General features: G+C 68.7%; 94 protein-coding genes, 5 pseudogenes and 1 other annotated feature (2 of these 100 cut by a window edge). Of the genes and pseudogenes, 57 read left to right on the forward strand and 42 right to left on the reverse strand.

Features of this window, described 5'->3' with window-relative positions; translation table 11 throughout:
* The 4 genes in view from ACK8CO_RS10890 to ACK8CO_RS10905 are tightly spaced (at most 10 nt apart) and all read right to left on the reverse strand, a layout consistent with a single transcriptional unit that may run on beyond the window.
* Positions 1-638 carry the 5' portion of an acyl-CoA dehydrogenase family protein gene (locus tag ACK8CO_RS10890; protein WP_414899017.1) on the reverse strand. It extends 490 nt beyond the left edge of the window, so only the first 638 of its 1,128 coding nucleotides appear in the window; the start codon lies at positions 636-638; its stop codon lies beyond the left edge, outside the window.
* Entirely contained in the window at positions 635-1,816 is a 1,182-nt protein-coding gene (locus tag ACK8CO_RS10895) for an acetyl-CoA C-acyltransferase (protein WP_414896635.1), read from the reverse strand. Before ACK8CO_RS10895 ends, ACK8CO_RS10890 begins: the two co-directional genes overlap by 4 nt.
* Positions 1,817-1,826: 10 nt before the next feature.
* Complete coding sequence (locus ACK8CO_RS10900) at positions 1,827-2,585, reverse strand: SDR family NAD(P)-dependent oxidoreductase (RefSeq protein WP_080618149.1); 759 nt, start codon at positions 2,583-2,585, stop codon at positions 1,827-1,829.
* 9 nt (positions 2,586-2,594) lie between these two features.
* A complete protein-coding gene (locus ACK8CO_RS10905) occupies positions 2,595-4,256 on the reverse strand; it encodes an AMP-binding protein (RefSeq protein WP_414896636.1) in 1,662 nt (553 codons plus the stop codon).
* 144 nt (positions 4,257-4,400) lie between these two features.
* Between ACK8CO_RS10905 and ACK8CO_RS10910 the strand changes: the two genes are divergently transcribed.
* Positions 4,401-5,387, forward strand: a complete 987-nt coding sequence (locus tag ACK8CO_RS10910; protein ID WP_414896637.1) for an AraC family transcriptional regulator — start codon at positions 4,401-4,403, stop codon at positions 5,385-5,387.
* Positions 5,388-5,721: 334 nt separating this feature from the next.
* On the opposite strand, the gene ACK8CO_RS10915 is transcribed toward ACK8CO_RS10910, so the two are convergent.
* The 3 genes from ACK8CO_RS10915 to ACK8CO_RS10925 are packed head-to-tail and all read right to left on the reverse strand — an operon-like array spanning position 5,722 to position 10,071.
* Entirely contained in the window at positions 5,722-6,792 is a 1,071-nt protein-coding gene (locus tag ACK8CO_RS10915; protein WP_414896638.1) for a siderophore-interacting protein, read from the reverse strand.
* Between the two features lie 49 nt (positions 6,793-6,841).
* Entirely contained in the window at positions 6,842-7,933 is a 1,092-nt protein-coding gene (locus tag ACK8CO_RS10920; protein WP_414896639.1) for a hypothetical protein, read from the reverse strand.
* Positions 7,927-10,071, reverse strand: coding sequence for a TonB-dependent siderophore receptor (locus ACK8CO_RS10925; protein ID WP_414896640.1), 2,145 nt, complete (start codon positions 10,069-10,071; stop codon positions 7,927-7,929). The genes ACK8CO_RS10920 and ACK8CO_RS10925 overlap by 7 nt, the downstream gene beginning before the upstream one ends.
* Before the next feature lie 157 nt (positions 10,072-10,228).
* Between ACK8CO_RS10925 and ACK8CO_RS10930 the strand changes: the two genes are divergently transcribed.
* Entirely contained in the window at positions 10,229-10,870 is a 642-nt protein-coding gene (locus ACK8CO_RS10930) for a TetR/AcrR family transcriptional regulator (RefSeq protein ID WP_414896641.1), read from the forward strand.
* 600 nt (positions 10,871-11,470) lie between these two features.
* Here ACK8CO_RS10930 and ACK8CO_RS10935 read toward each other — a convergent pair.
* Positions 11,471-12,094, reverse strand: a complete 624-nt coding sequence (locus ACK8CO_RS10935; RefSeq protein ID WP_414896642.1) for an RNA ligase family protein — start codon at positions 12,092-12,094, stop codon at positions 11,471-11,473.
* A gap of 477 nt (positions 12,095-12,571) precedes the next feature.
* Complete coding sequence (locus ACK8CO_RS10940) at positions 12,572-13,156, reverse strand: exopolysaccharide biosynthesis protein (RefSeq protein ID WP_234153200.1); 585 nt, start codon at positions 13,154-13,156, stop codon at positions 12,572-12,574.
* Positions 13,157-13,988: 832 nt separating this feature from the next.
* Here ACK8CO_RS10940 and ACK8CO_RS10945 point away from each other — a divergent pair.
* Positions 13,989-14,864: a DMT family transporter gene (locus ACK8CO_RS10945; RefSeq protein ID WP_414896643.1), complete on the forward strand. Its 876-nt coding sequence runs from the start codon at positions 13,989-13,991 to the stop codon at positions 14,862-14,864.
* A gap of 10 nt (positions 14,865-14,874) precedes the next feature.
* Here the strand turns inward: ACK8CO_RS10945 and ACK8CO_RS10950 are convergent, their stop codons facing one another.
* The 3 genes and pseudogenes from ACK8CO_RS10950 to ACK8CO_RS10960 form a co-directional block, all read right to left on the reverse strand.
* Entirely contained in the window at positions 14,875-15,546 is a 672-nt protein-coding gene (locus tag ACK8CO_RS10950; protein ID WP_414896644.1) for an SDR family oxidoreductase, read from the reverse strand.
* Positions 15,547-15,653: 107 nt separating this feature from the next.
* Positions 15,654-16,046: pseudogene (locus tag ACK8CO_RS10955) on the reverse strand (PIN domain-containing protein); the annotation flags it as partial.
* Positions 16,036-16,265: pseudogene (locus tag ACK8CO_RS10960) on the reverse strand (AbrB/MazE/SpoVT family DNA-binding domain-containing protein). The pseudogenes ACK8CO_RS10955 and ACK8CO_RS10960, both read right to left, overlap by 11 nt.
* Before the next feature lie 805 nt (positions 16,266-17,070).
* Between ACK8CO_RS10960 and ACK8CO_RS10965 the strand changes: the two are divergent.
* The 4 genes from ACK8CO_RS10965 (at position 17,071) to ACK8CO_RS10980 (ending at position 21,236) form a co-directional block, all read left to right on the forward strand.
* Complete coding sequence (locus ACK8CO_RS10965) at positions 17,071-17,532, forward strand: zinc-binding dehydrogenase (RefSeq protein WP_414896645.1); 462 nt, start codon at positions 17,071-17,073, stop codon at positions 17,530-17,532.
* Positions 17,533-17,858: 326 nt separating this feature from the next.
* Complete coding sequence (locus ACK8CO_RS10970) at positions 17,859-19,295, forward strand: DUF6880 family protein (RefSeq protein WP_414896646.1); 1,437 nt, start codon at positions 17,859-17,861, stop codon at positions 19,293-19,295.
* A 206-nt stretch (positions 19,296-19,501) separates the two neighbouring features.
* Positions 19,502-20,533, forward strand: coding sequence for an NADP-dependent oxidoreductase (locus ACK8CO_RS10975; protein WP_414896647.1), 1,032 nt, complete (start codon positions 19,502-19,504; stop codon positions 20,531-20,533).
* A 28-nt stretch (positions 20,534-20,561) separates the two neighbouring features.
* Positions 20,562-21,236 carry a type 1 glutamine amidotransferase domain-containing protein gene (locus ACK8CO_RS10980; protein ID WP_080618162.1) on the forward strand — a complete coding sequence of 225 codons (675 nt, stop codon included), beginning with the start codon at positions 20,562-20,564 and terminating at the stop codon, positions 21,234-21,236.
* 276 nt (positions 21,237-21,512) lie between these two features.
* Here the strand turns inward: ACK8CO_RS10980 and ACK8CO_RS10985 are convergent, their stop codons facing one another.
* Genes ACK8CO_RS10985 through ACK8CO_RS10995 form a run of 3 tightly spaced genes read right to left on the reverse strand, consistent with a single transcriptional unit; the run spans position 21,513 to position 22,496 of the window.
* Positions 21,513-22,121 (reverse strand): hypothetical protein, encoded by a 609-nt coding sequence (locus ACK8CO_RS10985; protein ID WP_414896648.1) that lies wholly within the window; start codon positions 22,119-22,121, stop codon positions 21,513-21,515.
* Positions 22,121-22,360 (reverse strand): hypothetical protein, encoded by a 240-nt coding sequence (locus ACK8CO_RS10990; RefSeq protein WP_080618164.1) that lies wholly within the window; start codon positions 22,358-22,360, stop codon positions 22,121-22,123. Before ACK8CO_RS10990 ends, ACK8CO_RS10985 begins: the two co-directional genes overlap by 1 nt.
* A gap of 1 nt (position 22,361) precedes the next feature.
* Positions 22,362-22,496, reverse strand: a complete 135-nt coding sequence (locus tag ACK8CO_RS10995; RefSeq protein ID WP_414896649.1) for a hypothetical protein — start codon at positions 22,494-22,496, stop codon at positions 22,362-22,364.
* A 180-nt stretch (positions 22,497-22,676) separates the two neighbouring features.
* Between ACK8CO_RS10995 and ACK8CO_RS11000 the strand changes: the two genes are divergently transcribed.
* Positions 22,677-24,275 carry a hypothetical protein gene (locus ACK8CO_RS11000; protein WP_414896650.1) on the forward strand — a complete coding sequence of 533 codons (1,599 nt, stop codon included), beginning with the start codon at positions 22,677-22,679 and terminating at the stop codon, positions 24,273-24,275.
* A 559-nt stretch (positions 24,276-24,834) separates the two neighbouring features.
* Here ACK8CO_RS11000 and ACK8CO_RS11005 read toward each other — a convergent pair.
* Positions 24,835-25,863: a hypothetical protein gene (locus tag ACK8CO_RS11005; protein WP_414896651.1), complete on the reverse strand. Its 1,029-nt coding sequence runs from the start codon at positions 25,861-25,863 to the stop codon at positions 24,835-24,837.
* An 85-nt stretch (positions 25,864-25,948) separates the two neighbouring features.
* The gene (locus ACK8CO_RS11010; protein WP_414896652.1) at positions 25,949-26,971 is read right to left on the reverse strand and encodes a hypothetical protein; all 1,023 of its coding nucleotides are present in this window, start codon (positions 26,969-26,971) and stop codon (positions 25,949-25,951) included.
* A gap of 111 nt (positions 26,972-27,082) precedes the next feature.
* On the opposite strand from ACK8CO_RS11010, the gene ACK8CO_RS11015 reads away from it, so the two are divergent.
* Together ACK8CO_RS11015 and ACK8CO_RS11020 are read left to right on the forward strand one after the other, a co-directional pair.
* Positions 27,083-27,763, forward strand: coding sequence for an NUDIX hydrolase (locus ACK8CO_RS11015; RefSeq protein ID WP_414896653.1), 681 nt, complete (start codon positions 27,083-27,085; stop codon positions 27,761-27,763).
* Between the two features lie 564 nt (positions 27,764-28,327).
* Positions 28,328-28,494: pseudogene (locus tag ACK8CO_RS11020) on the forward strand (IS5/IS1182 family transposase); the annotation flags it as partial.
* A gap of 41 nt (positions 28,495-28,535) precedes the next feature.
* Here the strand turns inward: ACK8CO_RS11020 and ACK8CO_RS11025 are convergent.
* The 7 genes and pseudogenes from ACK8CO_RS11025 to ACK8CO_RS11055 all read right to left on the reverse strand — a co-directional run bounded on the left by ACK8CO_RS11025 (position 28,536) and on the right by ACK8CO_RS11055 (position 40,688).
* A pseudogene (locus ACK8CO_RS11025) lies at positions 28,536-29,762 on the reverse strand (IS3 family transposase).
* Positions 29,356-29,472, reverse strand: a sequence feature (AL1L pseudoknot). It overlaps the preceding pseudogene by 117 nt.
* A 312-nt stretch (positions 29,763-30,074) precedes the next feature.
* Complete coding sequence (locus ACK8CO_RS11030) at positions 30,075-30,470, reverse strand: hypothetical protein (RefSeq protein ID WP_155774204.1); 396 nt, start codon at positions 30,468-30,470, stop codon at positions 30,075-30,077.
* A 259-nt stretch (positions 30,471-30,729) separates the two neighbouring features.
* Positions 30,730-34,797 carry an autotransporter domain-containing protein gene (locus ACK8CO_RS11035; RefSeq protein WP_414896654.1) on the reverse strand — a complete coding sequence of 1,356 codons (4,068 nt, stop codon included), beginning with the start codon at positions 34,795-34,797 and terminating at the stop codon, positions 30,730-30,732.
* Positions 34,798-35,735: 938 nt separating this feature from the next.
* Entirely contained in the window at positions 35,736-37,265 is a 1,530-nt protein-coding gene (locus ACK8CO_RS11040; protein ID WP_080618171.1) for a tripartite tricarboxylate transporter permease, read from the reverse strand.
* Between the two features lies 1 nt (position 37,266).
* The gene (locus ACK8CO_RS11045) at positions 37,267-37,785 is read right to left on the reverse strand and encodes a tripartite tricarboxylate transporter TctB family protein (RefSeq protein WP_080618172.1); all 519 of its coding nucleotides are present in this window, start codon (positions 37,783-37,785) and stop codon (positions 37,267-37,269) included.
* A 98-nt stretch (positions 37,786-37,883) separates the two neighbouring features.
* On the reverse strand, positions 37,884-38,882 hold the full coding sequence (locus ACK8CO_RS11050; protein ID WP_414896655.1) for a tripartite tricarboxylate transporter substrate binding protein: 999 nt from the start codon (positions 38,880-38,882) through the stop codon (positions 37,884-37,886).
* A 63-nt stretch (positions 38,883-38,945) separates the two neighbouring features.
* Complete coding sequence (locus ACK8CO_RS11055; protein ID WP_414896656.1) at positions 38,946-40,688, reverse strand: thiamine pyrophosphate-binding protein; 1,743 nt, start codon at positions 40,686-40,688, stop codon at positions 38,946-38,948.
* 200 nt (positions 40,689-40,888) lie between these two features.
* Between ACK8CO_RS11055 and ACK8CO_RS11060 the strand changes: the two genes are divergently transcribed.
* Complete coding sequence (locus ACK8CO_RS11060) at positions 40,889-41,575, forward strand: GntR family transcriptional regulator (protein ID WP_414896657.1); 687 nt, start codon at positions 40,889-40,891, stop codon at positions 41,573-41,575.
* Here the strand turns inward: ACK8CO_RS11060 and ACK8CO_RS11065 are convergent.
* On the reverse strand, positions 41,563-42,474 hold the full coding sequence (locus ACK8CO_RS11065; protein WP_414896658.1) for a LysR family transcriptional regulator: 912 nt from the start codon (positions 42,472-42,474) through the stop codon (positions 41,563-41,565). The two genes, ACK8CO_RS11060 and ACK8CO_RS11065, sit on opposite strands and share 13 nt — an antisense overlap.
* Before the next feature lie 279 nt (positions 42,475-42,753).
* Between ACK8CO_RS11065 and ACK8CO_RS11070 the strand changes: the two genes are divergently transcribed.
* From ACK8CO_RS11070 to ACK8CO_RS11090, 5 genes are read left to right on the forward strand one after another with little or no spacing between them, the layout of a single operon-like run.
* A complete protein-coding gene (locus ACK8CO_RS11070) occupies positions 42,754-44,016 on the forward strand; it encodes a pyridoxal phosphate-dependent aminotransferase (RefSeq protein ID WP_080618177.1) in 1,263 nt (420 codons plus the stop codon).
* Positions 44,013-44,681, forward strand: coding sequence for an RraA family protein (locus ACK8CO_RS11075; protein ID WP_414896659.1), 669 nt, complete (start codon positions 44,013-44,015; stop codon positions 44,679-44,681). The genes ACK8CO_RS11070 and ACK8CO_RS11075 overlap by 4 nt, the downstream gene beginning before the upstream one ends.
* Positions 44,682-44,729: 48 nt before the next feature.
* Positions 44,730-45,677, forward strand: a complete 948-nt coding sequence (locus tag ACK8CO_RS11080; RefSeq protein ID WP_414896660.1) for a tripartite tricarboxylate transporter substrate binding protein — start codon at positions 44,730-44,732, stop codon at positions 45,675-45,677.
* 18 nt (positions 45,678-45,695) lie between these two features.
* Positions 45,696-46,148: a tripartite tricarboxylate transporter TctB family protein gene (locus ACK8CO_RS11085; protein WP_414896661.1), complete on the forward strand. Its 453-nt coding sequence runs from the start codon at positions 45,696-45,698 to the stop codon at positions 46,146-46,148.
* Between the two features lies 1 nt (position 46,149).
* The gene (locus tag ACK8CO_RS11090; protein WP_231119344.1) at positions 46,150-47,655 is read left to right on the forward strand and encodes a tripartite tricarboxylate transporter permease; all 1,506 of its coding nucleotides are present in this window, start codon (positions 46,150-46,152) and stop codon (positions 47,653-47,655) included.
* A 59-nt stretch (positions 47,656-47,714) separates the two neighbouring features.
* Here ACK8CO_RS11090 and ACK8CO_RS11095 read toward each other — a convergent pair whose 3' ends face one another.
* The gene (locus ACK8CO_RS11095; protein ID WP_414896662.1) at positions 47,715-48,629 is read right to left on the reverse strand and encodes a LysR family transcriptional regulator; all 915 of its coding nucleotides are present in this window, start codon (positions 48,627-48,629) and stop codon (positions 47,715-47,717) included.
* Between the two features lie 74 nt (positions 48,630-48,703).
* Here ACK8CO_RS11095 and ACK8CO_RS11100 point away from each other — a divergent pair, with 74 nt between their 5' ends.
* Complete coding sequence (locus tag ACK8CO_RS11100; protein WP_414896663.1) at positions 48,704-51,517, forward strand: FAD-binding and (Fe-S)-binding domain-containing protein; 2,814 nt, start codon at positions 48,704-48,706, stop codon at positions 51,515-51,517.
* A gap of 18 nt (positions 51,518-51,535) precedes the next feature.
* On the opposite strand, the gene ACK8CO_RS11105 is transcribed toward ACK8CO_RS11100, so the two are convergent.
* Positions 51,536-52,225: a GntR family transcriptional regulator gene (locus tag ACK8CO_RS11105; RefSeq protein ID WP_080618183.1), complete on the reverse strand. Its 690-nt coding sequence runs from the start codon at positions 52,223-52,225 to the stop codon at positions 51,536-51,538.
* A gap of 179 nt (positions 52,226-52,404) precedes the next feature.
* Between ACK8CO_RS11105 and ACK8CO_RS11110 the strand changes: the two genes are divergently transcribed.
* The 9 genes from ACK8CO_RS11110 (at position 52,405) to ACK8CO_RS11150 (ending at position 63,060) form a co-directional block, all read left to right on the forward strand.
* Positions 52,405-53,400: an NAD(P)H-quinone oxidoreductase gene (locus tag ACK8CO_RS11110; RefSeq protein WP_414896664.1), complete on the forward strand. Its 996-nt coding sequence runs from the start codon at positions 52,405-52,407 to the stop codon at positions 53,398-53,400.
* 131 nt (positions 53,401-53,531) lie between these two features.
* Positions 53,532-54,731 (forward strand): ABC transporter substrate-binding protein, encoded by a 1,200-nt coding sequence (locus ACK8CO_RS11115; protein ID WP_414896665.1) that lies wholly within the window; start codon positions 53,532-53,534, stop codon positions 54,729-54,731.
* A gap of 206 nt (positions 54,732-54,937) precedes the next feature.
* The gene (locus ACK8CO_RS11120; protein ID WP_112316122.1) at positions 54,938-55,822 is read left to right on the forward strand and encodes a branched-chain amino acid ABC transporter permease; all 885 of its coding nucleotides are present in this window, start codon (positions 54,938-54,940) and stop codon (positions 55,820-55,822) included.
* A gap of 10 nt (positions 55,823-55,832) precedes the next feature.
* Entirely contained in the window at positions 55,833-57,665 is a 1,833-nt protein-coding gene (locus tag ACK8CO_RS11125) for a branched-chain amino acid ABC transporter ATP-binding protein/permease (RefSeq protein ID WP_414896666.1), read from the forward strand.
* Entirely contained in the window at positions 57,652-58,356 is a 705-nt protein-coding gene (locus ACK8CO_RS11130; RefSeq protein WP_080618187.1) for an ABC transporter ATP-binding protein, read from the forward strand. Before ACK8CO_RS11125 ends, ACK8CO_RS11130 begins: the two co-directional genes overlap by 14 nt.
* A 2-nt stretch (positions 58,357-58,358) precedes the next feature.
* Positions 58,359-59,159, forward strand: a complete 801-nt coding sequence (fabG, locus tag ACK8CO_RS11135; RefSeq protein WP_414896667.1) for a 3-oxoacyl-ACP reductase FabG — start codon at positions 58,359-58,361, stop codon at positions 59,157-59,159.
* 8 nt (positions 59,160-59,167) lie between these two features.
* Positions 59,168-59,977 (forward strand): shikimate dehydrogenase family protein, encoded by an 810-nt coding sequence (locus ACK8CO_RS11140; RefSeq protein ID WP_414896668.1) that lies wholly within the window; start codon positions 59,168-59,170, stop codon positions 59,975-59,977.
* A gap of 11 nt (positions 59,978-59,988) precedes the next feature.
* The gene (locus ACK8CO_RS11145; protein WP_414896669.1) at positions 59,989-61,602 is read left to right on the forward strand and encodes a GMC family oxidoreductase; all 1,614 of its coding nucleotides are present in this window, start codon (positions 59,989-59,991) and stop codon (positions 61,600-61,602) included.
* A gap of 39 nt (positions 61,603-61,641) precedes the next feature.
* On the forward strand, positions 61,642-63,060 hold the full coding sequence (locus tag ACK8CO_RS11150) for an NAD-dependent succinate-semialdehyde dehydrogenase (RefSeq protein WP_414896670.1): 1,419 nt from the start codon (positions 61,642-61,644) through the stop codon (positions 63,058-63,060).
* A gap of 145 nt (positions 63,061-63,205) precedes the next feature.
* Here ACK8CO_RS11150 and ACK8CO_RS11155 read toward each other — a convergent pair whose 3' ends face one another.
* Positions 63,206-63,616 (reverse strand): GFA family protein, encoded by a 411-nt coding sequence (locus ACK8CO_RS11155; RefSeq protein WP_414896671.1) that lies wholly within the window; start codon positions 63,614-63,616, stop codon positions 63,206-63,208.
* Positions 63,613-64,317 (reverse strand): FadR/GntR family transcriptional regulator, encoded by a 705-nt coding sequence (locus ACK8CO_RS11160; protein ID WP_414896672.1) that lies wholly within the window; start codon positions 64,315-64,317, stop codon positions 63,613-63,615. Before ACK8CO_RS11160 ends, ACK8CO_RS11155 begins: the two co-directional genes overlap by 4 nt.
* A gap of 193 nt (positions 64,318-64,510) precedes the next feature.
* Between ACK8CO_RS11160 and ACK8CO_RS11165 the strand changes: the two genes are divergently transcribed.
* From ACK8CO_RS11165 to ACK8CO_RS11200, 8 genes are all read left to right on the forward strand, one after another.
* Positions 64,511-65,287, forward strand: coding sequence for an SDR family NAD(P)-dependent oxidoreductase (locus tag ACK8CO_RS11165; protein ID WP_414896673.1), 777 nt, complete (start codon positions 64,511-64,513; stop codon positions 65,285-65,287).
* 10 nt (positions 65,288-65,297) lie between these two features.
* Complete coding sequence (locus tag ACK8CO_RS11170; RefSeq protein ID WP_080618193.1) at positions 65,298-66,038, forward strand: SDR family NAD(P)-dependent oxidoreductase; 741 nt, start codon at positions 65,298-65,300, stop codon at positions 66,036-66,038.
* Positions 66,039-66,061: 23 nt separating this feature from the next.
* Positions 66,062-68,254 carry a thiamine pyrophosphate-dependent enzyme gene (locus ACK8CO_RS11175; protein WP_414896674.1) on the forward strand — a complete coding sequence of 731 codons (2,193 nt, stop codon included), beginning with the start codon at positions 66,062-66,064 and terminating at the stop codon, positions 68,252-68,254.
* Between the two features lie 63 nt (positions 68,255-68,317).
* Entirely contained in the window at positions 68,318-69,562 is a 1,245-nt protein-coding gene (locus tag ACK8CO_RS11180) for a dihydrolipoamide acetyltransferase family protein (protein ID WP_414896675.1), read from the forward strand.
* A 92-nt stretch (positions 69,563-69,654) separates the two neighbouring features.
* Positions 69,655-70,461, forward strand: coding sequence for an AraC family transcriptional regulator (locus ACK8CO_RS11185; RefSeq protein WP_414896676.1), 807 nt, complete (start codon positions 69,655-69,657; stop codon positions 70,459-70,461).
* Positions 70,462-70,528: 67 nt separating this feature from the next.
* Complete coding sequence (locus ACK8CO_RS11190; RefSeq protein WP_414896677.1) at positions 70,529-70,930, forward strand: DUF2000 domain-containing protein; 402 nt, start codon at positions 70,529-70,531, stop codon at positions 70,928-70,930.
* Positions 70,930-71,526: a LysE family translocator gene (locus tag ACK8CO_RS11195; RefSeq protein ID WP_080618198.1), complete on the forward strand. Its 597-nt coding sequence runs from the start codon at positions 70,930-70,932 to the stop codon at positions 71,524-71,526. Before ACK8CO_RS11190 ends, ACK8CO_RS11195 begins: the two co-directional genes overlap by 1 nt.
* A 222-nt stretch (positions 71,527-71,748) precedes the next feature.
* Positions 71,749-73,206, forward strand: coding sequence for a short-chain fatty acyl-CoA regulator family protein (locus ACK8CO_RS11200; protein ID WP_414896678.1), 1,458 nt, complete (start codon positions 71,749-71,751; stop codon positions 73,204-73,206).
* 62 nt (positions 73,207-73,268) lie between these two features.
* Here the strand turns inward: ACK8CO_RS11200 and ACK8CO_RS11205 are convergent, their stop codons facing one another.
* From ACK8CO_RS11205 to ACK8CO_RS11245, 9 genes and pseudogenes are all read right to left on the reverse strand, one after another.
* Complete coding sequence (locus ACK8CO_RS11205) at positions 73,269-73,769, reverse strand: hypothetical protein (protein WP_080618200.1); 501 nt, start codon at positions 73,767-73,769, stop codon at positions 73,269-73,271.
* A 29-nt stretch (positions 73,770-73,798) separates the two neighbouring features.
* Complete coding sequence (locus ACK8CO_RS11210) at positions 73,799-73,975, reverse strand: hypothetical protein (protein WP_414899055.1); 177 nt, start codon at positions 73,973-73,975, stop codon at positions 73,799-73,801.
* Positions 73,976-74,009: 34 nt separating this feature from the next.
* Positions 74,010-74,309: pseudogene (locus ACK8CO_RS11215) on the reverse strand (DUF805 domain-containing protein); the annotation flags it as partial.
* Positions 74,306-75,463, reverse strand: coding sequence for a hypothetical protein (locus tag ACK8CO_RS11220; RefSeq protein ID WP_414899056.1), 1,158 nt, complete (start codon positions 75,461-75,463; stop codon positions 74,306-74,308). The gene ACK8CO_RS11220 and the pseudogene ACK8CO_RS11215, both read right to left, overlap by 4 nt.
* Positions 75,460-77,616: a hypothetical protein gene (locus ACK8CO_RS11225; protein WP_414896679.1), complete on the reverse strand. Its 2,157-nt coding sequence runs from the start codon at positions 77,614-77,616 to the stop codon at positions 75,460-75,462. Before ACK8CO_RS11225 ends, ACK8CO_RS11220 begins: the two co-directional genes overlap by 4 nt.
* Positions 77,617-78,320: 704 nt before the next feature.
* Complete coding sequence (locus ACK8CO_RS11230) at positions 78,321-78,857, reverse strand: DUF2478 domain-containing protein (RefSeq protein ID WP_414896680.1); 537 nt, start codon at positions 78,855-78,857, stop codon at positions 78,321-78,323.
* A 93-nt stretch (positions 78,858-78,950) separates the two neighbouring features.
* Positions 78,951-81,410, reverse strand: coding sequence for a trimethylamine-N-oxide reductase TorA (gene torA / locus ACK8CO_RS11235; RefSeq protein ID WP_080618205.1), 2,460 nt, complete (start codon positions 81,408-81,410; stop codon positions 78,951-78,953).
* An 11-nt stretch (positions 81,411-81,421) separates the two neighbouring features.
* Positions 81,422-82,075, reverse strand: coding sequence for a molecular chaperone (locus ACK8CO_RS11240; RefSeq protein ID WP_414896681.1), 654 nt, complete (start codon positions 82,073-82,075; stop codon positions 81,422-81,424).
* A complete protein-coding gene (locus tag ACK8CO_RS11245) occupies positions 82,072-83,697 on the reverse strand; it encodes a c-type cytochrome (protein WP_414896682.1) in 1,626 nt (541 codons plus the stop codon). Before ACK8CO_RS11245 ends, ACK8CO_RS11240 begins: the two co-directional genes overlap by 4 nt.
* A 193-nt stretch (positions 83,698-83,890) precedes the next feature.
* Here ACK8CO_RS11245 and ACK8CO_RS11250 point away from each other — a divergent pair, with 193 nt between their 5' ends.
* From ACK8CO_RS11250 to ACK8CO_RS11270, 5 genes are all read left to right on the forward strand, one after another.
* The gene (locus ACK8CO_RS11250; protein ID WP_414896683.1) at positions 83,891-86,296 is read left to right on the forward strand and encodes an ATP-binding protein; all 2,406 of its coding nucleotides are present in this window, start codon (positions 83,891-83,893) and stop codon (positions 86,294-86,296) included.
* Positions 86,293-86,976: a response regulator transcription factor gene (locus tag ACK8CO_RS11255; RefSeq protein ID WP_080618209.1), complete on the forward strand. Its 684-nt coding sequence runs from the start codon at positions 86,293-86,295 to the stop codon at positions 86,974-86,976. The genes ACK8CO_RS11250 and ACK8CO_RS11255 overlap by 4 nt, the downstream gene beginning before the upstream one ends.
* A 119-nt stretch (positions 86,977-87,095) precedes the next feature.
* Positions 87,096-88,118: an LLM class flavin-dependent oxidoreductase gene (locus ACK8CO_RS11260; RefSeq protein WP_080618210.1), complete on the forward strand. Its 1,023-nt coding sequence runs from the start codon at positions 87,096-87,098 to the stop codon at positions 88,116-88,118.
* Positions 88,119-88,225: 107 nt separating this feature from the next.
* The gene (locus ACK8CO_RS11265; RefSeq protein ID WP_080618211.1) at positions 88,226-88,483 is read left to right on the forward strand and encodes a type II toxin-antitoxin system Phd/YefM family antitoxin; all 258 of its coding nucleotides are present in this window, start codon (positions 88,226-88,228) and stop codon (positions 88,481-88,483) included.
* Positions 88,483-88,884, forward strand: a complete 402-nt coding sequence (locus tag ACK8CO_RS11270; protein WP_080618212.1) for a type II toxin-antitoxin system VapC family toxin — start codon at positions 88,483-88,485, stop codon at positions 88,882-88,884. The genes ACK8CO_RS11265 and ACK8CO_RS11270 overlap by 1 nt, the downstream gene beginning before the upstream one ends.
* 22 nt (positions 88,885-88,906) lie before the next feature.
* Here ACK8CO_RS11270 and ACK8CO_RS11275 read toward each other — a convergent pair whose 3' ends face one another.
* On the reverse strand, positions 88,907-90,100 hold the full coding sequence (locus ACK8CO_RS11275) for a replication initiation protein (protein ID WP_080618213.1): 1,194 nt from the start codon (positions 90,098-90,100) through the stop codon (positions 88,907-88,909).
* A gap of 594 nt (positions 90,101-90,694) precedes the next feature.
* Here ACK8CO_RS11275 and ACK8CO_RS11280 point away from each other — a divergent pair.
* The 14 genes from ACK8CO_RS11280 (at position 90,695) to ACK8CO_RS11345 (ending at position 108,583) form a co-directional block, all read left to right on the forward strand.
* A complete protein-coding gene (locus ACK8CO_RS11280) occupies positions 90,695-92,098 on the forward strand; it encodes an AAA family ATPase (protein WP_080618214.1) in 1,404 nt (467 codons plus the stop codon).
* 1 nt (position 92,099) lies between these two features.
* Positions 92,100-93,194, forward strand: coding sequence for a ParB/RepB/Spo0J family partition protein (locus tag ACK8CO_RS11285; RefSeq protein WP_080618215.1), 1,095 nt, complete (start codon positions 92,100-92,102; stop codon positions 93,192-93,194).
* Positions 93,195-93,330: 136 nt separating this feature from the next.
* Positions 93,331-95,274, forward strand: a complete 1,944-nt coding sequence (locus ACK8CO_RS11290) for a type VI secretion system Vgr family protein (protein ID WP_414896684.1) — start codon at positions 93,331-93,333, stop codon at positions 95,272-95,274.
* Between the two features lie 46 nt (positions 95,275-95,320).
* The gene (locus ACK8CO_RS11295; RefSeq protein WP_080618217.1) at positions 95,321-95,575 is read left to right on the forward strand and encodes a PAAR domain-containing protein; all 255 of its coding nucleotides are present in this window, start codon (positions 95,321-95,323) and stop codon (positions 95,573-95,575) included.
* Positions 95,576-95,650: 75 nt separating this feature from the next.
* Positions 95,651-96,910, forward strand: coding sequence for a type VI secretion system-associated FHA domain protein TagH (gene tagH, locus ACK8CO_RS11300; RefSeq protein ID WP_414896685.1), 1,260 nt, complete (start codon positions 95,651-95,653; stop codon positions 96,908-96,910).
* Between the two features lie 104 nt (positions 96,911-97,014).
* A complete protein-coding gene (locus tag ACK8CO_RS11305) occupies positions 97,015-98,361 on the forward strand; it encodes an ImpA family type VI secretion system protein (RefSeq protein ID WP_080618219.1) in 1,347 nt (448 codons plus the stop codon).
* A 143-nt stretch (positions 98,362-98,504) separates the two neighbouring features.
* Complete coding sequence (gene tssB, locus ACK8CO_RS11310) at positions 98,505-99,029, forward strand: type VI secretion system contractile sheath small subunit (protein ID WP_414896686.1); 525 nt, start codon at positions 98,505-98,507, stop codon at positions 99,027-99,029.
* A gap of 22 nt (positions 99,030-99,051) precedes the next feature.
* A complete protein-coding gene (gene tssC, locus ACK8CO_RS11315; RefSeq protein ID WP_080618221.1) occupies positions 99,052-100,545 on the forward strand; it encodes a type VI secretion system contractile sheath large subunit in 1,494 nt (497 codons plus the stop codon).
* A gap of 57 nt (positions 100,546-100,602) precedes the next feature.
* On the forward strand, positions 100,603-101,100 hold the full coding sequence (locus ACK8CO_RS11320; RefSeq protein WP_080618222.1) for an Hcp family type VI secretion system effector: 498 nt from the start codon (positions 100,603-100,605) through the stop codon (positions 101,098-101,100).
* A 107-nt stretch (positions 101,101-101,207) separates the two neighbouring features.
* Positions 101,208-101,801: a type VI secretion system baseplate subunit TssE gene (gene tssE, locus ACK8CO_RS11325; protein WP_080618223.1), complete on the forward strand. Its 594-nt coding sequence runs from the start codon at positions 101,208-101,210 to the stop codon at positions 101,799-101,801.
* On the forward strand, positions 101,798-103,726 hold the full coding sequence (gene tssF / locus ACK8CO_RS11330) for a type VI secretion system baseplate subunit TssF (RefSeq protein ID WP_414896687.1): 1,929 nt from the start codon (positions 101,798-101,800) through the stop codon (positions 103,724-103,726). The genes tssE and tssF overlap by 4 nt, the downstream gene beginning before the upstream one ends.
* Positions 103,723-104,781, forward strand: a complete 1,059-nt coding sequence (tssG, locus tag ACK8CO_RS11335; protein ID WP_414896688.1) for a type VI secretion system baseplate subunit TssG — start codon at positions 103,723-103,725, stop codon at positions 104,779-104,781. The genes tssF and tssG overlap by 4 nt, the downstream gene beginning before the upstream one ends.
* A gap of 29 nt (positions 104,782-104,810) precedes the next feature.
* Entirely contained in the window at positions 104,811-107,534 is a 2,724-nt protein-coding gene (gene tssH / locus ACK8CO_RS11340) for a type VI secretion system ATPase TssH (protein WP_414896689.1), read from the forward strand.
* A complete protein-coding gene (locus ACK8CO_RS11345; RefSeq protein WP_414896690.1) occupies positions 107,531-108,583 on the forward strand; it encodes a hypothetical protein in 1,053 nt (350 codons plus the stop codon). The genes tssH and ACK8CO_RS11345 overlap by 4 nt, the downstream gene beginning before the upstream one ends.
* Positions 108,584-108,640: 57 nt before the next feature.
* On the opposite strand, the gene ACK8CO_RS11350 is transcribed toward ACK8CO_RS11345, so the two are convergent.
* The 3 genes from ACK8CO_RS11350 to ACK8CO_RS11360 all read right to left on the reverse strand — a co-directional run bounded on the left by ACK8CO_RS11350 (position 108,641) and on the right by ACK8CO_RS11360 (position 111,723).
* Positions 108,641-110,425: a hypothetical protein gene (locus tag ACK8CO_RS11350; protein WP_414896691.1), complete on the reverse strand. Its 1,785-nt coding sequence runs from the start codon at positions 110,423-110,425 to the stop codon at positions 108,641-108,643.
* On the reverse strand, positions 110,422-111,165 hold the full coding sequence (locus tag ACK8CO_RS11355; protein ID WP_414896692.1) for a peptidoglycan-binding domain-containing protein: 744 nt from the start codon (positions 111,163-111,165) through the stop codon (positions 110,422-110,424). Before ACK8CO_RS11355 ends, ACK8CO_RS11350 begins: the two co-directional genes overlap by 4 nt.
* A gap of 132 nt (positions 111,166-111,297) precedes the next feature.
* A complete protein-coding gene (locus ACK8CO_RS11360) occupies positions 111,298-111,723 on the reverse strand; it encodes a DUF1036 domain-containing protein (protein WP_196774417.1) in 426 nt (141 codons plus the stop codon).
* A gap of 167 nt (positions 111,724-111,890) precedes the next feature.
* Between ACK8CO_RS11360 and ACK8CO_RS11365 the strand changes: the two genes are divergently transcribed.
* The 4 genes from ACK8CO_RS11365 to ACK8CO_RS11380 all read left to right on the forward strand — a co-directional run.
* Positions 111,891-112,412: a hypothetical protein gene (locus tag ACK8CO_RS11365; protein WP_414896693.1), complete on the forward strand. Its 522-nt coding sequence runs from the start codon at positions 111,891-111,893 to the stop codon at positions 112,410-112,412.
* 90 nt (positions 112,413-112,502) lie between these two features.
* A complete protein-coding gene (locus ACK8CO_RS11370) occupies positions 112,503-112,976 on the forward strand; it encodes a hypothetical protein (RefSeq protein WP_414896694.1) in 474 nt (157 codons plus the stop codon).
* Between the two features lie 52 nt (positions 112,977-113,028).
* Entirely contained in the window at positions 113,029-113,673 is a 645-nt protein-coding gene (locus ACK8CO_RS11375; RefSeq protein ID WP_414896695.1) for a MotA/TolQ/ExbB proton channel family protein, read from the forward strand.
* A 6-nt stretch (positions 113,674-113,679) separates the two neighbouring features.
* Positions 113,680-114,002, forward strand: partial view of an ExbD/TolR family protein gene (locus ACK8CO_RS11380; RefSeq protein WP_080618233.1) — the 5' portion only. Its footprint extends 136 nt past the window's final position; 323 of the gene's 459 nt are visible here — the first part of the coding sequence; its start codon is at positions 113,680-113,682; its stop codon lies beyond the right edge, outside the window.

Here is a 114,002-nt window from a genome sequence, read left to right on the forward strand (position 1 = left end):
TCGAAGGCCAGCGCGCAGGTGTCCGAGGCGTTCTGGCCGAGCTTTCTCTCGACCGAGACGACCTCGTAGCCGGGGGTATCCGTCGGGACGATGAAGGCCGAGATGCCCTTCTTGCCCGCCGCCTTGTCGGTGACCGCGAAGACGATCACCACCGCGCCGTTCTGGCCCGAGGTGATGAACTGCTTGGCACCGTCGATGACATAGTGATCGCCCTCGCGCCGCGCCGTGGTCTTCAGCGCCGAGGCGTCCGATCCGGCCTGCGGCTCGGTCAGGGCAAAGCCGCCGATCCACTCGCCCGCGGCCATCTTCGGCAGAAACAGGGCCTTCTGTTCTTCGGTGCCGTAGCGCAGGATCGGCATGCAGCCCACCGAACTGTGCACCGAGACGATGGTGGAACAGGCGCCGTCGGCGGCGGCGATCTCTTCGAGCGCCAGCGCATAGGCCACCATGCCGGTATCCGAGCCGCCATGGGCCTCCGGTACCAGCATGCCCATGAAACCCAGTTCGCCCAGCTCGGTCAGCTCGGCCCGCGGAAAGGCATGGTCGCGGTCGCGGGCGGCGGCGCCGGGGGCAAGGCGCCCCTGCGCGAAGGCGCGGGCGGCCTCGCGGATCTGGTCCTGCTCTTCCGTCAGCATCAGGCGAACCTTTCCACGGCCATGGCGGTGGCCTCGCCGCCGCCGATGCAGAGCGAGGCGACGCCGCGTTTCAGCCCGTGGGTTTCGAGCGCCGCGAGCAGCGTCACCAGCACCCGCGCCCCCGAGGCGCCGATGGGATGACCAAGCGCGCAGGCCCCGCCATGGATGTTGACGATGTCATGCGAGAGCCCCAGATCGCGGATCGCGGCCATGGCGACGACGGCGAAGGCTTCGTTCACCTCGAACAGGTCGATTTCGGACAGCGTCAGCCCGGTGCGCTCGGTCAGCTTGCGGATCGCGCCGATGGGGGCGGTCGGAAACAGCGAGGGCTTGTCGGCATGGGTGGCATGGCCGAGGATGCGGGCCAGGGGTGTCAGGCCCCGGCGCTCGGCCTCGGAGGCGCGCATCAGGACCAGCGCGGCGGCGCCGTCCGAGATCGACGAGCTGTTGGCCGCGGTCACGGTGCCGCCCTCGCGGAAGGCGGGTTTCAGCGCGGGGATCTTCTCGGGGCGGGCCTTGCCGGGCTGTTCGTCAGTGTCGATCACCTGCTCGCCCTTGCGCGTGGCAAGGGTCACGGGCGCGATCTCGGCCCGGAAGCGGCCTTCGGCGATGGCGGCATTGGCGCGCTCGAGCGAGGCGATGGCATAGGCGTCCTGGGCCTCGCGGGTGAACTGGTAGGCCTCGGCGCAATCCTCGGCGAAGGTGCCCATCAGCCGGCCCCTGTCATAGGCGTCCTCGAGCCCGTCGAGGAACATGTGGTCCTTCACCTCGCCATGGCCCATCCGGTAACCGCCCCGCGCCTTCGGCAGCAGATAGGGGGCATTCGACATGCTCTCCATCCCGCCCGCGACAGCCACCTGCGCCGAGCCGGCGGCGATCAGGTCATGGGCCAGCATCGCGGCCTTCATGCCCGAGCCGCACATCTTGTTGACGGTGGTGGCGCCTGCGCCCAGGGGCAGGCCGGCCGCCAGCGCCGCCTGCCGGGCGGGGGCCTGGCCCTGGCCCGCGGGCAGCACGCAGCCCATCAGGATCTCCTCGACCGCCTCGGGCGCGAGCCCGTTCAGGGCGGCGCGGATCGCGGTGGCGCCGAGGCTCGGGGCATCCGCCGCGGCAAGGTCGCCCTGAAAGCCGCCCATGGGGCTGCGCCGGGCGCCGGTGATGACGATGGGATCGGAGGTCATGTCGGTTTCCTCATTTCGGGGCCATGCGAAGCGCGCCGTCCAGCCGGATCACCTCGCCGTTCAGCATCGGGTTCTCGACGATCGCGCGGACCATCTGCGCGTATTCCTGCGGACGGCCCAGCCGGGGCGGGTAGGGCACGGTGGCGCCGAGGCTGTCCTGTACCTCCTGCGGCAGGCCCGCCATCATCGGAGTCGCGAAGATGCCGGGCGCGATGGTCATGACGCGGATCGCGTGGCGCGCCAGTTCGCGGGCGGCCGGAAGGGTCATCGCGGCGATGCCGCCCTTCGAGGCCGCATAGGCGATCTGGCCGATCTGGCCGTCGAAGGCGGCCACCGAAGCGGTATTGACGATCACGCCCCGTTCCTCGCCCTCATTGCCCGCCATCGCCTCGGCGGCGAGACGCATCATGTTGAAACTGCCGGTGAGATTGATGCCGATGGCGCGCCGGAAGCTGTCCAGCCCGTGCGGCCCGTCCCGGCCCAGAAGCCTTTCGCCCGGGGCGATGCCCGCGCAGTTCACCAGCACATGGAGCCCGCCGAAGCTCTCGCATGCGGCGGCGACGGCCGCCTGGGCGTCCTCGCCCGAGGTGACGTCGGTCTGCACGAAGCGGGCGGCCTGGCCCAGCTTTTGCGCCTGTGCCGCGCCGGCCTCGGCATCGATGTCGGCCAGCAGCACGCGGCCACCCGCGGCCACGGCCATTTCGGCCACCGCCGCGCCAAGGCCCGAGGCCGCGCCGGTGACCAGGAAAACCCGGTTCTCGATCTGCATGGGATATCCTTACCTGACGTTCTGCTTCTCGACCTCGGCCTTGCGCAGCAGGAAGCGCTGGATCTTGCCCGAGGGGGTCTTGGGCAGGCTGTCGACGAAATCGATCAGCCGCGGATAGGCATGGGCCGAGAGCCGTTTCCTGACATGTTGCTGCAGCTCTTCGCAAAGCGCGTCGCTGGCCTCATGGCCCTTGCCGAGGATCACGAAGGCCTTGACCAGCTCGGTGCGCTCGGGGTCGGGGATGCCGACCACGGCGGCCTCGATCACGGCCGGGTGCTCGATCAGCGCGCTTTCGACGTCGAAGGGGCCGATCCGGTAGCCCGAGGAGGTGATGACGTCATCCGCCCGCCCGATGAAGCTGAGCGAGCCGTCGGGCTCGATCTCGACGGAATCCCCGGTGCGGTAATAGCCGTCCCGGATCGCCGGCGTCTCGGTGCCGTAATAGCCGGTGAACCACAGGAGCGGCGAATTCACGATGTCGACAGCCAGTTCGCCGGGGCAGTTCGGGGGCTGTTCGTTGCCCGCCTCGTCCAGCACCGCGATCCGGTAGCCGGGCATGGCATATCCGGCCGAGCCGGGGCGCACGTCATGGGAAAGCCCGTGATGGTTGTTCACGCACATGCCAAGCTCGGTCTGGCCGTAATGGTCGTGGATCGCGACCGAGAGATGCTTTTCGAACCAGTGGATGATCTCGGGGTTCAGGGGCTCGCCCGCAGATGAAACGGTGCGCAGCCTGCCCTTGATCGGGGCCACGGCCTCGGGGCCCGCCGCGATCAGCATCCGGAAAGCGGTGGGAGAGCCCGCGAGGCTGGTGATGCCCAGCTGCTCGATCAGCCGGATCGTGGTCTCGGCCGAGAAGCCGCCCTCGTGCAGCGTGGTCGCGGCACCCAGCAGCAGCGGGCCGCAGACGGCGTAGTAAAGCCCGTAGGCCCAGCCCGCATCGGCGAGGTTCCAGAAGCTGTCATCCTCGTGCAGGCCGATCCCGTCGCGCATGTAGACCGCGAAGGCCAGCATCGCGCGTTGCGGCACCATCAGCGCCTTGGGCAGCCCGGTGGTGCCCGAGGTCGACATCACCATGAAGGGCGCGTCCTTGTCGCGCAGGACCGGGGCGAATTCGGCCGGGGCGGCGGCGCGCTCGGCGCAAAGGTCGATATCGCCTGCGGGCAGCGGGTCATCCGCGTCGCGGATCACGGCCACGGGCGGGCAATCGGAGATCTCCTCCAGCTTGTCGCGTTGGGCGGCGGTGGTGACGATCATCCGGGTGCCGGCGCAGGTCAGGCGGTGCTCGATGGCCTTGGGGCCGAAGGCGGTGAAGAGCGGCTGATAGACCGCCCCCAGCCGCCAGACCCCGAGGATGGTGGCGATCAGATCGAGGGTGCGGGGCAGCAGCCCGGCCACCACGTCGCCCGGGCCGACGCCATGGGCCTTGAGCACATTGGCCGTGCGGGCGGAAAGCTCGCGCAGGTCCTCGAAGGTGTATTCGGCAACGTTGCCCTCGGCCGGGACGGCGCGCAGCGCCACCAGGTTCCGCCCGCAATGGCGATCGCAGCATTCGACGGCGGCATTCAGCCCGGCATCCAGATCGCCCGCGAGGCTGGCGATCTCGTCCTCGATCGAGAAACGGGCATGGGCATCGGCGTAATCGCGGCGCGCGATCCGGTCTATCTTCATATGTCGTCCTCCATGACCCCTCCGCCCGCGTCTTCGGGGCGGCCTCCCGGGGTCCGGTGACATACTGTCGCGGGGACACATTGCAAACAATGTCGCAATCGTCCAAAATCGGTGATCGGTTTTGCAATGGGTTCGGGGCGGGAAATGCAAAGACGGATCGTCTCGGCCGGGTTCGTGGCGGATGCGCTGGCGCCTCTGGCACAGCGCGGCATAGACCCGGGCCCGCTGCTGGCCGGGGCCGGGATCGGGACCGCGGACGGGCCGGTGACCAACCAGGAATACGGCCGGTTGTGGCTGGCGGTGGCCGAGGCCCTGGGCGACGAGTTCTTCGGGCTGGGGGCGCGGCCGATGCGGCCGGGCGGCTTCGTGTTCCTGGGCCATGCGGTGCTGCATGCGGCGACGCTGAATGTCGCGCTCAGGCGCGCCCTGCGCTTTCTGGGCGTCCTGCTCGAGGATCCGAGCGGCGCCTTGCGGGTGAGCGACGGGCAGGCCGAGATCGTGCTGAGCGACCGGCGCGGGCTGCGCTCGGCCTTTGCCTACCGGACCTACTGGCTGGTGCTGATGGGGCTCTCCTGCTGGCTGATCGGGCGGCGGATCCCCTTGACGCGGCTCGATTTCGCCTGTGCAGAGCCGCCGAACCGGGCCGATTACCAGCGCTTCTTCGGCGCGCCGGTGCAGTTCGGCCAGCCCGAAAGCCGGCTTTGCTTCGCGGCGCGCTATCTGGATCTGCCGACGATCCGCGACGAACGCGCGCTGAAGGTCTTCCTGGCCGGGGCGCCCGCGAACATTCTCGTGCGCTACCGTCACGATCAGGGGCTGTCGGCGCGGATCCGGGCGCGGCTGCGCGGGTGCGAGCCCGCGCTCTGGCCCGATCTGGAGGCGCTGGCGCAGGAGCTGGCGCTGTCGCCCGCGACGCTGAGGCGACGGCTGAGCGCCGAGGGTCAGGGCTGGCAGGCGATCCGCGACGATCTGCGCTTTGCCGAAAGCCGGCGGCTTCTGGCCGAAACCGGCGAGAGCGTGGCGGCGATTGCCCTGCGCGTCGGCTATGCCGAGCCAAGCGCCTTTCACCGGGCCTTCCTGAAATGGTCGGGCGAGACCCCCGCGGCCTTTCGCGCGGCGCGCGCGGGTTGAGCCCGGGGTAGCGCCTGCCGCGGCGGCAGGGCTTTGGGCGTCATCCGGCCCTGCCGCAGAGAAAGGCCCGGAAAGGATGTCTTCGTTCCCGGATCCGTGAAAGGGAAACCCTTCCGGCGCTGGACAGGGCGGGGCCCGACCGGGGAAAGCGGCTCACTGGTTCACCGGACCACGGGGGCACGGGGGCACGGGAGGCGAGGATGAGAGCGGCGCAGCCTATGGCCAGACCTGCCGACAGCGCGCGGGGGGCAAGGACCCGATCCCGCCTGTTCCTGCCCTGAAGGATGCGGGCGGGCATGGTCCGGCCCGCGCCGGGGCGGGGCCGGGGGGCCGCTCAGTCGTCATGGTCCTCATGGTCGTCGCGTGTGGCGTCGCCGGGCCGCCCGCGCCGCCAATAGGTGCCGATTTCCTTCTGCCCGGGGGGCAGGGCGGCGGCGATCCGGCGGGCCTCAAGCACCAGCCCGTGTTCGGCCCCGACCCAGACCCGCGCCCCGGGCCGGGCGTCCAGCGCCTCGGCGAAGCGCGCGGCGGCAGAGGCGGCGAAACCCTCGGGGCCCAACAGCAGCGTCTCGAGCGGCGAGGCGGGCAGATAGCCGGCATCGGCCGGACGCAGCGGCGCGATCACGCAGCCCTCGGCCCGGGCGGGCAGGGCCTCGAGGATCCGCACCAGGGCGGGCAGCGCGGTCTCGTCGCCCATCAGGATCAACGGCCGGTCGGTCCCGGGGGGCAGGCCGCCGCCCGGGCCCATGATGCCGATCCGGTCGCCGGGACGGGCGGCGCGGGCCCAGTCCGAGATCTGCCCGCCCGGATGATCGGCGAAATCGATTGCCACGCGGCCCGCCTCCGGTTCCAGCCCGAGCAGGGTAAAATAGCGCACATGCAGCCGGTCGGGGCCCTTGGGCCAGCGCGTGGCACCATTGGCCGCAACCCCGGGCCAGACCGGGCTCCGGCTCCGGTCGGCGGGCAGCATCAGCTTGACATGGATGCCGTCGCGGGTCAGCGGCCCGAGATCCTCGCCCGAGAGGGACAGCCGGGTCATGCCGTCGACGGGGCGCGAGCGGTCGAGCACCGTCAGCAGCCGGAAGTTCGGTGGCGTCCGGCGGCTGTCGGCATTGCCGTCCCCGGGCCAGCGCAGGTTGCGCGCGGCCTCGGGATCGGCGTCTTCGAGGTGATGCACGACCGCCTCCTTGAGGAAATAGAGCGTGTTCCGGCTGACCGCCGAGAGCCGGATCCGCATCCGTCCCGGAACGGTCAGGAATTCCAGCCGGTTGCCCTGGAAGGAAAAGGCCAGATGCCCGGCCCGGTCGATCTCGGGCGGGATGTCGTGGCTTTTGGCATGGGCCGACAGCGCGGCATGGGCCGCCTCGGCGCCGGCAAAGGCCAGTTCGGTTTCGACGTCGATCAAGGGAGCTCTCCTCTCAGTGCCGTGCGGGTGCCGGAAGGTGGGGGGGCGCTCAGGCCTCGTCCAGCGACAGCCAGAGCGGGCCGGGCAGGGGCCGTGCGAAGCGCGCGTTCAGCGCCGCCAGCGTCCGGCCGGGATCGAGGCCCGCGCCGGTCTCGGGATGCAGCCAGCGCCCGAGGCATTCGGCCAGAACAGGCGCCATCAGCGGCGCGGTCGCGAGCCCCGACCAGATGCCATGGACCCGACCCCTGCGCGTGGCGGTGCTGTCCTTCAGCGCCGGGCGGGCGGCGGCACGAACAAGACCTGCCCGGCCCTGATCCGGGTCGAGCCCCGGCGCGATGCCGGGTTGCAGCTCGGGGGCGAAGCTGCCGCCGGTGGCGATATAGACCTCGGGGTCGAAGGCGATCAGGCCCTCGGGGCCGAGCTTTGCGCCCCAGCCCTCGGAGCCCTCCAGAAGCTGCCCGCCCGCGAGCCCGAACAGCCCGCCCCAGAAGGCATGGCCCGCGGCCCAGCAGCAGGTGTCATAGGTCGACATGATCTCCATATAGGTGCGGGGCCGCGATCCGGAGGCGGCAGCGGCGGCGCGCACCGCCGCAAGCCGGGCACGGCCCGAGGCCGCCAGATCGCGCGCGGCACCCGGCTGCTCCAGCACCGCGCCCCAGAACCCCATCGTGCGCTCGAGCGTCTCGCCGGGCGGCAGCGCCAGGTCATGGCCGCCGGTCCAGGCCAGCGGGATCCCGGCCGCGCGCAGGACGCCTTCCAGCACCGAGCCGCCGGGCGGCAGCATATAGGCGCTGGCCACCACCAGATCCGGGGACAGCGCAAGGATGCCCTCGGCCGAGACGGTGTCGGGCGAGAGCTTGCCGACCACCGGCAGGCCCGCGGGCGCCAGCCAGTCGGCACGCCCGAGATCCAGCCGGGGCACGCTGGCCCAGCCCGCGAGCCGCGCGCCCGGCTCCGGGATCAGGGCGGCCATCGAGATCAGGTCGGTCGCATCCAGAAGCACGATCCGCTCGGGCGGCGCGGGCAGCGCGAGGCGGTTTCCCAGCACGTCGCGGGCCTCGATCCCCGCCCGGGCGCGGGCCAGGCGCGGGGCGGCCAGCGCCGCCGCCGCCCCGATCAGCACAGCGCGCCGGCCTACCATGTCTTGCGCAGCCCGACGGTGACGATCCGGCCCTCTCCGTATTGGCAGAAATAGTCGTAGCTGCAGCTGGAATAATAGGTCTCGTCGAACAGGTTGCGCACGTTCAGCGTGGCCTCGAGCCCCGAAAGCGCGGGGTTGCGCGCGCCCAAATCGTAGCGGATCGCCAGATCGGTCAGGGTATAGGAGCCGGATTTCAGGCTGTTCGCATCGTCGCCATAGCTTGACCCGACGAAGCGCACCCCGCCACCCAGTTCCAGCCCGTCAAGCGCGCCGCCGAAGCTGCGGTTCAGCCAGAGAGAGCCGAAATAATCCGGTACCGCCTGCGGCCGGTTGCCGATGATCGCGGCATTGGACGAGGAACGCAGCTCGGTATCGAGCAGGGTCAGCGCGCCGATCAGCTCGAGCCGGTCGGTCAGCTTGCCGCGGCCCTCGAATTCCACCCCGCGCGAGCGGATCTTGCCGGTCTGGATAAAATAGCCCGAGACGTCGCCCGGGGTCAGCACGTTGGTCTGGTCGATGCTGAAGGCGGCCATGGTGAACAGCGCGTCCATGCCGGGCGGCTGGTACTTGATCCCCAGCTCCCATTGCTCGGACTCGGTCGGCACGAAGGGATTGCCCGCGGCATCGACACCCGAGGTCGGCTCGAGCGAGGTCGAATAGCTGACATAGGGCGCGGCGCCATTGTCGAAGAGATAGAGCAGGGCCGCGCGGTAGGAGGTGTTCTCGGTTCTCTGGTCGGTACTGGTCGCGCTCAGCCGGTTCAGGCTGTCGGTCTCGATCCGGTCATGGCGCAGGCCCAGCACCGCGCGGAACCGCCCGAAGGCGAGCTGGTCGGTCAGGTAGAGCCCGGCCTGCCGCATGGTCTGGTGGCTGTCGGTCATGGCCGTGAACGGGCCCGAGACGCCGCCATAGGCCGGGGCGGTCACGTCGAGCGGCGGGGCCATCGCGAAGGAATATTGCCAGTCGCTGTCATTCCACAGCAGATCGGCCCCGGCCAGCAGCCGGTGCTCGACCGCGCCGGTCGCAAAGCGGTATTCGAGATTGGTGTCCCAGTTCAGCGCCCGCACGGTCTCGCCCGAGATCAGCGCGAGCCGCGCAAGCTCACCGCCGGCGTCGAGCGGCGCGCCCATCTGGAGGCCCTTCATGTCGGCGTCGATCCGGCCATAGCGCAGTTTCGAACGCAGCGTCAGATCGGCAGAAAAGGCATGTTCGAGCCCGGCCGTCAGCGCCCATTGGGTGCGCTCGAAGCTGTCGAAATCCGGGTCGCCCACATTGAAGTCGCGGTCGAGATAGCGGGCATAGGCGGCAGGCGCGCGGCCCCTGGGATAGATCGAGTTGAAATAGCCGCCCTCGGGGTCGTCCTGCCAGTAGCCGCCGAAGGTCAGCCTTGTCCCGGCCGAGGGCTGCCAGACCAGGACCGGGGCGATGGCGTAACGCCGCTCGTCGACATCGTCGTAGCGGGTGTTCGCGCTGCGGCCGATGGCGGTCAGGCTGTATTGCAGGGTGCCGGCCTGATCGAGGGTGCCGTGCTGCTCGACCCCGGCCTGGACCCGGTCATGGGTGCCGTATTCCAGCCGCGCCTCGCCGCCGGTCGTGCCATCCGGGGCGCGGGTGACCATGTTGACCAGACCGCCGGGGCTCGAGGGCCCGTACAGCAGCGCCGAAGGGCCCTTGAGCACATCGACCCGGTCCAGCAGGAACGGATCGACGGCGGGCTGGGCGAAGGCCTGGCCGCGCGGCAACCGCAGCCCGTCCAGCGAGGCCACGAATTGCGACGAGGTGCCGAAGCCGCCGAAGCCGCGCAGGAACACGCTGTCATAGCGGGTCGAGGCGTCGATCTCGGACAGCACGCCCGAGGTGTAGCGCAGCGCCTGGCCCACGGTCTGGGTGTTCTGGTCGTCGAACTGCTTGCGGGTCAGCACGCTCAGCGCCTGGGGCGTCTCGACCACCGGCGTGTCGGTCTTGGTCGCCGAGCGCATGTCCGGAAGCGCGTAGGAGCTCGAGGTATCGGCGATATCGGCCTGCAGCACGATGGTCTCGAGCGCGAAGGCATCCTGCTGTGCGGCAGCACCGGTCGCGGCCGCGCCGAGTGCGGCGGCCAATGCCGCGGTCGTCCTGCCCAAGGTCCCTCTGTCCATCCGACATCTCCGTTTCGTGACTGTCGAAGCGGCGTTAGCAAAACGGGACGATACCGTCCAGTTAAAAACAGAGTGTTTTGGTCGGAATATGGGCCGCTTGCCGTCCGGCCGGAAAATTGCCCATAAGACAGCTGCACTTCCGGAAGGCTGCACGGGAATGACGACAGCAGATACCCCCCGCCCGGCACGCGCCGGACGCCCGACCAAGCGCCAGTCCGAACGGATCGCGGCCGAGATCCTCGTCCGGGCCCGCGAGCTGTTCATCGCCCAGGGCTTCGCCGCGACCACGATGGAGCAGGTGATCGCCGCTTGCGGTATCGGCAAGGACACGCTCTATCGCCGCTTCGCCACCAAGGAGGAACTGTTCGCAGCGGTGGCGCAGAAGGCGCTGGAGCGGACCGAGGCCTGGTTCGAGGCGGTGGCGGCGGAGTGCCCCGAGCGGCCGCTCGACCGGGTGCGTCATCTGGCGCGCTGGTTTCTCGATGCCAATCTCGACCCCGAGCTGCTGGCGCTGAAGCGCGAGGCCTTCATCGAGGCGATGCGGGCCCGGCCTCTGGTCGGCGCGGACCCGTTCACGCCGAAGCTGGCAGAGGCGATCCGCGCCGCCGCCGCCGCGGGCGAGCTTGCCGCCCCGGATGCCGATTTCGTTGTCGACCAGCTGATCGCGGCTCTGGTGCTGGGCCCCAGCAACGCGGCGCTGATGGGCGATGACGCGCTGGCCGATCCGGCAGCACGGGACGTCTGGTTCGACCGCGCCTGGCGGCTTTTCGTCGAGGGCGCAGCGCCCGGCCGAGGCTGACCCTTGGGGGAGCGTCAGGGCGGCTCAAGGCGGTTGGAAAAGCTCCGCAAGCTTGATGCTCCGCGCGCCGCTGCCGGGGTCGGGCGAGATGGCGGGTCCGGTCAGGCGGTGGCCGTCGCGGATGCGTCAGAGATGTCCTGATCCGGATCCGGGGCGGCACGCTCGCCCATGGGAGCTGTGGTTTGGAAGATGGGCGTCGATTGGGGCCTGGCCTTGGCTGTGAAACGGTGCTTCGAACCGGGGCCGGGCTTGTCGCTGGCGGCCGGGGCGGGGAAACACCCCTGTCCTGGCTCGGGTTCGACGCGGTGCCGGGCGATCAAGGCGCTCTGCCGAGGCAAGCGGCGCCCGGTTGCCGGGCCTTCGCCGTCGTCATCAAGCAGCGGATCACACGTTCCGCCTGCCCGGTCGCGGCGGTGACTGCGGCGTTCAACGGGCCTGCGCATCTGCCCGGGTGCCGGTCGCATATCGAGCATGTCTGCAGCAGATCGTCCGGGTCCGGTCCGTTGGCCGAACCCGGTTTTGCCAGCCCGAAGGTCGGGCATTGCTGAGCCGAACCAGACCTTCGAGCTGTGAGGCCCGGTGGACGGGGTGAAGCTGCCGTCAGGAGTCAGCTCGGCCATTGGCGATAAGCTCAGCCTTCATCCAGTGGATTTCCGACTGAACATGCCCTTCCCTGACATATTTTCCCATCCGCCTCGGCATGTCGCTTTCTGGGAACGAGCCGGCGATCCTTGCCACAAACCCCTCTTGCCTCGACAGGTCGAGGGCCCGCGCCAGATCCTCGAACAGACCCGTGCGGTAGGGGCCCCGATAGAGCGTCGCAACAGGCTGGATGCCCAGCTCCTCGAAACGTGCCTGCGTCAGATCCCAGGACTGGATTTCATCGCCAACAATCCACGCGAAGCCGAGGAAATACGAGGGCAACGCATCATAGGCGACGGAATGACAGGCATAGAGGTTCTCGCCGACAATACGTTCGCCCTCTGCCAGATAGGGAGAAATCCCCGCCGCGAACGCTTTGAGCCAGTCGCGGGAAGGATGGTAACGGCTGTCAGGGCTGCGCGCATGTGAGCCGCCGGCGTGAATGGTCGTATTCTCACCGTCCATCTTTTCGGTGACGACGAGGTCTTCCTCCATCAGGCTTTCAAGCGAAGACATGACCTTGTCGTCGCTGGTGGCGCCGGGCGAAAACGGCAGGTGGAATGTGCGACCATACTTCTTCAAGCGACCAGCCTAGCACGATGGCCGACTTACGGCCATGGGCGCATTCCGGACCGTCGCTGCGTTTTCCGTGAACGACCGCTTTGCTCCGGGCAAGTCCCATGAGCGGGTCGTCCTGCTCAGGCGAAGGGGATCAGACCGGCTTTCGTCGGCAAGGTCCTGTCCGAATGACCCCCGGCCTGTTTCACCCTGCGCGAACCTTAGGCCATGGTCGGCGATGATCGGCCTCGGGGCCGCGCCGATGCGCCCTTCGGATAACGATCATCGGGGCGGGACGGCATCGATCCGAAATGCGGGTCGGCAAGGTGACATGAACGTCGATTTTTCAAGCGTCTGGTTCTGATGCTGGCGCTCGAGCAGGAAGGACACATGCCCTGCCGGTTCCAGTGCTGTTGACGGCGATGCGGAAACCCGCGCCCGAAGGACAGGGACCCCTGGCGGGCAAGCGACCGACCCTTTGCCGAGCCGGGCCGGGGACGGCTACGGGATCACCGCCTCGGCGCTGGCGGCCAGCGAGACCACGATGGCGACGGTCAGCAGCACCGAGGCCGCGCCCATGACAAGCCCCCAGATCGTGACCCGGCCATCATGCTCGACCATGCCGACGCCCGCGACGAACAGCGAGATCGCCGGGAACCAGCCGCTGCCCGGCACCGGCAGGAAAAGGGTGAAGGCGATCACGAACAGCGCCGCCCCCAGCGCGCGTTCGTTGCGGCGGCGGAACAGGGCGGGGTTTCGCGGCCTCAGCACCCGCTCCAGCCGCCGGGTGACGGGGCGCAGGCGCAGCACGGTGCGGCGCAGCTTGTCGTGATCCAGCCGCAACCGCGCCAGCGGTCCCGGCAGGCGGACATGGCGGTAGCCCAGCATCATCTGCGCGGTGGTGACCAGCACCGGCAGCGCGGTCACCAGCGAAGATCCGGGCGGCAGCGGCAGCATGGTCATGAGCGCGAAGACCACCACCGCCCAGCCGAACGAGGTCTCGCCCAGCCCCGACAGCAGGCTGCCGAGGGTCAGGTTGCCGGCATCGTGCTGATCCCGCGAGGTCCGCAGGATCGGAAGCGACAACGAAACACGTCGCCGGGAGCCGCGATTTCTGTTCATCAGGATATCCCCCGCGCGCCGCTGTTACGCGATATCGTCCCCGGATGCCATGACTTCGATTGCGGGCGCGGGCAAGTGTCTGCCGGGCTGGCGATTTTCCGCATGGGGCAGGCTGGCACCGTCCCTTTGCGAAGCTTCTTCGGAACGATACCGGCCAATCGCCGCGATTGTCCTGATTTTAAGCGGCCGGGGACAGGGGCGGGGCGTGACTTCGACGATGACAACGCCGCGCGGGCGGGCCGTGAGCTCTGCCGGCTTGTCACCCGCTGCGGGTCGGGCTGCATTCACCGAGAGGCGGGGCGCAAGCTGCAAGAATGCCACCGCCCGCCGCGCGGCCGTTCAAGGCGCAGGGACGGCCGCGGTGTATGGCAGGCAATGGGCCATGGCACAGCGCAGCGAAGGCAGCCCTGCGCGCCCATGGGCGTCATCATGACCGCCAGACCGCGCGAATGAAAGGACAGCATCAGCGCCTGCCGGTCGCACCGGGGCAGCAAGAGGCCGCAAGAGGCCTGGCGGGTCCGGGTCTTCCCGCAGGGGACGCCCGGCAAGGCCGGGCTTTTCCCTTTGCGCGACGGAGTTTGCGCAGCCCTCCTCATCCGCGCAGAGGGCGCGCCGAGCTTGACGGAACGAACCGCGCAAGGCCAAAGTCGGCCCTCACCCAGTCAGCCCGCGACGGCGTGGCCCCCAGGGATGCGACAAGCCCCCCGGTGAGGCCCCGGGGCCAGGGTCGCGGTTCCGGGGGAGGATGCCGGAAGCGGGCCCGGGGGTTGTCGAAAGGAACGGAAGGAGGAGCGGAATGGCGGCAGGCGGGGCGCGGCGCGACTGCATGGCGGGGATCGCGGCGATGTGCGCGGGCGTGGCCTGTCTCTGCGTCAACGATGCTTTCGCCAAGGCGCTGACAGCAGGTTACTCGCCGCTCCAGATCCTGTTTCTGCGCAGCCTGATCGCATTGCCCTTCGCCGCCGCCATCGCGCTTCGGGCGGGCGGTGCAAGGGCTCTGATCTCGCATCGGCCAGGGGCGCATCTGGCGCGCGGCGGGTTGCAGGTCGCGGCGGCGCTGCTGTTCTTCACCAGTTTCCGGCATCTGGGACTGGCCGAGGCGACCGGGCTGATCTTCGTCGCGCCGGTCTTCATCACCGCGCTGTCGGCTCTGGTCCTGCGCGAGCCGGTGGGCTGGCGGCGCTGGCTGGCGGTGGCGGCAGGCCTCGCGGGGGTGCTGATCGTGGTGCGCCCGGGGGCGGAGGCGTTTCAGCCCGCCTCGGTGCTGCCGCTGCTGGCCGCGCTGTGTTATGCGGTGCTGATGCTCAGCGCCCGCTGGCTCGACCCCCGCGAAAGCGTCTGGACGATGCAGCTGTGGCTGGTCGCCAGCTCGCTGCTGCTGAGCGGTCTGGCGGTCGGCGTCGTCTGGACCCCGGTCGCGACCGGCGATCTCTGGGCCTTCGCCGGCATCGCCCTGTTCGGTACGCTGGGGATCACGCTGATCACCCAGGCCTTCCGGATGGCGCCTGCGGTGGTGATCGCGCCGCTCGACTATACCGCGCTGCTCTGGGCCACCGGTTTCGGCTGGCTGTTCTGGCAGGAGGTTCCCGACCGTGCGACGGCGGTGGGGGCGGCGGTGATCGTCGCCAGCGGCCTCTTCATCATGATCCGCGAAAGGCGGGCGGCGGGCTGAGCGCCCCCCCTCAGCCGGTCGGCATGATATGGATCTCGCGCAGCTCGGCGCGGGGGTTCTGCTCCAGCGCATAAAGCACCGCATCGGCCACATCCTCGGGCCGGATCTTGTCGGGCTTGGGGCTGTCGAAGAACGGCGTGTCGACCATTCCGGGCGAGATCACCGTGCAGCGGCCGCCCCATTCGCGCATCTCCTCGGACATGTTGCCGCCATAGCCATGCACGAACCACTTGGTCGCGGAATAGACCGAGCCCTTGATATGGGTCCGCCCCGCGGCCGAGCCGGTCAACACCAGATGCCCCTTGGTGCGGCGCAGATGCGGCAGGGCGGCGCGGGCGGTGAACAGCACGCCCATCACGTTCAGATCGACCATCCCGCGCCAGTCCCCGGGGTCGCCCGCCTCGGTGCCGGGCCGTTCGAGCCCGCGCCCGGCATTGGCGAAGGCCGCGTGCAGCGCACCGAACTGTTCGACGGTACGGGCCACGGCCTCTTCCTGCGCGGCCAGGTCGGTGGCGTCGCCGGGCAGCGCCAGGGCGGCCTCGCCCAGTTCGGCTGCAAGCGCCTCCAGCCTGTCGGCCGAGCGCGCCATCAGCCCCACCGACCAGCCCTTCGCGACGGCGGCGCGGGCGGTGGCGGCACCGATGCCGCTGGAGGCGCCGGTGATGAACAGGGTTCGGGTCATGGTCGGTCTCCTTCGGGTCCGGATCGACCCTGGAAGCTGTGGCGCGGGCGGCGCGAGACAAGCCCGCCCCGTATCGCCCGGGCGAAGGCAGCGGTTCGGGCGGCTGCGGCGAAGGGGTTGACGATCTTCAGCCGCCCCTCGACGGTCAGCCCGTCCTGCATGTCCTCGGACCGGAGCCGCGTGCATCCGCTCAGAAGCGCCGCGGCGACGATCATCGCGTCGTAGACAGACAGCTTGTAGCGGGCGGCCAGCGCGCGCCCGACATCATGGGTATCGACGCTCAGCGCGACCGTCTCGCAGAGATCGCGGATCCCGAACAGGAACGCGCCCGCCTCGTCAGGGGTCATGCGGACCTTGCGCAGGCAGGTCACCAGCGCCTCGTTCAGCACCTGGACGCTGATCGTGCCGCCCCGGGCCAGCAGCGCCTCGGCCCGGTCGGCCCTGAGCCCGTCATCCAGCAGGCAAAGGATGACATTGGGGTCGAAGACATCAGCGGCCATTGGCCGTGTCGCGGCTCAGCCGATCCCCGGGCGCCAGCCGGCCACGGAACCGGCGCAGCTCCGACAGCACCTCCTCGGCACGGGATCGCGGCTGACCGCAAGCCGGCCCTCGCCCGAAGGCTCGAGCTCGATCCGGTCGCCCTCGCGCAGGCCGAGGGTCCGGACCAGGTCCGCGGGCAGGCGGACGGCAAGCGAATTTCCCCATCTGGCGATCTGCATGGCGGCCTCCGGTGCGGCAGGCTGGATATACAACTCAATATGTCTATCATTCGCGCCCGTGAAGCAGGGCCGGAAGACGGGGCGCGACGGGATGAGACGGGCCTCGGCAAGGCCCGGGCAGGCTCCTCGGGCTGTCTCGGCGCGGGCCGGGCGCTGCGGGCGACGCCCCCCGGACAACCCGAGACGGGACAGCGATCCCCGCGCCTTTTTGCCGGGGCGCTCCGATCCGCGCCGACAGATCCCGCCCGAAATGCAGGGGCAGCACAGACTTTCGGGAAGGCGCCAAGGATGCGGGCCCGTCCCTCTACCGGCCGCTCCCGGCACAAGGCCCAGGATCACCGCCACGCGCCCCGGCGTTAGGCCCGAGTTCGGCTGGCGGGACAGGCACCGCATTGCCACTGTCGCAAGGCGCGCACGGCATGCCAGAGGCAGCGAAACAGGCCACAGATGGCACGGGCGACGGACCCCACGGGGGCTATGCCTCTTCTGGCGCGGGTCCCCGCCGCAGTCCTGCGCGCACCGCCCTGCCTGACAGGATGAGACGACGCAAAGACGCCAAGACCGATCCCGGCGCCCTCGCCCGACAACATGGCGGCACCCTCCATGCGGGCAATCCGAAACAGAAAGCCCGTCACGCTTCGGCCAGCGCAGGGCAGCCCGCACCTGGAATATCCCGCGCCCTTCCGCTTCTTCTTGGCGAAAATACCCATGTCCCGCCGCTGCTCACGGGCCAAGGTTCGGAGCCGGGCGCGCCGGTCCGACCGGGCTCTCTCTCCATCAATGGGGTTCCGGTGGCGCGAGGGTCGTGAGCCACGGCATCCGGACCTTCGACCCGACCCTGCCCGGCTCCGGCCCCGAGGGCGTCGATCTGGTCATCGACGGCGTCGGCTTCGGAGCGACCCGGGCGGCGGCCAGCGCGGCGCTGCGCCCGGGCGGGGCGATGGTCCATATCGGGCTCGGCGATGCCGGTCCCGGCTTCGACATCCGGCGCGCCACCCTGCAGAAGCTGACCTTCATCGGCAGCTACACCTGTACCGCCGAGGAGTTCCGCGACACCGCCGCAGCCCTTTTCGAGGGTCGGCTGGGCGGGCTTGGCTGGGTCCGGACGATGCCTCTGGACGAGGGCGCCGCCGCCTTCGCCAGTATCGCCGGGGGCGGCAGGCCGCGCCCAAGATCGCGCTTTTGCCGGACGGGTAGGGCGCGGGCGTCTCCGGGCCAGGGGGGGCGAGGGGCCATGGGGGCGGGCTTGTCTTGCCCCCCGCCCTGACCCTGCCCTGACCCCGCCCGGTCTCTCGTCCGGGCTGCGGTGCCGGGCCAGCCCGACTGCACCCGATCCCCGACGTTGCGGCCCCCTGCGGAAGGGGCCTTAGCGGGGGAACCGCCGCCCCAATGCCGCGCGGGCCGGGTGGGTGCCCCCGCAGCTCCATAACCGGACATGGCGACATCGGCGCGCGGGCAAGCGGACCCGGTTCTTGCCCGCGCCTGAAGGCAGGGCGGTCCCGGGGCGTCCTGCCGATATCGGGTTCGGGCTTGCAAAGCGCCTGTTCGGCCGCATGATCCCGCGCGAGGTGGCGTGATCCGAGGAGGACCGGAATGGCAGGCAAGGCCCTCAACAAGAAGAACCTGCTCGAGCTTGGCGCCGACAGGCTGGCAGAGCTGCTGCTCGAAGCGGTGAAGGGCGACGCGGCGCGCCAGCGCCGGGTGCGCATGGCGCTTTCGGCGGATCGGGGGCCGGAGGCGATCACTGCCGATCTGCGCAAACGCTTCGCCTCGATCCGGCGGGGCCGCAGCTTCATCTCGCGCAAGGCGCAGAAGACGCTGACGCAGGAACTGGCGGGACTGACCCAGCTCATCGAGACCCGGATCGCGCCCGATGCCCCGGCTGCGGCCTTCGAGCTGCTCTGGGCCGAGCTGCAACTGGCCCCCGGCCTCTTCGAGCGCACCGATGACAGCCGGGGTACCCTCGGCGAGGTGATGGGCGGGGCCATGGCGGCGATCGGGCGCCTTGCGCCGCGGCTGGGCCTGGACCCCGCGACGCTGGCCGAAACCGTCTTCGACGCGATCTTGGACGATGTCTATGGTGTCTTCGATGACGCCGTACCCGCGCTGGCCGAGGCGCTCGGCACGACCGGTCTGGCCCGTCTCAAGGCACTTGCCGAAGCCGCCCGCGCCGCGCCCCCCGGCGAGGCCGAGCTTGCCCGCTACGCGTTCCTCTCCGACCGCGACGCCCGTACCGGGCGCGCCCGCGCCGAACGCAACCGCAGCCTCGACAGGATCCTGCGGGACGTGGCCGATGCCGAGGGCGACGTCGATGCCTGGCTTGCGCAATATACCCCCGAGCAGCTGACCTATGCCACCATTGCCCCCGATGCCGCCCTCCGGCTGCTGGCGACGGGCCGCGCCGGGGACGCGCTGCGCCTGATCGAGGCCGCGCTGCCCGGCGAGAGTGATGATCCCTGGTTCGACGACCCCGAGCTGGATGCGGCGCATTTCGCCTGCCTGGAGGCGCTTGGCCGCAAGGAGGATCTGCGGGCCGCGCTCTGGAACCGCTTCGAGCGGAAGCTCTGCCCCGACGCCCTGCGCCGTCACCTCGGGCTCTTGCCAGATTTCGAGGATATCGAGGCCGCGGATGCGGCGCGGCGGATCGTGCTTGACTTCAGCCCGGTCGAGACGGCGCTGGCCTATTGCCTCGAGGCTCCCGACCTGTCCCTGGCGGCCGAACTGATCGAGACCCGCAACGCAGAGATCGACGGCGATGCCTACGAGATCCTCACACCGCTTGCCGAGGCGCTCGCGCCCGCCAACCCGCTTGCTGCCGTCCTGCTGCGGCGCGCGATGATCGATTTCGCCCTGGATCGGAGACGTGCGGGCCGCTACGGCCATGCCGCAGGGCACCTCTCGGACTGTGCCGCGGCGGATGCCGAGATACAGGATTACGGCATCCACCTCTCGCATGCCGCCTATCTGGACGGGCTGCGCAGGACCCATGCCCGGAAATCGGCCTTCTGGGACCGGCTGCGGAACGGCTGACGGGGCCGGACGACTTCGGGCACCGCGGCGCCCCGGGCGCATCGCGTTCGCGCCGTCGGAACCCTGCCACCGGGGGACCCGCGCGCCCGATGCCGGCCGAAGGCCCGCCTTGCCCTGTTCAAGTGGATGTGCGCCACGCCGCCCTTGTCATGCGGCGGGCGCGCACAAACTTGTCGGGACAGGATCCGATCAGACTGGAATGACCCATGGCCCAAACCGATAGCGTGAACCGCAGATATGTCCTGGCCCGCCGCCCGACGGGCGCCCCGGACGAAAACACCCTGCGCCTGGAAACCGGCGAGGTGCCGACCCCCGGGCCCGGCCAGATGCTGTTGCGCAACGAATACCTGTCGCTCGATCCCTATATGCGCGGCCGGATGAGCGATGCGCCCTCCTATGCCGCCCCGGTCGAGATCGGCGAGGTGATGGTCGGCGGCACGGTGGCAGAGGTGGTGACATCGCAGGTCGAGGGCTTCGAGACCGGGGACCGGGTCGTGGCCTTCGGCGGCTGGCAGGATTACGCGCTCTCGGATGGACGCGGCGTGATCAACATGGGCAAGTCGCCCGAACATCCGTCCTGGGCGCTTGGCGTCCTCGGCATGCCGGGCCTGACGGCCTGGGCCGGGCTGACCCGGATCGGGCAGCCGAAAGCGGGCGAAACCCTGGTCGTGGCCGGGGCCAGCGGCCCGGTCGGGGCCACGGTCGGCCAGATCGGCAAGATCCTGGGCCTGCGGGTTGTCGGCATTGCCGGCGGAGACGGGAAATGCCGCCATGTCACGGAGACCCTCGGTTTCGACGCCTGCATCGACTACAAGGCCGAGGGCTTTCCCAAAGCGCTTGAGGCCGCGCTTCCCGAGGGCATCGACATCTATTTCGAGAATGTCGGCGGCGCGGTCTTCGATGCCGTGATGCCCCTGCTCAACACCTCGGCCCGGATCCCGGTTTGCGGTCTGATCTCGCAATATAACGCAACGTCGCTGCCCGACGGCCCCGACCGGATCCCCCGGCTCATGGGCACGATCCTGCGCAAGCGGATGACCATGCGCGGCTTCATCGTCTTCGACGATTTCGGCCACCTCTACCCGGAATTCGCCAGACAGATGGGCGATTGGGTGGCGCAGGGAAAGATCAGGTATCGCGAGGAAATGATCGACGGTCTGGAACAGGCGCCCGCCGCTTTCGTTGGGCTGCTGAATGGCGAGGCTTTCGGCAAACGCGTCATCAGGCTTTGCCAGTAACCGACACGACCGCCAAGGGAAGGCTTCTATGAAAATCCTCATGGTTCTGACATCGCATGACAAGCTGGGCGATACCGGCAAGAGGACGGGGTTCTGGCTCGAGGAATTCGCAGCGCCCTACTACGTCTTCAAGGATGCCGGGGCCGAGATCACCCTGGCCTCGCCCAAAGGCGGCCAGCCGCCGCTGGATCCGGCCAGCGACGGCGACGATGCCGGGACCGAGGCCACCAGGCGGTTCAAGGCGGACGATGCCGCGCAAAGGCATCTGGCCAGGTCCGAGATCCTGTCTTCGGTTCCGGCCGAAGGCTATGATGCGCTCTTCTTCCCCGGGGGCCACGGCCCGCTGTGGGACCTCGCCGAAGACCGGGACGCCATCGCCCTGATCGAGGCCTTCGCCGCGAGCGACCGCCCGGTCGGGGCCGTCTGCCACGCGCCGGGTGTCTTCCGGCATCCCAGGGGGCCGGACGGCAAGCCGCTGGTCGCAGGCAAGAGGGTGACCGGCTTCACCAACAGCGAGGAAGACGGTGTCGGCCTGACCTCGGTCGTTCCGTTCCTGGTCGAGGACATGCTGAAATCGAAGGGCGGCGATTACCGGAAGGGCGAGGACTGGGCCTCTTTCGTGGTGAGCGATGGCAAGCTGGTGACGGGCCAGAACCCGGCCTCGTCCGAAGAGGCCGCGCAGAAGCTTCTGTCGCTGCTCTGAGCGGCCTGGTCCGGGCGCGCACCGGCCCTTTTCCGCGACAGTCGGTTCGGCACCGCTGTCGAGGTCAGGGGCAGGGCCCGGCCGATGCCACTGCCCGACAAGGGCATCCTCCCTTGTCCAGATCCTGATGCCTCTCCGGCATCGGGGGGGGGGCCGGAATGGGCAAATCCTGTCATGGAGTCCTCGAAGGACGCGGCGCGGAGCGCGGCCGCCATGCCACGACAAGGACCTGTCACCATGCGCGCGCGCCCCGGGTGGAATGCTCGGCCGACCGCTTCACGCGGCCGGTCTTTCCCGCCAGTTGCGACAGGCGTTGAAGGTAAGCGCGTTGCGAAGTTTGAAGAAACCACCGGTGTCCGAGGTTGAAACTTCCTCGGTTTCATGAAGTGTGAGCGGGTCTAGTCGCTTAGAATCCCGATCACGAGCATCACCAGCAGGATTTTTGCCCACAACGGCAGGCTCCGCCACCACTCGCGCATCGTCACCCCCAACTGCCGCACGAATGGACGGCGTATTGACGTTGTTGGCGTAGATGCCGCCAACACGGGGACGGATGGTAAGCTGCTGAACACGCTCCTTCAACTGCGCGTTTTGTTCCCGTGCCTTCTGCAGCTCGCCGGTTTTCTCGGCCTTCTTGGCAAGGCCGTCCGCGAGCAGCAGACCGGCATCGGCAATGGCCTGACCCATGTAATTCTGCCCGGCCGACGCAACAGCGCCCGGAGCAGAGGTCAAGGCGGTCAGGGGATTGAACCCGGCCGCCTCGGCCCGTGCGCGGATTTTTCCATAGTACGGGACGACGTATTTCGCCTTCTTCTTGCTGCCGAAAAGGCCGCCAAGAAGGCTGGCGCCGCCCGAGATAAGGGAGCCAGTGACAACGGGATCCATTAGGCGCAGATCCTGCTATGAGAGCGGCGGGCAGGAGCATCCGCCGAGCACAGGCCAAGGCCGGAGGAGGCCTTGGCAACATCCTCTAGGACTTTCTTGTCCGTAACCCAGAAGACATCGGCGACGATATCAACGGCGAGGTCGATCTGTGCCGCGTCGAACTTCTCGGAAACGACGGATTGAACGAGCCGCCAGATGGCTTGCTCATAGGTTTGGAGGGGTGCGCGATCTGCCTGCATGTCACAGCAGCCCGCAGAACGCGCGATAGCCCTCGGAGTAGGCCACTGCTGCCAGAGTGCCGAGCGCGCCGAGCAGCGCAGGCAGAACGGACTTCGCCGCCATGGTCAGCGTGGCACGGAGAACCGTGTTTTTCATAGGAAACCTCTCAGTTACAGGTGACGCAACACAGCGTCACAACCGAGCGGTAGCACAGGTCCGGTAATCAGTATTATGATACTTAAATGTCAGGAGATGGCTGGACTTGGGCAAGCCCGACCCCATCTTGCCGCAGCAAGGCCCGTTTCCGAGTTCGAACAGGAAGACCCCACCGATCCGATGAGTGATCCCGCGCGCCCGCCATCCTTCACCTTCTCCTTCACGGCCGATGCCGGGCCCGCCCCCAAGCCGATCAAACGCCGCGGCGCCACCGCCGAAGAGCGACTCTACCTGCGCCGGTTCAACCGTCTGCGCGGGCTCCGGCGCCTGATGTTCATGGGGAACTTCCTTTTCGTCGGCGGGATCGCCGGGGCCCTGGTCTGGATCGGGATAACGACCCTGGACCGGGACGGATATGTCATGCCCGCGGCGCTGTTTCTGATGCTCTGCCTCCTCGCGGCGGGCGTCGCGCTTTCGGGATGGGGGGCCGGCCTGGTGGCGTTCCTGAGGATGCGCCGCAGCCTGCGCGTGCCCGATGACCTGAAGGTCGGGATGTTCAGCGACAGGCTGCGGACCCTTGCCCATCCCACCCGCGACAGCACGAATATCTTCGCCTTCGACCGATGCAGGGACCTGGTGGAAATGCCCGCCCATTGGGAACGCGACATCGTCGCCCGAGGCGCCCTGCCGGACCAGGACCAGCCTGTCGAGATCGCGCACCTGCCCGATGCCTCGGGCACCGTTCTGCGCCTGCCGATGACCACCCGCTACCGCAGCACGCGGATAGACCCGACCCTGCCGGATCCGGGAGTGTTCCTGCTGCGCCTCGGGAACCGCTCCATCGCGCGGGAAATGCGCGCGGGGTTGCCGCTTTTGCGGGCGCAGACGACGGTGCTGGCATTCGGCTTCGGAGCCGCAGTCCTCGGTGCGCTGGCCAGCCTGTTCTGCTGGTTCCTGCTGGCAGAGCGGATGGACGAGAGGACCGGGCTTCGGTCCACCGTCACGCGGCTCGAACAGACCTATGGAGGAGGCGCCGAAATCCCGCTGGATGCACTGATCGGGCGCGGTCTCGATGATCTGCGGCCCGATCCCGAGTTCGGCAACAGGGTGCTTCATGCCGGTCCGGTCTCGTTCCGGACGGTCAGCCTGTCCCGCGACGCAGACCCGGTCCTGATGAGCGGAGAGGAGATCGGGGTGGTGGACCGGATCAGCCGGGTCTTTCCCGCCAGCATCCCGGGCGCCGGTCCGGCGAACCCCGCACTGATCGCCGCCTACCGCGACCAGTTGATGCAAGGCGCGCGCTCCCTCTCGCGGATCGCCCCGAATCTGCCCGACAGGATCGCCGCCCTGCCCGACGCGCTGGTTGCGGCGCAAATGCGGGCCCTGCCCTATCGCAATGCCCCCGACCGGGCCTTCGTGGAAGCGGTCCTGCCAAAGCCCGCGATCCGGCCGGAAGGGCGGTCCCACGGCCTCGTGCCCATGGGGCCGTCCTGTCTCGTGCAGGATATCCTTTGCGGGCAGCGCGACCCGGCCGAGGCCTATGAAACCCCGGTTCTCGTCAGCGGCCGCAGCGGGATCACCCTGCGCGACGGGACCGATCTGGACCGCCTGGCCGAGGCGCGCGAGCGGTTGCGGGGGATGGAAGCCGAGACCGGGCCACCCATCGCCGTCGCCGCCTGCGCGACATCGCTGCTGCTGCCTGTGCTCTGCATACTGGCCTGGGCCGAGGCCAACTGGCGCATCCGGCGCTGGTACCGGTCGGGCGGATCGCAAGGCTGAGGGCCCTCCTGCCCACTCCGTCCGGCGCCAGTCATCAGGCCCCGACAGGATCGCGCGGTCAATGCCCCGGCGCGAGAGATCCGAGGGGAGGCCATCCGCGCTCAGACGCAGCCCCGTTTTCGGCAGGACGTGCCGGAGCAGGCGCGGAAGCCGCCAACGCATGGGAAAATGCCGGGGCGGGACGGTTCCGGCACCCGACGTTCGGGGCCAGTCGGCCCTCGCTCCGCGAGCCCGGCTGGGTTTTCCGTGATCGGTCAGGGGGCAGGAGAGCTTTGCCCGGTCAGCTCCGTCACGTCGCGCCGGCGCCCCTTGCCCCGGGGACCGGGGGCATGTCAGCCGCCTGCGCTATCCGGGTGAGCCAGCCGGGCGCGCCAGGTCGGCCGGTCTCGATCCGGTCGAGGGCGCGTCGGGGCGGGGCCGGAGCTTTACGGGACGACCGGCCGGTCAAGGCGGCGGCGCCGCGTCCGTGCGGGCCCGCAGATCCCGCGGTCCGGATATGCGGCCCGGAAACGGCAAGGGCCCGCGGCGGCGGGCCCTTCCGGCAACCGGCGCCTGGGGCTCAGAACGTCATCTTGAGCCCGATCCCGATCATGCGCGGCTCGACCAGGGTCGCCTCGTAGCCGCCGACAACCGCCCGGCTGGCGCGCATATAGGTGACCGCGTCCTCGTCGAAGAGGTTGTTGACATAGCCGTAGAGCTGCAGGTTGTCCCGCAGGTCATAGGCGATGCGGGTATTCGCCACCGTGTAGGACTCGACGAAGCTTGCCGACAGGTTGTCGTCATCCGAGAAATAGGACCCGCTGTAGCGCACATTGCCCGACAGCGTCAGTGCGTCGACGCTTTGCAGCTCGATCGTCCGCTCCGGCAGCAGCGCCCGCCAGGTCGCGAGGACCTCGTCCCGGCCATAGCGGCAATAGCCCTCGTTCACGAGAACCACATGGAAGACCTCCCAGTTCTTGCGAGCCATCTGAAGGATCTCGGCCGCCGAGAGGTCCCGCTCGAGCGTGACCCCGAGATAGCGCTCGATCTGGGCCCGGGTCATGCCGTCAAGGTTCGGTTCGTCCCCGATCGTGAACAGATACCCCTTCTTGCCGCGCCTCTCGATTGCGTCGGCCGAGACCTTCAGCGCCGCAAAGAGCTGGGCGATGGAATAGGACTCGCCCCTGTTGCCCCCTCCCCCGCCCTCGAGCCAGAGCTCCCGGGCCTGCCGGGCCACGCGGATATCCGCCTCGAACTGGGTCACCTGAAGCGGAGCCCTGTCGCATTCGGCATCGCCTACGGCCGCGATCATGATATGCGGATCCGGGACCGGCCTGCGGGCATAGATCTCGGTGGCCAGAGTGTTGAGCCCGTCGCGCATGATCTTCTCGGCGATCATCCCCATCGATCCGGTCACGTCCGAGGCCAGGATGATCGGCGTCGATTGCGGATTGTCGGCGCTGTCGCGGCTTTCGCGGAGCCTGAACCTGCTGGGATCGTAATCCGGCTTCATCCCGCGCGAGGTGAAGATCTCGGCCTTGCTCTTGCCCGCCGTGACCGTCCTGGCATAGGCCGACCAATCCGTCGCGCTCCAACGTCCGTTTCCCATGTCCAACTCTTTCCTGACTGGTTTCCATGTCCTGCCCGACCCATCTAGCCCTGTTATTTGATATTTGCAAGTTGCTATTTGCAAGTTATCTGGACAGGCGATGCGGATAGGCGACGAACCTGCGGGGTCCCCAGGCGCGGACAAGGGCCTCCTGCCAGGCGCGGTAATCCGAAATGCCATCCGCCGCCGAGGGCAATCTGAGGAAATCCGCCAGCGGCGCAGGGACGCCGATCCGCCCGAGATGCGCTCCGACGCCGTCGCCAAGGCTCTCCAGGATCGTCCTCCGGATCAGTTCGAGCTGCAGGCTTTCTTCCGCCACGGCCCCTTTCACGGCGAGGGCCGGCATCAGATCGAGCGTGCGGTTCGGCAAGGCGGCCGGACGGCTGCCAAGCCGGCCCGAGAACGCCCAGCCCCCGACAAGCCGGACGGAATGCGTGTCCGGGTTCACCAGCACGCTGTCCGGACCGATCCCGCCATGGAACAGACCGGCCCAGCTCAGCCAGGCCGCCAGGTTGAACAGGCCGGACCCCAGCCATGCGGCATGCTCGGGCGGCAAGGGGCCGAAGGCGTCGAGGAGATCGGCGAGAACCACTTCGCCCTCCGGCCGCTCATAGATCAGGAGCGTCGCATCATCCCTGAGCGCCCGCACCTCGAGCAGGGCCGGCAATGCCCATGCCATCTGCGCCGCCATGTCTGCATCCGCAAAGCGGAAACCGCGGACGGCGTCCTCCTCCAGACGGGCGAGATCCCGGTTCCCGCCCGGGATCATGTGCGAAATGGCCCGCGCCCCCACGAGAAGCGTGCCGGCATCCCCCTCATGCCGGTAATGGACACGTGTCCTGAACCGCCTGCCATCCCTCGCGGTCAGGATCTCCTCCTGCCCTGCCCCAGTCTGCCCTGTCCGCCCGGCGCCGCTCCTTCCGAGCGCAAGATCCCGAAGCGCGACCAGGTGCCGGAACACGGCGGCCGCGCGCGGATCCGGATTATGGTCCGGGTGCCAAAGCGCAACCAGCTTGCGAAATGTCCTGCGGATCTCGTCCGGGCCGCCCGGCATCAGCTTACCCGCGCCCGCAGGTCCGGATAGTTCAAGGATGTCTTCCGCTTTCACCGCGCTTTCCCCTTCAATATGCTCGTCTTCCCTGGTATTGGATTAAACTTGTAACATGCAAGTTGCAAGGATATGGTCGGTCAACGCAACCGGAACATGATGAGCACACCCATGGCCACGAAGACCTTCCGCCAGCCCGTCGTCACGGTGGATGCGGTGTTGTTGACGATCGAGGAAGATATCCTGAAGGTCCTTCTCCACCGCAGGCAGCAGGATCCCTTTGCAGGCCGATGGGCCTTGCCCGGCGGCTTCGTTCATCCCGATGAGGACAGAGACCTGCCCCAGACCGTGTCGCGGATCCTCCGCGACAAGGCCGGGCTCGCGGGGGTCTATCTCGAGCAGCTCAGGACCTATGCCGGACCGGACCGGGACCCGCGCGGCTGGTCGGTGTCGATTGCCTATCTCGCCCTGGTGCCGCGGGACGCGCTGCCGGAGGAGCTGGATGAGCGCACCTCGCTCCATCCGGTTTCCGGCCTGCCGGATCTGCCTTTCGACCACGGCCGCCAGATCGCCGATGCAGCCGCCCGGCTCCGTGGCAAAGGAGCCTATTCATCCCTCCCGGCGGCCTTTCTGCCGGAAAGCTTCACCCTGCCGATGCTGCAGCGAACCTACGAGATCGTCCTCGGAGAGGCGCTCGACCAAAGCTCGTTCCGGCGCAAGATCGCGGATCTCGGCTTCCTCGAGGAGACCGGAGAGAAAAGCAAGGCTGCCAGCGCGCGCCCGGCCAGGCTCTACCGGCTGACCGAGCCGGTCAGGATCTTCAACCGCTCCCTCGGGGGAAATCAGGCCTGATCCGGACGTCCGGCCCCGGATCTTGCCCCCGGCATGGAATCGTTGGCCGGTGCCTCCCGTGCCGCCTTCGGCCCACCTGATGCATATCGGGACGGCCTCACAACCCCGGCCGCGCAACGCCTCGCAAGCCGGATCCGCATCATCGGCTCGCGCTGCGTCATGCAGCCACCGCCGAACTCGACCGCACCCGATCTGATGACCATGCGCACAGCGTTCCAAGACGCCCGCTGCTCACGGCAGATCTGCGCGATGGGCTTGATTTGGCCGCAATGCGCCCGCCTGATCGTTGCGATCATCTCCACAGCCGGCACCCCTCATGCTCCTGACGACGCGCGCGACAGACATATCGGTGGCGTGCTCCCTGACGCCGGTCCGGACTGCGATCCTGTAGCTCGATACTCCGCCGGGATCACACCGCGAGCGGCCTCGAAATTTCACCGTCTCCGCGGAGACGACCCAAGCCCCCTATGCCCCGGGGGCGACCAGGCCCGCGTCACCTCAGGGCCGAGCCTGTGTGGAAACGTCGTTCGATGTTAAGCTTCCGGGTGTCAGCGGGTGGCAGGGATGGCAGGTTTCATCGATCGCATCGACCGACATCGTTCCCTGATCGTCTCGAGGACTGGATCGGTGAGGATCACCTGGCTCATGTCGCCGACCTCTTCGTCGAGGAGATCGCTCTTCTTGCGCTCGGCTTCGATCGTCTTGTGCCCGCTCGGACCGGTCGCCCGGGTGAACCGCGCCGACTTGCCCGGAGGGCATTTCGTTCAACGCGTCATGCGACCTTGGCCATCGGCTGCATTCGATCAAGATACCGGCGTTCGGCCTCGGCCTGCGGGATGTATCCGATCGATCCGAGCAGGCGCTTGTTATTGTACCAATCCACCCAGTGCATTGTCTCCCGCTCGACGTCCTGCATCGTCTTCCAGGGCCCGAGCTGCTTGATGACCCCGGTTTTGAAGAGGCCGATCACGCTCTCGGCCAGCGCGTTATCGTAGGAATCGCCGACGCTTCCCACGGACGGGTCGACGTCCGCGTCGGCCAGGCGCTCGGTGTGCTTGATGGACAGATACTGCGATCCGCGCTCCGAGTGGTGGATCAAGCCCTTGTTTCCAGGCCGCTTTCTCTGCCAAATCACCTGCTCCAGGGCATCGAGCACGACCTGGGTGGTCATAGAGGTCGAGACGCGCCACCCGACGATCCGCCGTGCGAACACGTCGATGACGAAGGCGACATAGACGGTGCCTGACCAGGCTGGCACGCAGGTAAAGTCCGACACCCAGAGCTGGTTCGGCCGCTCGGCACGGAATTCCCGGTTCACCTTGTCATCCGGACATGGGCGCGTGGTGTCGGGGTTTGTGGTGATCACCTTCTTGCCACGGATGACGCCCTGCAGGCCCATCTCGCGCATCAGGCGCTCCACGGTGCAGCGTGCCGCAGCGACATTGTCCCGCTTCAGGGCATGCCAGACTTTCCGCGCGCCGTAGAGTTTGCGGTTGTCAGACCAGATCTTCCGGATCTTGTCCTTCAACCCGGCATCGCGCCGCATCCCGCGATGGGTCCCGTGCGGCGGCCTTCCGTGCATGGTATGTTGACGAGGCGACCGGCGGCACGCGGCAGATCGGCTCGACCCCGAATTCCTCCCGGAATTCATCAATGAAGCCAGTCATTTGCGGAACGGGCGGTCGAGCTCCGCCCGGGCAAAACAAGCGCTGGCCTTCTTCAGGATCTCGTTCGCTTGCCACAACTCGCGGTTCCCGCGCTCGAGTTCCCTGATGCGGGCCTTCTCGGCACTGGTCGGGCCCGCTTCCTTGCCGCTGTCACGCCGAGCCTGCTTGTACAAGACCCGCAGGCTGTCTGGCGAGCAACCCAGCTTGCCGGCGATGTCGCGCACCGCGCCTGTCAAAGACGCATAGCTGTCGAGAGGGTCGATGACCATCTGTACCGCCCGTTCGCGGAACTCGGCCGGATACGGGCTCCTCGTGTTCTTCTTCCTGTCCATGGGAGGGCATCCTTTGAGAGTTTGGCCCTCCGGGCAAGGCGGCCCGGTTCAGTGCGTCCTGTGGGAAGATCGGCGCGGCACCCGCAGCAGGTCGGTCCGCGCCGGGGTCTTCCGGGATGCGAAGCGCGACCGTCAAGCGTAAAGCTACATTGTCGCAAATACTTGCAGAACATCTTCGGAGGGTTCTGACCGATGCCCTGCATCGGCGGAATGGGCAAGGACAGGACCCCCCGGTTTCCACCCGCCGCGCGGGCATGCGGCGGGCGGGCTATATTCCGTCATCGCAAAAAACGGCTGTCTTGCCGCGGGCGCCTATCTTTCCACGGGAATGACGTAGCTTGCCGGATATTCGCGGTGTTTGTCGGTGATCGAGTCGACAATGCCGAAATCCAGGAAAACCGCGCTTGCGACGATCTTTCCGCCCATGGTGCTCGGGATCGCCCCGACGGCTTCGCGGCCCCGCTTCGTCTCGCAATCATATCTCAGCGCGTCGTCCGACCGCCGGACGCTGACGACGGCAGGAATATCAGCCACTTGTGCCTGACGTTTGTTGGAAAGCTTGCAGCGGCCCGACTCGCCGTTGCTGAAGGAAAGGGCGACCGGAACATTCGCATCATTGGTAATCGAGGCACAGGCCCCAAGGCTCATGAGACCAGCGAGCAGGGCTGGCATGCACAGGGTACGCAAATTGTCTTCTCCGTTGTTCATGAAAACTGATAACAGGCAGGGCTTTCGCGGTCGCCTCCCCGAACGCGGCAGCCATGCCAACGAACTTTCCCGACCCGATATTGCAAATCCTTTCGCGCCGATTGCGCGAAACGGTCGCAGCGGTCGCATGGCGTGCGGGGGGGCGGACAGCGGCGGGGCATGGGGATGGAGCTTGCCTGGGGCGCCCGGCCCCTCGAAAAGCGAACGCCCGGCCGGAGGAGGTCTCCGGCCGGGCGTCGCTGCTCGATCTCAGATCCGATCAGAACCTGACCGAATAGGTCGCCTGGATCGCGTGGGACTGGCTGTTTTCGCTCAGCGTGCCCTGATAGCCGATGTCGAGAACCGAGCGCTCGGTCAGCTCGGTCCGCAGACCCAGCGACAGCACCGCCTGGTTGCGGTCCAGCGCCGAGCCGGTGACCGAGAAGGCATCGCTGCCCGAGGCGAAGCGCATGGTCGATTCCGCGTTCAGATCGCCGCTGACATGCTGCCAGGCCACACCGCCGTGCAGGTTGCTCATCCCGGCGCCGATACCTTCGAGATCGCGGCCGAAGCGCAGGCCGACGGTGGTGATGCCCTGGGTCAGGTCCTCGCCGTCGACAGACAGCGCCGCCGAGCCGCCGGTTTCGGTGAAGCTGTCGATCTCCTGGTAGAGGATCGCCTGACCGATAAAGGGCTCGAGGCTCGTGCGGCCGGCGCTGGTCTGGTAGCCCAGCTCGACGAAGGCCTGCGCGGTGCGCGCCCAGTAATCGGCTTCGAGATCCTGACGGACACCGCCCACCGAGACGTTCCGTTTGGCCGAGACGTCATCCCAAGTGTAGCTCGCCCCCATCCGGAACGCCATCTGGCCGAAGCTCCTGGCGGTGTAGACACCGAGTTGGTAGCTGTCGGCATCGCTGTCAGCGCTGCTGTCCTTGGCATCGGTATCGACCAGCCCGAAGCTGCCGAAGACACCCGTGCGCCAGCCGCCATCGGTCTCGGCATCGGCCCCGATCACGAAACCGCCGGTGGTCGCTTCCATGCCCGACGCGCCGTCGCTGCCGTCAAGCTTGGACCAGCTGCCATAGGCCTGCCCCCAGACCTCGGGATTGGAGAAGAAGCTGCCTGCGGTCTCATAGGAGGTCGCGTTGCGGGTAACCGCCGCCGGGGTAGCCGCACCCGGGGTTATCTGGCGCATCCGGTTCACCACCAGCCGACGGGTCGGCTCGGTGGATTGCAGCATCGCCGTGGACATGCTGGCATGGGTCTCGCCCGACAGCGCCTGATAGGTCCGGTCGATCTCGCCGTCTTCGAGGAACAGCACCTTCTTGTAGAGCGGGTTTTCCTCGTCCATCGTCCCGATCGCCCGCGCGGTATTGCGCGCGTTGGAGTTCGACGAGCTCACCACATCCTCGAAATCGACATCGTTGCGGGTCAGAGCAAGCAGGACTTCGGTGTCGTTGTCATAGTCGAGGGTCGTGTCGAGATAGGCGAAGGTGTCGCTGACCTCGGAGAATTCGCCGGTGATGCCCTGATCCGCGGTCATGATCGTGTACCAGGTGTTCAGGCTGAAATCGGCCTCGTCATCGCTTGCCAGACGCGACACTTTCAGCGACGAGCTGCCGCCCAGGGTGACCGCGCCGCCGGTGGTGGTGCCGGGTTCGTCGGAAGCGAAGGAGCTGTATTGGCCCTCGTCGGTGCTTTTCACCGCCAGCAGGTCCGAGGTGCCGTCGCTGGACACGGTGACCGCGTAGCTGGCGCCGTCGGCGAAGCTGAGATCGCCGCCCGCAATGGTCAGCGTACCGATGCCCGCGCCGCCCGGCGCCACGGTCGAGCCGTCCTGCAGGGTCACGTCCGACAGCGAACCCGACCCGGCCAGGGTTGCGCCAGCCATGACGGTGACGGCGCTGTTGACGAACGTATCGGTATCGACCGCGACGGTCCCGCCATGGATATTGGTATTGCCGTAATAGCCGGAATAGTCGCCGCTCAGGCTGATGGTGCCGTTATAGGCGTTGATCGCGCCGCCGCCGGTGACATCCATCCCGAAGCTGTAATCGGTGTCGGTGATGTTGAACACCAGCGAGCCGGTGCCGGTGCCGAAGGCCAGCCTGCCGGCATTCACGCGGCCCGAGGCCACGGCGCCGCCATTCTCTTCTTCCACGTCATAGCTTGCGCCGATGACAAGCGTCCCGGTCGAGCCACTGTCCCGCGCAACGGTGACGGTGCCGTCGTAATTGCCCTCGCCATCGTCGGTGCCGACCGAGACGGTCGCGCCATTGTTCACCCTCATGATGCCGTTGCCCGAGGATGCGGCGCCGACCGTAAGATCGCCGCCGATCTCGACGCTGCTGCCATCCAGTGCGAGCAGGGAGCCGCGCCCCCTGTTGCCGACGGTGGCGTTGTCCGCAACCTTCAGACTCGAGGCGACGGTGTTCTCATCGCCATCCGTGCCCGACCCGACGACGGCGACGGTGCCAGTGGCGCCCTGTTCCTGCCCGACGGAGAGATCGCCGACCGAGGCCGCCCCCCCTTCCGAGATCCAGACGATACCCCCCTCGGCGGGATACGACGTGGATGCGCCGCCGAAGCCAAGCCCGAGACCGGAAACGCCTGCACTGTCATGACCGACCGTAAGCAGCGATTCCGTCATTTCAAGCGAAGACCCGACACCCGAGATCCGGATCACCCCATACTCGTCGCCCTCGCCGGCATCATGGCCCAGCGAGACGGCGTCGTTCGCCGTGACCGTGCCGCCTGCGGTGATAGTCATATCGCCCTGACCGCCATAGCCGATATAGGTCTCGTCATTCAGAACCACGTCGGCATCATAAACGGTCCAATTGCCGGTCGAGCCCTCACCCCTGGCCAGATAGGTCTTGCCGTCGACGGTGAGCAACGCGTCGTTCATGATGAAGATAGTGGCCGTGCCCGAAATGCCCGCGGAAAGATCCCCGCCCACGGTGGCGCTTGCGTCTTTGCCGCTGACCTGAAGAAGGCCATAGCTCTGCGCTGCATCGCCCAGCGACAGGTCGCTGTCAGCGCCCTGCAGCGTCAGGGTCCCGCCGTCCGAGACCGCCACATAGCCCGGGTAATCGTTGGAGCCGCTTTTGGGGGCCTTGGAGCCGATGACGAGATTGCTGTCCTTCAGGGTGAAGCTCGAGCCCGCGCCCGCGACGCTCAGCTTGCCGCTGCCGCCCTCGGAATTCACGCCCAGAATGACATCCCCCTCGGACGTCGCCTTGCCGCCGGATCGCACGTAGATCGCACCGGTGCCGTCCTCGCCGACGGAAAGGCCCTTATCGAAGCTGGCCTCGGCCGCGTTGCTGACGGTCAGCGTGCCCGTCGAGCCTGTGCCCTGGCCAAGCCGAAATGCGCCGTTGGAAGTGTAGGTCGAGCCCTGCCCATCGACGGTGACATAGCCGGCCGAGCCCGCGCCCTGACCCACCGTGACCGTGTCATTGGTCGTGGCCTCGGCGCCTTCGAGGATGTTGAAACCGGCCTCAGAGGAATTGCCCGCGCCCATGAGGAACACGCCATTGGCGGTGTAGCTCGAGCCTGCGCCCTGGACTGTGAAGCTCGCGGTCAAATCGCTGCCTTCGCCCACCGTGACCTCGCCGCTGGTGGTGGCGGAAGAACCGCTGAGGATGTTGAAGTTCGATCTCGAACCGCTGGACTTGCCCAGATAGACCCCGCCGTTCAGGGTCGCGGTCGAGCCGTTTTTCAGGTCCACCTGGCCTGTCGAGTTCGCACCATAGCCAAGGATCAGCTCGGCGCCTTCAGCGCTTTTGAGCTTGCCGTTGTCGACATCGATCCGCCCGGTCGCCCCCTCGCCACGGCCGATGGCGACGTGGTAGCCCGCATCGTAGGTGCCGCCATCCTTGACATAGAGGACGCCGGTCGTACCGTCTTGAAAGCCGATGCGGCTCCAGGAGCCGGCAGTATAAAGCCTGGACCCTTCCCCGGTCACGGTGACGGTCGATTCCGTCTCGCCCCTGCTCCAGCCGATCGCCAGGACGGCATTTTCGTCGGAGGTCGCATTCAGGGTAGCACCGCCCGAGATCGTGACAGTCCGGGGTCCGACATCCGGAATCGTGGGATTGGAGCCGTAATCGGCAGCAACCGTGACCCCCTTGGAACTGACCACCACGTCTTCGCCATCGATGACCAGATCGGCCCCGTTGAAACCGTTGTCCCAGTTCTCGAAGTAGTTGAAGGTATCGTCGAATTTCCCGGTCCAGTTGCTGGTCGTGTTCTCATCCTCGGCCCAGCCAGCCGGGGCGAGCGAAAGGGCCGCGACCGAGACGAGGGCCGTGGTGGACAGGAAGTACCGTATTCTCTGGGTGTTCATGGCAACCTTAACGCTTTGAAAAAACCGGAAGGGCCTGCCACGTGACACGACTTCCTCCCACAATCGCGGCCAAGATAGACGCGGGGGAAGCCTGCCAGATATGTCTCAGCCGGCAGGGCTGAAGCGCAATCGTATATCGAAAGGAGAGCGGACTATACCAATGGCCCATTCGCCATCCTTTCGAGGCGGCCGAAGGGGCTGTCGCGACCGGGCGGATCGACCGGGGCCGGGTCCGGGGCGCAGTTGACTGCCCCACGGGTGCCATCCTTCTCATGGGCTTCTCATGGGCTCGCAAGCTCGGCAGGATCCACGCGCATCAAGCGGCAACAAGCTGCCGATCCTGCGCCGTGCTCGGCTGCTTTCAGCGCATGGCGCGGCAGAAACCGCTCGCCGCTACGAAAAGACGCGCCGGGTACGGGTTGCGGGGGATCTGCCACCCCCGGCGGCCCGGCCGGGCCTCTTGTTGCGGGGGGAGGGCTGGCGGCGCGGCCGAAGTCTGACGGCGGTCAGACCGGGCTGGCCTTCGCCCCACGATTCTGTCGTCGCGCAGACAGAGCCTCGTTTCCGCATCCCGATCCCGTCTTCGGGGCCGGTCGGTTGCTGCCGGGTCTTGCAGCGGACAGGCGCCGGAAGCCGCTGGTCATGCCCGCCCGCCCGGGGCTAAGGGGCCGCAGGTCCTGCCGACAGACAGCCCCCGGACAAGGCACGGGCCCAGGCAGGAGCGAAGAAAGACACGAAGACAGGGCCACATCACCGGCATTGCGCCGATATTGCCGGATTCCCGCGGACAGCAGGATCGGCCCGGACACTACCGGTCGCAGGCGCAGGCATTCGGGCCGTCTTGCGGGCCTCGGGATGCTCCGGTCCTGCGCGCTGGCGAAAATGGCGCGGCGATCCCGCCCCCGACAGATCCCGACAGACCCCCGACGGGCCGGCCGCTATTCGCCCTCGCCGCTTTCGCGCGCAGCCTGCCGGTCGCGCAGCGCCGGGCGCAACCGCAGGAACCAGACGAACAGCACGGTCAGACCCAGAAGCGCGGCGCTGGCGGGGCTGGTGAGGAAGATCGTCGGATCGCCCTCGGACACAATAAGCGAGCGGCGCAGGAATTCCTCGAAATAGGGGCCGAGGATCACGCCCATCAGCGCCGGCACCACCGGATAGCCAAAGCGGCGCATCAGGAAGGCCAGCACCCCGATCGCCAGCGCCATCCACATCTGGAAGGCCGACCAAGACGAGGCGAAAACGCCCACCATCGAGATCAGCGCGATGAAGGCGTAAAGCACGCCGCGATTGATCTGGCTGAGCCGCAGATAGACCGGCCCGAAGGCCAGGACCGACAGGAAGACCAGGATCGAGGACACGAAGAGCGCCGCGAACATCGGCGCGATCTCGATGAAATTCGACCCCAGGAGCGCGGGCCCCGGCACCAGCCCGTGCAGCAGCAGCACGCCGAAGATGATGGCGGTGACCGCGTCGCCCGGAATGCCCATGGTCAGAAGCGGGATCACCGCGCCGCCGCACATCGCGTTATTGGCGGTCTCGGAGGCGGCGAGCCCTTCATACGAGCCCTTGCCGAAGATCTCGGGGCGACGCGCGGAGCGCTTGGCCTCGGCATAGGCGATGAAGGAGGCCATCGAGGCGCCGCCGCCCGGCAGCATGCCGATCACGACGCCGATCACCGCGCTCTTGGCATAGGCGACGGGACCGACCTCGCGGACATGCGCAAGCGAGGGCAGGAAATCGCGGCGCCGCGGCCGGACGATCTGGGCCACCCGGTCGGCCCGCATCATCGCCGAGGGCGTCGCCGCCTGGGCGATCAGCTCGCAGACCGCGAACAGCCCGATCACGGCGGGCAACAGCCCGATGCCTTCGATCAGGTGATAGCTGCCGAAATCGAACCGGCCCTCGGGCACCATCGGGTCGATGCCCACGGTCGAGATCATCAGCCCCAGCACCATCGCCGCGATGGCCTTCGACAGCGAGCCCGACGAGACGATGGTGACGGTGACGATCGCCATCAGCACCAGCGAGAACTTGTCGGGGGTCTGGAACAGGAGCGCGAGCGAACTGACCGGCTGGGCCAGCGCGATCAGCACCACCGCGCCGATCAGGCCGCCGAGCGCCGAGGAGAAGGCGCTCATTCCCAGTGCCTGCGGCCCCTCTCCGCGCTTCATCAGGGCGTGGCCGTCAAGCGTGGTGATCGCGCCCGAGGGCGCGCCGGGGATGTTCAGCGTGATGCCGGTGATCGAGCCGGAATAGATCCCGGCCATGTAGATCCCGGCCACCATGACCAGCGCATCGGTCACCTCCATGCCGAAGGTGAAGGGCAGCAGAAGCGCGATGGCCAGGGTCGCGGTCAGGCCCGGGATGGCGCCGAACACGAGCCCCAGCAGGAAGCCTCCGATCAGGTGCAGGAAGGTGGCGGGATGGGTGAGCGAGAGAAAGCCCTGGGCGAGATCGGCCAGCATGTCAGAGCCCCCAGAGCGGCAGCGACAGGCCGAAAAGCCGGTCGAAGAACAGCCAGCCGAAGCCCGTCACCCCGACCCCGACCGCCAGCGCCATCAGCGCCGAGCGGCCCCAGCGCCCGCTATCCTCGAGATTGAAGTAGAATGCGATGGCAAAGCAGTAGAGCGCAGCCGAGATCACGTAGCCCAGCCAGACGAAGCCGATCACGAAAAGCGCGGTGGCGCCGATGGCGAAAAGCGGGCCGAGCACCGGCAGCAGCCCGGGCAGCCCGGTATCGGCCGCCGCATCGGCGGCGTCCGAGGTGTCGGCGCGGCGGGCCTCAACGCGGGCGCGGAATTCCGAAATCAGCACGCGAGCCAACATGCCGTAAAGCGCGAGACACAACAGGGCAGGCAGGAAGGCGGGCCCCGGTTCGCCCGAGGCGAAGGGGCGCGGCATCTGCAGCACCTGCCAGCCATAGACGGTATTGGCGAGGGCGAGGCCGGCCGCGAACAGGATCTGGCCGTTGGTCTTTCCGGTCATGGCGGTCTCCCTTTGGCCGGTCGTGGCGCGACCCGAGGGCCGGTCGAAGGCGGGACCCGGCAAATCCGGGCCCCGCCCCCGGGGGGCTGGCCGAATTGCTACTTCTGCAGCACGCCTTCGGCCACCAGCTGGTCGATCAGGGCGAAGGCCTTCTTCTGGGCGGCCTTCACATAGGCGGCGGTTGCCTCGGCATCCATCCAATGCGCGCCCATCGCGGATTTCTCGGCCGCTTGCTGGAATTCGGGCAGATCGAACACCGCGGCAAAGCCGGCTTCGAGCGCCGCGCGCTTGTCGGCATCGACGTCGGCCTGGGTCGCGACCAGGCGGAAGCTGCCCCAGACCACGTCATAGCCCGATTCAAGGAAGGTCGGCACATCGGGGAACTTGGGGTCGCGCGTCTCCGACATCACCGCCAGAACCCGGGCCTGACCGGCCTGCACGGCGGCATAGGCCGCCGAGATGCTCGAGGACATCGCGTCGACCTCGCCCGACAGCAGCGCCTCGCGCTCGGGGCCCGAGCCCTTGGGATAGGGAATATGCTGCACCTCGATCCCGGCCTCCTTGGAAAAGTCGAGCGCGGGCAGGTGCCAGACGCCGCCGGTACCGACATTGGCGATCTTCAGCGTACCGGGCGCGGCCCTGGCGGCGGCGACGAAATCGTCGAGCGTGGCGAAGGGCGCATCGGCCCGCACGATCAGCGCGGTCGGATGCACGGTGACCGAGCCCAGATAGGCCAGCCGGTCGGTGTCATAGCCCGGCACCAGTTCGTAATAGGGCACGGTGATCACGCTGTCCCAGGTCAGCGAACCGATGGTGTAGCCGTCTGGCCGCGACTTCATCAGTCTGAGCGTTCCGATGCCGCTTTGCGCGCCGGTCACGTTCTGGGTGTTGATGCCGGTGCCAAGGGTCTTCTCGGCGAAGCTCATGAACTGGCGCATGACGGTATCGGTGCCGCCGCCCGCGCTCCAGGGCATGATATGGGTCAGGTCCCTGTCGGGAAAGTCGGCGGCGGCCGGGGCCGCCAGCGGCAGCGCAAGGGCGGCGGCGACCAGGGCAGCGCGCGACAGCAGCGTCCGGGGCAGGGTCAGGATCTTCATGGCGTCGTCTCCGTGTTGGGGGCGGCGCGTTTTTCGCGCTCTTGCTCGGTGCCGGGTGGGATATCAGCTGAAATAGGGCAGTTTCTTCTTTTGCGCAGCGCGCACCCAGGAGGGCACGAAAGGCACGATCTTGTCCTGCGAGGGCACGCGGATCTCGATGAAGCTAGCGCCCTCATGGGCGAGGGCCGCGCGCAGGGCGGGCTCGATCTCGGCATCGCTCTCGATCCGCGCGGTCTGGAAGCCGAAGCCCTGGGCGACCTGCACGTAATCGACGGCGCCGAAATCGGTGCTCCAGGGTTCGTCGACATCGTCAAGCAGGATCGCCTCGCCCCGGATCCAGCCGTAGGTGTCGTTGCGGGTCAGGATCACGGTGATGTTCTTGCCGCTGCGCCGGATGGTCTCGAAATCGCCCAGCACGAAGGCGAGCGAGCCGTCGCCCGTCAGCGAGATCACCGGCCCGTCACCGGCGAAGGCCGCGCCGATCCCGGCGGGCACCGAATATCCCAGCGCACCCATCGAATAATTGGTCAGATAGCGCCGTCCCGGCTCGCGCACCGACAGCAGTGCCGAAGGGTAGATCGCGGCGACGCCGGGCTCGGCGGTGACGATGGCATCGGGCGGCAGCAGGGTATCGAGCGCGCGGGTCAGCTTGACCGGCGAGATCGTGCCTTCGGGCATTTCGATGTTCGAGTTGAAGACCGCATCGAGCGCCGTGCGCTTCATGTCGGTCAGGTCGAGCCGGGGACGCGTCAGATGCGGATGCTCGGCCCGGATCAGCTCTGCCATGTAGGCCAGCGTCGCGCGGGCATCGCCCACCATGCCCACCTTCAGCGGGAAATTGTTGCCGACATGGGCCTCGGCGATGTCGAGATGCAGGAAGGTCTTGGAGGCCGGGTCGCCATACAGCGTCCAGTGATCGGTCGAGCTGGAATCGGTATTGGTGCCGACGAAGAAGACGGTGTCGGCCGATTTGGCATAGTCATTGGCATAGCCCATGCCGCCCCGCGCGCCGATCACCCGAAGCGCCAGCGGATGGGTCTCGGCCATCAGCCCCTTGCCGGGCGTCGTCGTCGCGACCGGGACCTGCAACAGTTCGGCCAGCGCCTGCACCTCGGCGCCCGCCTTCGAGATCAGCGCGCCCTGACCGCAGACGATCAGCGGCTTTTCGGCCGCCAGCAGCGTGTCGATGGCCGCGCGGATCCTGCCGTGATCGGCCACCGGGCGGTGGGCCGGGTATTCGCTGTATTCCGGCTGGGCATAGAGATCGGCGATCTCGGCAGTCTCGTGGAAGATGTTGATCGGCACCCGGATATGGACCGGCGCGGGCCGGCCCGAGGTCGCCACCCGGAACGCCCGGCGCATCAGGATCGGAATGTCCTTCACCGAGGTCAGGTAGAATGATTCCTTGCAGATGCTGGCATAAAGCGCGGTCTGGTCGATCCCGGTCAGCCCGTGCTTCTTGTCCTGGTTCACCGGAATGTCCGAGCTGAAGAAGATCACCGGCACCGAACTGAGGAAGGCCTCGGCAATCCCCGGGGTGCAATGGGTGACGCCCGGGCTCGGGGCCTCCAGCACAGCCGGGCGGCCGGTGACCTTGGCATAGGCCTCGGCGGCATAGGACGCGGTGCGCTCGTCGCGGGTCAGCACGAATTCGATGTTCGAATGGGCGCGCCATTCCTTGTACCAGCCGATGGTGGTCTCGCCCGGCAGGCCGAAGACATGGGACACGCCATGCAGCTCCAGCATCTTCAGGATGACCTGCGCCCCGTTCATCACCTGCGTCACCTGCGTCTCCTGCCCGTTCATGCCGTCCCGTCCGCTCCGGCCCCTGCCTGACCCGTACATGGCTCATGCCGGGCCCGTCACCGTCTTCGCCGGGGTCCGGTTTTGGTATGCTTTGCTGTATACAGGGTGATACACAGGCCGGAACGCAAATCAATTGTTTTTCTGTCCGGCGCCCTTATTGTGGATCCGCGCCTCTTCTCCTTTCGGACGGAACCATTGAAATGGCTAAAAAAACGGCGGGTACGGTTGAAAGAGCCTATCGGATGCTCAAGGAGATGGCCGCAACCTATGCCTTCAAGCCGGATTCGCGCCTCAACGAAGGGGTGCTGGCGCGCCAGCTTGAAACCAGCCGCACGCCGCTGCGCGAAGCGCTGAACCGGCTCGCGGCCGAGGGGTTTCTGGTGTTCCGCCCCGGTCAGGGCTTTTTCTGCCGCTCGCTGACGCCGGGCGAGATCATGGACCTTTACGAGGCCCGCGCCGCGATCGAATGCGAGGCCGCCAAGCTTGCCGCGCACCGCGCCGACCCGCAGGAACTCGACGCGCTCGAGGTCTTTCTCGAGGCCTCCTGCCCCGATTACCAGCCCGGCACCTCGCCGGTGGAACTGGTCCGGCTCGACGAAGCGTTCCATATGCGACTGACAGCACTCTCGGGCAATGCCGAGCTGAGCCGACTTCTGGAAAACGTCAACGGACGCATCCATTTCGTGCGGCTGATCGATCTGCGCACGCTCAGCCAGCGCGACGGGCCCGAGGTCGTCACCACCGCCCCGCACCGGCGCATTCTCGACGCGGTGCGCGCGGGCGACCCCGAGGCGGCCCAGCACGAGATGCGCGGCCATATCGAGCGGCGGCTCGAAGCCGTCACCGAGAACGTGCGCAATGCCTTCGCCGAGCTTTACGCCCCCTGATCCGCATCGTCCGGCGCGTCGCGGCGACCGATCTCGGCCACGACCAGGCGCATCTGGGTGCAGAAGGCATCGATCAGGCTGGCCTTGGGGCTGTCATCGCGCGCGAGGATGCCGACCGGCCGCCCGGCCAGGCCGGGGATCGCGATCTCGCGCACCGCAACCGGGTTCGGCGCCGGCACGCAGCGCCGGGGCACCACCGCCACCCCCAGCCCGTGATAGACCATGGTCGAGATCATCTGGATACCGTCAAGCTCCATCGCCTCGTGGACCGTGATGTCCTCGCGCACCAGCCAGTCGTCGATCAGCTGCCCCGACCAGAGCGAACGACTGATCCGGATGAAGGGATAGGCCTCGAGGATCTCGCGCGGATCATCGAGCGGGCAATCCCCGGCGGTCAGAAGGTGGAACGGCTCTTCGGTGACGGTGTGAAAGACCAGCCGCGAGCCCAGCACCGGCGGCCGCCCGATGAAGGCCGCGTCCAGGGCGCCGCGATCGACCGGCGCCACCAGATTGGCCGAATGGGCGGGGGCGGCCTGGATATGCAGGTCGGGATAAAGCCCGCGCATCCGCTTCATCGCATGGGGCACCGCCCCGGTCATGGCGGTGAACATCGCGCCGATATTGAGCGTGCCGGTTATCGTGGCCTCGCCCCGCGCCGTGCGGCGCAGTTCGTCATAGGCGGCGAGTACCTCGATGGCCTTGGGCACCAGCAGCCGCCCGCGGGCATTCAGCTCGGGAACCCGGCGCCGCCGGTCAAAGATCTCGACGCCCAGATCCTCTTCGAACTGCTTCATCTGCAAGGAGACTGCTGAACGGGTCAGATGCTCGCTGGCTGCAGCGGCCGACAGGCTGCCATGGCGCGAGATGGCGACAAGGGTCTTCAGGCGGCGGATCGACATGGCAGGGCTCCGCAGTGGCTTTCATTAGGTTTACGCAAGGTTTCAGGCAGTTGGCAGGCCGGCGCCCGGCGGGCCGCCGCCACTTGGTCTATCGTAATTTTTTCTCGACAGAAAGGTAAGAATTACTCGCTTGCGTAAACCTATTTTGACTAGGTAGCGTGCAGACAGCGCGGCGGACCGCCATGAACGGACGACCGCGCCCGACATATTCCGAACCTTCGAGGACGTGCCCGACTCGACCCCCGCTGCACGGGGTGCGCGGTCATGGCATGAGCAGAGATGAACAGAGCCGACCCAGAGACCGTCATACCCGTCATCGATCCGGTCAGCCGCCGGATGCGCGACACCAAGCCCTCGGCATCGCTCGAGGCGGCGCAGCTGGCGCGGGATCTGCGCGGCCAGGGCCGCCGGGTGATCTCGCTGGCGACCGGCGAGCCCGATTTCCCGACCCCCGACCATATCAAGGCCGCCTGCGTCGCCGCGCTGGCCGAGAACCGCACCGGCTATCCGCCGGTTCAGGGCATTCCGGCGCTGCGCGAGGCGATCTGCCAGAAATTCCACCTGGACAACGACCTGGATTACCGCGCCAGTCAGGTGATCGTCGCCAATGGCGTCAAGCAGATCGTCTTCAACGCGCTGGCGGCCAGCCTCGAGCCCGGCCAGGAGGTGCTGATCCCGGCGCCGGGCTGGGTCAGCTATTCCGAGATGACGCGGCTGAATGGCGGCGTGCCAGTGTGGCTCGAAACCCGGTGGGACGACAATTTCCGCCTGCGGCCCGAGGCTCTCGAGGCCGCGATCACCGAGAACACCCGCTGGCTGATCCTCAACAACCCCTGCAACCCGACCGGCACGATCCTGACCGAGGCCGAGATCCGCGCCCTGGCCGAGGTGCTGGAGCGTCATCCGCAGGTGATGGTCCTCAGCGACGACATCTACGAGCATCTGCGCTACGGCCCCGCGCCCTATTTCACCATCGCCCAGGTCTCGGAGGCGATGAAGGCCCGGACCCTGACCGCCAATGGCGTCTCGAAGGCCTGGTGCATGACCGGCTGGCGCGTCGGCTTCGCGGCCGGGCCGCAGGCGCTGATCGACGCCATGCGCACCTATCAGGGCCAGACCACCGGGGGCGTGATGCATCCCGCGCAATTCGGCGCGCTGGCCGCGCTGACCGATACCCGCGCCTTCATGGGCCCCAATCTCGAGGCCTTCCGCGCCCGCCGCGCGCTTGGCGTCCGGCTGATCAACGAGACCGAGGGGCTGTCCTGCCACGCGCCCGACGGCGCCTTCTATCTCTTCGTCAACTGCGCGCCCCTGATCGGCGCCACAAGGCCGGATGGCGGTACCATCGCCAGCGATGCCGACCTCACACGCTATTTCGTCGAGGAGGCCGAGGTGGTCTGCGTGCCGGGCGCGGCCTTCGGCCTCTCGCCCTTCTTCCGGATCTCGTTTGCCTGCGGCATCGAGGTTCTGGAAGAGGCCTGCCTCAAGCTGCGCGCCGCCGTGGCCAGACTTACGCCCGCCAAGGAAGGACCCTCCGCATGAGCTTCGACTGTTCGGTCGCCCCCGTGAACCATCCGCTGAGCGCCGAATTCGCCGCCGGGTTCAGCGACATCCCGGCGCCGGTCGCGAATGACTGCTACGGCCGCCGCAACATCATGGATGCGGGCATCAAGCCGATCGCCAGGGGCATGCATCTCTGCGGCCGCGCCGTCACCGTGGTGATGCCGCCCGATGACAACCTGATGCTGCATGCCGCGCTTCACGCCGCCGAGCCGGGCGACATCCTCGTCGCCTCGACCTCGAACGACCGCCAGTCGGGCGTCTGGGGCGAGCTGATGACCCGCGCGGCCATGGCGCGCGGCCTGGGCGGGCTGGTGTTGGACGGGATGTGCCGCGACAGCGACTGGATCGCCAAAAGCGGGTTCCAGCTCTTTGCCCGCGGCACCTGCGCCCGCGGCTCGCGCAAGCTCGGGCCGGGCCATGTCAACATTCCGGTGGCGGTCGGCAATGTCGTCGTCCATCACGGCGACATCATCATCGGCGACGATGACGGGGTGATGGTGGTGCCCGCCGCCGATGCCGCCGCTCTGCTGCCGCTCTGCCGTGACAAGCTGGCCAAGGAGGCTGCGCGGATCGAGGCCATCGCCGCGGGCGCGCCGAAACCCGGCTGGCTGATGCCGGCGCTGGAAAAATGGAACGTGGCGTGACGGCGCCTTAACCCTGCCGTCCGATAAGACCCAACAAGGAGAGACCCGATGAAACGCATCACCGCCTCGCTGGCTGCCATCGCGCTGCTGGCCGGGACCGCGGCTCTGGCCGAGTATCCCGAGAAGCCCGTCACCATCGTCGTGCCCTATGGCGCCGGCGGCGGCAGCGACATCATGGTGCGCACCGTCGCGCCCTATATCGAGAAATATCTCGGCGACGGCGCCAAGGTCGTGGTCGAGAACCGCACCGGCGCCTCGGGCATCATCGGCTGGCAGGCGGTGCATGATGCCAAGCCCGACGGCTACACCATCGGCGTCATCACCACGCCGTCGATCGTGACCAAGCCGATCGAGGGCAAGGCCGATTTCACCTGGCAGGATTTCACCATCATCGCCAACATGGTCACCGATCCTGCGGCACTGAACGTCAAGAAGGGCAGCCAGTTCACGGACATTGCCGGGCTGGTCGACTATGCCAGGGAAAACCCGAAGGTCGTGACCATGGCCACCGGCAATTTCGGCGGCGACGATCACCTGGCCGGGCTGCAGCTTGAAAAGCTGACCGGGGCCGAGTTCACCTTCGTGCCCTTCCCCGGCGTCGCCGCGCGCAACGCCACCATGGGCGGTCATGTCGCGGTCGGCAGCTTCAATCTTGGCGAGGCGGTCAACTATCAGGACTCGATCGACATTCTGGGCATCATGGCCGCCAGGCGGTCCGAGCTTGCCCCCGAGGTCCCGACCCTGAAGGAACAGGGCTTCGACATCGTCGCCTCGTCGCAGCGCGGTTTTGCCGGGCCGAAGGGCATGCCCGCCGAGGCGGTCGGGAAACTGTCGGCGGCCATCGCCCAGGCGGTGAACGACCCCGATTTCCGCAAGGATGCGATCAATCAGGGCGTGGTGCTCGATTTCGCCGACAGCGCCGATTTCGCCGCCCAGCTCGACGCCTTCGACCAGGCCATGCGCAAGATCTGGGCCGAGAGCCCCTGGCTTGAGTAACCCCGTCGAAAGGACATCATGAAATCCATCCACAATGATGTCGTTCTGGGAACGAGCGTGGCGATTCTCGCCGCGCTCGGCATTCACAGGGCGCTGGGGTTCGGGGCCGATGCCCGCGTCTTTCCCCTTCTGGTGCTGGGCCCCGCCGTGCTGCTGGGCCTGCTCATCGCCGTACGCGGCTATCTGAAACAGACCCGGACCGGCGACAATCCCGATTTCTTCGCCAGCCCCGGCCGCTTCTTCCTGGTCGCGGGCATCATGGCCCTGGCACTGATCGGACTGAAATATCTGGGCTTTCTGACCACATCGGCGCTGACCGTGCCGCTGCTGTCGGTCACGCTCGGCTATCGGCGGACGCTGCCGATCCTGGCCACCACCGCGGGCTTCCTCGCGATGGTCTATATCGTCTTCATCCAGATCCTCTCGCGCCCGCTGCCGGCCGAGATCTGGACCCGGCTCGGAGGCAGCTGAGATGGACCTGTTTTCTCCGCTTCTCGATGCGCTGCCGGCGGTTCTGACCTTCCCCAACCTGCTGGCCATGGTCGGCGGCGTGCTGGTCGGCATCGTCGTCGGCTCGCTGCCCGGGCTGACCGCGACCATGAGCATCGCGGTCCTGCTGCCGCTGACCTTCACCATGGACCCGCTGGTCGCGCTCGGCATGATGGCGGGCATCTATAACGGCGCGATGTATGGCGGGGCGATCCCCGCGATCCTGTTGCGCATCCCCGGCACCCCCGCGGCCATCGTGACCACCTTCGACGGCTACCCGCTGGCCCAGCAGGGCCGCGCCGGCTATGCGCTGCAGATCGCGCTTCTGTCCTCGGCCTTCGGCGGCATGATGAGCGCCATCGCGATGATGGTGCTGGCGCCGCCGCTGTCGCTGGTGACGCTGGCCTTCGGCCCGCCCGAGGTGTTCTGGGTCGGCATCTTCGGCATGGCCGCGGTCGCGGTCTTTCTGGGCGAGGATCTGCCCAAGGGCATGCTCTCGGCGCTGATCGGGCTTTTCATCGGCATGGTCGGTCTCGACCCGGTGATGTCGACCGACCGCTTCACCTTCGGCCAGCTCGAGCTGGAATCGGGCATCGACATCGTCGTGCTGATGGTCGGGCTTTACGCCATCCCGCCCTGTCTCGAGATGGCCGAGGATACCGCCAGGGCCGTGGGCGCCCGGATCAGGCTGGACTTCCAGCCCTTCCTGAAGACGATGCGCGAGATCCCGCGTTACTTCAGGATCTGGAGCTGGGCCTATTTCTACGGCATCTTCGTCGGGCTTCTGCCCGGCGCCAGCGGCAGCTTCGTGTCCTTCCTGGCCTATGAGCGCGCCAAGCGGATGTCGAAGGACCCCGAGAGCTTCGGCAAGGGCAATCCCGAAGGCATCGCCGCCTCGGAATTCGGCAACAATGCCGATAATGCTGCGGCGCTGATCCCGACGGTGACGCTGGGCATTCCCGGCAGCTCGGTCGCGGCGGTAATCATGGGCGGGCTGCTTGTGCACGGTCTGCAACCCGGCCCCGACCTGTTCCGAAACAGCGCCGACATCATCTACGGCTTCATGATCCAGATGTTCCTGACATCGCTGATCCTGATCCCGCTGGGCGGCTCCTTCGCGACCAATCTCTTCGCCCAGGTGCTGCGGATCCCGCGCCCGCTGCTGATCCCGCTGATCATCTGCCTCAGCATCGTCGGCGCCTATTGCGTGCAGAACTCGCTGTTCGATGTCTGGCTGATGTTCGGCTTCGGCCTGCTGGGCTATGTCATGAGCAAGACCGGGCTGCCGCTGGCGCCGGTGGCGCTGGGGGTGATCCTCGGGCCGCTGATCGAAAGCAACCTGCGCCTGTCTCTGCTGCTGGACGTGCGCAACGAACATATCCTGTTCACCCGGCCGATCTGCATGGTGCTGATCGCGCTTCTGGTCCTGACCACGGTGCTGCCGCCGGTCTGGAAACACATTCGGGCCCGGCGCGCGCGCCAGGCCTGACCCGAAAGGCCCCGGTTCTTCCTCGGTCCCGGGGCCGCTCCCCCCGGGCGCTAGCCCAATCAGGTGGCGCCCGGGCTCTTTCCAAGCTCGGCCAGGAACGCCGCCGCCACATGCGAGCGCGCCCGCCGTGCCGGTTCCAGCAGGTAGAGCCTCCGCCAGAGCCCAAGACCCGTCACCGGAACGAAGCGGATCGCCGGATCGCCGAACAGCCCCACCGCCGCTTTCGGCATCAACGCGACCCCCAGCCCGGCCCGGATCATGCACAGCTGCGCGATGGTCGAATGGGCCTGCAGCCGGGTCTCTTTCAGGGCCTCGGGCAGGGCCGCGGCGCCTGCCAGCAATTGTCGCGTGCCGGTCTCGGCCGAGAGCGTGATGACCTCGGCCGGGTCGATCTCGGACAGGGCCACCGCATCGCGCCCGGCCAGCCGGTGCCCCCCCCCGCAGGCCAGCCCGAACGGATCGCGCCGCAGCTCGGTCTGGGTCAGATCGGGGCTTTGCCGCGCCCGTCCCGCCACTGCCAGATCGAGCGTACCGTCCGAGACGAGCCCCGCCAGCCGCTCGGCCACATCGTCATGCAGCAGGCAGGAGATCCCCGGATGCGCCGCGCGGAACCGCGCCAGCGCCGGCCCGACCAGATCGCCGATGGCCGAGGGCGCGGCCCCGACCGCCAGCCGGCCCTCGCTCAGCCCCGCCTGCGCCCGCATCCGCCCCAGCGCCCGGTCGAGATCGGCCAGCACCGGCGCGGTTTCCTCAAGGAAGGCCAGCCCCAGCGGCGTCGGCTGCGGCGGCCGCATCCGGCGGTCGAAAAGCGGTGCCCCGACCTCCTCCTCGGCCTGGCGCACGGTCTCGGTCAGGGCCGAGGGCACCACCCCCAGCGCCTCGGCCGCCCGCGCGAAACTGCCCTGCGCCCGGATCGCATGCAGCGCCCGCAGATGGCGGAGCGTGATATTCAGATTTTCCGAACCTAGCTTCATGTCTTTCCATTTCTACGAAGGCGCAGATTGTGGTTCAAGAGGCCTCCGACCCGCAGATCCCGCGAAAGGCCGCCATGACAAAGCAAAGCCCGCCTGACCTGACCCTGGCACTCCGCGCAGCCGGGTTCCGTGGCGAGATCGAGACCGACCGGGCGCTTTGCAGCGCGATGTCGACCGACAATTCGGTCTATCAGGTGATGCCCGATCTGGTCGTGGCGCCGATGGATGCCGCCGACATGGTCACGCTGGAACGGGTCATGGCCGAGCCGCGCTTTGCCGCCATGCCCGTCACCGCGCGGGGCGGCGGCACCGGCACCAATGGCCAGAGCCTCAGCCGCGGGGTCATCGTCGACACCCGCCGCCACATGCACCGGCTGCTGGATTTCGATGCCGCCGAAGGCTGGGCCGATGTCGAACCCGGGATGGTGCTCGACGATCTGAACGAGCGGCTGCGCCCGCATGGGGTGTTCTTCGCGCCCGAGACCTCGACCTCGACCCGCTGCACCATCGGCGGCATGGTCTCGACCGATGCCTCGGGCAAGGGCAGCCGGGTCTATGGCAAGACCTCGGACAATATCCTCGGGCTCGAGATCGCCCGGCCCGAGGGCCTGCTGTCAAGCCTCGCCCCCGCCCCCAACTGGGCCCGCCCGACGCTGGACGCGGCCGAGGCCGCCGCCCGGTCGGGGCGCGCGGCCTTCATCGCGGCGACGCCCCGGCTGAACCGCCGCTTCACCGGCTACGATCTGGAACGCGCCTGCCCCGAGGCCGGCGGCTTCGAGTGGTGGCGGCTGTTTCTGGGCGCCGAGGGCACGCTGGGGCTGGTGAGCAGGATCCGCGTGGCGCTGCGCCCGCTCGCACGCGAAAAGCGTCTGCTGGTCGCGGGATTTGCCAGCTTCCGCGAGGCGCTGGCCTCGGCCATGCCGCTGGCCGAGTTCGAGCCCACCGCCATCGAGGTGATGGACGAGCGCGTGCAGAAGCTGGCCGATGGCGCGGGCATCCTGACCCGGCTGCCGCCCGCGCTGCGCGCAAGCCGTGGCCAGCCGCTGGCCTATGTCTTCATCGAGTTCAACGGCGATGACGCGACCGATCTGCGGACCCGCCTGAGCGCCTGCGAGACCTCGATCCATGCCCTGCCCGGCGCCCGCGCGATCCACATGGCGCGCGATGCCGCCGAGATCCGCGAGCTCTGGGCGGTGCGCTCGGCCGGTGTCGGGCTTCTGGGCAAGGTCGACGGGCGCGCGCGCCCCGTGGCCTTTGTCGAGGATTGCGTGGTGCCGCCCGAAAACCTGCCCGCCTTCCTCGACGATTTCCTGGCGGTACTGGACGCCCAGGGGCTCGATTTCGGGATCTACGGCCATGTCGATGTCGGCTGTCTGCATGTCCGGCCCGCGCTGAACATCGACACCGACCGCGAGAGGCTGGTCGCCGTCTCGGATGCGGTCTTCGAACTGACCCGCAAACATGGCGGCATCTTCTGGGGCGAACATGGCAAGGGCGTGCGCGGGGCCTACCTGCGCGACTGGATCGGGGCCGAGGCCTATGCCGCGCTGCAGGGTGTCAAGGCCGCCTTCGACCCGGCCGGGCGCTGCAATCCGGGCAAGCTGGTGGGCCTTGACGCACCCGTGCCCGCCATCGACGAAATCCCGTTCCGCCCCTTCAACGCGCCCGAGGGCGATGCGCTGACCCGCGCCTTCCGCTGCAACGGCAATGCGCAATGCCTGTCCTATGCCGCGGCGACGCCGATGTGCCCCTCCTTCAAGGCCACCGCCGATCTGCGCCAGAGCCCAAAGGGCCGGGCCGATGCGCTGCGCGCCTGGCGGCAGGCGCGGCTGAAGGGCCGCGTGGATGCCGCGCTCGAGGCCGATCTGACAGCGACGCTCGATGCCTGCCTCGGCTGCAAGGCCTGCGCGTCGAGCTGCCCGGTGCAGGTCGACATCCCCGCCATGCGCGCTGCCTTCTATGCCGATCTCTATACCCGGAAAGCGCGCCCGCTGGCCGACCGGCTGATGCTGCTGGCCGAGCGCGAAAGCGTGACTCTTCAGGCCCTTGCGCCCTTCATGAGCCCGGTCTGGCCGCTGCTGGCCCGGATCGGGGGGGCGCTGACCGGCACGGTCGATCTGCCCAAGGCACTGGCCCCCGCCCTGCCCCGCGCCGACCGGATCGGCGCCGCCGATCTGGCCCGGCCGCTGCCCGAGGGCACGGTGATCGTCATCGAGGACTGGTTCTCGGCGCTGTTCGACGGCGCGGCGCGGACCGATGCGCTGGCCGGGCTGAAGGCGCTTGGCTACCGGCCGCGCATGCTTGCGATGCGTCCCGCGGGCAAGACCGCGCAAAGCCTGGGCGATCCACGCTTCAAAACGATGGCGAACCGCTTCGCCCGGCATCTGGAGGCCGCCGCCGCGACAGGCGCACCGCTGATCGGGCTCGACCCCGCAGTGGTGATGCAGCTTCGGCAGGATTATCCGCAGGCGGGCATCGCGCTGCCGCCCGTGCTGCTGCCGCAGGAATTCCTCTCTCGCGAGATCGCGGCGGGCCGGCGCTTTCCCGATCTCGCCGCGACAGGCCCCGCGCCCAAGCTCTTTTCGCATTGCACCGAGACGACCGGCGCGCCCGAGGCCGCCGCCGACTGGCGCCGGGTCTTCGCAGCCTTGGGCGTGGAAATCGACACGCCCGCCACCGGCTGTTGCGGCATGGCGGGGCTCTTCGGGCACAAGACCCGTCACCAGACCGTCTCGAGACGCCTGTTCGACATGTCCTGGGCGCCGAAGATCGGGGACGAAGCGCCGGTCCTCGCCACCGGCTTTTCCTGTCGCTGCCAGACCGAGCGGCTGGCCAGTGTCCCGGCCCGTCACCCGCTGGGGCTGATCGCCGATCTGGCCGCCGCCTGAGCCTGCCCGCAGCCTGCCCTAATCGGGCAGGCCCTCGGCGACATGGGCCAGAAGCCCCTCGCCATTGCCGCGAATGTCGTAGATCAAGGCGTCGCGGGCGGCCTCGGCATCGCCCGCGCGGATCGCGGCAACGATCCGGCGATGGGGGTGCGGCTCCCAGTTGGGGGGGATGCCGCCATCGTAGAGATGCGACAGGATCGGCCCGCAGCGCATCCAGAGATTGGACACCAGATCGAGCGCCACCGGCTGCCCGGCCATCTCGCACAGCATCAAATGAAAGCGGGTATTCTCGCCGATTGCCTCGGCGAAATCGCCCGCATCCTGCGCCGCGATCATCCGGCGATGCATGTCCTCCAGCGCGTCGATATCCTTGGGCACGGCGACCCGCGCGGCCTCGGCCGCGGCATTGCCCTCCAGATGCTCGCGGATGCCGCGGATCTCCATCAGGATGCCGCGGGTCAGATACGGCACGCAGGTCCGCCCCCGCGAATCGAGCCGCAATGCATTCTCGGCCACCAGCCGCATCAGCGCCTCGCGCATCGGAGTCGCGCTGATCCCGAATCGCTGCGACAGCGGCCGCAGCGTCAGCACCGTGCCGGGCTGCAACTCGCCCCGCATCAGTGCCTCGCGCAATCCCCTATAGGCCTGTTCGCTCAGGCTTTGCTTTTCGACCGGCCTGATCCAGGCCGCCGGATCGGCCCCGTTCATGACGTCATCACCTTCGCTCCTCCCCGAAATCGTGTTGACATGTTGTTATAACAAATTACACATAACGTCGCAGGGCGGAAGGGGAGCCGCCAACGGCAAACGGGAGGTTGCATGTTCAAATTGTCACAGTCGCGTCAGGTCGCAAAGGCGCGGGCGCAATGCCCGGTGGGAACCGCCCGATGACCGGCGTTCTGTCCGTGACGGCACCCGTTCCGGGTGGCCCCGAGGCGCTGACGCTCGAAACCCGGACCCTGTCCGCCCCCGGGCCGGGCGAGATGCGGGTTCGTGTCCATGCTGCGGGCGTGAACCGCCCCGATGCGATGCAGCGCGAGGGCAATTACCCGCCGCCGCCCGGCGCCTCCGACGTGCTGGGGCTGGAGCTTTCGGGCGAGGTTCTCGAGATCGGCCCCGGCGTGACCCGCTTTGCCCCCGGCGACCGGGTGATGGCTCTGGTCGCGGGCGGCGCCTATGCCGAAGAGGCCATCGTGCAGGCCGATGTCGCGCTGCCGGTGCCCGAGGGCCTGTCGATGACCGAGGCCGCGGGCATCCCCGAGACCTATTTCACCGTCTGGTCGAACCTCTTCATCCGCGCCGGGCTGCAGCCCGGGGAAACCGCGCTGATCCATGGCGGCACCTCGGGCATCGGCGTCACCGCGACGCTCCTGGCCCGGGCGATCGGCGCGCGCGTCATCACCACCTGCGGCAGCGACGAGAAATGCCGCGCCTCCGAGAAGCTGGGCGCCGCGGCCTCGGTCAATTACCGCGATACCGATTTCGTTCAGGCGGTACGCGATCTGACCGGCGGCAAGGGCCCCGAGGTGATCCTCGACATGGTCGGCGGCCCCTACATGCAGCGCAATCTCGACCTGGTGGCCGAGGACGGGCGGATCGCCCAGATCGCCTTCCAGCAGGGCTCGCGCGCCGAGATGGACATGGGCCCGGTGCTGTTCAAGCGCCTGACGCTCTGCGGCTCGACGCTTCGGGCGCGGCCCCTGGCGATGAAGGCCGAGCTGGCCCGCGAGATCGAGGCGAAGGTGCTGCCGCTGATCCTTCAGAAGGGCGCCGGACCGGTGATCGATTCCACATTTCCGCTGAAAAGGGTGCAGGACGCCCATGCCCGGCTCGAGGCTTCGGCCCATACCGGCAAGATCATCCTGCTGACCGATGCGGCCTGAGCGACCGGCCTGAACGACGGGCCCGGGCCGGAAACGCCGCCCACAGAATTCGGCCGACCGGCCGCGCGCCCCAGGGCCGTCCGGTCGTGCCGCCTGCCCATAACACGTCATCCGAAACGGGAGGAACCACCATGACCACCAGATCCATCCTGCTGGGCACCGCGCTTGGCCTGACGCTCGGCGGCAGCGCGCTGGCCGATGTCAAGATCGGCTCGCTCTATCCCTTCAGCGGCCCGCTGGCGCTGCTGGGCGAGGAAAGCGCGCGCGGGCTCGACCTTGCGGTCGACCAGATCAATGCCGCGGGCGGCCTTCACGGCGAACAGATCGTGCTCGAGCGCGGCGATGCCGTCGACAACAACCAGGCCATCGGCGAAGCCCGCCGGCTGATCTCGCTCGAGGGCGTCAAGGCGGTCTTCGGCACCTATTCCTCGTCGCGGGTGATCGCGGCCTCGCAGGTGACCGAACTGGCCGGCATCCCCTATTTCGAGCTCGGCGCCGTCGCCGACGAGGTGACCGGGCGCGGCATGACCTACCTGTTCCGCACCAACCCCACCGCCGAGCATATGGGCATCGCCGTCATCGACATGCTGGTCGATCAGATCGCCCCCGCCGCCGGCAAGGCGCCCGAAGATCTGAAGGTCGGCATCATCTACGAGGACAGCTCCTACGGCACCTCGGTCGCCGGTCACGAGGTCGCCCATGCCAAGGAGCGCGGGCTGAACGTGGTGCTGAAATCGGGCTACCCGGCCAATATCGTCGACATGTCCTCGCTGGTGCTCGACCTGAAGGGCAAGGGCGTCGACGTGGTGCTGCAGACCTCGTATCAGAACGACACGGTGCTGTTCCTGCAGCAGGCCAACGAGGCCGGCTACAAGCCGATGGCGATCATCGGCGGCGGCGGCGGCTACTCGATGCAGCCCACGGCCGATGCGGTCGGCGCCGATGTGATCGACGGCATCTATGACGTCGATTTCACCCAATACGCGATCAATCCCGACTTCACCCCGGGCATCGAGACCTTCCTCGAGGCCTATCGCGCCAAATACGGGCAGGAGCCGCGCTCGGGCCATTCGCTGACCAACTATGTCGGCGCGCTCGCGGTGCTTCAGGCCATCGGCGAGGGCGAGGGCTTCGAACCCGACCAGATCGTCGCCTCGGTCAAGGCGATGGACATTCCCGATGGCTCCACCGCGGCGGGCTATGGCGTCAAGTTCGACGACACCAACCAGAACGAGCGCGCGCGGATGATGGGCATGCAATGGCAGGACGGCAAGCTCCTGACGGTCTATCCGCCGGATGCCGCCGTCGCCGAGATCCGCCAGTCCGAGTGACCGTGTCGCGGTTGGCCGGCCCGGCGGACGGGTTCGGCTGACCGCATCGGGGGCCGACCGGCGGACCGGTCCGGCCCCCGGCTCCGGCCCTGTCGCCGGACGTCTTCCAGGATCTGCCCCGGCCCCGCTGGCCGCGCTGGCAGCGAACACCCCCCGAAACCGGCGGGGGCGGGTGCCGCCCGCCCTCCGAACGTGGCGGAGCCGACATGACGACATTCCTGCAAATCCTTCTGAACGGCCTGATGCTGGGCGGCCTCTTCGCCATCGTCAGCATCGGGCTGACGCTGATCTTCGGCATCATCAAGGTGGTCAACTTCGCCCATGGCGAATTCCTGATGGGCGGCATGTTCATCACCTGGCTGATCACCACCCAGATGGGGCTGCACCCCTATGCGGCGGTGATCGTCGTCGTGCCGGTGCTGTTCGTGATGGGCGCGCTGACGCAAAGACTGTTGATCCAGCCGCTGATGTCGGCCCGCGACGACCATATCCAGATCTTCGCCACCGTCGGCCTGTCCACGGCGCTGATCAACCTCGCGCTCCTGATCTTCGGTGCCGACATCGCCAACACCCCGCCGCATGGCCTGCGCGCGCCGCTCGAATTCGGCGAGCTGCGGCTGCTCAGCGGACAGCTGATGATCTTCGGCGCCGCCATCCTGCTGGTGATCGGGCTAGAGCTGTTCCTGAAATACACCCAGACCGGACGCGCCATCCGCGCCGTCGCCCAGAACCGCGGCGCGGCCGAGCTGATGGGCATCAATGTCAACCACATCTACGTGCTGACCTTCGGGCTCGGCGCTGCCTGCGTCGGCCTTGCCGCCGTGCTGATCGCGCCGCTTTACCCGACCTCGTCCAATATCGGCACCTATTTCGTGCTGACCGCCTTCGTGGTGGTGGTGCTGGGCGGGCTCGGCTCGATCCCCGGCGCCTTCCTCGGCGCGCTGATCATAGGCGAGGTCGACGCGCTGTCGGGCTATTACATCGGCTCGGACCTGCGCGAGGCCGTCGTCTTCGGGCTGTTCCTGCTGATCCTGATCCTGAGGCCCTCGGGCCTGTTCGGCGCCCGGCAAAACCTGTCGCACCTGTCCTGAGGCCCCTCCCATGAGCAACGAAACGACCTCCGGCACCTCCTCCGTGTCCGCCCCGTCGCTGCCCTGGCCCGCCATCGGCGTGGCCCTGGTGCTGGCCTCGCTGCTGCTGATCCCGCTGGGGATCGGCAATGCCTTCGTCACCCATATCTTCGTCACCATCTGCCTGATGGCGGCGCTGTCCTCGGCCTGGAACCTGGTCGGCGGCTTTGCCGGACAGCTCTCGCTGGGGCATGCCACCTTCTACGGCATCGGCGCCTACACCGCGGTGATCCTCGTCAATCTCGGCATCACGCCCTGGATCGGCATGTTCGCGGGCGCGGGCATCGCGGCGATCGTCGGCATGGCAATCTCCTATCCCTGCTTCCGTCTCAAGGGGCCCTTCTTCTCGCTGGCCTCGATCGCCTTTCTCGAGGTGTTCCGGGTCCTGACGCTGCATTTCTCGGAGTTCACCGGCGGCGCCACCGGCAAGATGATCCCGCTGAAGCTGGGCTGGACCTGGATGGTCTTCCGCGAACGCTGGCCGTCCCTGCTGATCATCTTCGGCATGCTCTGCGCGGTGCTGGTCGTGGTCTGGGCGGTGCGCCGTTCGCGGCTCGGCTTCTACCTGATCGCCACCCGCGAACGCGAATCCGCTGCCAAGGCCGCGGGCGTAAAGACCGTGCAGGTGCGGCTGGTCGCGGTCGCCATCTCCTCGGCGCTCTGCGCGATGCTGGGCACCTTCCACGCGATGTACCTGACCTTCATCGAGCCCTCGGCGATGTTCTCGCTGACCTTCTCGATCCAGATCGCGATGTTCGCGCTGATCGGCGGGCTCGGCACAGTCTCGGGTCCGCTTCTGGGTGCCGTCCTGCTGGTGCCGCTGACCGAATGGGCGCGGGCCTCGTTCGGCGCCTCGGCACTGGGGCTGCATGGCTTCGTCTATGGCGTCGTGCTGCTCCTGGCGGTGCTGTTCATGCCGAACGGCATCATCGGCCTGTTGCAGAAGTTCCGCCGCGCGCCGCATCACGAGCTGGACGAGGACGAGCCCACCACCCAGACCGACAGCATCAAGGCCCCCGCACAGGCCACGACGCCCCCCTCGCCCGACCGTGAGGGCATCGGCCGCGACGTGATGCGGGTTCAGAACCTCAACAAGCGCTTCGGCGGGCTGCATGTCACGAAGAACGTCAACTTCACCCTGCGCGAGGGCGAGGTGCTGGGGCTGATCGGGCCGAATGGCGCGGGCAAGACCACGCTGTTCAACATGCTCTCGGGCTTTTTGACCCCGAATGAGGGCTCGGTCACCGTGCGCGGCCCCGATGGCGGCTATCACACGCCGGTCAACCCGGCCGATTTCGCGGCCCTCGGCGTCGGCCGGACCTTCCAGATCGTCCAGCCCTTCGCGGCGATGACGGTCGAGGAGAACATCATGGTCGGCGCCTTCTACCGCCACCATGACGAACATGACGCCCGCGAGGCCGCGCGCCAGACCGCCTGGCGGATGGGTCTCGGCCCGCTTCTGCAGGACGAGGCGCGCGGGCTGACCATCGGCGGGCTCAAGCGGCTGGAAGTTGCCCGGGTCATGGCGATGGAGCCGCGCATCCTGCTGCTCGACGAGGTGATGGCGGGCATCAACCAGACCGATGTGCGCCGCGCCATCGACCTGATGCTGTCAATCCGCGACAGCGGCGTGTCGATCATCGCCATCGAGCATGTGATGCAGGCGGTGATGTCGCTGTCCGACCGCGTGCTGGTCCTGGCCGCGGGCGAGGTCATCGCCGAGGGCGACCCCCATGAGGTGGTCCGCGACCCGCATGTGATCGAGGCCTATCTGGGCAAGGAGTTCGCCAATGCTCACCGTTGAAAACATCCATGCCGGCTACGGCCCGACCTCGATCCTGCAGGATGTCAGCCTCGACGTGAAGGAAGGCGAGATCGTCACCATCGTCGGCGCCAATGGCGCCGGCAAGACGACGACGCTCAAGACCATCGCCGGGCTGATCAAGCCGACATCGGGCAGGATCACCTTCTGCGGCGAGGACATCACCCGCCTCAGGGGCGATCAGGTCGTCGACCGGGGCATCACCCTGATCCCCGAGGGGCGCCAGCTCTTCCCCGACATGACCGTGCGCGAGAACCTTCTGATGGGCGCCTATCGCCGCGCCGCGCGCGATTTCCAGGACGAGCGTCTGGAAGAGGTTATGGACATCTTCCCCCGCGTCCGCGAGCGGCTGAACCAGACCGCCTCGTCGCTGTCGGGGGGCGAGCAGCAGATGGTCGCCATCGCCCGGGGCATGATGGCCAATCCGCGGCTTCTGATGTTCGACGAACCCTCGCTGGGGCTTGCGCCGATCATCGTCTCGCAGGTCTTCGAGGTGGTGCGGCAGATCGCTGCCAAGGGCACCACCGTGCTGATCGTCGAGCAGAATGTCTATTCGACGCTCAAGGTCGCGCAGCGGGGCTATGTGCTTGAAAACGGGCGCGTCGTCATTTCCGAAAGCGCCGAAGACCTGCTTCAGGACGACTATGTCCGGCAGGCCTATCTGGGGATATGAGCATGACCCGCAGCGAAACCGTCCGCCCCGAATTCCGCACCCGCCTGTCGCATCAAAGCCGCCGCGTGCTGGTCACCGGCGGCGCCCGGGGCATCGGGCTGGCCATTGCCGAAGCCTTCGCCGCCCGCGGCGCGACCGTCGCGCTTTGCGATCTCGACCCCGGGGCCGTGGCCCAAGCGACCGCGCAGATCTCGGCCTCCGGCGCCGCCGGATCGGTCCTGCCCGTGACCTGCGATGTCTCGGATTATACCGCGTTGGCCGCCGCGCTCGAGGCCGCCGGGGGCAATTTCGACACCGTCATCAACAATGCGGGCATCTCGCCCAAGCATGACGGCGTCGCCCATAAGGTCTGGCAAATGGACCCGGCCGAGTTCCGCCGCGTGCTCGACGTGAACCTCACCGGCAGCTTCAACACCGTCCGCGCGCTGGCGCCGGGCATGATCGCGGCCAGGAGGGGCTGGATCGTCAACATGTCCTCGGTCGCGGGCAAGACCTTCATGCCGGTGGTCGCCTGCCATTACGCCGCGACCAAATCCGCGATCCTCGGCTTCACCCGGCACCTGGCGGGCGAGCTCGGCCCCCATGGCATCCGCGTCAACGCGCTGGCGCCGGGCCGGATCGAGACGCCGATGGTGCTGGGCGTCGCCCCCGAGGTGAACGCGGCCCAGGTCGAGATGACGCCTCTGGGGCGTCTGGGCGAGCCCGCCGAGGTGGCCGAGGCCGCGCTCTGGCTCACGGATGCGGAATCGAGCTTTGTCACCGGCCAGACGATCGACGTCGCCGGCGGGCTCCTGATGACATGAGGAACAGGATGATCACCGGCAAGACCAGGGTCTGGTCCATTCTCGCCGATCCCATCGGCCATGTGAAAACGCCCCAGGAAATCAACGCGCTCTGCGCGGCCGAGGGAATCGACGGGGTGATGGTGCCGATGCAGGTCCATCCCGAGAACCTCGCCACGGCGGTCGCGGGCCTGAAGGGCATCGAATCCTTCGGCGGTTTCGTCGTCACCGTGCCGCACAAGACGAAGATCGTCGCACTCTGCGACCGTCTGATCGGCGATGCCGCCCGGATCGGCGCGGTCAATGTCGTGCGACGCGAGACCGACGGCACGCTGACCGGCGCCATTCTCGACGGGCTCGGGTTCGTCGAGGGGCTGCGCTCGGAAGGGATCGAGCCGCGCGGCATGAATGCCTGCCTTCTGGGCGCGGGCGGCGCGGGTGCCGCCATCGCCTTTGCCCTGGCCGAGGCCGGGGTCTCGCGCCTGACCATCGTCAACCGCTCGCAGGACAAGGCCGAGGATCTCGCCGCCCGGGTGGCCCTGGCCTATCCGGACGTGCCCGTCGCCGCCGGGGCGCCCGAGACCGCGAGCCGCGATCTGATCGTCAACGCCACCTCGCTGGGGCTGAAACCGGAAGATCCGCTGCCGCTCGGGGATACCGCCTTCCATGCCGGTCAGGTCGTGGCCGACGCGATCATGGACCCGGTCGAGACCCGGCTCCTGGCCACCGCCCGCGCGGCGGGCGCGCGGGTCCATCCCGGTCTGCCGATGCTGCGCCAGCAGATCCGGCTGATGGCCGAACATCTGGGCGCCCTGCCCGCTGCCACCCCCCAGGACTGAGGACGCGCCAGATGCCGCAAGACCTGCCCGATGGCAGCCGCTTCGATTACGTCATCATCGGCGGCGGCACGGCGGGGTGCATCCTCGCCGAGGCGCTCAGCCGCTCGGGCCGCGCCTCGGTCCTTTTGTGCGAGGCGGGCGGCGAGGCCCGTTCGCCCTGGATCACCATTCCTGCCGGGTTCTACAAGCTTCTGACCAACCCAGCCTATAACTGGGGCTTCTGGTCCGAGGCCGAGCCCGCCACGCTGAACCGCCGGATCGCCATTCCGCGCGGCAAGGGACTGGGCGGCTCGACCCTGATCAACGGCATGATCTATGTCCGCGGCCAGCCCGGGGATTATGACCTGTGGGAGGACCGCGGCTGCACCGGCTGGGGCTGGGACGATGTGCTGCCGCATTTCCGCGCGCTCGAACGCTGGGCGGGGCCCGATCCCGACGGCATGCGCGGGCAGGACGGCCCGATGCCCATCGCCGAGGTGGTCGAGAAGACCCCCGTAGGCCAGGCCTTCATCGAGGCGGCCCGCGCACAGGGCCAGCGGTTCAACCCCGACTATAACGGCGCGGGGCAAGAGGGCGTCGGCTGGTATCAGGTCAACCAGGAGCGCGGCGAGCGTCATTCGGCGGCCCGCGCCTGGCTGGCAAAGGCCCGCCGCCGCTCCAACCTGACCGTGCTGACCCATGCCCGCGCCACCCGCCTGCTGCTGGAGGGTCGGCGCGCGACCGGCGTCACCCTTTCCCGGCCCGGCGGCGCGCTCAGCGTCCAGGCCGGCGAGGTGATCCTGGCCGCCGGCGCGGTCCAGAGCCCGCAACTGCTGGAACTGTCGGGCATCGGCGATGCCGACCGGCTGCGCGGGCTTGGCATAGAGGTCGTCCACGATCTGCCCGGCGTCGGCGAGAACTATCTCGACCATTTCTGCACCCGGATGAACTGGCGGGTCTCGCAACCCGTCACCCTGAACGAGCTGACGCGCTTTCCGAAACTGCTGGGCGAGGTCGCGAAATACGCGCTTTCCCGCCGGGGTGTGCTGACCTACGGCACCGGGCTCGCCCATGGCTTCCTGCGCTCGCGCGAGGGTCTCGACCGGCCCGACGTGCAGTATTTCTTCATGCATGCCAGCTACGCCAATGCCGCCGAGCGCAAGCTCGACCGCTTCCCCGGCATGACGCTGGGCGTGACCCAGCTGCGCCCGCAATCGCGCGGCTCGATCCATGCCACCTCGCCCGATATCGCGCAGCAGCCCGAGATCCGGCCCAATTTCCTCGATGCCGAAGAGGATCGCCGCGCCATGGTCGACGGCATGAAGCTCGGCCGCGAGATCGTCGGGCAGGCGCCGATGGATGCCTACCGGGTGGCCGAACTCAGCCCCGGGCCCGACTGCCGGAGCGACGAGGACTGGCTGCAATTCGCCCGCGCCAACGGGCAGACGATCTACCATGCGGCGGGCACCTGCCGCATGGGCACCGACCTCGCCGCCGTGGTCGATCCCGAACTGAAGGTCCGTGGCATTGACGGGCTGCGCGTGATCGACGCGTCGGTCATGCCCGAGATGGTTTCGGGCAATACCCAGGCGGCGGTGATGATGATTGCGCGGAAGGCGGCGCAAGGAATACTCTCGGCGGGCTGAGCCCCCCGAAACCGGATGGAGACGAAGATGTATCCCGACATGACACTCATCATCGGCGGCGAGGCCCGCGCCACCGCCAGCGAAGGCACGATGACCGTGTCGAACCCCGCCAACGAGCAGGAACTGGCGACGATCCCGCGCGCGGGCCGCGCCGAGGCCGAAGAGGCCGCCCGCCTGTCGCTGAAGGGCTTTGCCGACTGGTCGGCCCTGTCACCCTATGAGCGCTCGAAGGTGATGCGCCGCGCCGCCGATCTGATGCGCGAGCGCGCCGATCAGGCCGCCCGCGTGATGACGCTCGAACAGGGCAAGCCGCTGGCCGAGGCCCGGGGCGAATGGATGGGCTCGGCCGATCTTCTGGACTGGTTCGCCGAGGAAGGCCGCCGGGTCTATGGCCGGATCGTGGCCTCGCGCGCGCCCTCGATCCATATCAGCGTGCTGAAGAAACCCGCAGGCCCCGTGGCCTGCTTCACGCCCTGGAACTTCCCGGCCTGGAACACCATGCAGAAGGTCGCCCCGGCGCTTGGTGCGGGCTGTTCGGTGGTGATCAAGCCGGCCTCGGAAACGCCCGGCACCGCCTGGATGATCGCCCGGGTGCTGCTCGATGCGGGCCTGCCCCCGGCCGCGATCTCGGTGGTCTGGGGCAAGACCTCGGAGATCTCGGATGCGCTGATCTCGGCCCCCGAGATCCGCAAGGTCTCGCTGACCGGCTCGACCCGGGTCGGCCGGATCGTCGCGGCCCAGGCCGGCCAGCACCTCAAGAAGGTGACGATGGAACTCGGCGGCCATGGCCCCGTCATCGTCGCCGCCGATGCCGATCTCGACCGGCTGGTGCCGATGGCGGTGCAGTGGAAATACCGCAACGCGGGCCAGGTCTGCGTCTCGCCCACCCGCTTCATCGTCGACGACGCGCTGCATGACGACTTCGTCGCCCGCATGGCCGAGGGCGCGGCCGCGCTGAAACTGGGCGACGGGCTCGAGGCGGGCACCCAGATGGGGCCGCTGACCCAGAAGGCGCAGCTGAACCAGGTGGCCGAGATGGTCGCCGATGCCGAAGGCCGGGGCGCGAAACTCGAGACCGGCGGCGCGCGGGTCGGCAATATCGGCAATTTCTTCGCCCCCACCGTGGTCTCGGGCATGACCCCCGAGATGCTGGCGATGAACGAGGAACCCTTCGGCCCGATCGCGCTGGTGATGCGCAGCGAGGGCCTCGAGGCATCGCTGGCCGAGGCCAACCGCCTGCCGGTGGGGCTCGGGGCCTATCTCTTCACCCGCTCGATGGAGGTCTCGCAAGAGGTTCAGGACCGGCTGAAATCGGGGATGCTGGGCATCAACCATTTCGCCCTCGCCCTGCCCGAGACCCCGTTCGGCGGCGTGCTCGATTCGGGCTACGGCTCGGAAGGCGGGATCGAGGGGATCGAAGCCTATCTCTCGACCATGACCGTCACCGCCGCGATCTGAGCGCGGCCGAGATACGGTTCAACGGAATACGGGCCAAAGCGGCGCGGGCACTCCCTCCCGGCCCGACCGGGCTTTCCGCGCCCCGGCCCGTCCCCCGGCGCCGTCCTTCCGACAGGGAGGGCGGCGCCCCCGCCTTTGCCCCGCCTCAGCTCTCGCCCGGCAGACCCGCAAGCCGGTGGGCCCGATCCAGGGCATCCTCCCAGGGCGCCCGGTCGGCCCAGCAGATATGCGCCTCGGGCGCGATCCCCGGATCGCCGTCAAGGCAGCCTGCCGGCACCGTCAGCCCCCCGTCCCCGGTCTCGACCGGCAGCGCCGAGCCGCATGCCCCGCAAAAGGCCCGCGCATGGCGGGTGCCCTCCAGCCGGAAGGTCCGCACCTGGTCGCGCCCGGCCAGCCAGTCGAGCCGCGCCTGCCCGGCAAACAACGTCGCCGCGAAGGCCGATCCGCTGTCATGGCGGCAACGCGCGCAATGGCACAGGAAGAAATGCCCGAAGGTCCCGGTGACGCGGAACCGCACCCGGCCGCAGAGGCAACCGCCCGTGTGCACCCCGCTCATGCCTCGTCCCCCCGCCGCCGGTAAAGCTGGGTCCGCTCTGCCGCGTTTCTCAGATGGCGCGCGGCGGCGGCAGCGGCGGCCTCGGGATCGCCCTCGGCAATGGCGCGGTAGATCGCCTGATGCTCGGCTTGCACCGCGTCCAGAAGATCCGACAGGTTGGCGCGGGTATTGGCCCGCGCCCGGCGAATTACGTCACGCGCGCCGAATTCGAGATGCTGGCAGAGCGAGACGAAATGCGGGTTATGGGTGGCCTCGACGATGGCCTGATGAAAGGCGAAATCCTCCTCGTCGCCCAGCTCGTCGCTGGCGATGGCATATTCCATCCCGATCAGCGCCCGCCGGATCGCCTTCAGATCCGCCGCGTCCCGGTGCAGCGCGGCCGAGCGCGTCGCCGCCACCTCGACCGCCTCCAGAAGCTCCATCACCTGGGCCAGCGCCTCGGTGCCATCGAGATCGACCCCGGTCATCCGGAAGGCCCGCGCCTCGCGATTCTCGGTGACGAAGACGCCCGAGCCGGCCCGGGCCTCGACCAGCCCGTCGGATTTCAGATGCGACAGCGCCTCGCGCACCACCGCGCGCGAGACCGCATATTCGGCCGCCAGCGCGCGTTCGCTGGGCAGCCGCGCGCCCGCGCCGAATTCGCCGCCCGCGATCCGCTGCCCCAGCCGGGCCGCGATGTCGTCCGGCAGGTCCCTGCCCATGCTTGTCCCCTTCTCCGCCATGTCCCGTCCAACCGGTCAGACCGGGGCGGGCAAGCCTAACATCCTTGCCCTGTGGGATGAAGTCACCCTGCCCGGCCTTCCTTCCCGCAAAAGGACGCAGGAGCCATGTTGACTGGTCCGACCAATTTATGCAACTGTCCCGACCAAAGGCAGCCATCAGGGAGGATCGGCGATGCCCGACCGCCAGTGCACGCCCCGGGCGCGCGCAACCACCTCATTCGATTTCACCGGACGGTCGCTGATCCTGACCGGCGCCAATGGCGGCATCGGCCGCGAGGTCGCCCGGATCTTCGCCGCGGGCGGCGCGCATCTTCTGCTGGCCGACCGCGACCTCGCGCCCCTGGAGGCCTTCGCCGCGACCCTGCCCGGGACGGGCGCAAGGATCTGCCAGCAGATCGACGCCGCCGATCCCGACGCGGCCCAGGCGCTGATCGACGAGGCCGTGGCCGAATTCGGCGGCATCGACCATATCGTGCCATCGGCCGGCATCTACCTGGCCGAACCCTTCGCCGACATGACCGATGCCGCCTGGCGCCGGACGCTCTCGATCAATCTCGACGGGGTGTTCTACCTTCTGCGCCGCGCAGTGCCGCATCTGACCGAGGGCTCCTCGATCGTCACGCTCTCGTCGATGGCAGCCTATCGCGGCGCGCTGACCAATGCGCATTACGCCGCCTCGAAGGGCGCTATGGTGTCGCTGACCCGCAGCCTCGCCCATGAGCTGGGGCCGAAGACCCGCGTGAACGGCATCGCGCCCGGCATCATCGAGACCCCGATGATCGGCGATTACATGAAGACCCGGGCCGAGGCGACGCTGGCCAACACGCCCCTGAAGCGGCTCGGCCAGCCCGGGGAAGTGGCCGCCGCCATCGCCTTTCTCTGTTCCGATGCGGCCGGGTTCATCACCGGCGAGACGCTGCAGGTCAATGGCGGCCTGCACATGGCCTGAGGAGAGACCCATGACCGATTTCCAGGGAAAACGGGTGCTTGTCACCGGCGCGGGCCGGGGCCTTGGCGCCGCCATTGCCGAGGGCTTCGCCGAGGCCGGGGCCGAAACGCTTCTGGCCGATATCGACCCGGCAACGCTTGCCGCAACCGCGGATGCCCTGACCGCCCGCGGGCTGAAGGCCCGCGCGATCCCGCTCGATGTCACCGACCGCGCGGCCGTCGAGGCGCTGGCCGCAACGCTTGACGGGCTTGACGTTCTGGTCAGCAATGCGGGCGTCGCGGGCCGCGCCGCCTTCGACGACCCCGCCCAGGCCGAGGTCTGGGACCGGGTGATCGCGGTCAATCTGGGCGGTGCCTTCAACGTGGCCCGCGCCCTGACCCCGGCCCTGATCGCCCGGCGCGGCAATGTGGTGCAGCTGTCTTCCGTCGCGGGCTTCGTCGCCGGCGGCTCGACCGCCGGTTACGTGACCTCGAAGGGCGCGATCCGCTCGCTGACCCAGGCCATGGCGCGCGATCTGGCCCCGCACGGGGTCCGCGTCAACGCCGTCGCCCCCGGCATCATGGACAGCGAGATGGCCAATGCCCAGCTCGCCCGCCCCGGCGGTGCCGACTGGTTCCTGAACCGGGCCATGCTGGGCCGGATCGGGACGCAGGCCGAGCTGGTCGCCCCCATCCTCTTCCTCGCCTCGGACCGCGCGAGCTTCATCACCGGCACCGTGCTGCCCGTCGATGGCGGCTTCCTCGCCGCCTGACCCCAATTTCCCGGAGCCCCCTCATGCCCGATTTCACCGACCTCACCCCGCTGGCCCCCTGGCGCGAGATCCGCGCGACCGAGGCCGACCGCAATGCGCTCGACCCCGAGACCGGGCGCACCATGCTGTCGCAGCTCTGCCTGATCCGCGCCTTCGAGGAGAAGGTGCTGGACCTCGCCGGACGCGGCCTCGTCCATGGCCCCGCCCATTCCGCCATCGGGCAGGAAGGCGGCGCCGTCGGCTCGGCGCTGGCGATGCGGCCGACCGATCAGGTCAACGGCTCGCACCGGGCGCATCACCAGTTCTTGGCCAAGGCACTGGCCTATGTCGCCGAGGCGGGGATCGACCCCGAGGCCGAGTTCGACGGCGAGATCCGCGATCTGTCGAAGAAGACGCTCGCCGAGATCATGGGCCTTGCGCAGGGCTTCTGCCGGGGCCGCGGCGGGTCGATGCATCTTCGCTGGGCCGAGGCCGGGAACCTTGGCACCAATGCCATCGTGGGCGGCGGCGTGCCGATGGCCGCGGGCGCGGCCTGGGCGCATCAGCAGGCCGGGACCGGCGATGTCGTCTACACCTATTTCGGCGATGGCGCGGTCAATATCGGCTCGGTTCTCGAGACCATGAACCTGGCCGCCGCCTGGAAACTGCCGATCTGTTTCTTCATCGAAAACAACCGCTATGCCGTCTCGACCCATGTCAGCGAGGCCACCGCCGAGCCGCGGCTCTCGGCGCGGGGCCTCGCCTTCGGCATCCCCGCCTTCAAGGTCGACGGGATGGATGCGCTGTCGGTCCTGATCGCCTCGCATGAGGCCAACCGGATCATGCGCGCGGGCGAGGGCCCGGTGGTGATCGAGGCCGATCTCTACCGCTATTTCCACCAGAACGGCCCCCTGCCCGGCTCGGCCTTCGGCTATCGCGACAAGGCCGAAGAGGCCGAATGGCGCGCCCGCGACCCGATCGAGGGGCTGGCCGGGCTGTTGCAGACCCGTCAGATCATCGGCGAGGACGCGGTGGCGGGGCTGCGTGCCCGCTGCGAGACGATGATGGAAGAGATCGCGGGCGAGCTGACCGAGACCGTCGACGGCAAGACCCGGGTCATTCCGGCGCTCTGGCCCGAGGAAAGCTTTCGCGATGCCGGGCTGCGCGGCGATCTGAGCGAGATGGACGGCGCCCGCTACGAGGAAGAAGACAACTTCTCGGGCGCGCTCGATGCCAATGCCAAGTTCATCGACGCGGTGGCCAATGTCATGCACCGGCGGATGGAGACCGATGAACGCATCGTCGTGCTGGGCGAGGATGTGCACCGGCTGAAGGGCGGCACCAACGGCGCGACGCGGGGGCTGTCGCAGGACTTCCCCGACCGCTGCCTGGGCACCCCCATCGCCGAGAACGCCTTTACCGGGCTGGCCGCCGGCATGGCCGCCGATGGCCGCGTGCGCCCGGTGATCGAATTCATGTATCCCGATTTCATGTGGGTCGCGGCCGATCAGGTCTTCAACCAGATCGGCAAGGCCCGGCACATGTTCGGCGGCGACAGCCCGATGCCGCTGGTGCTGCGCACCAAGGTCGCGATGGGCACGGGCTACGGCTCGCAGCATTCGATGGACCCGGCGGGCATCTTCGCCACCGCCCCGGGCTGGCGCATCGTCGCGCCCTCGACGCCGTTCGACTATGTCGGGCTGATGAATTCGGCGCTGCGCTGCGATGACCCGGTGCTGGTGATCGAGCATGTCGATCTCTACGCCTCGAAGGGCGCGGCGCCGGTCGAGGATCTCGATTACTGCATCCCCTTGGGCAAGGCCAGGGTCGTGCGTCCCGGATCGCGGCTGACGATCCTGACCTATCTGGCCATGGTCGAGAAGACCCGTGCCGTGGTCGAAGACCTCGGCGTCGATGCCGAGATCATCGATCTGCGCAGCCTCGACCGCGCCAGCCTCGACTGGGAAACCATCGAGGCCTCGATCCGCAAGACCAACAACGTGCTGATCGTCGAGCAGGGCGCGCGCGGCACCTCCTATGGCGGGATGCTGGCCGACGAGCTGCAGCGGCGGGTCTTCGACTGGCTCGACCAGCCGGTGCAGCGGGTGACGGGCGGCGAGGCCTCGCCCTCGATCTCGAAGGTACTGGAGGCCGCGGCCTGTGCCCGTCCCGCCGATATCGTCCAGGCGATCCGGACGGCGATGGCCGATCAGGGCCGGCCGCTCGCCGCCGAATGACCGCCGCCCGCCCCCACAGACCCTGCCCCCGCAGATCCTGAGCCCGCACACAAGGAGACCGACATGGCCACCGAGCTTACGTTGCCCGCGCTTTCGGCCGGGATGGAAGATGCCGTCATCGCCGCCTGGCTGGTCGCCCCCGGCGACCGGGTCGAGAAGGGCCAGCCGCTGGCCGAGGTCGAGACCGACAAGGCCACGATGGAGCTTGAAGCCGAGGCCCCGGGGCTCGTCGGCCGCCTCGCCGTCAAGGCGGGCGCCCGGGCCGATGTCGGCCAGGTGATCGCGGTCCTGCTGGCCGAGGGCGAATCCCTGCCGGAGGAATCGTGCCCGGACCCCGAGCCCGCCCCGACTGCGACAGCCCCGGAACCAGCCCCCGCCGCCGCCGCGCTGGCCCCCAGCATGCTTCCTGCGGCGGGTCCCGACCGCCCCCGCGCCTCGCCGCTGGCCCGGCGGCTGGCGACGCAGGCCGGGCTGACGCTCGACGGGCTGTCGGGCTCGGGGCCGAAGGGCCGCATCGTCCGGGTCGATATCGAGCGGCTGATTGCCAGCGCGCCAGCCGAAACCATGGCCGAAACTGCACCGGAACCGGCCGCGACGCCATCCCCGATCCCGCCCGGTCTCGGCCCCTATGAGGCGCGGCCCGTCTCGCAGATGCGCCGCACCATCGCCCGCCGCCTGTCCGAGGCCAAGCAGACGATCCCGCATTTCTACCTCGAGGCCGAGGCCGATCTCGAGGCGCTGATGGCGCTGCGCGCGCAGGTGAACGATGGCCGCGAGGGCTCTGCGCGGATCTCGGTCAATGACTTCATCGTCAAGGCCGCGGCCCGTGCGCTCGCCCGCCTGCCCGAGGCCAATGTGATCTGGCGCGGCGACGAGATCTGGCAGCTCTCGGATATCGACATCGCGGTCGCGGTCGCCACCGATGGCGGGCTGATGACGCCGATCCTGCGCTGCGCCGACCGGATGAGCCTCGGCACGCTCTCGGCCGAGATGAAGGCGCTGGCCGCCCGCGCCCGCGCCGGCATGCTGAAGCCCGAGGATTATCAGGGCGGCGGCTTCTCGGTCTCGAATCTCGGCATGTACGGGGTGCGCAGCTTCTCGGCCATCGTCAATCCGCCGCAAAGCTGCATCCTCGCGGCGGGCGCAGCCGAACGTCGCCCCATAGGGCGGGGCGATCAGATCGTGCTGGCCCCGGTGATGAGCCTCACGCTCTCGGTCGATCACCGCTCGGTCGACGGCGCGCTCGGGGCGCAGCTTCTGGCCGAGATCCGGAAAGGACTCGAAGAGCCGATGTCGCTTCTGCTCTAGGCCCGCCGGTCCGGGCGGCGCGGCCGCAAGGTCCGCCTCCGGGGCCAGAGCCGCCCTTCACGGGACGGGCACAGGAATGATATGCGGGCGGGATGCAGCGCAACCGATATCACCATCTCAGCTGGCTCGGCGGCATCGAGCTTTTCGAAGCCGCCTTCAGCACCCAGACCTTTTCCCGCCACGCGCATGAGGGCTTTGCCATCGGCGCGATTTCCGAGGGTGCGGGCGGCTATCTCTGCCGGGGCGAGAACATGGTGCTGCCCGCCGGGTCGCTCTCGCTGATGAACCCCGAAGAGGCCCATACCGGCCACGCGGCGGTGGGACTTGTGCGCTACAACATGCTCTATGCCCCGGAGGCGGCGGTGCGCTCGGTGCTGGGTCTGCGCAGCCTTCGCGGCTTTGCCGAGATCGCCCCCAGGGATCGCGATTTCGCCCTGACCCGGGCGCTGGCCCGGCTGGCGCAGGGGCTGAACGATGCCCCGGCAGCCGACAGGAGGCTCGCGACCGAGGAGGCCGTGCATGAGGTTCTGGCGCAGGCCTTTGCCCATTACGGCCGCGCCGAGCTGCGCAGGCCCGGCCGGGAGCCCGCCGCCATCCGTGCCATGCTGGACCGGATCGAGGCCGCCGTCGCCGCGGGCGACGATCTCGGCCTCAGCGATCTGGCCCGGGCGGTCGGGCTGAATCCCTCCTACCTGATCCGCAGCACCCGCCGCGCCACCGGCCTGACCCCGCATGGCCATGTGCTCCGCATCCGCGTGGATCACGCCCGGCGCCTGCTGCTCGACGGGGTGTCCGCCGCCGAGGCCGCTGCCGGGGCCGGGTTCTGCGATCAGGCTCATCTGATCCGCCAGTTCCGACGTCATTACGGGGTGACGCCCGGCGCCCTGATCCGGCACTGACAGGTCAATTTCGTCCAAGACGCAGGCGCGTCCCGCATGGCAGGGCAGGCTCCGAAAGGAACTTGCCATGTCATTGAAACCGGTCATCATTCTCGATGAAACCCTGCCCACCGGACTGAAGGCCAATTTCGCCGCCGTTCTGGGCATGAGCCTGGGGCGGCTGCGCCCCGATCTGGTCGGGGCCGATACGCCCACGCAGGACGGCATCGCACTTGCCGGGATCACCACGGTCGCGCTGCCCGTGCTCGGCGCCCCGGCGGCCGATCTGCCCGCGCTGTTCGAGGCCGCGTCCGGGCTGCCCTTGCGCCTTGCCTACATGCGCGCGGCCTTCGAGGCCCGGGATTATGCCGATTATTCCGCCCGGATCGCCGCAGCCCCCCTGCCGGACCATGCCCCGCAGGCGATCCTGATTGCCGGGCCGCGCAAGGCGGTGGACCGGATCTGCGGCCGCCTGCCGCTCCTGCGCTGATGCCGCCGCTCGAGACGCTGCTCGCCATGGCGGGTTTTGCGCTGGCCGCCTCGGCCACGCCGGGGCCGGTCAACATCATCGGTGCGATGACCGGTGCCCGTTATGGCTCGGGCCGGGCACTGCGCTTCGTCAGTGGCGCGACGGCCAGCTTTCTGGCGCTGTTCCTGGTCTTCGGCACCGGGATTCTGGCCGGCACCGGCTGGATCCTGGCCATCGCCCGGCCGATGACGGTCATCGGTTCGGTCTATCTCCTGTGGATGGCCTGGTCCCTGCTGCGCGACGAGGGCAGGATCCAGGGCGACGAGATCCGACAGGCGCCGGGCTTCTGGTCGGGAACCGTGGTGCAGGGGCTGAACCCGAAGGCCTGGCTGGCATCGGTCTCGTCGCTGTCGACATTCGTGCTGCCGCTCGAGGATCGCGCAACCGGGCTGGCGGTCTTCGCCCTCCTGTTCGGCGCGATCTGCTGGCTGTCTCTGGCGGCCTGGGCCTGGGGCGGCGCCCGGATCGGACACAGGCAGATGCGCGCCTTCAACCGCGTCATGGCACTGATCCTCGGCCTGTCGGTGATCTGGATGCTCTGGGCCAGCCTGGCCTGACACTCGGGCATCCAAATCCGCGACGCAGTCGCGACCGCCCCTCTCCGCCTTCACCTGCGGCATCCCGGTCATCCGGCTCTGGCCATAAGGAGATTTGCAATCCTTGCATTGCGTCGGTGCTTTCGCGGGCCTAATTAAGGGGCAGAACCCTCGGAAAGGGCCGCGAATGCGAAGACATGCGAACCTCCCGGCGCGATTTGCGAAGCTTGCGAAGCGCGGGGCGTGACCGGCGTGAAGAAGGCGTTTCTCGGCGGCAGGTTGCGCCAGCTCCGCGAGAGCCGGGGGCTGACCCAGGCGGCCCTGGCCGGGCGGCTCGGCCTCTCGCCCAGCTATCTCAACCAGATCGAGCGCAACCAGCGCCCGCTGACGGTGCAGGTCCTTTTGAAGATCAACGCGGCCTTCGGGCTCGACATCCAGGTCTTTTCCGAAGAGGGCGATGCCCGTCTGCTGGCCGAGCTGCGCGAAGCGGTGCAGGGTGGCGAGCCGGCAGTCGGCAGCTCCGAGATCCGCGATCTGGTCGACAACGCGCCCGCCCTGGCCCGCCGCGTCGTCGCGTTGCACCGGCGGCTGCGCGAGGCCGAGGACCGTGCCGCCGCGCTGGCGCTGGCGCAGGGCGCGCCCGATGCCATGCCGGTGCCCGCGCCGTTCGAGGAGGTGCGGGATTTCTTCTATGACAACCGCAATTTCTTCGACGCGCTCGACGCCCGGGCGGAAGCGCTGTCAGAGGCGCTGGCCGGGGGCCGTGCGGGCCCCGTTCCGGAGCTTGTCCCGGGCGATCCGCTGCCGGGGCTTGCCGCCCATCTGAAGACCCGCCACGGCATCGTCTTGCGCCGGAGCGACGGCGATGGCGGCGATCTGCGTCATTTCGACCCCGAGCGGCGCGAGCTGAGCCTGTCGCGGGATCTGAGCCCCGGTCAGATGGCGTTCCAGGCGGCGACCCAGATCGGCCTGATCGAGGCCGCGGACGAGATCGACCGGCTGGTCGGCGAGGGTGCGCTTTCGGGCGAAGAGGCACGGCGGCTGGCCCGGATCGGGCTGGCCAATTATTTCGCCGGGGCGGCGGTGATGCCCTATGGCGCCTTCTGGCGCGCGGCCGAAGAGTCGGGCTACGATATCGGCTGGCTCGGCCACCGCTTCGGCATGGGCTTCGAGGCCACCTGTCACCGGCTCTCGACGCTGCAGCGCCCCGGCATGCGGGGGGTGCCGTTCTTCTTCCTGCGGGTGGACAGGGCGGGCAATATCTCGAAACGCCAGTCGGCGACCGATTTCCATTTCTCGAAGGTCGGCGGAAGCTGCCCTTTGTGGCGGGTGCATTCGGCCTTCGACCGGCCCGGAGAGATCCTGACCCAGATCGCCGAGATGCCCGAGGGGCGACGATATTTCTGGCTCACCCGCATGGTGCAGAGCCGCCGCGGCCGCCATGGCGCGCCCGGCAAGGCCTTCGCCGTGGCGCTTGGCTGCGACATCGCCCATGCCGGGCGGCTGGTCTATTCGAAGGGGCTGGATCTGACCGATCCTGCCGCGGCGACCCCGATCGGCGCGGGCTGCAAGATCTGTCCGCGCGACGGCTGCCCGCAGCGCGCCTTCCCGATGCTGGGCCGTCCGCTGGCCGCCGATCCGGCCCGCGCGCCCTTCGCCCCCTATGCCCGGGCCTCAGACCCCGACGAGCCGAAGCCCTGAGGCCATGACCGGCGCACCGGCGCCGGTCACACCCCCGACAGCGAGCTTGGCTGCTGTGGGCCTCAGGTGGGGTAGAAATTGATATGCACGATATCGTCCGAGATCCCGGTGGTCATCGGCGCCACCAGCACATCGCCGTCATCGCGCTGATAGCCGAAGGCGCCCTTGCCGTAATCGCCAAACGCCTCCCATTTCACCGGCTCGGCCTCGGCCGCCTTGGCCATGTCCAGCGACAGCTTGTCGGCCAGCGCCAGGGGGTCGGCGACATTCTTCAGGATGATCGAGCATTTGTCATCGGACATGCTGGCCCCGATCATCACCGAGGCATTGATCCCGTCGGGCCCGACATAGCTGGCATGCACGAAACTGCCCGCACCGCTCTTGCGGCCATCTTCGAAACTGTCGGACGCGTCCAGCGCCTCGACGGCCTTGCCAAGATCGCCGCCCGAGGCGAGGCAGTAGGATTCGAAGGCCGAAACCGCAGCCGCCTCGCGCTCGTCGGCATGGGCGGCGGTTGCCAGCACGGTGGCGGCAAAGAACGGCAGGACCAGGTTTTTCATCATCTTCTTCTCCTCTTTGGATGAAACATCGGTCAGGCTTCGGGCACGGGGCCGAAGCGGTTTTCATGGGGCTCTCCCGGCCGGGCCAGCTGCACGATCAGCCAGAGGCAGGACAGCAGCGCGACCAGAGCCACGCCGTTCAGGATGAGATCGGGCCCGCCCCGGTCGGTTCCAGCCCCCGGAAGCCCGGCCGCAGGCTGAGGCGTCACCCCCCCGGAGCGCGACGGCCGGCACGAGACAGGCCAGTGTCGCGACACCGGGCAGCAGCAGCCACCAGCCCGCGCGCCCGACATCATGCAGGCGCCGCCAGCCGACAGCCAGCGCGGGCAGCGTCAGGACGAAAGAGACAAAGACCGACAGCGGCCGGCGATCGGGCAGCCCCCGGTCAGGATCCGCCGGGAACAGGACCGGGTCGAGCGCGGCGGCGCCCCATAGCGCCAGCAGGCAGGCCGGACCGAACCACCAGTATTCGGCCCGCGCAGCGCGACCGCCGAAGCGGACGGATTTGCGCAGGCAGGTCAGGGTCGCGCGCAGGGGGCTCATTCCGCCTCCATCGCGCGGCCGCCGCCAGCCACCGACCGGCCGTCGCGCCAGAGATCGCGCCCGACCGGCCGGCCGTCCTCGTAATAGGTGGTGGGCCCGTGCCTTTCGCCCGCCTTCCAGGACTGGACCTCGCCGACCGCGCCATCCGGGCGGAAGAGATAGCGCAGCCCGTCCCGGGTGCCGTCCTCGTAGCGGGCGCGCTCGAGGCGATAGCCCTGCGCGTCGCGCCGCTCCCACGGACCGTTCCGCGCGCCCGCGACATAGCTGCCCTGCCAGTACTCCTCGCCATAGGGCACAGCTTCGCGCCAGGGCCCGGTCTTCTCGCCGTCGGACCAGGCCCCGCCCGACAGCAGCCTGCCCTCGCGGTCGCGCTCTTCCCAGGGGCCGTCAAGCGTGCCGTGCACATAGGTTTCCAGCCGCCGTAGCTGGCCGTTCATGCCGATCTCGCGGCGCGGGCCGTCAAGCCGCCCCTCGGGGTCGTAGACCTCATGGATGGTGGTGCCGTAGCGCTCGACCCGCAGCCATTCGCCGATGCGGGTGCCGTGATCGTACATCCCCCGCTCCAGCGTTTCGCCCTGCCAGGTCCGGGTGAACAGGCCATGGGGTTGATTGTCGACATAGGTGGCACGGGTGACATCGTTGTCGATCCGCCCGGTATGCAGGTAGCGGCCCTGGATCCGGCCATCGATCACCTCGGACCGGTCGATCAGCTCGTCGCCGCGATGGCGGGTGGTCAGCCGGTAGCCCTCGGCCCGGATATCGGTTTCGGTGATCCTGCCATAGCGCTCGACGATCTTCTCGCCCGCGCCATGGCCCTCGACGGTCACCGGCAGGCGCTCATGGACCAGCGTGCCGTCCTTCCAGTGGCGGTCATGCAGAACCTTGCCGTCATCCGAGAACCGGGTCTCGCGGATCAGGGCGCCCTCGCGGGACCAGCGCCGCGACAGGCCCACTTCGTGCCCGTCGAGAAAATGGCGTTCGCTCCGGATCTTGCCCGAGGGCCAGAGCTCGGTCCTGATATCCACCCCCTGCCCGTCCGCGGCGCCCCCCGGACCGGATGGCTGCGCGCCGGTTTTCGGCGCAGCGGTTTCCGGCGCGGCGAGCGCCGGCGCGGCCAGCAAGAGGGCAAGTGCCGTGGCGGTTCCGCGGATCATGGCGCCGCCCTCTCCGGCACGGGCAGATCGGGGAAGCTGACCCGGAAGCTGCGCGTCACCGGTTCGGGCTTTCGCACCGCGCGCAGGATCTTCGCGGGGGTTCCGGCGACCCGCAGCGTGCCATCGGGAAACAGCGCCTGAGCGATGCTGTCCTGAGGCGACAGCGCGCCGCCCCCGGGCGCACTCAGCGCCAGCGGCACGCCCTCTGCATCGACGAAGCGCAGGCGTTCCATCACTTCGGCCAGGGTCATGTCCTCGGCGATGCCGAGCGCCGCCGGATCGATCTGCCAGGGCCGGTCGGGCGACAACTGCAGCCCGGCCTCGGTCCAGGCAAGGGTAGCGTCGCAGGACAGCGTCACCTGGCGAGGTCCGAGGCCATAGAAATGCCGACGCTGGCCGTCCCCGGTCTGCAGTTCCAGCAGGCTGGCTTCTTCTGCGGCCCGCCGGACGAAGACCAGCGCCGCGTCGCCCTCGGTCGCGGGCGGGGCGAGGCTGGCCGTGCACTCCGCGGCCTGGGCCGGGGCCAGCGGCAGGCGCAGCGCGCCGGTGTCGAGCCCCTCGGGCATGACCTCGTCGGGCGCGGGCGGCGGGGCGCCCCGGAACAGCGGGCGCCGCTCGGGCGCGGTATCGGGATCGAGGCGCCGCCCCTCCTCGGTCAGGAAGCGCATCTCGCGGCGGGCGGCGGGCGTGTCGGCATAGCGCTCGACGCGAACCACCATTTCCTCGGGGGGCGCATCCATGCGCAAAAGCACCCGGATCGCGCTGTAATCCAGCGAGGCGATGCGCCGGGCCAGACTTTCGCCCGGGGTCAGCCAGTCGGGGCCGCGATCGGCCGCAAAGATCATGCCCTGCGCCCCGGTTCCCTCGGGCAGCGCCCAGGAAAAGAGGTCGGTCTGCTGGCCCGAAAGCGTCAGCACATAGCCCTCCGGCGCCGGAGCCAGCACCGCGCGCGCCCCGTCCCGGCTGGCCTCGGCATGGCCCGTCCCGTCGGGAACCAGCCTCATCACGAAGGGCGCGACCGGGTACCAGTCGAGATCGGCCCGAAGTTCGGTCGCTGCCTCCAGATCCTGGCTGACATCCTGCAGGGTCGTTGCATCAAGCAGGCTGCGGGAGACCTGCGACACGCCCTCGGGGGCGCGCCAGTTCGGCAGCGTCAGCGGCGGTTCCGCCGTCAGGGGCACGTCCAGCACCCGGTCTCCGGCAAAGAGCCGCAGACCGGAAAGCTCGAACCGCCCGATATTGCGCCACTGCGCCGCGCGGTGATCGAATTCCAGCAGCAGCCCGCCGGGCCCCTCGACCAGACGCCCCGGCCCCCCGGGAAACACCTCGGCCTCGCTGGCCAGCGGCGCGGGCGGCGCGATACGCTCGGGCATGTCGCGCCATTCAGCCGGGCGCAGGCTGGTATCGGCCTGCACCGTAACCGGATAACCCTGCGGCGCGATCGCCACGGTCTCGCGCAGCGAGCCGTCCTCATCCGTGCCCGGCACCAGACGGCGGTCGGTGGTGATCGCCGCCCGCTCGACCCAGCCCTCGTCGCGGTCGACCACCACCAGCCCGGCCAGCCGCGCGACGTAATCCTCGCCCTCGTAGCGCAGGAAGACGCGGTCTGCGGTCACGTGATCGACGGTAATCGTCACATCCTGCACCCCGCCATAGCGGGGCACCGTGGTGCTCCAGCCCTCGGCAAGCTCGATCGGGACAGGCGGAAAGGCGGCGGCGAACTGCTCGCGCAGACCGCCAAGCGTCGGGCCGGCCGCCTCGATGTCGCCCAGCGGCACGACCTCGCCGAGCGCGCCGGTGGCAAGATCCAGCCTTGCGCCGAACCCGGCCTCGAAGCCTGCCCGCACCCGGTCGGGGATCGGACCCGCGGTGGTCATGGTCTCGTCGCCCAGCTGCGTCTTCAGCCAGAGCGGCTTCAATGTCAGGCCGACACTGTCGCCATCGCGCTCGGCCGCACGGATCCGGGCCAGGAAGGACACCCTCTGGTCGTCCAGCGGAACGGTCCGGCTGTCCGGCTCGACCGACCGGACCGAGAGCTCGACACGATAGCTGCGCGCGCTGCCCGCGGCGGGCGAGAAGGTCAGGGTCTCGGCCCCGGCAGAAGTCGCCGCCAGCGCAAGGATCAGGCCGTAACCGGCTGTCTTACAGGTCATTCATCCTCCGTTCCGGGGGCGAAGCTAGCGTCCCCGGCACGGAATTTAACCCGTCTCCCCCAGCGGATTTAGAACGGGCATAATCTTGCTCATTCCACGGCGGGAAGGCGCTTGGAGGCTGGAAGACAGACCATGGGAAGAGGCCCTCGGGCCGGAACGGACGGCCCGGGGACGCAGGCCCTGCGCCCGAGGAGGGACGGTCGCAGCCAGTGCGCCGGCCGCCGGGACGGCCGCATCGCAGGCGGGTGTTCCGCCTGCCTGATCGGCCGTCACGGGCCCTGTCCCTTTCCCCGAATCAAGCGTGCGACCCCCTGGAACCGCCCGGATCGCGGGGCCAAATGCCGAACGATGGGCCGTCGCATGGCGTGCTGCGTGGCGTCCTGCGGGAGGCCGGAGGTTTGAAGGATTGCAAAACCCTGCTGGGGAAGATCTTCCCGACAAACGGACACCGCGCCCTCTGCGCCGGGAGCCGCCGGACAGGCCCGCTGATACCCCCGGAATCGGGCGTCTGACTGGCGCGACGGGTTTGCACCCCAGCGAATTTGCGAGGCCGGACCCCGGGGTTTTTATCCCGAGGCTTTGACGGCGGGGTTCAGTCGCCGCAACGGAAAGAGGGCCTGTGGGACAGATCCGCCACGGCCGCGCATAGCGTCAGAGCCGGGGACATTCATCCACGACCCGATCCAGCAGATGCCGCGAAGGGCTCAGGCCGAAGCGCGGGCCGAAACCGCAGCCGCCGCGAGGACGGGCGGGTAGCCGAGCCAGGCCAGCACCGCGCCGCTCTCGGCGGCGACCGGCTCGGCCAGACCTTCGGCGAAACTCTCGAAGGCGCGCAGGTTCAGCCCGTTCACGCCGACCAGCACCGGCAGGCCGCGCCCCAGCGCCTCGGCGATCAGCGGCACGAAGCCATGCCCCGCCGCCTCGAGCTTGCCGAATTTGTTGACGATCAGAAGCGCCGCCCCGTCGAGGTGGCGCGCGGCCTCGGCCGCCGCGGTCTCGACCGCGCCCGCATCCATCCGGCACCCGCGCGAGCCCTGCCCCAGCGGCTGCGACAGCCGCAAGACCGGACCGTCGGGCAGTACCTTCAGGTCGCCGTCGCAGGGATGGGGCCCGGGCGCGGAAGCGGTGTTCTGCACCGCCCCCGCCAGCCGGAGCCCTCGCGCCGAAAGCTGCGTCGCGGCCTCGGCCAGAACCATGCTGGCCGCACCGCGTTCCTCGGAAACGATATAACCAAAACGCATCGCCGAAGCCTTCTCATGAGGAAGGACAGGCCCGTCGGGGGAGTGGGAGTGACGGGCCTGTCCGGTCCGCCCGGATCCGGATCAGGGTCCGGGTCAGGCGGGTTGGCTGAAGACCGTCACCGGCGGCAACGGACCTTCAAAGCGTTCGACCTCGGCCATCGCGGTCTGGCCGCAATTGCCCTGGGCCAGTCTCGAGGTGGCGACACCCGTGGTCAGGTTGTTGATGTCGCCATAGGCGCAGAGGCTGCCGATCTTGCGCGGCTCGACCGGATCGAACCAGCCGCCCTCGCTGACCCGGATCACGCCGGGACGGATCACGTCGGTGATGACGAGCCCGGCGAGGATCTGGCCGCGCTGGTTGAAGACCCGCACCACCTCGCCATCGCTCAGCCCGCGCGCCTCGGCATCGGCCGGGTTCATCCAGCACGGCTCGCGCCCCTGAACCGCATAGGTCTCGCGGATCGCGGTGCCGCAAAGCTGCGAATGCAGCCGCAGGTCGGGGTGGTTCGAGGCCACTGCCAGCGGGAAGACCGTGGTCGGTCCGCCAAGCCGCTCGATCGGTTCCATCCAGGTGGCATGCGGCGGACAGTCGTCATAGCCGTATTTCTCGATGGCGGTCGAATAGAGCTCGAACTTGCCCGAAGCCGTGCCAAGCGCGTTCAGAAGCGGATCGGCCCGGAAATCGGCATGGCGTACCCAGTCCTTTTGGGCGTCCTCCAGCGGGAAGGCCAGCGGCTTGTTGCTGTCCCAGAACGCATCGAAGACGGGCATTTCCATGCCCTTGGCGCGGGCCTCGATCTTGGCGGCCTCGTAGAAGCCCCGGATCCAGTCCATCTCGCTGAGCCCCTGGGTGAACTCGTAGCCCCGGCCCAGCTTGTCGGCGATATCGGCGAAGATGTCATAATCGCTCCGCGCCTCGAAGACCGGTTCGACGATCTTCTTCATCGGAACGATATGGCTCAGCGCATAGTCGCCGACCTGCTCGATGTCGTTGCGTTCATAGGAGGTGGTCGCCGGCAGCACGATATCGGCATGGCGCGCCGAGGCGGTCCACTGGATGTCATGCACGATGAAGGTGTCGAGCCGGCGCCAGGCGCGCAGCATCTCGTTGCGGTCCTGGTGGTGCGAGAACGGGTTGCCGCCCGCCCAATAGGCCAGCTTGATCTCGGGCAGCTCGATCTCGTGGCCGTTGAACTGCATCACCTTGCCCGGGTTCAGCAGGGTCTCGACCAGCCGCGAGACCGGGATCGAGACCGCGCCGCTGGCCGCCAGCCAGGCCGCACCATCGACCTTGATCCCAGAGGCATCGTCGATGGCCTTCAGGATCGGCGTGGTATGGGTCGGCGCGCCGCCCGAGGCGTAGTGATAGCTCAGCCCGTAACCGCCGCCCGGCAGCCCGATCTGACCCAGCATCGAGGCCAGCGTGATCAGTGCCCAGTGGACCTGTTCGCCATGGTGCTGGCGCTGGGTCGAATAGCCGAGCGCCAGCATCGTGCGCTTGGCGGCGAAGCGGCGGGCCAGTTCGCGCAGCTTCTCGGCCGGAACGCCGCAGATCTCCGACGCCCATTCGGCCGATTTCGGCGTGCCGTCGGTCTCGCCCAGCAGATAGGGCAGGAACTTGTCGAAGCCGACGGTATAGCGGTCGAGGAAGGCCTGGTCATGCAGCCCCTCGGCATGCAGCGTATGCATGATGCCCAGCATCATCGCCACATCGGTCTGCGGCCGCGGCGCGATCCATTCGCTGTCCAGATGCTGCGCGGTCTCGGTGCGGACCGGGTCGATGCAGATCGACTCGACGCCCGCCTCCTTGATCTGGTCGACGCCCCGGAACGAGCCGTGATCGGCGACCTGCCAGCAGATTTCCGAGTTGTTCAGCGGGTTGGCGCCCCAGAACACCATCAGCTCGCAGTTCTTGGCGAGGTTGTCCCAGGTCGTGCATTGCTCGTAGACCTCGATCGAGCCCGAGACATAGGGCAGGATCACCTGCGCCGCCCCGGTCGAATAGTCGCCGACCGAGTTGGTGTAGCTGCCGGTCAGGTTCAGCATCCGGCGCAGCAGGGTCTGACAGTTATGCAGCTTGCCCGGGCTCTTCCAGCCATAGGAACCGGCAAAGACCGCCGGATGGCCGTAGGTCTCGCGCACGCGGGTGATCTCGCCCGCGACCAGCTCGATGGCCTTTTCCCAGCTGACGCGGACGAAATCGCCCGAGCCGCGGCCGTCGGGATCGGCGCCGGGGCCCTGTTCGAGCCAGGCGCGGCGCACCATCGGATAGCGGATGCGCGATTCGGAATAGAGCGAATCGAGCACGCCCGGCAGCTGCGGCGAGGGCGCGGGGTCCCCCTCCCAGGGCTTGAACTCGACGGCGCGGCCGTCCTCGACCATGCCGTAGAAGACGCCCCAGTGACAGCCCGAGACGATGCCCTGGCTGGCGGTCTGGGCGGCGGCGCCGCGCGCGAAGAGCGGAAGCCCGGCAAAGCCGAGTCCGGTGGCAAGAGATCCTTTCAGGAAGCTGCGCTTCGAAAGGGGCAGGGAAGAATTGGAAATCGAAGTCATGGCCTGTCCTTTCAGATCCGCGCCGTGGCGGCGGGGTCGTGCAGGGGTTGGGCGGCGGCCTCCTCGGCCGTCATCAGGGTCTTGAATGCCAGCACCAGCCGGGCCAGCGCGCCGTAGAAACCGGCATCGTCGGCCTTGATCAGCGCGGCGGCGAAGCGCGCGCACCAGTCAAGCTCGTCCAGCAGGCGCGCCGCGATATCGGGGCGGCCGCGCCGCAGCGCCTCGGCCAGGGCCGCCAGCTCGACGCCGAGATGGTCGGCCATCTCCGAGCTGCCTTCGAGATGCACGTCGAGATCGCGCAGGATCTGCTGCATCCGCCCCACGGCGGGGCCGCAAAGCCGTCCGGTCCCGTCCCAGGCGCTGGCATAGGGCGGCAGGCTGCGCTGCCGGAAGATGCCCTCGAACAGCGCCGTGTGGCGGCGTTCGAGCGAGACCGCGACCTCTTCGACAGGTCCGGCAGTGAGGATCTGGCGGATCGCGTCGACCGCCGTCTCCTCTCCGAGATAGCCGCCGATGCGGCCCAGCGAGACCTGCCCCTGCATCGAGCGCAGCGACTGCAGGCTGTCGCGGTCGGGCGGGGTCAGCAGAAGCGAGGCGAGGAACTCGGCGATGAAGGCCAGGTCGGCGGCCTCCTCCTCGCCCATGTCGACAAGAGCCGCGGTCATTGCACCGACCCCTTGCTGACGTCGAGATCCTTCGAATGGTTCTGCAGATAGGCCAGGATCAGCCGGTACTGGTCATCGCTGAACGAGGTGAAGCGGCGCATCGCCTTCAGCGTCCCGATCCACTGGTTGGCCGTGAAATGGGTCTTCTGCGGCAGCACGTGGCAGGCGGCACAGGCCGTCTGGAAGGTATCCTGCCCATAGGCCCAGACCGCGGCGCGGTCGGTATTCATGCCCGCGGCATCGCTCCAGAGCGTGACCTCGGCCGGCACCCAGCTCTGGCCGGTATCGGCCGCGACCTCGGCCTCGCCGCGCGTCACGGTGGCGGCGGCGGCATCGTCGAAGATCGCCATCATCACCCGCTGGCCCTTCTCCTGGTAGAGCACCGTCGGCGCGTCTTCCATCTGCCAGCCGCGCAGCGTCAGCTGCACCTTGTCGCCGTCGCGTGCCGTGATCTCGGCGACAGCCCCGCCCAGGATCTTGCCGTCGGGCTGGTTCTCGGTGGCCACCATGTCGGCGCCGATCCAGACATTCTTGGTCTCGACCACGGTGGCGCTGTCGCCTTCCGCGATGGCCGAGGCGGGCGAGACCGGCAGTTGCGGCGCCTTGCCGACGGCCTGATCCAGCATCACCACGTGATCGGCATAGTTCGGCGCGGGCTGGCCCGGCGCCCGGTTCTCGACCGGCGGCACCGATTTCAGATAGACCGCCATCGCCTGCACGTCCGAGAACGGCAGTTGCGAGGTATTGGCCACGACCTCGGCCATGTCACCATCGGCCATCCGGCCGATCGGGTTCTTGCCGGTATGCAGGTAATTGGCGATCCGTGCCACCGACCAGTAGCCGATCCCGGTCTCGTCGGGCGAGATGTTCGGGAACCAGCCCGTGCCCTCGGGGTTCGGGCCGCCGCCAAAGCGCTTGTCGGCGATCACCTCGCCCATCGGGCCGCGCGGCGAGTGGCATTCGGCGCAGTGGCCCGCGCCCTCGACCAGGTATTCGCCCCGGTGATAGACATCGGGGTCGACGCCGTCCGGCACCTCGCCGGGGGTCAGGGCCTCGCCGTCGAGGAAGGCCAGGCGCCAGACCCCGACGCCGCGACGCAGGTTGTAGGGGAAGTTCAGCTCGTGATCGGGGACCTCGGAGCGGACCGCCGGCAGCGACATGATATAGGCGTAAAGGTCGCGCGAATCCTCGCCGGTCAGCCGCTGATACGAGGTATAGGGGAAGGCCGGGTACAGGTTCTGGCCATCGGGCATCAGCCCGTCGGGACCGACGCCCTCGCGCAGCGCGCGGTCGAACTGGGCCAGGGTCCAGCTGCCGATGCCGGTTTCGGGATCGGGCGAGATATTGGGCATGTGGAAAATGCCGAAGGCGGTGTCGAGCGACCGGCCCCCGCCCAGATGGGTCTCATCTTCCGAGCCCGGGGTGGCGTGGCAGGTGGCGCAATCCGACGCCAGGAAGACCGTGCGGCCATTCTCGAGATCGGCGCCTTCCAGCGCGGGCAGCTCGCGGCTGCCGTTCAGTGCCGACCAGGTCCAGGGCGAGGTCACGACCAGAAATCCCGCCCCTCCCAAAACCAACAGGCTACCCGCCAGCTTCACCAGCGTACTTGCTTTGACTGTCATGATACGTGCCTCCGATCCTCTCGGACGTGGGGAATTGTCGAACGGAGCATAGCCGTTCGAAGGGGCACAGAGGCTTCGGTTTTGTAAGGAATTGTAAACGCGTCGTAAACGGAACCGGCGCAAAGCGTCGCGTCCCCGCCCCGGCCGCGCGAGAGCGATTGCCAAATTGTCGCAGTTGTGATCGAGTGCGGCCATGCCCCCGACTGCCCCTCCCTCGGCAGGCCCGTCATCCTGGCCTGCCGACCGTCTCAGTGATGTTCTGTCCGGTGCCAGCGACGAGCTGGTCGACGAGATTCTGCGGCTTGGTGCGGCCAACGGCTTCACGGATCAGACAAGTTCGATGCGGGCGGCCTGGGTCGAATCGGTCGAGATCATCAATGCCTGCCTCGTCGCCAGCCTTTCCGTGCCCACGCAGGATGGCGGCGCCAACGGGCATAACGACTATGGCAGCGATCCCCGTTTCGCCGGGCTGCGCGAGGTCGCCTGGCGGCACCGCCGCTCGGGGGTGCCGCTCTGGCTGAACCATGGGCTGCTGAAATATTACCGCCGCGCCTATCTCGGGTTTTTCCGCGAATTGTCCGCCCATCGGGACGACGCCCCTGCCCTGCCCGCGCCCGAGGCACTGCTTGCCCGGCTCGATCTCTTCTTCGACGAGGTCGAACTGGCGATGCTGGCGCCCTGGTCCGAGACCGGCACCGAAGAGGCCGCGATGGCCGACCGGCTGCGGCGCCTCACGCGCGAGCGCGACCAGCTTTTCGGCGTGCTCGAAAGCCTGCGCGGCCCGGTCTTCATCGCCGATGAGGACGGCCGGCTGATCAGCGCCAACCGCGCCGCCATGCAGACCTTCCTCGGGCTCGACGAGGCCGGGGCGCTGGTCTACCGGCTGGCGCTGCAATCGCGCCGCGACGAGCTGCAGCCCATCGTCGACGAGATCCTCGCCACCGAAGGCAGCCGGTGGAGCGCGATCTGGCTGCAGACCCAGTCGGGCAGCCGCTGCTTCGACATCCGGCTCGAGACCGTCGAGGACACCGTCTACAAGCTCGACCGCTGGCGCATCGTGCTGATGAACGACGTCACCGACCATCAGCGCGCGATCGAGCTGGCGCGCGAGGCCGAGCGCACCATGTCGCTGTTTCTGGCCGCCATGAGCCACGAGATCCGCACCCCCCTTCACAGCGTGCTGGGCGCGGCCGAGCTGTTGCGGGACGTGCCGCCGCAGGATGTCGAGGAACGCACCCGGCTGACCGAGCTGCTCGACATCTCGGCCCGCGGGCTCAGCGCCACGCTCGAGAACGTGCTCAGCTTCTCGCGCTTCGAACAGCAGGCGCCGAAGCCGCGCCCGGCGCCGGTGGCGCTGGCCGAGATGCTGGAAAACCTCGTGCGCAGCCGCGATATCCTCGCCCGCCAGCAGGGCGTGCCGCTGATGCTGTCGCTGTCGGCCGATCTGCCCGACGAGGTCGCGCTCGACTGGTCGATGGTGCAGCAGATCCTCGGCAACCTGATCCAGAACGCGATCCGCCACGATGACGGACGCGGCGTCGCGCTGGAGCTGAGCCGCGAAGAGGGGCCCTCGGGCGACGAGCTGGTCTTCGCCGTCACCGATCACGGCCCCGGCCTGCCCGCCCCGATCCGCGAGATGCTGATCGCCGCACCCACCGCGCTACGGCCGCGCCCGACCGGACAGTCGGGCTCGGGGCTGGGGCTGGCCATCGCCCAGCGGATGACGCTGGCCCATGGCGGCACCATCTCGGGCGGCTCGGCCGCGGGGCCCGGCGGCGGCGCCAGGATCGAGGTGCGGCTGCCGCTGGTCGCGGCCGAGGCCCCTGCCCCGGCCAAGCTGCCCGCCCGCCCCGCCGGCACGCTGTCCAGCAAGAGCTGCCTTCTGATCGACGACGACCCGGTCGGCGTCCTCGTCACCCTGGCCATGCTCGAACGCATGGGGCTGTCCGTCGACCATGCCCGCTCGCTGCGGCAGGCGGGCGCGCTCTGCCAGGCGCATCCCGAGGATTACGACCTCTTCATCGTCGATTACCGCCTGCCCGACGGCAATGGCGTCGATTTCGCCCGCTCGCTGCGGCAGAGCGGCACGCTGGGCGAGCGTCCGGTCTTCCTGCTCAGCGCCAATGTCGATCTGGTGCGCCAGGCCGACGGTCAGGCCGCGCTGTTCACCGCGCTTCTGGAAAAGCCGCTCGATGCCGGGGCGCTGGGGCGCGCGATCCGCAGCGGCACCCGCCCGACCCGCGCGAGCGCCCTGCTCGACGGGCTCTCGCCCGAGGCGCAGCGACGCATGGCCGAGGTCTTCTCGACGGGCTGGCAGACGTTCCGGACCCAGCTCGCGACCAGCGATGACAGCCAGCCCGACACCGCGCTGGCCGCTCTGGCTCACAAGCTGGCCAATGGCGCCGCGATCTTCGGCCGGACCGAACTGAACGCCGCGCTCCGCGCCGTCGAGCTGGCCTTCGATTCACCCGCCGCCAGCACCCGGATGCGCGCCCTCTCACGCGCCCGGGTGCTGGCCGCCGCCCCGGACGATCTGAACGCCCCGGAACTGAGCCGTCCGGATCTGGGCGGCCCTTCCGATGAGACCCCAAAAGCATGAGCGCGACCGCCGACATCCTTCTCGTCGATGACGATGTGCTGGTACAGGTGATGGTCGAGGACATCGTCACCCAGCTCGGCCACCGCTTCCACAACGCGGGCGACGGCGAGACCGCGCGCGATGCCATCGCCCGGAACGGCTTCGACCTGGTGATCCTCGACCGCCGCCTGCCCGATACCGACGGGCTTTTGCTGGCGCCGCTCCTGCAGCAGGACCGCAAGATCCCCTTCATCGTCTTCTCCAGCCTCGATGCGCCCACCGATCAGGTGCTGGGGCTTGGCATGGGCGCCAGCGACTATGTCTGCAAACCGGTCGAGCCCGCGGTGCTGCGCGCCCGCATCCAGGCCCGGCTCAGCGCCCGCCGCACCCCCGAGGACCAGACCACCTTCCGGCTGGGCGACGCGCTCCGGCTCGATGCGGTGTCGCGCCGGCTCTGGGTCGCCGACCGGATCGAGGTGCTCTCGCCCGCCGAGTCGCGGCTGCTGATCTGCCTGATCCGCAATATCGGCAAGCCGCGCGACCGGATGCAGATCAGCATGGCGACCTGCGGCCGCGAATGGGTCTATGGCGACCGCACCATCGACGTGCTGATCTCGCGGCTGCGGCGCCGGCTCAAGGGCAGCGAGGTGCGCATCACCACCGTGCACGGGCTGGGCTATGTGCTGACCCTCGACAGCTAGGCCCGCTGCAGAGACGCACGGCCCCTGTTCGGCGATGGGGACTGCCCCCGGCCGCCGCCCGACCCTAGATCGGCGGCAAGAGAGGCGTTCCGACGCCATCGCAGCACAGGAGTATCGCCATGAAGAAGATCGGCTTTTTGTCCTTCGGCCACTGGTCGCCCGCGCCAAGCTCGGGCACCCGTTCGGCCGCCGACGCGCTGATCCAGTCGATCGAGCTGGCCGAGGCCGCCGAGGATCTCGGCGCTGACGGGGCCTATTTCCGCGTCCACCATTTCGCCCGCCAGCTCGCCTCGCCCTTCCCGCTGCTGGCCGCCGTCGCGGCCCGGACCCGAAGCATCGAGATCGGCACCGGCGTGATCGACATGCGCTATGAAAACCCGTTCTACATGGTCGAGGATGCCGGCGCCGCCGACCTGATCTCGGGCGGGCGGCTCCAGCTCGGCATCAGCCGCGGCTCGCCCGAACAGGTGATCGAGGGCTGGCGCCATTTCGGCTATGCGCCCGCCGAGGGCGGGACCGATGCCGATATGGGCCGCGAACACGGGCGGATCTTCTTCGATCTGTTGAAGGGCGAGGGCTTCGCCCAGCCCAATCCGCATCCGATGTTCCCGAACCCGCCCGGTCTGCTGCGCATCGAGCCCCATTCCGAGGGGCTGCGCGACCGGATCTGGTGGGGCTCGGGCTCGAACGCGACCGCGATCTGGGCGGCCGAGATGGGCATGAACCTGCAAAGCTCGACCCTGAAGGATGACGAGACCGGCGAACCCTTCCATGTGCAGCAGGCCAGGCAGATCCGCGCCTATCGCGAGGCCTGGGCCAGGGCCGGGCACAGCCGCAAGCCCAGGGTCTCGGTCAGCCGCTCGATCTTCGCCCTCGTCGATGACCGCGACCGGGCCTATTTCGGCCGGGGCGTGCAAAGCCGCGACTCGGTCGGCCAGCTCGACGAGACGACGCGGGCGATCTTCGGGCGCAGCTATGCCGGCGAGCCCGACCGGCTGGCGGCCGAGCTGGAGAAGGACGAGGCCATCGCCGAGGCCGACACGCTTCTGCTGACCGTGCCGAACCAGCTTGGCGTCGATTACAATGCCCATGTGATCGAGGCGATCCTGACCCATGTCGCGCCCCAGCTCGGCTGGCGCTGATCGCCCCCATCGTCCCGCCCCGGAGGGCCCGTCATGTCGGGCCCTCCCCTTGACAGACCGCCCCCGTCTAGCCATCTATCTAGCCAGATGATGCGGAGGCCCGTCCGATGTGGACATTGCAGGATGCCAAGAACCGGTTCAGCGCGGTGGTCGAGGCAGCGCTGGCCGGGGTCCCCCAGGAGGTCACCCGCCGCGGCAAGCCCGCGGTCGTGGTGCTGTCGGCCGATGATTACCGGCGCCTGCTGAAGGGCGCCGCCGCAGCCCGCGAAAGCTTTGCCGAGCATCTGCTGGCCTTCCCTGCCCCCGGGATCGAGGCCCGCGAGATCGAGCGCGCCGAGGTCCGCCCGCGCGACGTCCGCTTCTGATGTATCTGATCGACACCAACGTGATTTCCGCGGTGCGCCGTCCCGAGCGCGCGCCGCAGGTCCGCGCCTGGCTGGCCGCGCGGCCCGAGCCCGAGCTTTATCTCAGCGTCATCACCCTGGGCGAGATCGAACGCGGCATCCGCCAGCAAGAGACCCGCGATCCCGGTTTCGCCCGCGACCTGCGGGTCTGGCTCGACCGCACCATGCTGGTCTTCGCCGACCGGCTCTTGCCCTTCGGCGCGGCCGAGGCGCGGATCTGGGGCCGGCTTTCTGCCGAGATCGGCCATCCCGGCGCCGACCTGATGATCGCGGCGACTGCGCTTCATCACGGCGCGACGGTGGTCACCGGCAATGTCCCGGATTTCGAACCGACCGGCGTTCCGATCGAGAACCCGTTCTGAGCCCTGGGCGCAGTCGATCTCGTCAGTCGAGCCCGTCGAAGGCGCCCGGATGCAGCTCTTCCCAGAAGGCGGCGATGGCCTCGGCATTCAGCGCCGACATCCAGCCGTGACGCTCGAAATCATCGCGCGCAGCAGCATCGAGCCGGGCCATGAACAGCCGCTTGTCGGCATCGCGCTGGGTCGGCTTGCGCGCCGCCGCCAGATCGCGGATCCGCTCGAGCCGCCGGGCCCGGAAGGATCGCGGCGGCCCGGGGTTTCGCGGCGAAACCTCCGGCTCGGGCGCGCGCTCGTCGTAATCCTCGCGCAGCGCCACCGTGAGATAGCCCACCGCGTTCTTCACGCCCCCCTGCCCCGCCACGTAGTCGAGCTTGCGCCGCACATAATCCTGCCCGTGCTCGGCGATCCATTGCCGCGCCAGCCGGTCGCTGACCCCCAGCGCCCGCAGCCGGGCATAGACCTCGGAATTCCGCAGCCCCTCGCCATCGTCGAGATCGAGAATGGCCAGCTGCGGGTTCTCGGCGATGCGGAAGCGGATATCGGTCACGCTCCGGCCCATCTTGCGCAGCTCGGGCGTGACGACGATGTTCGAGGTCTTGTTCACCTCGGCCACGGCCGGCTTGATGACCTTGGCATTGAGATGCTTGAACACCTCGTAATAGGGGCTGTCGGCCACCCCCATCAGGCGGCGGAACAGGTCGAGCGACCACCAGCCCGTGCTGCCGGTACGGATGAAGCGGTAGCAATTCTCGTAAAGCGCCAGGGCATGGCCAGAGGTGAAGCGGCGCTGGATGTTCAGGTTGATCAGCGCGAAGACCTTGGGGTCGTGCAGTTTTTCGGCCAGCGCCGGCGAATAGGCATATTCGCAGATCCCGCCCTTGAGCTTGGCATAGGACAGAAGCGCCGAGACCCCCCATTCCTGCCGCCCCTCGGCATCAAGCATGTCCCATTCGGCCACGGTCTCGGCCAGGCCCCGCAGCGACTGCTTGAGCGTCTCCATGTCGTTCGAATTGTAGCCGATCATCAGGCACAGCGTGCGCGCGTCGATCTGGTGGCGGCTTTGCGAGATCAGCGTGTCATAGGCATTCAGAAGCAGCACATTCGACAGCTTGCGCTGCAACAGCGTCAGCTTGCCCGAGACATGGATCGCGGCCACATGCTTCTTGACCGCCCCCCGCCGCAGCGGACCGGTCAGCCGGTCGCGTGGAATGTCGTCCATCCCGCCCTCGCTCGCGGGGCGCGCCTGCCCCGTCGGATGCCTCGTCACTGTCTCCGGGATCGCGCGACTCGCGTCGACCTGTCCCGGTTGCGGCCATGATCGGTCAAAAGGTGTCCGCAGGCAAGCCCACCTCTGGCACCTGTACCCCTTTCCCGCAAACGGGTACCTTGGGCTCATCGCCGGGGTCGGAAGGTACCCGTTTGCGGGAAAGCCGCCCCGGGCTCCGTCGCCCGGACGGGGCCCGACAGTGGAAAACAGAGCCTAACATGGCCAAACAAGGGGCCCCCGAGTCATGCGGCGGGCCCTTCCCCGCGAATCGGCGCCCGATATCCCGCAAACAGGTGCCTGTCGCCCTGCATCCGGCCTCCCATCCGCCTGCATCCGGGCACCTATCTACCGCTTAGGTATTGGATTTCATGGATATTATCCGAGACAAAGATTCAAAAAAACTGAAAAGACTCGTAAAACGATCCTGCTGATGTTGCGGTTTTCCCTCTTTTTCAGAAGAGGAATGGCCCAGCCGATTCCCAACGGGGCAAGGATGTGCCATAGTTTGCCGCGTATCGCGAAAAACAGCGAACATGCAGAGGCACCATGGCAAAGAAAACCGGCGCTCCCAGCAAGCCAGACCTTCCCCCCTATTTCAACATCGACCCGGCTGCGGCTGCGGCCAAGCTTTCGGCGCCGATCGACACGCCGCGCTTTGCCAAGGCGGCCGCCTTCGCTGCCCGCGGTCGCGACGACCTTGCCCGGCGCGGCTATGCGCCGGACGGCAAGAAGCGGCTGAGGAAATTCTCGACCTGGGAGGTCTGCCGTTACCTGATCCCGGTCAACCCGGCCCATCTGCGCCGGGTACTGCGCCAGAATCCCGACCTGCCCCAGGGCGAAGGTGAAGGCGGCGCCAAGTGGTACACGCTGGACGAGGTGCTCAGGCTGCGGGCGCATTTCGCCGAGGAAGGCGCCAAGGACCGCGAATACCAGGCCTGGCGACCCGAGGGCCTGCCCGCCAAGGTCGTGGCGGTCGCGAATTTCAAGGGCGGCGTCGGCAAGACCTCGACCTGTGCCCATCTGGCGATGTCGGCCGCGCTCGACGGTTACCGGGTGCTGGTGATCGATCTCGACAGCCAGGGCTCGATGACCTCGATCATGGGCGGGCAGGTCGAGGATGAATGGCAGACCGTCTTCCCGATGCTCGCCCGCGACTATGCCAAGCATCTGCAGGCGGAAAACCGGGTCCGCGAGGCGGCCGGAGAGGCGCCCTTCGGCTTTGACGAAACCCTGACCGCGGCGCTGGAGGTTTCGCCGCGAAACCTGGTCCAGCCCACCCACTGGCCCAATATCGACCTGATCGGGGCGCAGCTGAACCTGTACTGGGCCGAGTTCCAGGTGCCGGTCTGGCGGATGCAGATGCGGTCCTGGCCGCTCTGGGATTCGCTTCTGAACGCGCTGCAGGAGGGCGGCATGCTGGACGAGTATGACATCGTCCTGCTCGACACCCCGCCCGCGCTTGGCTACCTGACCATCAACGCGCTGTCGGCGGCCGATATCCTGCTGGTGCCGCTTGGCGCCTCCTTCCTCGAATTCGATTCGACGGGGCGGTTCTTCGACATGATCTATTCGACCTTTGCCTCGATCGAGGAAGGCGAGAACCGGGCGCGGCGGGCCGACGGGCTGCCCGAGATCCGCTTCGAATGGGACGCGGTCCGGGCGCTGGTGACGCGCTTCGATGCCGCCCAGCAGACCGATCTGGCCAATGTCATCCAGGCCTATTTCGGCGACTTCATGACCACCTACCGCCAGGAGCTGACGGCGATGGTGGGTCAGGCGGGCGAGCAGGTCTCGGGGATCTACGAGACCGATTACCGCGACTTCAACCGCGACACCTATGTCCGGGGGCGCGAGACCTTCGACCGCACCTGGGCCGAGGTCAAGGAAGTGATCCTGGGCACCTGGTGGCGCGATGCCCGGATGGCGGATGCCGCGACGGAGGAGAAATGACATGGCCAAACGCCGCAAGCTGCAAGCGCCCTCGGCCGAGGAACTGAGCCGGATCGAGGAGGAGTTTCGCCGCGAAACCGGGGCAGGGGGCTCGGCCCGGTCGATGGCCCCCATCGCCCAGGTCGCGGCCGAGAGCGCGGGCGCCCATGAGCCCCGTCCGGCCGAGGAACGCGCGGATACCGCGCGCGACCGGACAGATGCCCGGCGGCTGCGCGAGGCCGAGGGCCGGGGGCTGGTCATGCTCGAGCTGCCGCTGGACGAGATCGATGCCGATGCCCTGGTCCGCGACCGGGTCGTGCTGGATGCCGAAGAGCTGGAAGAACTGAAATCCTCGATTGCAAAGAACGGGTTACGGCTTCCGGTCGAGGTGTTCGAGATGGCGCCAGATGGCCGCGGCTTCCGCTATGGGCTGTTGTCGGGCTATCGCCGCCTCAAGGCCTTCCGCGATCTCAAGGCGCTGACCAATGACAGCCGCTATGACCGCATCAAGGCGGTTCTGCGCGATCCCGAGGAGATGGGCGGCACCTTCGCCGCGATGATCGAGGAAAACGAGATCCGCGCCACGCTGAGCCATTTCGAGCGCGGCCGGATCGCGGTGATCGCGGTGCAGCAGGGCGCCTTCGTCAATACCGAGGCCGCAGTCAACGCGCTTTATCCGATGGCCTCGAAGGCCAAGCGCTCGAAGATCCGCTCCTTCGCGCTGATCTTCGAGGAGCTGGGCGACATGCTGAGCTTTCCCGATCTTCTGCGCGAGAAGGACGGGCTGAAGCTGGCGGCGGCCCTGCGCGACGGGGCCGAGGCGCGGCTGCGCGAGGCGCTGGCCGAGCGGGTGCCCTCCGATCCGGCCGAGGAGGCCGAGATCATCGCCGAGGCGCTGGCCCGGGTCGAGACCGCGACCGATCCGCGCCGGGGCGGGCGGCCGCCGAAGCGGGCGCGTCAGGGCGCGGTGCGGCGGATCTCGGGCGGGCTCAGGATGCAGGCCGGGGAGGATGCGCGCGGCTGGTATATCCGGCTGGCCGGAACCGGCGTCGACCGCGAGCTGGTCGAGCGGGCGATGGAGGAACTGGAGCGGCTGCTGGAACGGCCCGAGGGCTGAGGACCGGGGCAGGCCGGTGGGACAGGCGGGAAGGGCACGAGGCCGCATCGGCGGCTTTCTGCCTCCGGCCCTTGCGCCCGGACGTGGGGACGATAGCTTTCTGCACGCGGACAGGTTGAGACGAGTGGGAGCGGGAATGGCTGCGTTTTTCGATCAGAAGGCCCGGATGGGGCGGCTCGAGACCGCCCTGGGCGAGAACGAGCTGGTGCTTCAGCGCGTCGAGGGCAGCGAGCGGGTCAACGGGTTGTTCGATTTCGAGGTGGGCTGTCTCGCCGCCCGCGCCGATCTCGATTTCGACAGCTTGCTGGGCACCCATGCCACGGTGTCGCTTGTCACCCATGACGGCGAGGACCGCGCCTTCGACGGGCTGGTCACCGAGGCGCGCTGGCTCGGGGCGGGCGAGAACGGGCATCGCTACCGGCTGCGGCTCAGGCCCTGGCTCTGGCTGGCCGGCCTCAGGCGCAACCAGCGGATCTTCCATAACAGGACCGTGGTCGAGATCCTCGAGGAGCTGCTCGAGGCCTATGCCTCGGCGGGCCGGCTCTCGGTCGAGCTGTCGGGCGACTATCCCGAGCTGGAATATACCGTGCAATATGGCGAAACCGATCTGGCCTTCGCCTGCCGCATGATGGAGCGGCACGGGATCTCCTACCATTTCCGCCATGCGCCGGGCAGCCACGAGATGGTGCTGACCGACATGGCCGAGGCCCATGGCTCGATCGGCGTGCGGCCGTTCCGGCCGGTCGACGGGCATCATCAGGAGGAGGTCGAGCATTTCTGGGAGTGGCGCCCGGCGCGGCGGATCACGACCGGCGCGATCCGGCTGACCGATTACAACTTCAAGACCCCGGTCGCGGCGATGGAGACCGACCGCACGGGCGATGCGGGTTTCGAGCATGGCCAGATCGAGAGCTTCGACTGGCCGGGCGATTACCTCGATCAGGGCCGTGGCCAGCAGGTGGCCGAGCTGCGGCTGGGGGCCGAGCGCGGCCAGGACCGCCGCTTTGCGGCGGTGGGCGACATTCCGGCGCTGGCGGCGGGGATGCGGGTCACGCTGGAGGGCGATGACGTGCCCGGCACCGGCGAGGAGTATCTCTGCCTCGTGGCGACCCACAGCTATACCTCGGACAATTACGGCTCGGGCGGCGAGGGCAGCGATGGTTATGCCTATACCGGGCAATATGTGCTGATGCCCGCCGACGCGCCCCTGATGCCCGAGCGCAAGACCCCGCGCGCCGATGTGCGCGGCCCCCAGACCGCGACCGTGGCGGGCGAAGGCGAGGTCGATTGCGACGAATATGGCCGGATCCTGGTGCGCTTTCACTGGGATCTCGACGAGGATCTGTCGATGCGTTGCCGGGTCAGCCAGAGCTGGGCCGGGCCGGGCTGGGGCGGCATGGTGATCCCGCGGATCGGCATGGAGGTCGTGGTCGAGTTCCTCGATGGCGATCCCGACAAGCCGCTGGTCACGGGCTGCGTCTATAACGGGCGCAATGCCCCGCCCGCCGCGCTTCCCCAGAACAAGTCGCGCTCGGTCTTCAAGACCAAGAGCCATGAGGGCGAGGGCTTCAACGAGCTGACCTTCGAGGATCAGGCCGGCGAAGAGTTCATCTACATGCATGCGCAGAAGGATCTGGATGTGCATGTCGAGAATTCGGCGCAGCGGCGGGTCGAGTTCGACGATACCGTCTCGGTCGGGAATGATTCGATGCTGGCGGTGGCGGCGAACCGGACCGAGACCGTCGAGGGCCGGATGGACGTCACCGTGACCGGCGCGGTCAGCGAGAAGACCGAGGCGGCGCGCGGCATGGATGTGGCGGCCGATCTGGCGGTCCGGGCCGGCGGCGACCTGACGCTGAAGGCCGGCGGCGAGATCGTCATCGACGCTTCCAAGATCACGCTGGTCGCGGGCGGCGCGGCGCTGACGCTCGAGGGCGGCGCGGTCAATGCGGTGCCGGTCCTGAATGTGGGCGCGGCCTCGCCGGGGGCGGCGGCGGTTCCGGCGATCCCCGAGGTCTTGAAGGCGGCGGCGGGCGAGGGCACGCCCTTTGTCAGCCATTGTCCGCTGGCGGATGCCTGAGAGGGCCGAGGGATGAAGAGGACAGGGCGATGAAAAGGGCCGGACGATGAAACCCGTGGCACGGCTGGGCGATCTGCATGAATGTCCGAAGCATGGCAGGGGCCAGATCGTGACCGCCTCGGGCAAGACCTTCTGCGACGGTCGCCCGGTGGCGCTGGTCGGCGACAAGATCAGCTGCGGCGCGGTCATCGTCGACGGTTCGGACGTGGCCTTCTGCGACGGGCGCGCGGTGGCGCGGATCGGCTCGCGCACCGATCACGGCGGCCAGATCACCACCGGGTCGGAGCTGAAGACCTGCTGAACGGCGGGCGCGGGGCCGCGACCGAATGGAGGGGGCTCTGGAAACAGCGGCGGGGGCGGGTTATCTGGAGATCCGATGATGCTGATCTTGCGGATAGAGAATGCCGACCGGCTGAGCGATGGCGGCCCGGCCTGGATCGGGCTTGACGGGCGCGATCTCAGTGTGGGGCGGCGGCGCGGCATGGACTGGGTGCTGCCCGATCCGGCGCGCCATGTCTCGGGCCATCATTTCGACCTGAAATTCAGCGAGGGGCGCTATTGGCTGGTCGATCTCTCGACCAATGGCACCTTTCTCGACGGCCATGCCCATCGGCTGCAGGGACCGCATCCGCTGGTGCCGGGCGACCGGTTCCGGGTCGGGCCCTATGTGATCGCGGTCGCGGCCGGGGCCGAGGGCGTGGCGGCGAACGAAGGCGCCGGGGCGGCGCTGCCGGCCGAGGACGACCCCTGGGATTTCGGCGCGCTGGCTGCGGCTCCGGTTTCGTCTGCGCTGCCGGTGCAGGGGCGCGGGCGCGGGGCAGGGATGTCCGGGCGCGATGACGGCCTGCAGGGCTTCGTGTCGCTGGCGCCCGCCGCGCCGGTCGCACCGGCGCCCGTTGCTCCCGTGCCTGCCGGGGCAGGGGGGGTATCAGGCGCCGGAGGGCAGGCCCCGAGGCGTCCGCCCTCGGGCACGCCGCCGGTCGCGCCCGAGCCGCAGCCCTTCCACCCGCCGGGCCGCGATCCCGAGCCGCCCCATGCCAGTGCCGGGCCCGGTGCCGAAGAGGCCTTCCTGCGGGCCTTCTGCGAGGGCGCGGGGCTTGACCCGGATCTGGCCAGGGGCGCCGATGCCGAGGCACTGGCCCGCGATCTGGGCCGGGTCGCGCGGGTCGCGACCGGCGGCGTGATGCGGATGCTGCGCGACCGGGCCAGCGTCAAGCAGTTCACCCGGTCGGGCGAGCGCACCATGCGCAGCGCCAGCGGCAACAATCCGATGAAGTTCCTGCCCGATACCGACGCGGCGCTGGAGGCGCTGTTCCTGGTTCCGCGCGACGGCTTTCTGGCCGGGCCCGAGGGGTTCGAGACCGCGCTGTCGGATCTTGCCCGCCATCAGCAGGGGATTTTCGCGGCGCTTCAGCCGGCGCTGGCCGCGGTTCTGGACGGCCTGGCACCCGAGGCGGTCGAGGCCGAGGCGACCGGCGGAAACCTGCTGGCCGTATCGCGCAAGGCGCGAGCCTGGGACAGCTATGTTGCGCGCTGGGATGCCCTTGCCGGGAAAGGCGAAAATGGCATGCTCGACGCGTTCCTCGATGCCTTTGCCGAGGCCTATGCCCGGGCGCAGGGGGCAATGCCGGATTAGCGTAGGTTGATCTGGCGCAAGGCCGTCTACATATCTGTGCTGACGGTCTTGCCAATGGATTTGGGCCGCAAAGCGCGGTCGACGGAAATTTTAAGGGGTGCCTCATGGGTCTTGATTCCCTCGCGGAACCGATGGTCGACGACGGCCCCTGCGGGCCCGATCTCAATGCGCGGATGGATCCGGATTTCGACGCCTATTATTTCGCGGCGCTCGGCCGTCTTCCCGATGCCTATGCCCGTCCGGGGGTGACCCGGCCCGATGGCTCGGTCTCGCCCGACAGGGTCTTCGATCCCGGCACGCTGGATCTGGCCGCGGAGCTGCGCCAGATCGATGCGCTGCTCGGGCGCAGTCGCGATCTGCGGCTGCTGGCGCTGCGGGTGCAATGGCTGGCGCTGGCGGGGCGGGTTCCCGACGTGGCCGAGACGCTCGAGACGGTGGCGCTGCTGCTGGAACGCTATCCGCGCGAGGTGCATCCCGGGGCCGAGGGCGATCCGGCCGAGCGGCGCGAGGCGCTGGCCGAGCTGGCCGCTCCGGCGACGGTGATCCAGCCGCTGACCTGGGCCGGGCTGGCCGGAACCGCCGAGGTGACGCTGCGCAAGCTGCGGGTGGCGGCCGGGCAGGCGACGCCGCTGCAGGGCGAAAGCGGGCTGTCGACCGATTCGCTGACCGCGGTGCTGGCCGATCCGGGCAACGGGGCGCGGCTGACGCGGACCCTCACCGCGCTCGACCGGGCGATGGAGGCGGTGACGCGGATCGTTGCCGCCTGCGCGACCGATCCCGAGGCGCCCTTCACCCCGCATCTGGACCCGCTGAAGGGCGTTCTGGCCGAGATGCGCGAGGCGATCGTCTCGGTCCGCCCCGATCTGGCCGCCCCGGTGCCGATGCCCGAGGCGCCTGCGCCCGAGCCGGTGGCGCACAGCGCGCCCGTACAGGTGCCGCCGCGCGCCCGGGAGCTTCCGGCCGGGGCACCCGAGGTACGCGATCAGGACCATGCAAGGCGGCTTCTGGAGGCCTGCGAGGCCTATTACCGGCGCGCCGAACCCTCGTCGCCCGCGCTGCTGCTGGTGACGCAGGCGCGGCTTCTGATCGGGCGGCCGCTGATCGAGGCGCTGGAGGTGCTGATGCCCGGCCGCGCGGCCGAGGCGCAGATCGGCTTCGGCCCCGAGACCGGCTTCGTGCTGGACAGCGCGCGGCTGCGCAGCCTGACCGAGGAGGCCGGTCCCGCCGATCCGGCGCCGGCCCGGGCCGAATCGACCCTGCGCCCGCCGCCGCCGTCCATCGACAGCGCCGAAGCCGCCCAGGGCACGCTGCGCGCGGTCGAGGACCATTTCCGGCGCACCGAACGATCGAGCCCTGTACCCATGTTGCTGGAGCGGGCGCAAGCCTATCTGGGTAAGGATTTCCCGGCCATCCTTCGGGATTTGCTGCCATCGGCGGAGGGAGGACGATAGAGTATGTCCAAATGGTCGAATTTCCGCCGATCTTCTGCCAGACTACATCTCTGCGTTGACAACTTCGACTCGGAACGGGTCCAAACGACAGGCGACGCGCTTCGGTCGAATGACGGCAAGAGACTGATAAAGGAAGGAAAATAATGTCATCGAACTCCGGTTCCGGTTTCATCAAGCGCAATCGCCCGCCGCGGGTCCAGATCCAGTATCAGGACCCCTACGATAGCGAGAAGATGGTCGAGCTGCCCTTCGTGATGGGCGTCATGTCGGACCTGTCGGGCAACAATCCGGGGGTCGAAAAACCGGAGGTCGAGGATCGCAGCTTCACCGATGTCACCAAGGACACGCTGGACGATTACATGGCCTCGGTCGCGCCGGGCGTCACCTTCACCGTCGACAACCGGCTGGAGCCCGAGTCGGGCCAGAAGCTGGGGGTGAACCTCCAGTTCGGGAAGATGGAGGATCTGGAACCGGCGGCGGTGGCGCGGCAGGTGCCGGCCCTGCGCCAGCTTCTGGAGGCGCGCGAGCAGCTTGCCAACCTGCAGCGCTACATGGGCACCAAGCCCCGCGCCCAGGAACATATCAAACGACTGCTGGCCGATCCCGAGCTGATGGCGGCTCTGGCGGACAGTGCGGCGCGCGACGACGCGTCGTCGGATGACGCGTAAGCTGCCGGGGGGAATGGGGTAGATGACTCAGAACGCAGAACGGCAGACGGGCGCAGCCGCTGGCGCGCTCGACGAGCTTTCGGAATTTCAGGACATCCTGAAACAGACCATCAAGCCGCGCAGCGACATCGCCGCGCGCGAGGTCGACAATGCGGTGACCGCGCTGGCGCGCGAGGCGCTGGGGTCGAGCGAGCTGATCGCCGAGGACGTGATCGACACGCTCGACGCGATGATCGCGCGGCTCGACGAGAAGCTCAGCGCCCAGGTCAACGAGATCCTGCATGCGGCCGAGTTCCAGCAGATCGAATCGTCCTGGCGCGGGCTGGCCTACACGCTGAACAATGCCGAGACCGACGCCTCGCTGCGGGTCAAGGTGCTGAACATCTCGAAATCCGAGCTGCAGGCGATGATGCGGCGCTATCCCGGCGCCAAATGGGACAAGTCGCCCCTGCACACGATGATCTACGAGCAGAACCTGGGCACGCTGGGCGGCAAGCCCTTCGGCGCGCTGGTGGGCGATTACTATTTCGACCATTCCTCGCCCGACGTGAACCTGCTGCAATCGGTGGCCCGGATTTCCGAGGCCTCGCTGGCGCCCTTCATCTCGGGCACCGCGCCCGAGCTTCTGGGGCTGGACAGCTGGAACGAGATCTCGGTGCCGCCGGATCTGTCCGAGATCTTCGAGACGCCGGAATATGCGCAGTGGAACAGCCTGCGCGACAGCGAGAATTCGCGCTTCGTGGCGCTGGTCGCGCCGCGCGTGCTGGCCCGCGAGCCCTATGGGCCGAACTCGAATTCGGTGGTCGAGGAGTTCAACTTCGTCGAGGAAACCGACGGCCATGACGGCAGGAACTATGCCTGGATGAACGCGGCCCATGCGATGGCGGCGAATATCAACCGGGCGTTCAAGGAATATGGCTGGACGGTGCGGATCCGCGGCGTGACCTCGGGCGGCGAGGTGGCGAACCTGCCGACCCATCTGTTCGATACCGGCGACGGCGCCAAGGACATGAAATGTCCGACCGAGGTGTCGATCACCGACCGGCGCGAGGGCGAGCTGTCCAAGGCCGGGCTGATCGGGCTGATCCACCGCCAGCATACCGACAAGGCCGCATTCATTGGAGCACAGTCCCTTTACCGTCCCAAGAAATATGTCGACGACCTGGCGACCGCCTCGGACAACATGTCGTCGCGCATCCCCTATATTTTCGCAGTGTCGCGATTTGCCCATTACCTGAAGGTCATGGTGCGAGACAAGATCGGCCAGAGCCCCGACCGCCTGCAGCTTGAAAAGGACCTGCAGGCCTGGATCAACAAGTATGTCTCGGGCAATCCCGAGAGCGCCAGCGAGATGGAGAAGGCTCGCAAACCGCTGGCGGGGGCAAAGGTCGAAGTGATCGAGGACGAACTCAACCCCGGATATTACCAGGGCAAGTTCTATCTCAGGCCGCATTTCCAGCTGGAAGGCATGGATATCGGCATGAGCCTCGTGTCGAGGCTGCCTATCGGCAAATAAAAGGCCTCGACCCCGACCGCCATCCCTGAACGCGCAATTAGAGTGAGGTACCGCGCAATGGCCATCGATTGCTTCCTGAAACTGGAAAACAACATCAAGGGCGAATCCCTGGATGACAAACACAAGGACTGGATCGACGTGCTGTCCTGGAACTGGGGTCTGAGCCAGTCCGGCACGACCCATATCGGTCACGGCGGCGGCGGCGGCAAGGTCGACGTGCAGGACATCACCGTCACCAAATATGTCGATGCCGCGACCCATGACCTGATCAAGCGCTGCTGCTCGGGCGAGCATATCACCGGCGGTCAGCTGGTGGTGCGCAAGTCGGGCGGCTCGGCTCCGGTCGACTATCTCAAGATCGACCTCAAGGACGTGATGATCACCTCCTATGTCACCGGCGGCTCGAAGGACGGTCTGGACCGTGTGCAGGAAACCCTGACGCTGAACTTCCGTGCCTTCCAGGTGACCTACACCATGCAGGAGGAAACCGGCGGCGCCGGTCCCGAAAGCACCGCCGGCTGGGAGATCGCCGAGAACAAGGAATGGGCGGCCTGAGGCGAAGACGCGTCGGACGCAGAATGGGCAGGGGCCGGATTTCCGGCCTCCGCCTTTTTCCCTGACCGGCCGCGGGCCGGGTCTTGCAACCAGCATCAGGAGAGGCAATGGCCGGACCTCCGCAGGAGACCGGGCCCGGGGCCCGTGAGGCCTGGCGCGACCGGGACCGCGCCAAGATCTCGATCTTCCAGATCTTCCGTTCGGCCCATGAGGAACATGACGCGCGGCGCGCGAACCGGCCCGCCGAGAATGGCGAGACCGAGGTCTCGGCCCGCTCGAAGCCGCGCCGCGAGGGGGTTTCGGCCAGCATCCTGCGCGCCCATCTGCAGGCCGATCTGGATGCGCTGCTGAACACCATCCGGCTCGATGCCGCGACCGATCTGAGCGACGCGCCGCATGTGGCGAACTCGATCCTGAATTACGGTTTCCGCGACCTGTCCTCGGTCTCGCCGGCCGAGTTTCACAGCCCCGCCATCGTCGAATCGATCCGCGAGTCGCTGTTGCGCCACGAGCCGCGCTTTCTGCCCGGTACGCTCGAGGTCCGGGTGGTCGATGCCAATGGCGACAGCGGCCAGCGCCTGTCGGTCACTGTCGAGGGCGAGCTGACCGGCGACCCGGTCGATCTGTCGGTGGGCTTCGATGCCGAGGTCGATCTGGGCGCGGGCAAGATGGACATGTCGGACCTGAGGATGCGGTCGTGAACCCGGCGCTGCGCGACACCTATAACCGCGAGCTGGCGCTGCTGAAGGAACGCACCGCCGAATTCGCCCGCGACTATCCAGGCCTTGCCGACCGGCTGGGCGGGCTGATGGCCGACAATCTCGACCCCACCGTCGCGGGGCTGCTGGAGGGCTCGGCCTTCCTCGCCGCGCGGGTGCAGCTCAAGCTGCAGGACGAGTTCCGCGGCTTCACCGAGGCGCTGCTGGATCAGGTCTTTCCCGATGCGCTGGCGCCCACGCCCTCGGCGATGCTGGTCGAGGCCTCGGTTCCGGCCGGGAATTCCGACATCGTCAAGGGGCTGCGCTTCGCGCCCGGCGCCTATATGGATGCGCGCTTTCGCGATGCCGACAAGCGCATCGCCTGCCGGTTCTCGCTGGCGGCGCCGCTTACGATCTGGCCGCTGAAGCTGTCGGGGCTGCGCTACCTGTCGGGCGCGGGGCCGGTGGGCGCGCTGGGGCAGGAGATTGCCGAGGGCACCAAGGCCGGGCTGGTGCTCGATCTGGCGCGGATCGCGCCGTCGGGGCAGGCCGACGGCACGGCGCCGCTTGCCGAGCTGGCGCTCGACCGGCTCGATCTGCACCTGACCGGGCCGATGGCCGAGGCGGTGGCGCTGTATGAACAGATCTTCGCGCGCAGCCTCAGGGTCTCGCTGCGCTGGCTCGATGCTCAGGGCGATCCGGTCTTCGCGCGGCTGCCGCCCGATTGTCTGGAACAGGTGGGCTTCGATCCCGACGAGCGGCTTTTCCCGCATCACACGCGGCTTTTCGACGGCTTCGCCCTGCTGCGCGAATATTTCGTCTTCCCGCGCAAGTTCCTCGGCTTCCGCATCAACGGGCTGGCCGCGCATCTGCCCCGGCTGCGCGGGTCCGAGGTTCAGGTGATCGTCGAATTCGACCGCGCCGATCCGCGCCTGGCCGAGCGGCTGTCCGAGGGCGATATCGCGCTGAACTGCGCGCCTGCCGTGAACCTGTTCGAGGAGATGTCCTCGACCGTGCGGATCGACCGCAAGCAGCATGAATATGTGGTCACGCCAAATGCGACGCCCGTGACCCATTACGAGCTGCTCGATATTCTCGATGTGCAGGCCCATTACGCCACCCATCGCAGCAAGGAGCGGGTGCAGCCGCTTTACGCGCTGCCCGAGGGCGGGCAGGATCCGCGCCGGACGCTTTACTACACCGCGCGGCGCAAGCCCCGGCGCCTGACCGCGCGCGAGCTTCGCTTCGGCCCGGCGCGCAATCGCTATCGCGGCACCGAGACCTTCATCTCGATCTACGAGCCCGATGGCGGCGACGATATCCAGCGGCTGCAGGTCCGCGCGCTCTGTTCCAACCGGCATCTGCCCGCCGAGCTGCCGATCGCGGGCAGCGAGGGCGATTTCCACATGACCGACGATGTCACCGTGTCGCTGGCCTGCCGGGCCGGGCCGACGCCGCCGCGCAACCCGCTGGGCCGGGCCGATCCGGGCGCGGGTCCGCGCGCGGGGGCGGGCGATGTCTACTGGCGGCTGATCTCGTATCTGTCGCTGAACCAGTTCGGGCTGGGCGGGCGACAGGACGGCGACAGCGCGGCGGCGCTGCGCGAGATGCTGGCGCTGTTCGCCGATTTCTCGGACAGCGCGGCCGAGGCCGGGGTGCGCGGGCTGCGTTCGGTCGAGACCCGGCCGGTGACGCGCTCGGTCGCCATGGCCGACGGCTATCACCTGGCGCGCGGCACCGAGATTTCGCTGAGCTTCGATGAAAGCGATTACGAGAGCACGGGCGTGATGCTGATCGGCGCGGTGCTCGACCGCTTCCTGTCGGAATATGCCGCGGTGAACAGCTTCACCCAGGTCCGCGTCGCCTCGGTGCAGCGCGGCGCGATCCGGACCTGGCCGCCGCGCTCGGGCAGCGGGCCGATCCTGTGACGGCGGGCGAGAGCTTTTCCGACCGACGCGCGGCCGAGGCGACAGCGGCCGAGGGGGTGGGGCTGTTCGCGGCGCTCCGGGCACTTGAACGCGCCGCCCCCGACGCGCCCCGGATCGGGCGCAATGCCCGCGCCGCCGAGGCGGTGGTCCGGCTGGGGCAGGATCCGTTCCTGGCCTTCCCGGCCTCGGATCTGTCGCGGGCGGGGCGGGACGGGCGCGCCCGGCCGTCCTACAGGGCGCAGTTCCTGGGTTTTTACGGCGCCTTCGGTGCGCTGCCCCTGGCCTGGACCGAAGAGGTCCAGCGCTGGTTCGAGGCGGGCGACGAGAGCTTCACCGCCTTCACCGACATCTTCACCGAACGGTTTCAGGAGCTGTTCTTCCGGGCCTGGTCCGATGCCCGCCCGATCACCCAGTTCGACCATCCCGATGACCGTTTCCAGGGCTATCTGCTGGCCTTTGCCGGGACCGCGACGCCGGCCTTCCGCGACCGGGGCAGGCTGCCCGATACCGCGCTGGCCCGGCTGGTGCCGCTGGCCGCGGGGCGGGTCAAAAGCCCGGTCCGCCTGCGCCAGATGCTGGGGCTGCATTTCGAGGGCCGGGCGCGGGTCGGGATCGAGGAGATGGTGCCGGGCTGGCTCGACTTCGAGCCCGGGACCGAAACCCGGCTGGGGCTGGGGGCGGCGCGCATCGGGCGCGACGCCCATCTGGGCGCGCGGGCGCGCACGATCAGCGACCGGATCCGGGTGCATCTGCACGTGCCCGACATGGCCGCCTTCGACCGCTTCCTGCCCGGCGGTCCCGACAATCGCGAGCTGGCCGAGATCTGCCGCTGGTATCTGGGCGACAGCCTCGAGATCGAGGCCGCCCTGTGGCTGCCCCAGCCCAAGGTGGTGCCCGCCGTGCTGGGCCGCTCGGCCCGGCTGGGCTGGATGGCCTGCCTCGCGCCCGATCCCGAGAACCCCGACCAGATGGTCCATATCGCGCGGTTCGACCTGAATCGCGAGCACGATGCCCCCCGGCCCGCAGCCGCGGCCCCCGCCGCCGTCGCGGCCTGACACGAAGATCCGAAAGAGCCTGACGAGACATGACCGAGATCACCATCGAGACCTATGCCGGCAAGATGAACCGTGCCGGATACGACGCCTTCCTGCAGGGCATGCGCCATGCCCGGGGCGAGAAGAACCGCCATGTCGATCTTTGCCACTGGCTGTTCCATTCGGTCTCGAACCAGAATGCCGACATCTCGGTCACGCTGAACGAGCTGGGGCTCGACCGCGGCCGGGTGCTGCGCGATCTCGACGGGGCGATGGCCGCCTTGCAGAAGAACGTGACCGAGACGCCCGGCATTTCCGAGGTGCTGTCGGATGCGCTGAACCATGCCTGGACCTATGCCACGCTGTTCTTCGGCGAGGCCCAGATCCGGACCGGCCATGTGCTGACCGCGCTTCTGAACGATCCGGGGCTCAAGCGCCATCTGCTGCAGCTGTCGAAGGTCTTCGCCGAGATCCCGGTCGAGCGGCTGGGGCAGGAGTCGCGCAGCCTCTGGGCCGCCTCCGAGGAAGAGGGCATGCGCCCGATGGATGGCTCGGGGCTGACCGCGCGCGGCGAGGGCGCCGAGGGGGCGGCCGGGCGCAGCGGCGGGCAGTCGGCCCTGGGCCGCTTCGCGCAGGACATGACCGCCGAGGCCGAGGCCGGGCGGCTCGACCGCGTCGTCGGGCGCGATGACGAGATCCGGCAGGTGATCGACGCGCTTCTGCGCCGCCGCCAGAACAACCCGATCCTGACCGGCGAGGCCGGGGTCGGCAAGACGGCCGTGGTCGAGGGCTTTGCCCAGAAGCTGGCCGCGGGCGAGGTGCCGCCCAGGCTGAAGGGCACGCGGCTTTACATGCTCGACATCCAGTCGATGCAGGCCGGGGCCTCGATGCGGGGCGAGTTCGAACAGCGGCTGAAATCGGTGATCGACGAGGTGCAGGCCTCGGATGTGCCGATCATCCTGTTCATCGACGAGGCCCATACCCTGATCGGCGCGGGCGGGCAGGCGGGCACAGGCGATGCCGCCAACCTGCTGAAACCGGCGCTGGCGCGGGGCACGCTGCGCACCATCGCCGCGACCACCTGGTCGGAATACCGCCAGCATATCGAGAAGGACCCGGCCCTGACCCGGCGTTTCCAGCCGGTCACCGTCGACGAGCCCGATGTCGAGACCTGCTGCGCGATGCTGCGCGGCATTCTCGGCCCGATGGAGGCCCATCACGGCGTACGGATCTCGGACGAGGCGGTGGTGGCCGCCGTCCAGCTGTCGCAGCGCTATATCCCGGCGCGGCAGCTGCCGGACAAGGCGGTCTCGCTGCTGGACACGGCCGCGGCGCGGGTGGCGGTCAGCCAGGCCTCGGTGCCCGCGCGGATCGAGGATCTGAAGGCCCGGATCGACGCGCTGGACAGCGAGATCGCCGCCAAGCGCGGGGCGCAGGATCTGGGCGAGGATGCGGGCGAGCGGATCGCCGAGCTGGAGGCCGAACGCGCCGAAGCCGCCGCGGATCTGGTCCGGCTGGAAGAGCTTCACGACGAGCAGAAGGCTCTGGTCGAGCAGATCCTCGGGCTCCGCGCCCGGATCGCGGGTGCGGGTGAGGGCGCTGCCGCTGAAGACATGGCTGGTGCGGCCGGGACGGATGACGGCGAGCCGGGCGAGGACAAAGAGCCGCTCGATATCGATGCCTTGCGCGCCGAGATGCATGAACGTCTTGCCACGCTTGAGGCGGGGGATCCCGAGACCCGGATGGTCGAGCCCCATGTCGGCGCCCAGACCGTGGCCCAGGTGATCTCGGACTGGACCGGCATCCCGACCGGGCGGATGGTGCGGGACGAGCTGCAGGCGGTCCTGACCCTGAAGGATCATCTGCGCGAGCGGGTGGTGGGGCAGGACCATGCCCTGGCCGCCATCGCCCGGCGGATCGAGACCTCGCGCGCGGGGCTGGCCAATCCCGAGAAACCGATCGGAGTGTTCATGCTGTGCGGGCCTTCGGGCGTCGGCAAGACCGAGACCGCCATCGCGCTGGCCGAGGCGCTGTATGGCGGCGCGCAGAACATGATCACCATCAACATGTCCGAGTTCCAGGAGGCCCATACGGTCAGCCTTCTGAAGGGCGCGCCGCCCGGCTATGTCGGCTATGGCGAGGGCGGGCGGCTGACCGAGGCGGTGCGGCGCAAGCCCTATTCGGTGGTGCTGCTCGACGAGGTCGAGAAGGCGCATCCCGATGTGCACGAGATCTTCTTCCAGGTCTTCGACAAGGGCTGGATGGAGGATGGCAACGGCCGCCGCATCGATTTCCGCAACACCCTGATCCTGCTGACCTCGAATGTGGGCACCGACACCATCATGGCGATGGCCGAGGACGGCCGGACGCGGCCCGATCTGGACGAGGTCACGGCGGCGCTGAAACCGCGCCAGCTCGAGGTCTTCCCGCCCGCACTGCTGGGCCGGGTGGTCTCGATCCCCTATCTGCCGCTCTCGGCCGAGGGGCTGGCGGCCATCGTCCGGCTGAAGCTGGCGGCGGTCGAGGCCCGGATGCGGGGCGCCCATGGCGCCGAGCTTGTCTATGGCGACGAAGTCATGGACCATATCGTCGATCAGTGCCGCGACCCCGACAGCGGCGGTCGGATGATCGACAATATCATCACCAATACCATCCTGCCCGACCTCTCGCGCGAGGTGCTGGGGCGGATGGTGTCAGGCGAGGGCATCGCGCGGGTCGAGATCCTGCTGAAAGACGGCGCGCTGGCCTACAGTTTCGAAGGAGGAAACGCGTGACCCAATGTTTTGTCGACGATGCGGGCGTCAGCTGGAGCTATGACCAGGAGGCCGCCCTGCGCCTGATCGCCCATTATGCCCGGCTCAGGGCGATGAACGAGACGACACGTGTCGTGACCTCGCGCGACAGCCTGATCCAGAAGCTTTATCTTGCGCGCGAGCTTGCCAATGTCGAAACCGACGTCAACCGGATGCTGGCGCGCAAGACCGAGATCGAGGAGATCGAGGGTCGCCGCTTCGCCACCCTGATGCTGGGCGCGGTCGATGATGCGCAGTCCTATCTGATCGGGATCCGCCGCGAGACCGACCGTCTGATGAGCGCCAACCAGTCGGTCTACCGCTCGGCCCAGGACATCAACCAGGCTGCCATCGACCATGCCGAAACCGCGATCAAGGTGGCCAAGGGGGTGCGCGACACCTCGGTGCTGACGCTAGGCGTGATCGCCACCGTCGCGACCGGCGGCACCACCATCGCCGTGGCCTCGGGTGCGGGGGCGGGGCTGTCGGCAACCGCGACCTATCAGGATACCGGCTCGGCCTCGAAGGCGGCGATCAAGGGCGGGCTGTTCCTGCTGCCGCTGGGGACCCGCCAGATCACCGGGGTGGCGACGGCCGCGGGGGCGACGCCGACCATGACCGCGGCGATGAGCCTCGGGATCGACACCGGCGCCGAGACCTTCGAGGGCATCTATGTCAACGACGCCACGCTGGAACAGGCGCTGCGGGCGGCCCTGATCAACCAGGTCAGCGGTCAGGCCCTTGGGGCGCTGGCGCGCGAGAACAGCCGCTGGATGGGCCAGCGCCTGCGCGGCGCGGTCCGGCTGGTGGACAGCCATGGCGGGCAGATGTCGAACCGCGCCTATCCCTTCCTGTCCGAGATGGGCGGCAAGCTTGCCCAGGAGGCGCTGAAGGTCAGCCCGGGCGGCACCACGCCCGCCGCCGACGCGGCAGCGCAGACCGGACGGGTGGCGGCGGCGCGTGCGGCGCAGTCGCAGGCGCGCGACACGGCCAGCCTCTGGGTGATGCGCGAGGTGATGCGGCGGCTCTGAGCCCCGCATCTCGGACTGCGCCTCGGGTCGCGTTTCGCACAGCGTCTCGGCCGGGGGTCAGCCGGTGGCGAGGATCGCGTCGACGGTCTCGCGGTAGCGGCGGATCTCGGGCGAGACCACGGCGGGGGCGGTGCCGGTCATCTTGCGGTCGGCCCAGGCCAGAAGCTCGCCGATGGTCTTGCCGGTCAGGAACGGGTTGGCGGCGACGACGGCCGTGCCCATGACCTTGGCCACCCCGGCCCCGGGATCGGCGGAAAGCGCGCGGTCGGCACCCTCGGCGCCGAGGAAATGCGCCAGATACAGCCGTCCCGGGGTCAGTCCATGGCCCCGGGCGGCCAGGTAGGCGGCATTCTCGCGGGCCAGCGCATAGACCATCTCGACACTCAGGACCGGATCGGTCCGAAGCGCCAGCAGCGCGGCACGATCCATCCGCGCGGTCAGCTCGGGATGGTGCTCGCGCATCATCCGCAGCCAGGTCGAGGAGATGAACTGGCCAAGCCCGAGCGCGCTGGATCTGGGGTTCTTTGCATCCGACCGCCCGCCGCTTTCGACATGGACGATGCGGGCGACGAGGGTCTCGACCGCGGCATCGCCGTCGATCGCGGCCGTGGCTCCGGTAAGCGTTCCGGCCCCGGCGCAGGCATGGCCGCCTTCTGGCATCGGCAACACATAGCAGCTGCTGCGCCCGTCAAGCCCGACATAGAACAGCCGCGCCGCGCCGCCCGGCCCCGGCCGGGTCGCGTAAAGCACCCGCAGCCGGTCCTCGGGCGAGGCCGGGCGGCCCAGATCCATCCGCTGCGCCAGCAGCACGATCATCTCGCCGGTCAGGTCGGGGCCGAGCCCGGCGCCGAGTGCCGCGCTGTAGACCGCGTCGAGCAGCCGGGGCGGGGCCGTGGGCGCGGCCCGGCTTTCGGCGGCCAGATCGCGCTCGGCCCAGGGATCGGCGGCGCGGGCATAGCGCCCGGCACCAAGCCGGGCCAGCGTCGTCAGATAGCCCTCGGCGCCGTAAAGCGACAGTTGCAGCAGCTCGGCACCGGTTTCGGCTCCGGTTTCGGGCCCGGCCCGGTTTCGGGGGCCGCCGGGACGGAGCCGCAGCGCGGCCAGGAGCGGCTGCCCGGACAGCGCCGGCAGCGCCCCGACCGCGGCGCGGCCCGCCTCGGGCCCGAGCCCGGCCCGGCTCAGCGCCGCGGCCAGATCGATGCCGGGGCCGAGCCGGAGCAGGCTGTCGGCGAAGAAGGGCTGCCGGGCGGCCTCGGGCAAAAGGCCGAGGGCAAGATCGCCGGGTGCAGTGTCGGGCGCAGTGCCGGGCGTTGTGCCGGGCGGGATGCTGAGGCCTCCGGCCCGGGCCAGGGCGCGGCTGCGGCGAGCCTGGTAAAGCGCCAGATCCTCGCGGCTCGAGGGCGGATCGAGCGCGCGCGGTCCGCTGCCCGCGCCAAGCCCGGCCTCGATCAGGGTCAGCCGGTCGGGGGCGGGCGGGCCCGCGCGCCCCGGCGCAAAGCCCGGTGGCCCGGGCAGGGTCCGGGCCGGGGCCGAAGGCCCGGCCGAGAGCCGCAGCACCATCGGATCGCGCGGCAGCCCGCGCAGCGCCAGCGACGGGTCGGGGGGCGCAGGCGTTTGTGGATCCGGCTCGGCCTCGGGCACCATGGCGAGATCGTCGCCGGTCGCGATGGCCGGGGGCGGCGCTGCGGGACCGTCGCGGCTCAGCCGCCATCCGGCCGCGCTCAGCCCCAGCGCAAGCAGGCCCAGAAGAACCGGCCGCACCAGCCGCCGCCGCCGCCGGGCCCGGGCGCGGGCGGCGGCGGCCCGGAAGGCGGGATCGACGCCGAAACCGGGCGGGTTCACCGGAACACCCCCAGCGCGGGCGCCAGCCGGATCTGCGGCGGCGGGCCGTCGGATGGCTCGGGCGCGCTCTGACGCCGCGGCGTCGCCGTGCGCGCGGCCGCGGGCGCGGGCGGGGCGGGACAGGCCACGTCTTCGGCCGCGACGATCCGGCGGAACAGCCCGGGCGAGGGCGCGCCCGGCGCCGGGCCCAGCCCGCGTTCGGCGAAATAGCGCGCGACGGCCGCGCGCGAGCCCTCGCCCCAGAGCCCGTCGATGCCGCCGCGATAGCAGTTCATCCGCGCCAGCTCGGTCTGGATCGCGCGGGGCAGGGCGTCCTCGGGCGGATCGAGCGCGCCTGCCGCGACCAGGCGGGCAAAGGCTTCGGGGTCGTCCTGCCTCAGCCGGGTACGGGTGGCGAGGTCCGACCAGATCGGCAGATCGTCGGCCTCGGGCGCGATCAGCCCGACGATGACCGAGGGTTCGGGCAGGCCCTCGGCGCGGGGCAGGGCGGCGAGGCTTTCGCGCGGCGGCGGGGTGAAGATCTCGACCGCCGGGGTCTCGGGGCGCGCGCTCAGAACCGGAGCGGCGGGCGCGGCGGGGGCCAGCCGGACGGGGGCGACGCGGCGCGGAACGGGCGCGCCGTCTGCCGGGGCGGCGGCCGCGCCCGGGGTTTCGCTGGCCAGCGCGATCGCGGGCAACAGCCACACGGCCAGCCCCGCCGCGGCGGGCCAGCCTGTCCTGGCATGTTCTCCGATTCTCATCCCGGCTCTCGTCCTGCCTTCGTTGCTGTGGCGTCCATAGCGCGATTCCGCTCGGGATGCAGCCGGGGCGTGTGTCGCCTTCGCGCGGCCGATCACTCAGGGCCGATCACCCGGCGGCTCACCGGGGGCCGCTCAGTCGGGGGCAGGATGCAGCGTCAGCGTGAAATCGTCGGCATTGCGGGTATCGATTTCGCGGAAGCGGGCCTCGAGATAGCCGCGGGTCAGGCAATCTGTCGCGCCGCGGATCTCGAACCGGCCCGGGCCGACGCACATAGGGGTGGCGCCCTCCAGCAGCACCCGGCCGAAGGCGTCCAGCGCGAAGACATAGAGAAAGCGCGCCCCGAGCGGCCGGTCGAGCGGGCTTGCGCATTCGCCGGGCCCGATCAGCCACCAGCCCGAGGTCCCGAAGCCGTCATCGCCGGGCTGGCCGAGGGCGAGATTGACCTCGTCGAGGCTGCGGTTGCAGACCGAAAACCCGGCCATGGCCGGGGCGGCCGCCAGCAGGGTCGAGAGCAGGGCACAAAGCGGGACCAGACAGGCGTGCGGGGCGCGGGGCATCGGCATTCCTCGGGGCGCGGGCGTCTTCGGGCAAAGCACGGGGGCAGGGGCCAAGGCAAGCCCCCGCCGCGGCGGCGATTGGCAAAGACCGGCCGACCGGCTCTGGGTCCGGCGCTTGGCGGCTGTGCGCGGCGGAGGAATCTGCTAGCCATTGCTGCATGATACGCATGACTGCACTCGCTTCGCTGCTGGTCGGCCTGACGGTCGCGGGCGGCCTCGCTCTGGCTCTCGGCCATGGTCTGGTTTCGGAGCGCCGGACGGCGGCTTCGGCGCCCGCTGCGGTTGTGCCTGCGGCCGTCCTGCCTGCCGGAACACCGGTCGAGGGCGCCCGCCTTGCCTGCGCCGAGCCGGGCGATCCGGCGCTGCCGGTGTTCCTGCGGCGCACGGTCCCGGCGGTTCCCGCGGGGGCAGGGCCGAGGGGCGGGGCCACCGAACCGGCGCGGCCCGAGCCGGTCCTGCCCGAGAGGGCCGCGCCGATGAGGCCGGCGCTTCCGGGATCCGCCCTGCAGCCACGCGGCGACGGCCCCGAGCTTGTCTCGATCGATCTTCCCCGGCTGGCGGCCCGCCCGGATGCGGCGGCCGATATGGCGCCACCGCCGCGCCCGCCGTTCCGCCACGAGGCCGCGGCCGGGTCCCCCCTGCCGGAAGAGGTCGACAGCGCGCATTATCTGATCGGTGTCTACCGCTGATCCCGGCCCCTCTGCGGCGCGGTTGCGGTTGACTCGGGCGCCGGTTTCTTTTGCAAAGGTTGCGCGACCCGCCCGATCCGAGAGGCTTTCATGATCCGTCTTCCGCGTTTCGTTCCGCTGCCGAGCACGCTGGCCGCGGCCCCGGTGCTGGCCCTGCTCCTGGCTGCGCCCGGGCCCGTCCTTGCCCAGGGAGCCTCCGGGGCTGCCTCGGGGATGTTGCTTGAGTTGAACGCCGCCGCCGATACCCCCGCCGGCGCCTGCCGCCTGACCTATGTCGCCACCAATCGCAGCGAGACCGGCCTGTCCGAGATCGCCTATGAGGTCGCGATCTTCGATGCCGAAGGGATCGTCAGCCAGCTTCTGGTGCTCGATTTCGGGGCGATGGCCCCGGGCAAGACCCGCGTCGTGCAGTTCGACATGCCCGACCAGCCCTGCGACGCGATTTCGCGGATCGTGGTCAATGCCGCGCCGGGCTGCGTCCGGTCGGAAGACGGCGCCCAAAGCGCGGTCTGCCTCGACGGGCTCGAGACCCGCGCCCGCGGCGCGATCCAGTTCGGTCTCTGACATTCCCGGCCCTCCGCCCCTTCCCCCCGCCGCGCCCTGAGGAGAATCTCCCATGCCCAACCTGTCCGAGTCCGGTCTGCTGACGCCTGCCACGCTTGCGGTCTTCGCCGCGCTCGGGGTGCTGTCGGTGATGGCGCTGACGATCTCGATCTGGAAGGCCTGGCAGTTCCGCCGCATGGGCGTCGGCCGCCGGGCGCTGGCCGAGACGGTGCTGGACTGCTGGTTGTCGGGCCGGGTCGAGGAGGCGATGGAGCGGGCCGTGGCCGGGCGGGCCGTGCTGGGCCGGGTGCTGCGCGCGGTGATGTCGGCGGCGCAGGCGCGGCCGGGCGAGACCGGCTATGCCGAGGAGCTGGGCCGCCAGACCGCGCTGATCGAGCTGGCGCGGATGGGCGAGCGTATGCGCGCGCTGGAACTGATCGTGAGCTCGGCACCGATGCTGGGGCTGCTGGGCACCGTGGTCGGCATGATCGACGCCTTCTCGGCGCTGTCGCTGGCCGCCGATGCGGCCGATCCGGCCAGCCTTGCGGGCGGGATCTGGACGGCGCTGACCACGACTGCGGCGGGGCTTGCCCTGGCGCTGATCGCCAATGCGCTGGTGACCTGGTTCGAGGGCCGGATCGAGGCCGAGCGCACGCTGCTCGAGGCGGCGATCTCGGCCGCGATCTATGGCCGGGTCGATTCCGACGGCGGGGTCTGAACCGCGATGGCGCGGCCACCGCTGCTTGGGGGGCCCCGCAGGGCGCGGCGCCCGCGCTTTGCGCTGACGGCGCTGGCCGACACCATGTTCCAGCTTCTGATCTTCTTCATGCTGTCCTCGGGGCTGACGCCCTATGCGCTTTTGCCGCTGGCGCAGGCGGCGGGCAACCGGCTGGCCGAGACCCGGGTGCCGGGGGGAGAGGGCGCCGAGGCGGCCGGGGCGGTGCTGCCCGCGGGCACCCGGCTCTGGCAGATCGGGCCGGGCAGCCTGACCGCGGGTGGCCAGCGCTTCGGTTTCGACGAGATCGGCACGCTGGCGCGGGCGCTGGC

This window comes from Rhodovulum sp. HP10, assembly GCF_047553435.1.
Lineage (GTDB): Bacteria > Pseudomonadota > Alphaproteobacteria > Rhodobacterales > Rhodobacteraceae > Rhodovulum.

Excerpts from the sequence above, each read along its gene's own strand:
- ACK8CO_RS10895 (WP_414896635.1), bottom strand. The coding sequence starts at position 1,816 with ATGACCTCCGATCCCATCGTCATCACCGGCGCCCGGCGCAGCCCCATG.
- ACK8CO_RS10900 (WP_080618149.1), bottom strand. The coding sequence starts at position 2,585 with ATGCAGATCGAGAACCGGGTTTTCCTGGTCACCGGCGCGGCCTCGGGC.
- ACK8CO_RS10905 (WP_414896636.1), bottom strand. The coding sequence starts at position 4,256 with ATGAAGATAGACCGGATCGCGCGCCGCGATTACGCCGATGCCCATGCC.
- ACK8CO_RS10910 (WP_414896637.1), top strand. The coding sequence starts at position 4,401 with ATGCAAAGACGGATCGTCTCGGCCGGGTTCGTGGCGGATGCGCTGGCG.
- ACK8CO_RS10920 (WP_414896639.1), bottom strand. The coding sequence starts at position 7,933 with ATGGTAGGCCGGCGCGCTGTGCTGATCGGGGCGGCGGCGGCGCTGGCC.
- ACK8CO_RS10925 (WP_414896640.1), bottom strand. The coding sequence starts at position 10,071 with ATGGACAGAGGGACCTTGGGCAGGACGACCGCGGCATTGGCCGCCGCA.
- ACK8CO_RS10930 (WP_414896641.1), top strand. The coding sequence starts at position 10,229 with ATGACGACAGCAGATACCCCCCGCCCGGCACGCGCCGGACGCCCGACC.
- ACK8CO_RS10945 (WP_414896643.1), top strand. The coding sequence starts at position 13,989 with ATGGCGGCAGGCGGGGCGCGGCGCGACTGCATGGCGGGGATCGCGGCG.
- ACK8CO_RS10950 (WP_414896644.1), bottom strand. The coding sequence starts at position 15,546 with ATGACCCGAACCCTGTTCATCACCGGCGCCTCCAGCGGCATCGGTGCC.
- ACK8CO_RS10970 (WP_414896646.1), top strand. The coding sequence starts at position 17,859 with ATGGCAGGCAAGGCCCTCAACAAGAAGAACCTGCTCGAGCTTGGCGCC.
- ACK8CO_RS10975 (WP_414896647.1), top strand. The coding sequence starts at position 19,502 with ATGGCCCAAACCGATAGCGTGAACCGCAGATATGTCCTGGCCCGCCGC.
- ACK8CO_RS10980 (WP_080618162.1), top strand. The coding sequence starts at position 20,562 with ATGAAAATCCTCATGGTTCTGACATCGCATGACAAGCTGGGCGATACC.
- ACK8CO_RS10985 (WP_414896648.1), bottom strand. The coding sequence starts at position 22,121 with ATGGATCCCGTTGTCACTGGCTCCCTTATCTCGGGCGGCGCCAGCCTT.
- ACK8CO_RS10990 (WP_080618164.1), bottom strand. The coding sequence starts at position 22,360 with ATGCAGGCAGATCGCGCACCCCTCCAAACCTATGAGCAAGCCATCTGG.
- ACK8CO_RS10995 (WP_414896649.1), bottom strand. The coding sequence starts at position 22,496 with ATGAAAAACACGGTTCTCCGTGCCACGCTGACCATGGCGGCGAAGTCC.
- ACK8CO_RS11000 (WP_414896650.1), top strand. The coding sequence starts at position 22,677 with ATGAGTGATCCCGCGCGCCCGCCATCCTTCACCTTCTCCTTCACGGCC.
- ACK8CO_RS11005 (WP_414896651.1), bottom strand. The coding sequence starts at position 25,863 with ATGGGAAACGGACGTTGGAGCGCGACGGATTGGTCGGCCTATGCCAGG.
- ACK8CO_RS11015 (WP_414896653.1), top strand. The coding sequence starts at position 27,083 with ATGGCCACGAAGACCTTCCGCCAGCCCGTCGTCACGGTGGATGCGGTG.
- ACK8CO_RS11030 (WP_155774204.1), bottom strand. The coding sequence starts at position 30,470 with ATGAACAACGGAGAAGACAATTTGCGTACCCTGTGCATGCCAGCCCTG.
- ACK8CO_RS11035 (WP_414896654.1), bottom strand. The coding sequence starts at position 34,797 with ATGAACACCCAGAGAATACGGTACTTCCTGTCCACCACGGCCCTCGTC.
- ACK8CO_RS11040 (WP_080618171.1), bottom strand. The coding sequence starts at position 37,265 with ATGCTGGCCGATCTCGCCCAGGGCTTTCTCTCGCTCACCCATCCCGCC.
- ACK8CO_RS11045 (WP_080618172.1), bottom strand. The coding sequence starts at position 37,785 with ATGACCGGAAAGACCAACGGCCAGATCCTGTTCGCGGCCGGCCTCGCC.
- ACK8CO_RS11050 (WP_414896655.1), bottom strand. The coding sequence starts at position 38,882 with ATGAAGATCCTGACCCTGCCCCGGACGCTGCTGTCGCGCGCTGCCCTG.
- ACK8CO_RS11055 (WP_414896656.1), bottom strand. The coding sequence starts at position 40,688 with ATGAACGGGCAGGAGACGCAGGTGACGCAGGTGATGAACGGGGCGCAG.
- ACK8CO_RS11060 (WP_414896657.1), top strand. The coding sequence starts at position 40,889 with ATGGCTAAAAAAACGGCGGGTACGGTTGAAAGAGCCTATCGGATGCTC.
- ACK8CO_RS11065 (WP_414896658.1), bottom strand. The coding sequence starts at position 42,474 with ATGTCGATCCGCCGCCTGAAGACCCTTGTCGCCATCTCGCGCCATGGC.
- ACK8CO_RS11070 (WP_080618177.1), top strand. The coding sequence starts at position 42,754 with ATGAACAGAGCCGACCCAGAGACCGTCATACCCGTCATCGATCCGGTC.
- ACK8CO_RS11075 (WP_414896659.1), top strand. The coding sequence starts at position 44,013 with ATGAGCTTCGACTGTTCGGTCGCCCCCGTGAACCATCCGCTGAGCGCC.
- ACK8CO_RS11080 (WP_414896660.1), top strand. The coding sequence starts at position 44,730 with ATGAAACGCATCACCGCCTCGCTGGCTGCCATCGCGCTGCTGGCCGGG.
- ACK8CO_RS11085 (WP_414896661.1), top strand. The coding sequence starts at position 45,696 with ATGAAATCCATCCACAATGATGTCGTTCTGGGAACGAGCGTGGCGATT.
- ACK8CO_RS11090 (WP_231119344.1), top strand. The coding sequence starts at position 46,150 with ATGGACCTGTTTTCTCCGCTTCTCGATGCGCTGCCGGCGGTTCTGACC.
- ACK8CO_RS11095 (WP_414896662.1), bottom strand. The coding sequence starts at position 48,629 with ATGAAGCTAGGTTCGGAAAATCTGAATATCACGCTCCGCCATCTGCGG.
- ACK8CO_RS11100 (WP_414896663.1), top strand. The coding sequence starts at position 48,704 with ATGACAAAGCAAAGCCCGCCTGACCTGACCCTGGCACTCCGCGCAGCC.
- ACK8CO_RS11105 (WP_080618183.1), bottom strand. The coding sequence starts at position 52,225 with ATGAACGGGGCCGATCCGGCGGCCTGGATCAGGCCGGTCGAAAAGCAA.
- ACK8CO_RS11110 (WP_414896664.1), top strand. The coding sequence starts at position 52,405 with ATGACCGGCGTTCTGTCCGTGACGGCACCCGTTCCGGGTGGCCCCGAG.
- ACK8CO_RS11115 (WP_414896665.1), top strand. The coding sequence starts at position 53,532 with ATGACCACCAGATCCATCCTGCTGGGCACCGCGCTTGGCCTGACGCTC.
- ACK8CO_RS11120 (WP_112316122.1), top strand. The coding sequence starts at position 54,938 with ATGACGACATTCCTGCAAATCCTTCTGAACGGCCTGATGCTGGGCGGC.
- ACK8CO_RS11125 (WP_414896666.1), top strand. The coding sequence starts at position 55,833 with ATGAGCAACGAAACGACCTCCGGCACCTCCTCCGTGTCCGCCCCGTCG.
- ACK8CO_RS11130 (WP_080618187.1), top strand. The coding sequence starts at position 57,652 with ATGCTCACCGTTGAAAACATCCATGCCGGCTACGGCCCGACCTCGATC.
- fabG (WP_414896667.1), top strand. The coding sequence starts at position 58,359 with ATGACCCGCAGCGAAACCGTCCGCCCCGAATTCCGCACCCGCCTGTCG.
- ACK8CO_RS11140 (WP_414896668.1), top strand. The coding sequence starts at position 59,168 with ATGATCACCGGCAAGACCAGGGTCTGGTCCATTCTCGCCGATCCCATC.
- ACK8CO_RS11145 (WP_414896669.1), top strand. The coding sequence starts at position 59,989 with ATGCCGCAAGACCTGCCCGATGGCAGCCGCTTCGATTACGTCATCATC.
- ACK8CO_RS11150 (WP_414896670.1), top strand. The coding sequence starts at position 61,642 with ATGACACTCATCATCGGCGGCGAGGCCCGCGCCACCGCCAGCGAAGGC.
- ACK8CO_RS11155 (WP_414896671.1), bottom strand. The coding sequence starts at position 63,616 with ATGAGCGGGGTGCACACGGGCGGTTGCCTCTGCGGCCGGGTGCGGTTC.
- ACK8CO_RS11160 (WP_414896672.1), bottom strand. The coding sequence starts at position 64,317 with ATGGGCAGGGACCTGCCGGACGACATCGCGGCCCGGCTGGGGCAGCGG.
- ACK8CO_RS11165 (WP_414896673.1), top strand. The coding sequence starts at position 64,511 with ATGCCCGACCGCCAGTGCACGCCCCGGGCGCGCGCAACCACCTCATTC.
- ACK8CO_RS11170 (WP_080618193.1), top strand. The coding sequence starts at position 65,298 with ATGACCGATTTCCAGGGAAAACGGGTGCTTGTCACCGGCGCGGGCCGG.
- ACK8CO_RS11175 (WP_414896674.1), top strand. The coding sequence starts at position 66,062 with ATGCCCGATTTCACCGACCTCACCCCGCTGGCCCCCTGGCGCGAGATC.
- ACK8CO_RS11180 (WP_414896675.1), top strand. The coding sequence starts at position 68,318 with ATGGCCACCGAGCTTACGTTGCCCGCGCTTTCGGCCGGGATGGAAGAT.
- ACK8CO_RS11185 (WP_414896676.1), top strand. The coding sequence starts at position 69,655 with ATGCAGCGCAACCGATATCACCATCTCAGCTGGCTCGGCGGCATCGAG.
- ACK8CO_RS11190 (WP_414896677.1), top strand. The coding sequence starts at position 70,529 with ATGTCATTGAAACCGGTCATCATTCTCGATGAAACCCTGCCCACCGGA.
- ACK8CO_RS11195 (WP_080618198.1), top strand. The coding sequence starts at position 70,930 with ATGCCGCCGCTCGAGACGCTGCTCGCCATGGCGGGTTTTGCGCTGGCC.
- ACK8CO_RS11205 (WP_080618200.1), bottom strand. The coding sequence starts at position 73,769 with ATGATGAAAAACCTGGTCCTGCCGTTCTTTGCCGCCACCGTGCTGGCA.
- ACK8CO_RS11220 (WP_414899056.1), bottom strand. The coding sequence starts at position 75,463 with ATGATCCGCGGAACCGCCACGGCACTTGCCCTCTTGCTGGCCGCGCCG.
- ACK8CO_RS11225 (WP_414896679.1), bottom strand. The coding sequence starts at position 77,616 with ATGACCTGTAAGACAGCCGGTTACGGCCTGATCCTTGCGCTGGCGGCG.
- ACK8CO_RS11230 (WP_414896680.1), bottom strand. The coding sequence starts at position 78,857 with ATGCGTTTTGGTTATATCGTTTCCGAGGAACGCGGTGCGGCCAGCATG.
- torA (WP_080618205.1), bottom strand. The coding sequence starts at position 81,410 with ATGACTTCGATTTCCAATTCTTCCCTGCCCCTTTCGAAGCGCAGCTTC.
- ACK8CO_RS11240 (WP_414896681.1), bottom strand. The coding sequence starts at position 82,075 with ATGACCGCGGCTCTTGTCGACATGGGCGAGGAGGAGGCCGCCGACCTG.
- ACK8CO_RS11245 (WP_414896682.1), bottom strand. The coding sequence starts at position 83,697 with ATGACAGTCAAAGCAAGTACGCTGGTGAAGCTGGCGGGTAGCCTGTTG.
- ACK8CO_RS11250 (WP_414896683.1), top strand. The coding sequence starts at position 83,891 with ATGCCCCCGACTGCCCCTCCCTCGGCAGGCCCGTCATCCTGGCCTGCC.
- ACK8CO_RS11255 (WP_080618209.1), top strand. The coding sequence starts at position 86,293 with ATGAGCGCGACCGCCGACATCCTTCTCGTCGATGACGATGTGCTGGTA.
- ACK8CO_RS11260 (WP_080618210.1), top strand. The coding sequence starts at position 87,096 with ATGAAGAAGATCGGCTTTTTGTCCTTCGGCCACTGGTCGCCCGCGCCA.
- ACK8CO_RS11265 (WP_080618211.1), top strand. The coding sequence starts at position 88,226 with ATGTGGACATTGCAGGATGCCAAGAACCGGTTCAGCGCGGTGGTCGAG.
- ACK8CO_RS11270 (WP_080618212.1), top strand. The coding sequence starts at position 88,483 with ATGTATCTGATCGACACCAACGTGATTTCCGCGGTGCGCCGTCCCGAG.
- ACK8CO_RS11275 (WP_080618213.1), bottom strand. The coding sequence starts at position 90,100 with ATGGACGACATTCCACGCGACCGGCTGACCGGTCCGCTGCGGCGGGGG.
- ACK8CO_RS11280 (WP_080618214.1), top strand. The coding sequence starts at position 90,695 with ATGGCAAAGAAAACCGGCGCTCCCAGCAAGCCAGACCTTCCCCCCTAT.
- ACK8CO_RS11285 (WP_080618215.1), top strand. The coding sequence starts at position 92,100 with ATGGCCAAACGCCGCAAGCTGCAAGCGCCCTCGGCCGAGGAACTGAGC.
- ACK8CO_RS11290 (WP_414896684.1), top strand. The coding sequence starts at position 93,331 with ATGGCTGCGTTTTTCGATCAGAAGGCCCGGATGGGGCGGCTCGAGACC.
- ACK8CO_RS11295 (WP_080618217.1), top strand. The coding sequence starts at position 95,321 with ATGAAACCCGTGGCACGGCTGGGCGATCTGCATGAATGTCCGAAGCAT.
- tagH (WP_414896685.1), top strand. The coding sequence starts at position 95,651 with ATGATGCTGATCTTGCGGATAGAGAATGCCGACCGGCTGAGCGATGGC.
- ACK8CO_RS11305 (WP_080618219.1), top strand. The coding sequence starts at position 97,015 with ATGGGTCTTGATTCCCTCGCGGAACCGATGGTCGACGACGGCCCCTGC.
- tssB (WP_414896686.1), top strand. The coding sequence starts at position 98,505 with ATGTCATCGAACTCCGGTTCCGGTTTCATCAAGCGCAATCGCCCGCCG.
- tssC (WP_080618221.1), top strand. The coding sequence starts at position 99,052 with ATGACTCAGAACGCAGAACGGCAGACGGGCGCAGCCGCTGGCGCGCTC.
- ACK8CO_RS11320 (WP_080618222.1), top strand. The coding sequence starts at position 100,603 with ATGGCCATCGATTGCTTCCTGAAACTGGAAAACAACATCAAGGGCGAA.
- tssE (WP_080618223.1), top strand. The coding sequence starts at position 101,208 with ATGGCCGGACCTCCGCAGGAGACCGGGCCCGGGGCCCGTGAGGCCTGG.
- tssH (WP_414896689.1), top strand. The coding sequence starts at position 104,811 with ATGACCGAGATCACCATCGAGACCTATGCCGGCAAGATGAACCGTGCC.
- ACK8CO_RS11355 (WP_414896692.1), bottom strand. The coding sequence starts at position 111,165 with ATGAGAATCGGAGAACATGCCAGGACAGGCTGGCCCGCCGCGGCGGGG.
- ACK8CO_RS11360 (WP_196774417.1), bottom strand. The coding sequence starts at position 111,723 with ATGCCCCGCGCCCCGCACGCCTGTCTGGTCCCGCTTTGTGCCCTGCTC.
- ACK8CO_RS11365 (WP_414896693.1), top strand. The coding sequence starts at position 111,891 with ATGACTGCACTCGCTTCGCTGCTGGTCGGCCTGACGGTCGCGGGCGGC.
- ACK8CO_RS11370 (WP_414896694.1), top strand. The coding sequence starts at position 112,503 with ATGATCCGTCTTCCGCGTTTCGTTCCGCTGCCGAGCACGCTGGCCGCG.
- ACK8CO_RS11375 (WP_414896695.1), top strand. The coding sequence starts at position 113,029 with ATGCCCAACCTGTCCGAGTCCGGTCTGCTGACGCCTGCCACGCTTGCG.